We start from the raw sequence: 102758 nt of genomic DNA on the forward strand, positions 1-102758 counted from the left end.
GCAGCACACCGCGCTCGCGGAGGACCTGCTCGACGACGACTGGCCGGAGGCCGCCGAGACCTTCGCCGCCCTCGGCCACCCGGTACGGCTCCGGCTGCTCCGCGAGGTCATCGGCGGCCGGCGCACGGCCGCGGAACTGGCGGAGTCAGCGGAGATCGGCACGACCGGCCAGATCTACCACCACGTGCGCCAGCTCACGGCCGCCGGCTGGCTCCACACCACGAGCCGGGGCCGCTACGAGGTACCGCCGGCCCGGCTCGTGCCGCTGATGGTGGCGCTGTCGGTGGCCCGCCCCTGACCGACCGGAACGGGGAGAACGAAACAGGGGGAAACCATGTCCGCACGCAAACTCGCCATGACCGTCTTCCGTTGCCTGCTGGTGGCCTTCTTCGCCCTGGTGATCGCGGACGTCTGGTTCGACCTCGGCCACCCGCACTGGTGGAACTTCCTGCCGCTGGTCCTGGCCTACGTCCTGATCGCCGTGGTGAACCGGGTGGGCCGCGACGGCACCCGTAAGGCCGTCGAGGTCGATCCGCCCGTGACCGGCCGCTGGTCCGCCCTGAACAGCCCGGCCAACCACACCCCCAGCCACGGCACCCACGCCTACGGCCAGACCTACGCCATCGACATCGTCGCCGAACCCGCGCCCGGCGCCCGCCCCCGCTTCCGCGCGCTGTGGCCGCTCGCCCGGCGCAGCGCCGACTTCCCGGCCTACGGCGCCCCGCTCACGGCGGTCGCCGACGGCACCGTCGTGCGGGCCGAGGACCGGCAGCGCGACCACCTGAGCCGGAACTCCCTGCCCGCCCTGCTGTACCTGATGCTCGTCGAGGGGCCGGCGCGCGAGCTGGCCGGGGCCCGCCGGATCCTCGGCAACCACCTCGTCCTGGACCTCGGGAACGGCACCCACGCGCTCTACGCACATCTGCGCCGCGGCTCGCTCGCCGTCGCCGAGGACGACCGGGTGCGCGCCGGACAGGTCCTCGCCGAGTGCGGGAACTCCGGCAACTCCAGCGAGCCTCACGTGCACTTCCAGCTGATGGACGGCCCCGACCCGGACACCGCCCACGGCCTGCCCTTCCACTGGCGGGGCACCGGCGTCCCGCGCAACGGCGAGGTCTTCGAAGCGCCCGCGCCCGCACCCGGCCCTGCCTAGGCTTGATCGCATGCCACCGGCCAAGAAGCGCACCCGCAGCTACGACCCCGCCAGGACCCGCACGGCCGTCCTCGCCCAACTCGCCCACGTCCAGGACGCCGTGGCCGCCCTGACGCCCGAGCAGCTCGCCTCGCCCACCCGGCTCGGCACGTGGACCGTGCGGGAACTGGTCGCGCACATCGGGATGGCCGTCACCGGCATCGGACGCTCCCTCGCCCTGCCGGAGCCGCCGAAGCAGGACGCCGTACTCCTCGACTGGGTCTTCGCGACCGCCGCCTCCTCCTCGGCCATCGACGACTTCACCCGAGGGCTCGCAGCGACCCACCCCGACCTCGGCGCCTACCTCGCCGACAGCGCACGCGAACTCGCCGAGCAGCTCGACAGCCACCCCGGGACCCGGCTCCTCGACACCAACGCCGGTGCCCTGCCGCTCGCCGACTACCTCGTCACCCGCGCCGTCGAGCTGGTCGTCCACACCGACGACCTGAACGCCGCCCTGCCCGGCCTGGACATCCCCTACGACCGCCAGGCCCTGGCCGCCACCACCCGCCTCCTCGCCGACGCCCTCGCGGCGAAGGCGCCCGGCGGCTCCACGGAGGTCAGGATCCCGCCGTACGCCGTGGTGCAGTGCGTCGAGGGCCCCCGCCACACCCGGGGCACCCCGCCCAACGTCGTCGAGACCGACCCCCTCACCTGGATCCGGCTGGCGACCGGGCGCACGGAGTGGCGGGACGCCCTCGCCGGGGCGAAGGTCAGCGCGAGCGGCGAGCGCGCCGACCTCGCGGGGCTGCTGCCCTTGATGAGCTGAGGACACAACAGACCGGTACGAGCTTGAGGACACAACAGACTGGTAACGACACCGAACCCAACTGGTGTCCCGTACGTCGAAGAGACATGAAGCGGACGACACGCATGAAATATGCCGCCGTGGCCCTCGTCGGCACCGTGGTGCTGGCCGCCTGCGGCACGGAGTCCGGCGACGGCAGCGACAGCCGTTCGGCCGGGGACGGCGGGAAGACCCCCGAGACCCCTCGGACCCTCAAGGCCTCCGACATCGCGGGCGTCGAGTGGGTGCCGCTGAAGGTGACCGTGAAGGGCAAGGACCACCCCCTGCCGACCGACGAGAAGCAGTTCCCGGTCGACGAGGCGCGCATCACCTTCAAACCCGGCGCGGCCGAGCCGGACGTCTTCGGCGGCGACTCCGGCGGCACGGTCGGCTGCAACAGCTTCGGCGCGGACGCCAAGCTCGACGGCGACACCCTGAAGATCACCGACCTCGCCGCGACCCAGATGGGCTGCCTCGGGCCCGTGCAGGAGTTCGAGAATCGTTTCCTCGATGTCTTCGACGGCTCCCTCAAGGTCGCCCTCAAGGGCCGCGACGGCTCCCGCACCCTCACCCTGACCAGCACCGACGGAGACAGCATCACCTTGCGCGAGCAGAAGAAGGACAAGGCGGACGCCAAGGCCGTACCGCTGAAGGGCACCAAGTGGACCATCGACACCCTGACCTCCGGCACCGGTGACGACGGCAGCGCCCAGTCCCTGCCGGAGGGCGTCGAACCCCACCTCACCCTGGCCGAGAACGGCACGGTCAGCGGCAACTACGGCTGCAACACCTTCCGCGGCAAGGCCGACGTGAAGAGCGGCACGATCGAGTTCGGCCGGCTCTCCAGCACGAAGATGGCCTGCCAGGGCAAGGCCAGGAAGACCGAGCTCGCACTGATCGACTTCTTCTCCGGCAAGGTGTCCTACCAGCACAAAGACCGGACCCTGACCCTCACCAACGCCTCCGGCGAGGGCCTCGTGGCCCACGCGGAGCCCGAGAAGAAGTAAGAAAGCCCACTCCCAGCGAATTCGGACCAGTGGTCGATCTCGCCTACACTCGGAGCCGTGCCACGTGGTGACGGTCGACTCAATCACGATCTGCTCCCCGGCGAGAAAGGCCCCCAGGACGCGTGTGGCGTCTTCGGTGTCTGGGCTCCGGGCGAAGAGGTCGCAAAGCTCACGTACTTCGGGCTCTACGCCCTCCAGCATCGGGGCCAGGAATCCGCGGGAATCGCGGTCAGCAACGGCTCCCAGATCCTCGTCTTCAAGGACATGGGCCTCGTCTCCCAGGTCTTCGACGAGACCTCGCTCGGTTCGCTCCAGGGTCACATCGCGGTCGGACACGCCCGCTACTCGACCACCGGCGCCTCCGTGTGGGAGAACGCCCAGCCGACGTTCCGCGCCACCGCGCACGGCTCGATCGCGCTCGGCCACAACGGCAACCTGGTCAACACGGCCCAGCTCGCCGAGATGGTCGCCGACCTGCCCAAGCAGGAGGGGCGTTCCCCGCGCGTCGCGGCCACCAACGACACCGACCTGCTCACCGCGCTGCTCGCGGCCCAGGTCGACGAGGACGGCAAGCCGCTGACCATCGAGGAGGCGGCCCACGAGGTCCTTCCGCAGGTCCAGGGCGCCTTCAGCCTCGTCTTCATGGACGAGCACACCCTGTACGCCGCCCGCGACCCGCAGGGCATCCGCCCGCTGGTCCTCGGCCGCCTGGAGCGCGGCTGGGTGGTCGCCTCCGAGTCCGCCGCCCTCGACATCTGCGGCGCCAGCTTCGTCCGCGAGATCGAGCCGGGCGAGTTCGTCGCCATCGACGAGAACGGCCTGCGCACCTCCCGCTTCGCGGAAGCGAAGCCCAAGGGCTGCGTCTTCGAGTACGTCTACCTCGCCCGCCCCGACACCGACATCGCCGGCCGGAACGTGTACCTCTCCCGCGTGGAGATGGGCCGCCGCCTGGCGAAGGAGGCCCCGGTCGAGGCCGACCTGGTCATAGCGACCCCGGAATCGGGCACCCCGGCCGCCATCGGCTACGCGGAGGCCTCCGGCATCCCCTTCGGCGCGGGCCTGGTGAAGAACGCCTACGTCGGCCGTACGTTCATCCAGCCCTCGCAGACCATCCGCCAGCTCGGTATCCGGCTCAAGCTGAACCCGCTGAAGGAAGTCATCAAGGGCAAGCGCCTGGTCGTCGTCGACGACTCCATCGTGCGCGGCAACACCCAGCGCGCCCTGGTCCGCATGCTCCGCGAGGCCGGCGCCGCCGAGGTCCACATCCGGATCTCCTCCCCGCCCGTGAAGTGGCCCTGCTTCTTCGGCATCGACTTCGCCACCCGCGCGGAGCTCATCGCCAACGGCATGACCATCGACGAGATCGGCACCTCGCTGGGCGCCGACTCCCTGGCGTACATCTCCATCGACGGCATGATCGAGGCGACCACCATCGCCAAGCCGAACCTGTGCCGCGCCTGCTTCGACGGCGAGTACCCGATGGAGCTCCCGGACCCCGAGCTGCTCGGCAAGCAGCTCCTGGAGACCGAGCTGGCCGCAGGGCCCGCCGCCACGGCTGCCGCGGACGCCATCCGCCGCCCCTAAGTTCTGCCGTACGACACGAAGGTCATCACCCCATGTCTGAGACACCCAGTGCCGAGGGCGGCGCCAGCTACGCAGCCGCGGGCGTCGACATCGAAGCGGGCGACCGCGCCGTGGAGCTGATGAAGGAGTGGGTGAAGAAGACGCAGCGCCCCGAGGTCCTCGGCGGCCTCGGCGGTTTCGCCGGCCTCTTCGACGCCTCCGCCCTCAAGCGCTACGAGCGTCCCCTCCTCGCCTCCGCCACGGACGGCGTGGGCACCAAGGTCGACATCGCGCGCCAGATGGGCGTCTACGACACCATCGGCCACGACCTGGTCGCCATGGTCATGGACGACATCGTCGTGTGCGGTGCCGAGCCGCTGTTCATGACCGACTACATCTGCGTCGGCAAGGTCCACCCCGAGCGCGTCGCCGCGATCGTGAAGGGCATCGCCGAGGGCTGTGTGCTGGCCGGCTGCGCCCTGGTCGGCGGCGAGACGGCCGAGCACCCCGGTCTGCTGGGCCCGGACGACTTCGACGTCGCCGGCGCCGGTACGGGCGTGGTGGAGGCCGACCGGCTGCTGGGCCCGGATCGCATCCGCACGGGTGACGCCGTGATCGCCATGGCGGCGTCCGGACTTCACTCGAACGGGTACTCGCTCGTCCGGCACGTCCTGCTGAACCAGGCCGGACTCGCCCTCGACGCGCACATCGAGGACCTCGGCCGCACCCTCGGCGAGGAGCTGCTGGAGCCCACCAAGATCTACTCGCTGGACTGTCTGGCGCTCACCCGGACGACGGACGTCCACGCGTACAGCCATGTGACGGGCGGCGGACTGGCCGCCAACCTGGCCCGTGTGATCCCGGACACGCTGCACGCGACCGTCGACCGCTCCACCTGGACCCCGGACCCGATCTTCGACCTCGTCGGCAGGACGGGGCAGGTCGAGCGCCTGGAGCTGGAGAAGACCCTGAACATGGGCGTCGGCATGATCGCGATCGTGCCGCAGGAGTCCGTGGACGTGGCCCTGGCCACACTGGCCGACCGCGGGGTCGACTCCTGGGTCGCGGGCGAGATCACCGAACGGGGCGAGCACGAGACGGGTGCCGCCCTGGTGGGTGACTACGCGAGCTGACGTCCGCAAAAGGCAGCGCAAAACCCGGTCCGTCGGCGGGGACCGCCTCGGACCGGGTTGAACGCAGCTAGATCGTCAGGCGCCGCGGCGTTGCGACGAGGGACCGGACTGGTCGTCCTCGTCCTCATCGTCGTCGTTGTACAGATCCGCGTACTGGGCGTACGGGTCGTCTTCGTCGTCGTCCTCGAACGGCTCGCCGTTCGGCGGCTGGCTCGAAGTCGATGCGCCCAGCTCACTGGCCAGACGCGACAGGTCAGTCCCGCCGCTGTTGTACTTCAGCTGGCGGGCGACCTTCGTCTGCTTGGCCTTGGCCCGGCCGCGCCCCATGGCTCGACCCCCTCGGTGACGGGGCTCGACGGCCCCAGAGTCTTGACACGCGTTCATGGTCCGGAACGGGCTCTCCGTGGAGAGACCGGCCCGTAGGGCTTCCACGGTACCTGAGCCCACGCGCATACGGTACGTCGCCCGCAGCACGTGCCTGGACCCAGGGCCCTCGGGGCGCCCCGTCCCCGCTGGTCAACGGCGATTTTAACTACTTCTTCGCGGCCGACCCGCCGACGAACGTGAGAGTTCTCTCCACCTGCCCGTCGGCGGGTACCGGACAGCTCCGGCGGGTGCCGTCAGCGTGCCCGGCGCGCCTCGGCCGCCTCGTGCATCCGCTGCTCGGCGATCCGGTCGGCCGCCGCGGCCGGCGGAATACCGTCCGTCTTCGCACGTGCGAATATGGCCAGCGTGGTGTCGTAGATCTTCGCCGCCTTCGCCTTGCACCGCTCGAAGTCGAAGCCGTGCAGCTCGTCGGCGACCTGGATGACGCCGCCGGCGTTCACCACGTAGTCCGGCGCGTAGAGGATCCCGCGGTCGGCGAGGTCCTTCTCGACGCCCGGGTGGGCGAGCTGGTTGTTCGCGGCGCCGCAGACCACCTTGGCGGTCAGCACCGGCACGGAGTCGTCGTTCAGGGCGCCGCCGAGCGCGCAGGGGGCGTAGATGTCCAGGCCGTCCACCCGGATCAGCGCCTCGGTGTCGGCGACGGCGGTGACGCCCTCGGGGTGCCGGTCGAGGATGCGCCGTACGGCGTCGGCGCGCACGTCGGTGACGAACACCTCGGCGCCCTCCTCGCGCAGGTGCTCCACCAGGTGGTGGCCGACCTTGCCGACGCCGGCGATGCCGACCCTGCGGCCGCGCAGCGACGGGTCGCCCCACAGGTGCTGGGCGGAGGCCCGCATGCCCTGGTAGACGCCGAAGGCGGTGAGGACGGAGGAGTCACCGGCGCCGCCGTTCTCGGGGGAGCGCCCGGTCGTCCAGCGGCACTCGCGTGCCACGACGTCCATGTCGGCGACATAGGTGCCGACGTCGCAGGCGGTGACGTAGCGCCCGCCGAGCGAGGCCACGAACCGGCCGTAGGCGAGGAGCAGTTCCTCCGTCTTGATCTGCTCGGGGTCGCCGATGATCACGGCCTTGCCGCCGCCGTGGTCGAGCCCGGCCATGGCGTTCTTGTACGACATCCCGCGCGCGAGGTTCAGGGCGTCGGCGACGGCCTCCTCCTCGGTCGCGTACGGGTAGAAGCGCGTGCCGCCGAGGGCGGGGCCCAGAGCGGTGGAGTGGATGGCGATGACGGCCTTGAGGCCGCTGGCACGGTCCTGGCAGAGCACGACTTGCTCATGACCCCCCTGGTCCGAGTGGAACAGGGTGTGCAGTACATCAGCAGGTGCGCCGGTTACGTCGGTCACTGTGGTGACTCCTGGGTAAGTAGCGGCGGTTGGAGACCAGCTCCCATGGGGGTCCCCCCACGCTTTTGGCAGTGGGGGAGGGTGGCGGGCGCTGTGAGCAAGAGAGTAGAGCCTGGGGGTGCCCGCCCACCGCGCCGTGCTCAGGATCACCTACTCCCGGAGTATGCCCGTGCGACGATTTGCATAGTTTTCCCGCCGGTTTGTGAGCGGGTTTCGCAGGTTTTCCCGGCAGCGGGCGGGGGAGGGAGCAGGCGTGCCCAAGGTGTCCTCGCTGATCGTGCCGTACGCGACCTATCTGCGCGTGTACGAGCCGCTGGCCGCCTTCCCCGAGCCGGAGCGCACTCACTGGGAGCGCTACGCCCGGCGCGCCGACCGTCCCTCGTACCAGGACGAACTGCGTCGCGCCCTCGCCGACCTGCTGCCCACGCCGCCGGTGCCGGTGCCGGTGCACGAGAGCAGCGACGCCTTCGTCCTGGAGGCGGACGGGGTGGTGTGCGTGTGCCCGTGGCGCACCCGGCTGCGCGGCTGGCAGGCGCTCGGCGAGCTGGCCGAGGAACTTCCCCTCTCCGTCCTGGACGCGGTGCTGCCGCCCGTCGTCCGGCACCAGGCAGCCCAGGACTACGAGCGCTGGCTGGTGCGCAACCAGGACGCCCGCCCCTGGATCCGCACCTCGACCTGGCAGGTGCCGCTGCACTGGTTCGTGCTGGTCTCCGACGAGGAGCGGCGCTACGACAAGGGCACGGGCGAGATCCCCCCGATGCTGCGCTACCGCACGCCGATGGTGCAGGCGCGGCGCCGGGTCGCGCGGGCGCTGCGGACGCTGAAGGACACCATCGAGGAAGGGCCGCTCATCGACGGCCTGCTGGAGGTGGGGCGCTGGCTGGAGGAGTTCCATCCGCGCTCCCTGGTGGAGCTCGACTACGCGGGCCTGGTGCATGTGCTGCCGGCCGGCGAGCTGGAGGACGACCACTCGGCGGCCGACGTGGCCGAGGGCATCGAGGCGCTGCGGTCCGGGGACGGGGCGGCCGCGGGGGCGGCGTACGGGCGGCTCGTGGAGCGCTGGCGGTCGGTGCGCGACCGCCGCTCGGCGAACTGAGTGTGCCGTGTGCCATGTGCCCCACATCACGAACTGACGTTTGACCAGGCGCCCGTTTTGGGGTTTCGTCCTCCTTCTGATGCGCGGGCGGGTGCCTGAGTGTTCTGAGGTTTCGTCAACAAGGGACGTAGGTCCCGATCCGGGCGTTCGACCCAAGCCGTGTCAAGCGTGACGGACCGCACGTACACGGCCCTTGCGTCCCTTGCCCCTCCTCATGCCAAAATAGGACAAGGAGTCCGGGGAGGACTCCGCTCGCATTGCACGCTTTGGGGGGTCTGGTGACTCCTGATCGCTCTGTGACTGATCGTCACAGTGGCGTGACTGTCCGCTATGGCATGGTCCATCGGCTTCCGTCGCTGATGAACACCTGGAGGGGCAATTCCATCGGTTTGGCCGACGCGGCTGGACAGATGGTGTAGTTGTAGTGCCGAGGACAAGCCGTTCGTCCTATAACCGACTCGACTCGCGTCCGCCATTTCGGGCAACGCGGGTCAAGGTGCAGAATTTAGAGGAAAGAACCGAGAAGGTTCGGTTCTCCCGAGGAGGCCGCTCATGACCGCTCGCACCCCTGATGCCGAGCCGCTGCTGACCCCGGCTGAGGTCGCCACCATGTTCCGCGTCGACCCCAAGACGGTCACGCGGTGGGCGAAGGCCGGAAAGCTCACGTCCATCCGTACGCTCGGCGGTCACCGCCGTTACCGCGAGGCTGAGGTCCGCGCTCTGCTCGCGGGTATCCCGCAGCAGCGCAGCGAGGCCTGAACAACTCCATAACCGGGCAATTCGGCAGGTCCCCCAACGTGCCGATGCGGTCCGGAACCACAGCTCCAAGCGACGCGGGTCCTGCCCCAACAGGGCCCACGCCCAAGGCTTCAGGCAACTGACAGGGTGTGTCGTGGATCGCGCTGGACTCCGCCGGGTCCAGCGCGATCTTTTTTGTGCGCGGAACCCGGGGCGCGGGCGGGGTCTGTGTGTGGCCTTGTCGGAGCCTGGGGAGGGGTGTCGGATCTGCTGTGGACGTCCCCTCCCGGGTGGTGCAATTGCACATATTAAATTGACCAGTTGTAGGTGGGGTGTAAGTACCGCGGTTCCGAAAACTCATGCGGTGACACCCGTCACATGCCACGGAGCTTGTTGCCTCTGGCGTATGTGCGCTAGAGGAGCCGCACGTTCCAGCGTCCCACGGAGGGGCGGGTGTTGGGGCCGGAGAAGGTCACGCAGGGGAGGGACTTTCGTCCCCGACCGCCCCGACCGCCCCGACCGCCCCGACGGCTCCGACAGCCGCGGCCGCCTCCTCGGCGGCGGTCGGCGGGGAATCCAGCGCCAGTCGCAGCAGGCGATGACAGATCGGACAGTGACGCGTGAGATGCCGATAGGAAGAAGCGGCCGACAGGTGCGCACGGAGCAACGCCCGCGTCTCGTGCCTAGCCGAAGCCGCCATACGCCACCTCCAGGGGGGCCGCACGGGAACGGGCCCTGGTTTCTGGGTACCTAGCGAATGTGACGCCGTCAACCCCGCGTGGGGCTCCGCCGGGGGGCCGGGGGCTCTGTGGTCGCCGGGGTCTTCCGGCGCCCGTACCTCCGCGCACCGCCCCGGGGGCTGCCGCCCCCGGCCCCCCCGCATCGGCGCCTGAACGGCCTCGTCCTCAAACGCCGGACGGGCTGTAGTTGCCTCCTGCGCGAGGAAGTTCCCGGGCGCATGCGGAAGGCCCGCGTCCCTTGCGGGGCGGGCCCTGTTCGTTGAGTGCGGTCCTGACGGGATTTGCTGCCCCCGATTGCGGCTGCGCCGCGGGCGCGGCCTCCACCTTGACAGAGCGGCGAGGAGATGCGAGAAGACCCGCGTCCCTTGCGGGGGGCGGGCCTTCTCGGTTTGCTGCGGTCCTGACGGGATTTGAACCCGCGGCCTCCACCTTGACAGGGTGGCGAGCACTCCAAACTGCTCCACAGGACCAGGTTTTGCCGCGCTTTCCTGCGTTGCGCTGCGAGAAGGACTGTACAGGAGGGTGGGTGTCCTGGTCGAACTCACCCTCCGTACGGGATCCGTCACGGCGCCAGCGCGTCGATCGCCTTCACGATGCGCTTGTCGGAGACGGGGTACGCGGTGCCCAGCGCGTGCGCGAAATAGCTCACCCGGAGCTCCTCGATCATCCACCGGACGTCGAGAACCTGCTGCGGAACGGGACGCCCCTGCGGCATCTGCTCCAGCAGCCAGGCGTACTCGTCCTGCATCTCGTGGACCTTCTCCATCCGGGTCGTGTCCCGCTGGACGTTCGTCGGCATCTGCTGGAGCCGACGGTCCGCGGCGACCAGATAGCGCATCAGGTCCGGCAGCCGGCGCGTGCCCGTCGCCGTCACGAAGCCGGGCTTCACCAGGGCGTTCAGCTGCTTGCGCACGTCCGTCAGGTTTGCCAGCAGCACGGGGCTCTGAACGCCCTTCAGACGGCGCTCACAGGCTTGCCAGGCGGCCAGCACCTGCTGCACCTGCCCGACCGTACGCACCGTCGCGTCGACGATCTCGGCGCGCACCTTCTCGTACAGCTTCCGGTACGACTCCTCGTCCCACGCCGGCCCCCCGAAGTCGCCGATCAGCTTGTCCGCCGCCGCCATCGCGCAGTCGTCGAACAGGGCCTGGACCGAACCGTGCGGATTCGCCGACAGGGCCAGCTTCTGCGGGTTCGTCAGGCGATCGCTCGCGAACTTCGCCGGATTCACCGGGATGTTGCGCAGGATCAGCCGACGCGTGCCCCGCCACATCGCCTCCGCCTGCTCCGCCTCCGTGTCGAAGAGCCGTACGGAGACCGTGTCGCCGTCGTCCACCAGCGCCGGGAACGCCTTGACCGGCTGACCGGCGCGGCGCGTCTCGAAGACGCGGGTGAGGCTGCCGATCGTCCAGTCGGTCAGCCCCGAGCGCTCCAGGGACTCCCCGCCCTGACGCTCCGCGGTCGCCGCCGCGGCCTGCGAGAGGGCCTTGCGCGCCTTCGGCCGCAGCCGCAGCTTCAGCGCCTCCAGATCCTTGTCCTCCGCCAGCTTGCGGCGCCGCTCGTCGACGATCCGGAACGTGATGCGCAGATGGTCCGGCACCCTCGACCAGTCGAAGTCGTCCGCCTCGAACGGCACCCCGACCATCCGCTTCAGCTCACGCGCCATCGTGACCGTGAGCGGCTCCTGATGGGGGTCCCCCCGGTCGAGCGAAGCCGAGACTGGGGGAGGCACCGCCGTGTCCAGGAACCGCCGCGCGAAGTTCGGCGCCGGCACGTAATTACGGCGGATCGGCTTCGGCAGCGACCGGATCAGCTCGGTCACCAACTCCTCCCGCAGACCCGGGATCTGCCAGTCGAAGCCCTCGTCCGTGACCTGGTTCAGCACCTGCAACGGCACGTGCACCGTCACACCGTCCGCGTCCGCACCCGGCTCGAACTGGTACGTCACACGGAACTTGAGCTGCCCCTGCCGCCACGAGTCCGGATAGTCGGCCTTCGTGACCGCCTCCGCCGACTCCCGGATGAGCATCTCCCGCTCGAAGTCCAGGAAATCCGGCTGCTCCTGCCGCTTGCGCTTCCACCACGAGTCGAAGTGCGCGCCGGACACCACGTGTTCGGGCACCCGCTGCTCGTAGAAGTCGAACAGGGTCTCGTCGTCGACCACGATGTCCCGGCGCCGCGCCCGGTGCTCCAGCTCCTCGACCTCGCTGAGCAGCTTGCGGTTGTCCGCGAAGAACTTGTGGTGCGTGCGCCAGTCGCCCTCGACGAGCGCGTTGCGGATGAACAGCTCCCGGGAGACCTCCGGGTCGATCCGGCCGTAGTTCACCTTGCGCTGGGCGACGATCGGAACGCCGTACAGCGTCACCTTCTCGTACGCCATCACCGCCGCCTGGTCCTTCTCCCAGTGCGGCTCGCTGTACGTGCGCTTGAGCAGGTGCTCGGCCAGCGGCTCGACCCACTCGGGCTCGATCTTCGCGTTCACCCGCGCCCAGAGACGGGACGTCTCGACGAGCTCGGCCGACATCACGAAACGCGGCTGCTTCCGGAACAGCGCCGAGCCGGGGAAGATCGCGAACTTCGCGTTCCGCGCCCCCAGGTACTCGTTCTTGTTGCCGTCCTTCACGTCCTTCATGCCGATGTGCGAGAGCAGGCCGGCGAGGAGTGAGACGTGGATACGGTCGGTGGGGGCATCGTTCTCGTCGAGATGGATGCCCATCTGCTTGGCGACCGTGCGCAGCTGGCTGTAGATGTCCTGCCATTCGCGAATGCGAAGGAAATTCAGGTACTCCTGCTTGCACATACGCCGGAACGAACTGGACCCGCGCTCCCTCTGCTGCTCACGGACATACCGCCACAGATTCAGGTACGCGAGGAAATCACTCGTCTCGTCCTTGAAACGGGCGTGCTGCTGATCGGCCTGGGCCTGCTTGTCGGCGGGGCGCTCGCGCGGGTCCTGGATGGACAGCGCGGCGGCTATCACCATCACCTCACGCACACAGCCGTTCCGGTCGGCCTCCAGCACCATCCGCGCCAGCCGCGGGTCCACCGGAAGCTGCGCCAGCTTCCGGCCCATGTCCGTGAGCCGCTTGCGCGGATCCTTCTGCTGCGGATCCAGCGCCCCGAGCTCCTGCAGCAGCTGCACACCGTCCCGGATGTTGCGATGGTCCGGCGGATCGATGAACGGGAACTTCTCGATGTCACCGAGACCGGCCGCCGTCATCTGCAGGATCACGGACGCCAGATTCGTCCGCAGGATCTCCGCGTCCGTGAACTCCGGGCGCGCGAGAAAGTCGTCCTCGCTGTACAACCGGATACAGATACCGTCACTGGTACGCCCACAGCGACCCTTGCGCTGATTGGCGCTCGCCTGCGAGATCGGCTCGATCGGCAGCCGCTGGACCTTCGTACGGTGGCTGTAGCGGCTGATCCGCGCGAAACCGGGATCGATGACGTACTTGATCCCCGGGACGGTCAGCGAGGTCTCGGCAACATTCGTCGCGAGAACGATCCTGCGGCCGGTGTGCGGCTGGAAGACCCGGTGCTGCTCGGCGTGCGAGAGCCGCGCGTACAGGGGCAGGATCTCCGTGAACCGGTACTTCTTCTTCTCCAGCGCGTCGGCCGTGTCCCGGATCTCGCGCTCACCGGAGAGGAAGACGAGGATGTCGCCCTTCCCCTCGCCCATCAGCTCCTCGACCGCGTCCGTGATCGCGGTGATCTGATCCCGGTCGGCGTCCTCGGAGTCCTCCTCCAGCAGCGGCCGGTACCGCACCTCCACCGGATACGTACGCCCGCTGACCTCGATGATCGGCGCGTCACCGAAGTGCCGCGAGAACCGCTCGGGGTCGATGGTCGCGGAGGTGATGACGACCTTGAGATCGGGCCGCTTCGGCAGCAACTGCGCCAGGTACCCGAGCAGGAAGTCGATGTTCAGGGACCGCTCGTGCGCCTCGTCGATGATGATCGTGTCGTAGGCGCGCAGCTCACGGTCGGTCTGGATCTCGGCGAGCAGGATGCCGTCCGTCATCAGCTTGATGTACGTCTGGTCCTGGTTCACCTGGTCGGTGAACCGCACCTTCCAGCCGACGGCCTCACCGAGCGGCGTGTTCATCTCCTCGGCCACCCGCTCGGCGACCGTACGGGCGGCGATACGACGCGGCTGGGTGTGCCCGATCATGCCGCGCACCCCGCGGCCCAGCTCAAGACAGATCTTCGGGATCTGCGTCGTCTTGCCGGACCCCGTCTCACCGGCGACGATCACCACCTGATGATCACGGATGGCCTCCGCGATGGCGTCCTTCTTCTGGCTGACGGGCAGCTGCTCGGGGTACCGGACGGCCGGCACCCGGGCCCGCCGCCCCTCCATCCGTTCCTCGGCCCGCGCCACCTCGGCCTCGATCTCGGCGAGGACGGCGGCACGAGCCTCCGGCTTACGAATCTTCCGCGCACCTTCGAGCCTGCGCCCGAGCCGGTGCGCATCACGCAGGGACAGCTCGCTCAGGCGCGGGGCGAGGGAGCCGAGGGCGGGGGCAGAGTGCGTAGACATACGCGATCCAGGATCTCATCCCGGGGAAATCCGTGGCGAACGATTTGACTCCGGCGGCCTGACCAGCGCACTCCCGGCCGGGCTTCCGGCCGTCCGGGCCGAAGCCGCCCTGCCGACCCGCTTCCCCGAGAACGCCGAAGGCCCCCTCACCGAGGGGGCCTTCACGGAGTGGCTGGGGCCGGGGTCGAACCGGCGACCTTCCGCTTTTCAGGCGGACGCTCGTACCAACTGAGCTACCCAGCCACGAGATCCGCAAAGGGATCTCAGCGGTCCTGACGGGATTTGAACCCGCGGCCTCCACCTTGACAGGGTGGCGAGCACTCCAAACTGCTCCACAGGACCATGCTGTGTGGGCGACCACTAGTGTCGCACACGGTGATGCGTGCCCCCAACGCCCTCCCGGGTCCAGCTCGATCCTCCTCGAACCTGCCACCGTGCTGACATGTCAGCACAGTGGCAGGTCGTCGCGACTGCAATTTCTAGGGCTTCGAGGTTGTGTGAGGAGCCCGTGACTCCAGGGATCCGCTTCGATTTCCTGACGTTCCGCAGCGTGACGGGAGGTCACGGATTGCCACCCCATGAGCGTGTCCGTAGTGCCGCAGCTCCCGTCTCCGTGTGCATGGTCCCGCCCCGCCGCCATGGCTGGCCGCGACGACCTGCACGGCGCGAGCGCTGATACGGCTGCTGCCGATGCGGCCTCCACTCGGGCGAGGCGTGCGTGCCGCTGGTGGGGAGGGGCGAACACGCCGGTCTTCTCGTACGGGCACCTGGAACTGTGCCCCGGGCGCCAACTGTGCCCCGGGTGCCGACGGCCTTGAGCGGAGCCGGGCGAACGACTGGAACCGCTCTCGTGCGTCGCTGACGCCAGGTGAGGACGTCAGGCGGGCCGCGGCACGATGCTCACCGCGCGTCGCTCCACTCGCGGACGGTCGCAGCCCCCATGGGGCGGACTCTACGGCCGCCGGTCCGCGTGAGCACGCGCCGGGTGTGTCTGCTCGCCCATGAAGACCGTGCCCAGGCGGAGTTGGCGGCCCGCGCCCATGTCAGGAGCGGGAGTGGCTGGAGAGGAGTTCGTACGGGGACGGGTCGGCGGTGGCGATTTTGCGGAGCTCAGAGACCGGGCCCCGGAAGCCCTCGCCGGCCAGGGCTGCGCGATGGGCCTCGGGGTCGGTCCACTCGGCGATTTCCACGAAGGTCCGCTCGTCGCGGGCCGAGCGGTACAGGCGGTGCGCCGTGAATCCGGGCTGCTCCCGCATGTACGCGGACAGTTCCCCGAGCAGCCGGCGGAACTCCTCGATGTCACCGGTGACGGTGTAGCGGTTGATGAAGTGGTGCATGGGTGGGCTCCAGGGGAGAGAGTGCGGACGAGGGGAGGGGCCGGGTCAGGGACGGGCGGCGGCGGGGAGTGTCAGGAGGTGCTGTTCGCGCAGGTCGCGCCGTTGCACCTTGCCCGTCGCGGAGCGTGCGATGCCGTCGATGAAGGCGACGTGGTGCAGTTGCTCGTAGTACGGGACCTTCGCGTTGACGAAGTCGATGACGGACTGCGGCGTGCACTCGGGACCGGCTGGGACTACTAGGGCGTGGGCGACGGCGCCGCTCAGTTCGTGGGGCACGTCGACGACGACGCAGTCGCTGACGGCGGGATGGCGCAGCAGAACGCGCTCGATCTCCGTGGGCGACACCAGCCAGTTGTCGCACTTGAAGGCATCCTTGATGCGGTCGACGACGTACAGGCTGCCGTCCGTGTCCGTCCAGCCGATGTCGCCGGTGGAGAACCAGCCGTCGGCGTCGACGTCCCGGGACAGGTCGCGTCCGAGGTAGCCGAGCATGAGCTGCGGTCCGCGGACCTGGATCTCGCCCCGCTCCTTCACGGGCAGCGTTGCCCGGGTCTCGACGTCGACGACGCGGCTCTCGGCACCCGGCACGAGGACGCCCGAGGAGCCGACGCGGGGGCGGTCCAGGTCGGACAGGTGCGTCGTCGGCGAGGTCTCGGCGAGGCCGTAACCCTGCACGACCGGGATGCCGAAGTGCTGGCTCAGCACCCGTGCGGCGTCGGGTGACAGGGCGGAGCCGCCGGAGAGCACGGCGCGCAGCGCGGGCGCTTCCAGATCGTGCAGCCGGGGGTCGGCGGCCAGCTTGGCCAGCCGCATCGGGAGGCTGTAGTAGTGCGTCGCGCGGAAGGTGTCCGCCGCGGTCACGGCCTCAGCGACGTCCGCGCCGGGCCACAGGACGTGGGTGGCGGCGGCGGTGGCGGCCACGGTGACGTGCATCAGGTGCAGCGTCGGCAGGTGGTTGAAGAGGATCGAGGTGGCGTCGACCTGGTGCATGTGGGCGGTCTGGGCAGCGTTCACCGTGAGGTTGCGGTGGCTGAGCCGGACCGCCTTCGGGGCGCCGGTGGTACCGCTGGTGAACTGGAGGCACGCGATGGCTTCGGCGTCCGCCTCCGGCGGTTCCGTGAACGCGGGGGCCTTCGCGGCCAGTTCGGCGAGCGTGGGCACCTGCGCGGCCTCGGCCGGCAGGTCCGGGCCGCGGTGCGTCAGGACGACGTGCTCCAGCCCTTCGAGGCGGTCACGGACGGCGGCGAGCACGGGGTACATGCCCGGGCTGACGATCGCGATCCGCGCGCCGCAGGTGCGCAGCACGTGGGTGATGCGTTCCTCGGGGAGGAGCGGGTTTACCAGGGCGCTGGTGGCGCCCGCCCGGGAGATGCCGAAGAACGCCTGCGGGAATGCCGGATGCAGGACGGCGGCCAAGGCGATCACCGTGCCGGGGGCACCGCCGGTCAGCTCGCGCAGGGCGGCGGCCGTGGTGTCCGTCGCGCTGTCCAGTTCCGCGTAGGTGAGGTCGCCGTCGGGGGAGCGGAGGGCCGGGTGGGCGGGGCGGTGGGTCGCCGCGCGGCGCAGGATGTGGTCCACGCGGGGCCCGGCCAGGAGAGGGGCGAGCGTGTCCAGTGGAGGGCCCGCCATCTCGGAACTCGGCGCCGCGGCACCGCCGGTGTGATCTGAGGTCGCCATGGGGCGCATCGTGCGCCTGCGGATTCGAAGGCGGTTCGTGGCGAGGTCCAGTCGCCCGCCGCCGTGCCGGGGCTCTCCGGCATCACGGGCGACGGCAGCGGGGGCGAGGCTCCAACGAGGTTCCGACCAACGTCCAAGAGCGGTGGGGACAGTGCCGTGGATGTCGGCCGATAGGAGGGGTGATGAGCGCTGGTAACAGCGGTGGTGTCGAGGTGCTGGTCGCGGGGGCCGGGCCCGTGGGGCTGACCGCCGCGTACGAGCTGGTCCGCAGGGGAATCACCGTACGGATCGTGGACCGGGCCGCGGGCCCCGCGGTGACGAGCCGGGCGACGGCGACGCACGCCCGCACGCTGGAGGTCTATCACCAGATGGGCATCCTGCCCGACCTGCTCGCCCGCGGGCAGAAGTGCGACCACTTCACCATGCACCGCCGGGGCCGCCGCCTGACCAGTCTCGGCACCGATTACTCGGAGCTGCCGACCCGCTTTCCCTTCACTCTCCAGGTCGACCAGGTCATCACGGAGGAGGTGCTGCGCACCCGGCTCGGCGAGCTGGGCGTCGAGGTGGAGTGGGGCGTCGAACTGGAGAGCCTGGTCGACGACCGGAACGGCGTGACGGCACGGCTGCGGCGCGTGGACGACGGTACGACGGAGGAGTTCACCACCGGCTGGCTGGTCGGCGCCGACGGCGCGCACAGCCGGGTCCGCAAGCAGCTCGGCATCGACCTGCTCGGCGAGTCCTCGGAGAAGTGGATGGTCGCCGACGCGTACGTGGACGTCGACCTCCCCCGCGACAGCCTGCACTGGATGCACCTGTCGCACGGCACCATCCTCATGGTCCCGTTCCCCGAGGAGGGCAAGTGGCGCCTCCTCGACACTGACGACGTCACCGACGGCGACCGGCCCGAGGTGGTGCGCGCCCGCTTCGAGGCCAAGATGTCCGAGGGGCTCGGCCGTACGGTCACGGTCAAGGAGCTGACCTGGGTGTCGGTGTTCACCATCCGCCAGCGGATGGTGGAGACGATGCACTCCGGTCACTGCTTCCTCGCCGGTGACGCCGCCCACGTGCACAGCCCGGCCTCCGGCCAGGGGCTCAACACCGGTATCCAGGACGGCTACAACCTGGCGTGGAAGCTCGCTTCCGTCATCAAGGGACAGGCCGACGGCGGCCTCCTGGAGAGCTACAGCGCCGAGCGCGTGCCGATCGGCGAGATCCTCCTCGGCTCCACCAAGACCGCGACCCGGCTCATCGCGCTGCGCAATGCCGCCGCGCCGGTGCTGCTGCCGGTCGGCCTCGGCCTGCTCAACGTCCTCAAGCCGCTCAAGCACAAGGTGGAGCGCAAGATCCTGCGAGGCATGTCCGGCCTCGCCCTGCACTACCGTGCGAGCCCGCTCACCGCGGGCGCCCCCGGCTCCGGGGACGACGCTCCCGCCCTGGCGATCCGGCCCGGCGACCGGGTGTCCTGCTCGGCCGAGGAGCTGGCGGACAGCCCCGGCTGGCAGGAGGTGTGCGACGAACTGACCGATCTGCGCTGGACGTTGCTGGTGTTCGCAGGATCCGGTGACGTGCCCGCGGCCGTGGGGCGTGTGCACGAGGAGTACGGGGACGCGCTGAGCGTCCGCATCGTGCGTGAGACGCAGCCGACGGACAGCGGAGGGGCGGAGGCCGGGCCGAGGGTGTTGTGCGATCCGGGCCGCCGGGTGCGCCGCGCCTTCGCCGGCGAACCGGGCTACGCGCTCGTCCGCCCGGACGGCTACCTCGCCGCCCTCGGCCCGCTCGGCGACGGCGAGTGCCTCGACGCCCTGCTGCGCCGCGTCCACCTGCTCCCGGCCCGCCGCTTCACCGTCGCCCCGGCCGGGAGCGCTGAGTAGCGCCGAGCAGCGCCCGGCAGCGTCAAGCAGAAGAGAGAGAACGGCACTTCATGCGCATCATCGATCTGTCCACCCCCATCGACGCGACGGTGTGGGAGCCCAATCCCGTCGAGCACGATGTCATGTCGCCCGCCGAGGGCGGCCGTCACATGGCCGAGGGAATGAAGGAGCGTTACGGGCTCGGCTTCGATCCGGCCGAGTTGCCGGAGGGTGAGCTGCTCTCGCTTGACACCTTCAAGCTCACCACGCACACCGGAACCCACGTGGACGCGCCGTCCCACTACGGCACGCGCGCCACGTACGGCACTCCCCGCCACATCGACACCATGCCCCTCGACTGGTTCGTCCGGCCCGGCCTCGTGCTCGACCTCACCGACCAGCCCGTCGGCGCGGTCGGCGCGGACGTGCTGCGCCGGGAGTTCGACCGGATCGGCCGGGAGCCGGAGCCGATGGACATCGTGATGCTGAACACGGGCGCTGACCGGATCGCCGGAACGCCCAAGTACTTCACGGACTTCACCGGCCTGGACGCCTCTGCCACGCATCTGCTGCTCGACCACGGAGTGAAGGTCATCGGCACCGACGCGTTCAGCCTGGACGCGCCCTTCACGTACATGATCGAGAAGTTCCGCGAGTCCCGGGACCACGGTGTGCTGTGGCCCGCGCACTTCGTGGGCCGGGAGCGCGAGTACTGCCAGATCGAGCGGCTCGCGAACCTGGACGCGCTGCCCGGCTCCAGCGGGTTCACGGTCTCGTGCCTGCCGGTGAAGCTGGTCGGCGCGGGTGCGGGCTGGGCGCGTGCCGTCGCCTTCGTTCCCGAGGACGGCGATGGGAGCGGGGCGGAGCCGGTCGGCTGAGGCGGCCGAGGGAGCCCGTACGCACGCCGCGTACGGGCCCCGCCGGGCGCCGGGCCGTCGGGTTACGGCAGGTCGTCGCGGGTGACCTTGCGGCGGTGCACCTTGAGCCGCCCGTCCTCGCGGACCAGGACGTCCTCGCACACGCAGACCCGGTGCAGCGCCGGATCCCCACCCAGAGGCGTGGAGAACACCAGCGAGTAGCAGCGCACCCGCAGCGTGCCGTCGGCCTGCGGGAACACCGCGACCATGCCGTGCCAGTGCCTGCGCTGCACTCCATCGGCGGCCAGTTGCGCGGCGGTGCGGCGCAGCGAGCCGGCCAGGGCCTCGCGGCCGCGCAGCGGTTCCGGCAGCGTCGGCACGTCGAAGATGGCGTCGGCAGTGAATGTGTCTGCCCACGCGTCGACGGTGCCGCCGTCGAGCAGGTGCAGGTGCTCGGCGTAGAACTGCTGGACCTCCGCGTACACCTCGGCGGTCACGGCCGGGGCCGGTGTCTCCTGCTGCGCCGTCTGCGTCGTCTGTGTCATTACGTTTGTCTCCTTCTCCCCTGACGTCCGGTGGCGTCGTCGCACCCTCGCCGACCCGGTTCGAACCCTCTTGGAGGCTTCGTGGGCCCGGCGGCGCGGGTCGAAAGGACCTCGAAGAGGTCTCCAAACGCGGCGGGCAAGGTGCAGGCGCAGTGACCGACGACACCTGACCGGAGGGCCCAGCCGTGGCAGCAGTGAAGACGCATCGAGTGGAAGAGAAGGCGCTCATCGCGGCGCCCGTGGAGACCGTGCGCCGGATCGTGGTCGACGTCGAGGCGTGGCCGCAGGTGCACGCCCCCGCCGTACACGCCGAGATCCTGGAGAGCGACGACAGCGGTGAGCTGATCCAGCACTGGTCCCTGGTGGACGACCGCACGGTGCGCACCTGGGTGGCGCGGCGCAAGGTGACGGAGACCGGCGACGTCCGCTTCACCCACGAGCCCGCCACCGCGCCGTTCGCGAGCGTCATCGGCGGCTTCGAGTTCGAGGAGCAGCCGGACGGCGGCACGCTGGTGCGCTTGCACCACGAGTTCACGCTCCTCACCGAGGACGAGACCGTGGCGGCCGAGCGTGCCGAGTCGATGCGCCGGGGCAGCCAGGCGCACCTGGAGACGCTGACGTACGCGGCGGAGAATGCCGAGGACTTCGCGCTGCGGACGATCTCCTTCGACGACCCGCTGTTCGTGGCGGGCGCGGTGGAGGACGCGTACGCCTACCTCTACGAGGCCGACAAGTGGCCGGAGCGGATTCCGCACGTCGTCGCCCTCGCCATGGACGAGACCGTGCCGAACATCCAGTTCTTCGACATGGACACCAAGTCCTCGGACGGCTCGGAGCACACGACGCGGTCGGTGCGCATCTGCCTGCCGAATCACAAGATCGTCTACAAGCAGATCCAGCCGCCGAAGACGATGGACGCGCACACCGGCCACTGGTTGTTCACCGAGACACCGGAGGGGCTCGTCCTCACGTCCCGGCACACGGCCACCATCCGCCGCGACGGCCTGCACCTGTTGGGCGAGGGCATGACGGTCGAGGGCGCCCGCAAGTACCTGCGCCGCGTGCTCAGCGCCAACAGCATGGGCAACCTGCGCCTGTCGAAGGAGTACGCCGAGAAGCTCGCCGGGTTCTGAGCGCGATGACCCGGCACGCCGAGAAGGCGAACATGGCGGGGCCGCCCCCGGATGGCCCCGCGCGGGTGGCGCTGCTGCTGCCCGGCCAGGGGGCCCAGTACCCCCGGATGGCGGCGGGTCTCTACGACGTCGAGCCGGTGTTCACCGCGGCGATGGACGAGGTGTTCGACGCGCTGGGGGCGACGGGCCGCGCGCTGCGCCGCGACTGGCTGGCCGCGGACCCGCCCCGGCCACTGGACGACGCCGCGCTGGCCCAGCCGCTGTTGTTCGCGGTGGGCCACGCGCTCGGCCGTCTCGTCCTCGACCGGGGTGCCGAGCCCGTCGCGCTGCTCGGCCACAGCGTCGGCGAGATGGCGGCGGCGGCCCTCGCCGGAGTGTTCTCCGGGGCGGACGCAGCCCGCCTGGTCGTCGACCGGGTCCGGCGCGTCGCCGGTGCCCCGGCGGGCGGCATGCTGGCGGTCGCCGCGAGCGTCGCGCAGGTCGAGCCGTACCTCGGTCCCGACGTGACCGTCGGCGCGGTCAACGCGCCCCGGCACACCGTGCTCGCGGGACCCCGCGCGGCGCTCGACGCGGTGGCGGAGCAGCTGGACGCCGCGGGGCTGACGAGTCGGCCGGTCGCCTCCGGCACGGCGTTCCACAGCCCGGTGCTCGGGCCGTGTCTGGAGGGCTCGCGGGATGCGGTCGCTGCCGTGCCGCGGCGGGCCCCGCTGCGCACCGTGTACTCCGGGCGGACGGCGGCTCCGCTGCGCGCGGACGAGGCGGCGGATCCCGGTTTCTGGGCGGCGCAGCCGATGGCGCCGGTGCTGTTCTGGCCCGCGCTGGACGCGCTGCTCAACGCGCTGCTGGACGCGCCGGACGGAGCTGGGGCCGGGCCCCTGGTGCTGGTGGAGGCCGGGCCCGGGCGGACGCTCAGCAGCATCGCCCGGCGGCATCCGCTCGTGCGGCGCGGGGGCGCGGTCGTCGTGCCCCTACTGCCGGGACGGCCCGGCAGCGCCGACGCGGACCGGGAGGCGCTTGCCGAGGCGGTGGCCGCGCTGCGCGCCGCCGGGGTGGGCGAAGGGCGCACCGCGCCGGTCCTCTCCTAGTACCGGCTCGGGTCGCCCCGGGGCGCCGTGTCTCTTCGGGCCGGCGCTTCACCCGAGCCTGCTTCTTCTGTGCCCGTGCCGGTGTACGGGCCTTCACCGTTGGGAGACTTCACATGCGGATTCTGGTCACCGGGGGTGCCGGGTTCATCGGCTCCGCCTACGTTCGCGCGCTGCTGGACGGGGCCTGGCCGGGCCACGAGGACGCGCGGGTGACCGTCGTCGACAAGCTGACGTATGCCGGGAACCGGGCCAACCTGCCGGATTCGCACGAGCGGATGACGTTCGTGCGGGCCGACATCGCCGATGCGGAGCGCATCCGCGAGCTGGTCGCCGGGCACGACGAGGTCGTGCACTTCGCGGCGGAGTCGCACGTGGACCGCTCGCTGCATGCCGCGGGCGAGTTCGTGCACACCAACGTCGCGGGCACCCAGGCGCTCCTCGAGGCGTGCTTGCGGGCCGAGGTGCGCCGGGTCGTGCACGTGTCGACCGACGAGGTATACGGATCGATTGACGAGGGTGCCTGGACGGAGTCCCGGCCGCTGCTGCCCAACTCGCCCTACTCCGCCACGAAGGCGGGCGGCGAGCTGCTGGCCCGCGCGTACTGGCGCAGCTACGGCCTCGACGTCCGCATCACCCGGTGCAGCAACAACTACGGCCCCTATCAGCACGTCGAGAAGCTGATCCCGCTGTTCGTCACCAACCTTCTGGAGGGGCGCGACGTACCGCTGTACGGGGACGGCCGCAATGTGCGCGAGTGGGTGCACGTCGACGACCACTGCCGGGCCGTCCACCTCGCGCTGACCAAGGGGTCGGCGGGCGAGGTCTACAACGTCGGCGGCACCGCCCGCTCGAACCGCGAGATCACCGAGCTGTTGCTCGGCATGTGCGGAGCCGACCGGAGCCGGGTGCGGACCGTCGAGGACCGCAAGGGGCACGACTTCCGGTACGCCGTCGACGACACCAAGATCCGCACCGACCTCGGCTGGCGGCCGCAAGTGCCCTTCGCCGACGGGTTGGCGCAGGTCGTCGACTGGTACCGGAACAACCCGGGCTGGTGGCGTCCGCTGCGCGACGTGTCCCGCTGAACCCCCCACCGATAAGGAGCCATGCCATGACGGCCACCACGACCCGGTACCCGGCCGCGCAGCCCCTGCCCGCCGCGGGGACGCCCGCGGGCCCCTCGGACCTGTCCGCGCGGTTCACCGCGTCGGCGCTGGCGACCGACAGCCGCGTCACCCCCAATGCGGACTTCGACACCTGGTTCGCCGAGCACCGGCGGACCAACCGGTTCGAGGTCACGCAGATCCCGTTCGGGGAGCTGGTGGGGTGGCGCTTCCGCCCCGAGGACGGAAATCTCGTCCATGACAGCGGCGGATTCTTCTCCGTCACCGGACTTGAGGTGATGACCGACCGGCCCGGTCCCGGCGGCTGGTCGCAGCCCATTCTCGACCAGCCGGAAATCGGTGTTCTCGGCATCCTCGTCAAGGAGTTCGACGGGATCCTGCACTGTCTGATGCAGGCCAAGATGGAGCCCGGAAACCCCGATACCGTTCAGCTCTCGCCGACGGTCCAGGCGACCCGCAGCAACTACACCGGACTGCACGGCGGGCGCCGTACCGACTTTCTCGACTACTTCCTGGCGCCGGAACGACGCGTCCTCGTTGACAGCCTTCAGTCGGAACAGGGCTCGTGGTTCCTGACCAAGCGCAACCGGAACGTCTTGGTTGAAGTGACAGCGGAAGTTCCGGAGCATGCGAATTACCGTTGGCTGACTATTGGTCAAATCCATCGGCTGCTGGCACATGACAACGTCGTCAACATGGATACGCGCACTGTGCTGGCGTGTGTTCCTTTCGACGCACCCGGGGCTGACGTCCCCGCACGACGGCCCGGCACTCCCGACGCGTACCGTGCGGCGCTGCGGCACTCGCTCTCCGGGCGGGCGCCCGCCCGGCACGGCACCGGACAACTCCTCGGCTGGATCACGGAGGCCAAGGCCCGCCACACCTTCCACCGGCGCACCCTGCCGCTGGCGGCCGTGCCCGGCTGGCGCCGCACCGAGACGGAGATCGCCCACGAGGAGGGCAAGCACTTCACGGTCATCGCCGCCGACGTACGGGCCGACACCCGGGAAGTGACCCGGTGGACCCAGCCCCTGCTCGCCCCCGTCGAGCGCGGCGTGGTGGCCTTCCTCGCCCGGAACATCGATGGGGTACTGCATCTTCTGGCACACGCCAAGACGGAGGCCGGACTGCTCGACGTGTGCGAATTGGCCCCGACCGTGCAGTGCCTGCCCGTCAACTACCGCGACCGGGAACAGCCGCGCTATCTGGACGTCGTGCTCGCCGCGCCCCCCGGGGCCGTGCGCTTCGACAGCGTCCTCGCCGAGGAGGGCGGGCGCTTCCACCACGCCGACAACCGCTACCTGATCGTCGAAGTGGGCGACGAGGTCCCGCTCGCCGACGACCCCGACTACCACTGGATGACAGCCCGCCAGCTCATGGAACTGGCCCAGCACAGCCGCTACGTCAACGTGCAGGCCCGCAGCCTGCTCGCGAGCCTGCACACCACATGGTGACCAGGGAACGCGCGTCCGGGACCGTCCGCGTCGGCGTGCTCGGCTGCGCCGACATCGCGCGCCGCCGCATGCTGCCGGCGTTCGCCGCGCAGCCGCTCGTCGACCTCACCGCCGTCGCCAGCCGCGACCTCGCCAAGGCACGCTCCTTCACCGAGCCCTACGGCTGCGCGGCGGTCCAGGGGTACGAACGGCTGCTCGCCCGCCCGGACATCGATGCGGTGTACATCCCTCTGCCCACCGCGATGCACGCCGAATGGACCGTACGGGCCCTGGAGGCGGGCAAGCACGTGCTGTGCGAGAAGCCGTGCGTCACCGGCCCCGACGCCGCCGCCCGGGTGGTCGCCGCCGCCCGGCGCCGGGGATTGCTGGTGATGGAGAGCTTCATGTTCCTCCACCACGGCCAGCACGCCCGGGTACGGGAGCTGCTGCGCGACGGAGCCATCGGTGAACTCCGGGAAATCACAGCCGAGTTCGGCATTCCAGGCCCACCGCAGGCCGCCGCGGGCGCCGCTGTGAGCAGCCTCCTGGAGACCGGGGTGTACCCCCTGCGGGCAGCCCGCCTCTTCGCCGGGGGCCGTCTGGAGGTCCTCGGCGCGGCGCTGACCCCCTCCCCGGCCGCCGGGGGCGACCTCGCGGGCGGGGCTTTGCTGCGCTCCGCCGCAGGGGTCACCGCGCGGCTGAGCTTCGGCTGGGAGCGTTCCTACCGCTGTTCCTACGAGCTGTGGGGCAGCGCGGGCCGCCTCACCCTGGACCGGGCCTTCACCACACCCGACGACCATGCCCCGGTGCTCCGTCTGGAAAGCCCGGACGGTACCAGGGAACTGACGCTCAACGCGGAGGCGCAATTCGTGAACGTGGCAGGCGTGTTCGCCCGGACCGTGCTGCACGGGACGGGATTCGAGGCACACGCCGAGGACATCCTGGAGCAGGCCGAACTCGTCGACGCGGTGCGCCGCGCGGCCTTCCCGGCCTTCTCCGCAAGCGAATTGATCCGAGTGCGCGGGTAGTGATGCACCGTGAGACGTAACACTGTTGCCGGTGCGCCGGAGCCGGGGATACTTGGGTACGCCACATGGCTCGCCCTATTCGGAAAGTCGCGGCGCGGGGGAACATAAATGCCGGTGTCGGCTCCTTTCCCTGTGCCGCGGGGAAAGGAATCCGGAAAATTGAGGTTCAACACCCTTGGGCCCCTTGAAGTCCTGCACAACGGCCAGAACTTCACGCCGACCGCTCCCAAAGCGCGTAATACCCTGGCGCTTCTGCTCTCCCGGGTCAATGAAGTCGTCGAGATCCCGGCGCTCATCGATGAATTGTGGATCGACAATCCGCCGCGCAGCGCTGTCACCACCGCCCAGACCTATATCTATCAGCTGCGGAAAATGCTCGGCCGGGCCCTCGGCCCGGAGGCCGCCCGCCCGGTCCTGGTCACCCGGGCGCCCGGCTACCGGCTCCAGATCGACGAGGAACTGATCGACGCGAGAATCTTCGAGCAGCTGGCCGGTGAGGGGAAACGCCTGTTCGCGGCGGGGCGATCGGAGGAGGCGTCGGGCCGGCTCCAGCAGGCGCTCGACCTGTGGCGCGGGCCCGCCCTGTCCGACGTCACCACCGGGCAGGTCCTCGAAGCGCATGTGGTGCAGCTGGAGGAATTGCGGCTCGGTGCCTTGCAGCTGCGTATCCAGGCGGATATGCGGTTGGGCCGGCACCTGGAGCTCCTGCCCGAGCTGCGCTCATTGGTTGCCGCCCGCCCGCTCAACGAATGGCTGCACGCCCAGCTCATTACATGCCTAAAGCAATCCGGTCGCCGCGGGGAGGCGTTGCAGGCGTACCAGGCGCTGCGCCGGGTCCTCGACGAGGAGCTGGGGCTCCAGCCGTCACTGACGCTGCAACGGCTCCAGCAGTACGTGCTGAGCGAGACGGTGGATGAGGGTGCCACGCACCTCCCGATGCGCGCGACCGCCTGAAGGAACAGGGTCTTTTTGTGACGATGCCGCAATTCGTCGGCCGGTTGGCCGGATGGAGATCTTGCTGCTAGCCTCCGAGGTAACTCTCTGTGCTCACTTGGATTTCTCTGTAAGAATCTGGTGAGAACGTGAACGGGATGCTGCCAGAAATGGAAGGATAACGGGGGATGGCTCGGGGAGGGAGATCGGAGTGGGTGACCGCACGGCCGATCACTGTCTTCGTCATGGACGAGAACACCATATTCAGGGAAGGGCTGCGCACCGTCATCGCCCGGGACGACGGCCTGCGGGTGGTGGGGCACAGCGCGGGAAACGCGGTGGACCTGGTCGCTGGCGTCGCCGAGGCGCGGCCCGACATCCTGCTGTTGGGACTTGAACACGTCACGGGGCGCGTCGAGTCCATCGTGACGGAGGTGCTGCGCGCCTCGCCCGGCACCGACATCATCATCCTCAGCTGGGACGTGGCCGACGGCACGCTCCAGCGGCTGATGGAGCTGGGTATGCGGGCCTACCTGCCCAAGGACGTGCCGCACCGCTATCTGCTCTCGATGCTCTACGTGAGCAGGCTGGACGACTCCCAGGCCGCGTTCTCCTGGCCCCGGCCCGGCGGCCCGCGCCCGGCCGGCGCCGCCGGGCCGCGAGCCGCCGCGCGCAGGGTCCCCGTCGAGGCCCGCGACAGCGCCGTCCGCAAGACCGGTGACCCCGCCCCGCCATGGGGCGCCGCTCCGGAGGCGTACGCGCAGCCCTCACGTGCCCGGTCCCAGCCGCCCCGCGGCTTCGCCGCGTCGCCCTCCGTCCCGCAGGAGCACGGCTTGCTGTCCCTGCGGGAGCGTGAGGTCGTCCAACTGGTCGGCAAGGCCATGACCAATGCGCAGATCGGCCGTCAACTGGGCATATCCGAAGGGACGGTGAAGCGGCATCTGCACAGCATCTTCGTGAAGCTGCACGCCGTCTCCCGGCTCGACGCCGTCAACAAGGCCGTGTCTTTATCCTTGATCATGCTCCAGTGAGTTCGGGTACCGCCCCGGCGAGCCGGGGCGCCGCCGTGGTGGAGGGCTGCCAGGCACGGGCGACCTCCATCACGTACCGCCCGTAGTCCGACTTGCCGAGCCGTTCGCCGAGGCGGTGGCAGGCGTCGGCGTCGATATAGCCCATGCGCAGGGCGATCTCCTCCAGGCACGCGATGCGCACGCGCTGCCTGCTCTCCAGGATGCCGACGAACTGACTGGCCGTCAGCAGCGCCTGGGGCGTGCCGGTGTCGAGCCAGGTGAAGCCGCGGCGCAGCTCCACCATGCGGGCCCGGCCCTCCGCCAGATAGTGCAGGTTGACGTCGGTGATCTCCAGTTCTCCCCGGGCCGACGGCCGGATTCTCCGGGCGATGTCCACCACGTCGTTGCTGTAGAAGTACAGGCCGGTGACGGCCTGGTCGGAGCGCGGCACCACTGGTTTTTCCTCGATCGACACCAGGCCTCCCCGGTCGTCGACCTCGGCGACGCCGTAGCGCTCCGGGTCGCTGACCCGGTAGCCGAACAGGACGCAGCCGTCGACGTCCCGCGCGTTGCGCTGGAGCAGCGGGGACAGGCCGGGGCCGTGGAAGAGGTTGTCGCCGAGCACCAGCGCGACGGAGTCGTCCCCGATGTGTGGGGCGCCGATGACCAGCGACTCCGCGAGGCCGTTGGGCTGTTCCTGCACGGCGTAGCTGAAGTTCACACCGAGACCGCTGCCGTCGCCGAGCAGCCGCTGGAACTGCGGCAGGTCGTCCGGCGACGCGATGACGAGGATGTCGGTGATCCCGGAGAGCATCAGCACCGAGATCGGGTAGTAGACGGTGGGCTTGTCGTAGATCGGCATGAGCTGCTTGGACACGGCGAGCGTCGTGGGATACAGCCGAGTGCCGCTGCCTCCGGCGAGCACGATCCCTTTCATGGCTTTGCCTCCAGGCCGAGGAGTGGGCTCCTTCCGGCCGGTGGGCGACGGAAGTGAGCGGTCCGGGAAGCAGCACATCACCGCGGGTTCGCGCGGATTTGGTGGGGGCGTCGAGCTGGGGCGGTGCGCCGGGCCGAGCGGGGGCCGGGGCCCGCGACCAGGCCTTCGAGCCGTCGTCGAAAGGTGCCTGCGATGGTTCCGGCGCCCTGCACCCGACCACGGGGGAACATCGTGCGCGTCCTCGTCATGACCAGTCCAGTGCCCACCCATCTCACGCCGATGGTGCCCCTCGCCTGGGCGCTGCGCGCCGCCGGGCACGAGGTGCTCGTGCTCTGCCAGCCGGACGTGGCGGCCACGGCCCGGGGGGCGGGGCTGAACCTCACCGTGGTGGGGGACATGTACGACGACATCGGCAGGCGGCGGGCGGGCGCCGCGGAGAAGCGCCGCGCACCCCGGGCGGAGGCGGAGGAGCGGGGGAAGCCCGCGGCCGGTGGGGGCGCACCGCCCTGGCAGATGTTCGCCGCGCGGTGGCGGGAACGGATGGACCAGGTGCTCGCCCCCGCCCTGGCGGCGGCACGCGCGTGGCGGCCCGATCTGATCGTGGCGGACCCGCTGGAGTTCGCGGCGCCGCTGGTCGCCGGTGAGCTGGGGGTCCCGTTCGTGTACCACCGCTGGGGCGTGGACGCGCACGGCGACGAGCGCTGGCGGCGGGCCCGGGAGGCGCTCGCGCCGCTGACCGTGGCGGGGATGCCGGACCCCGCGCTGGTCCTGGACCCGTGCCCGCCGGGGCTTCAGGCACCCGAGGTGAGCACGGGCGCCGGGATCCGGTTCGTGCCGTACAACGGCAGCGGGAGCAGGCCGGTGCCGCGCGGGCGGTACGCGGGTGCCGTCTGCGTCTCCTTTGGCACGCGGGCGCTCGCGCTGGGCGGGGCGGAGCTGCTGCGCCGCACGCTGCGCGCTCTGACCGGGCCGGACGCGCCGGGGCTGGTGGTCGTCGCGGCGCCCGCCGGTGTCCGGGATGGGCTGGGCGGGGCGGCGGACGGTGTGGTGTTCCTTGAGGATGTGCCGCTGACGCTCTTTCTCGACCGGTGCGTGCTGGTGGTGCACCACGGCGGGGCGGGCACGGCGCTGACGTCGACGGCGTTCGGGCTGCCGCAAGTGGTGCTGCCGCAGGCGCCGTATCTCGTCGAGCACGGGGAGCGTCTGGCGGCGACCGGAGCGGGGGCCCTTCTGAGGGAGGGCGAACAGGAGGAGCACCACATCCGCACCGCCGCGACCACTCTCCTGGACACCCCCGAAGCCACCCGAGCGGCCCGCGAGTTGGCCGCGGCCTCCGCCGCCCAGCCCGCCCCCTCGGCGTGGGTGGCTCTCCTGGAGCAGATCGCAACGCGGTGAGCGCCCCGGAACAAGAGAAGCGCGGGGCGGCAGCGCTCGGGGGAAGCGCGTACCGCCCCGCGGTCAGGGGGAAGGGCGAGGTCAGCCCTTGGAAGAAGGAGCGCTCTCTTCGGCGCCCGCCTCCGTCCAGCTCTTCTTCGCGTCGTGCATCGTCTCCTTCACGAAGAGGGAGAGCACCACGGCGACGACCGACACCGCGGCGGCGGTGAGGTACATGACGTGGTTCGCCGAGACGAACGCATCGACGACGGTGTCCCGCACGGACGCCGGCAACTCCTGCACCGAGCCGAGGTTCGACACGCTCCCGCCGAGCCGGTCCGAGAACTCACCGGGCAGCTTGTCGTTGAAGGAGGCGTTGAGCAGCACACCGAGGAGGGCGGTGCCGAGTGCCTGCCCCATCCGTCCGAGGAACCGTACCGACGTCGTGGCGACGCCCAGTTCATGGGCTTCCACGGCGTTCTGCACGGCGAGGATCGACACCTGCATCAGACCGCCGAGCCCGGAGCCGAGCAGGAACAGGTCGACCGCGATGACCCACGGAGAGGTGTGCGCACCCAGCAGCCCCAGCAGCGCGAGCGCCGCGGTGCACAGGAGGTTGCCGATCACGAGGACCATGCGGTAGCGGCCGGAACGGGCGATCCACAGGCCCCCGGAGGTGGAGAAGAGCACGAGCCCGATCGCCAGCGGCACGGTGAACACCGCCGAACTGGTCGGCGTCTGCGACCGCGCGATCTGCATGTACGTCGCCAGATAGACCGGCGCGGACATCACCGCGAGACCAGTGACGATCTGCAGCGCCGTCACCGTACGGTAGACGGGGTTGCGGAACAGCGCCAGCGGCAGGATCGGCGCGGGCACCCGCCGCTCCCACAGGATGAAGGCCACGGACACCAGAACGGCTCCGACCCCCATCACGAGGATCAGCGGCGACGTCCAGGAGTACTTGGTGCCGCCCCAGTCGGCGACCAGCAGCAGTCCGCTCGCCGCGGCGGCGATCAGCACCGCGCCGACCACGTCGACGGGCTCCTTGCGCCGCGTGCCCGCGGGCAGGTGCAGCGCGTACACCATGACTGCGACGGCCGCGATGCCCAGCGGCAGGTTGATGAAGAACAGCCAGCGCCAGCCGAGGTGTTCGCTGACGACACCGCCGAGCAGCGGCCCCGCGACGCTGCCTCCGCCGATGATGGCGCCGCCGATACCCGAGCGCCGGGCTCGGTCCTTGGGGGGCGAGATCATGGCGACGATGACGAGTGTGACGCCGACGAGGCCGCCCGCGCCGAGGCCCTGGATCGCGCGGAACAGGATGAGCTGCTCCATGTCCTGGGCGGCGCCGCACAGCATCGAGCCGACCAGGAAAAGGCCGGTGGCGAAGAGGAACACCTTCTTCGGCCCGAAGACGTCGCTGAGCTTGCCGTACAGCGGCTGCGTGGCGGTGGACGCCAGCAGGTAGACGGTGAATAGCCAGGGCAGCAGGTCCAGGCCGTGCGCCGGGTCGAGGTCCCGGGCCATCGTCCACGCCGAGCTGCCGACGATGGTCTGGTCGAGGCTGGCCAGCAGCAGGACGCCGAGGGCGCCGGCCGAGATCAGCTTGATCATGGTCGGCGACATCGCCTTCGCGGCCCCGGGCGTGGGTGACGCCTTGGTGGCGGTCGGTCCTGTCATCTCCGCGTGGCTCCTTCGTCGGGTGGGCGAGGCGGCGGGGCCTCGCTGGTCCGGTTGTCACCGTGGTGGGTGGGGCTGAGCCGGACCTGTCAGGAACCTGAGCCGGGACTGAGCCGGGGCCGAGCCGTGCTGCCGGCTTCGTGCGCTCCCGGACACAGGCAGTTGTTCTATAGAAGTTCTAGAGGTACGGTTCTTTTCGTTGAGCTTCTTCTGTAGAACTTCTGTAGATGAGAGCAGGTGGTCCGTGATGAACGACACCGAGATCCCGCCGACCGTAGAGCCCGCTGATGTCCGTGCCGTGCCGCCCGTTGCCCCGCGCGCGGAGTCGGCACTGCCGCCGGAGCCTGCAGGGGCCGCCGCCTCCATGGCGCTGCGGCCCGCCGGGCCGTCCGCCGGGGTGACCGCGCTGCGCGTCCACAAGCCGGGCCGCGGTGACATCCGCACGGCCGCGCTGACGCTGCTCGCAGAGGAGGAGCAGCTCAACGGCAACCAGGTCGTCCAGCGCATCGCCGAACGCAGCCAGGGCGCCTGGCGGCCCAGCCCGGGCGCGGTCTACCCGGCCCTGGAACAGCTGGAGAAGGACGGGCTGATCGAGCCGTTGGAGGGGGGCAGGCGCCGCGGGTTCCGCCTGACCGAGGCGGGGCGCATCCATGTGGCGGAGAACCGGGTGCACGCCGAAGCGGTCTGGCGCGGCGTGGCGTTCGCCGGGGACGCGCGGATACAGGGGATCGACACCCTGTGTGAGCACGTGGTGACCGCGGTCCGGCACGCCCTGTACGAAGCCGACGACGACCGCTACGCGGAGGTCCGAGGGATTCTCGTGGACGCCCGGCGCTCCCTGTACCGCCTGCTGGCGGAGTAGCCCCGCGCGTACGGACGGAGGCGGAGCCTCCACCCAGCCCCGAACGAGGCTGGACGCGCCTGCTGACGATGGACGGCGCACGTCGTCCATCGTCAGCCGGTGAGGGAGAAACCTCCATGCGCGTCCTGCTCATGAGCACCCCCGTGTCCACACATTTCGCCCCCTCCATCCCCTTGGGGTGGGCGCTGCGCGCGGCGGGGCACGACGTGCTGGTCGCGGGGCAACCCGACATCGTGGGGACGGCGCACGGGGCGGGGCTGTGCACCGCCGTCGTAGGCGAGTGGTTCGACGCGCTCGAACCGCTCACCTCGGGGCTGCCCGAGGGCAAGCGGCCGATCGAGGTCGGGCACACCCGGGTCCGCGACGGCCACTGGGACGACGTCAACAAGATCTGGCTCATCCACTGCCGCTACATGGTTTCCCAGTACCTGGCGCTGGCCCGGGAGTGGAAGCCCGACCTGATCGTGGCCGACCCGCTGGAGTTCAGCGCGCTGCTCGTCGGCGGCGTCCTCGGCATCCCGGTCGTCAACCGGCGCTGGGGCGTGGACCCGGCGGGCTTCCCCGGTCAGGAGATGGCCGCCCGCACCATGGGCACCATGCTCGGCCGGCTCGGCCTCGACGGGCTGCCCCGGCCCGCGCTGGTCCTCGACCCCTGCCCGCCCAGCCTCCAGGTCCCCGAGGCCCCGGCCGGCCAGGGCATGCGGTACGTGCCGTTCAACGGGTCCGGCTCGCTGCCGGACTGGGCCGGGGACAAGCCCTTCGGGCGGCGCCGGGTGTGCGTGACCTTCGGACGGCTGACGGCGGCGCTGAACGGGCTGCCGCTGGTGCGAACCGTCGCGGAGGCCGGGGGTGCGCTCGACGACGTGGAGCTGGTGCTGACGCTGGAGCGCGAGTTCCAGGACGAACTGGGGCCCGTGCCCGACAACGTACGGGTCGTCGACCCGGCCCCGCTCAACCTCTTCCTTGGCACCTGCGACGCGGTCGTGCACCACGGCGGCGCCGGATCCACGCTCACCGCCTCGGCGTTCGGGCTGCCGCAGCTCGTACTCCCCGGCATCACCGACACGTTCGTCGTCGCCGACCGCGTCGTCGGCATCGGCGTGGGCCGCGCCCTCGACGAGGCCGAGACGCAGAACGACCCGGAGCAGGTACGGGCCGCGCTGCGCGCGCTGCTCGACGACCCCGGCCACGTCACCGCCGCTGCCAAGCTGCGCGACGAGATGGCCGCGATGCCGACGCCCGCGCAGTTGGTGCCGGCGCTCGAAGAGCTGGCGGGCTGAGCGCCGTGCGGGTGCTCCTCGCCTCGGTCTCCGTACCGAGCCATCTGCTGCCCATGGTGCCGCTGGCCGACGCGCTGCGCGCCGCCGGCCACGACGTCCTGCTCGCCTGCCAGCCCGACCTCGTCCCGCATGCCGAGTCCGCCGGACTGCTCACCGCCGTCGTCGGCAGCGAGCAGCTTGAGGCCGAGCGGCGCCGCAAGATGACGCAGATCGCCAAGGAGCAGGCCGCCGTGCCCGGCGGGGTCTGGCAGCCCACTTGGGAACAGCTCGCCGCGCGCTGGCGGCAGCGCGTCGACGGCGTCATCGACGACCAGGTGGCGGTGGGACGCCGGTGGCGGCCCGACCTGATCGTCGCCGACCCGCTGGAGTTCGGCGCGCGCGTCCTCGGCGGCGTGCTCGACGTGCCGGTGGTGGTGCACCGCTGGGGCCCCGAGACCATGACCACCGAGGCCGCCGGACCCGCCCGCGAAGCCCTCGCGGACCTCTGCGCCCGCCTCGGCCTGCCCGACGGGCTCCCCGACCCCGCCGCGATCGTCGACCCGTGCCCGCCCGGGCTCCAGTTCCCGGAAGCCGCACCCGCCATGACGACCCGGCACGTGCCGTTCAACGGCACCGGGTCGGTGCCGCCCTGGGCCCGGCGGACTCCCGGCGCCCCCACCCGGATCTGTGTGTCCCTCGGCAGCATGCCCGCGCACCTCGGCGGACTCACCCTCCTGAAGACGCTCGCTGCGGCGGTGGTGGACCTCGACCGGGTCGAACTGCTCGTCCCGCTCGCCCCCGACCTGCGTGCGCAGGTCGGCTCTCTGCCATCGTCCGTCCGCCTGGTCGAACCGACGCCGCTGCACCTGTTCCTGGAAGGCTGCGCGGCCGTCGTCCACCACGGTGGCTCTGGCACGGCCCTCACCGCGCTCGCGCACGGGCTGCCGCAGGTCGTGCTGCCGCAGTTCAACCCGGCCCTCGCCCAGTGCGGCCGGCGCGTCGCCGATGTCGGCGCCGGGGTCAGCCTGACCGCCGACGACCAGCTCGATGCCGCGTGCATCGCCGAGGCGCTGCGCACCGTGCTCCACGACCCCGAACCGCGCGCGGGCGCCGAGCGGGTACGCACCGCCATGACCGTCCAGCCCACCCCGGCAGCCCTCGTCCCGGCCCTGGAGGCACTGGCCTGACGACGGTCGCACCGCCCCTGGACAGGCCCTGGGTCTGTCCAGGGGCGCGGGTGTGTCAGGTACGTCCGGGGGCGCGAACGTCAGGTACGTCCGGCCGTCTCCCGCAGCAACGCGATCGCCGCGTCGCGGCGGGTGGCGGCCCCCCGTGCGTACGCGGTGGCGTACTCCGCCCCGGACAGCTGCCGGCGCACGGCCGCGGACACGCGGTCGGCGTCCGGACGGGCCAGGCCGTCGTCCGCGCCGGGCAGCGCGCCCGCCGAACCCAGCAGCGCGGCGGCCCGCTCCGGGCGGCCCGCCGCCAGCTCCGTCTCCGCGAGCAGTTCCAGCAGACAGGCGAGGACGCCGGGGTCCGGCACCGGCGGCAGCGCCGCCACCGCCTCGGCGAACCGCTCCCGGGCGGCGGTCCCGCGCTCCGCTGCGGCCTCGACGAAGCCCAGCGACGCGAGGACCAGCGCGTGCACCCGGTCCCCGAACCGGCCCGGCGCCGCGAACTCGGCCAGGGCCTGCTCCAGCCACGGCCGCGCCTCCTCGGGCACCCCGGCCCGGCGGGCGACCTCGCCCGTCGCCCACAGCGCCAGCGCCCGCTGCTCACGCGCGCCCAGCTCGTCCGCCAAGTGCAGCGCGTCGGCCAGCTCGCTCCGGGCGCGCTCCAGGTCGCCCGCGCGGGCCCGCTCGGTGGCGAGCCGCACCATCAACAGGGCCTGGTCCTCCCGGTCGCCGAGCTCCGCGACCAGGTGCAGCGCCTCCTCCAGAGCGCCGACCGCCGCGCCCCGCTCGCCGCGCATGCCCGGTGTCTCCGCTGCGGCCACCAGCGCCTGCGCCGTGCCCCAGCGTTCGCCGATGCCGCGGAACAGCCCCGCCGCGACGCGGTAGTCGGCCGCCGCCCGCTCGGGCTCGCCCAGCGTCATCGCGATCCGCCCGCGGTGCAGCCGGGCCAGGCCCCGCACCCACGGGTCGGGGTCCTCGGACCGGCGGGCCAGCGACTCCAGGAGCGAGCCGTCGCCGCTGAGCATGCTCGCGATGGGTTCGAACAGCCCGAGCGCCGGATGCGAGAACGGGTGTCCGTCCCGCTCCATCCCGTCGATGAGGACGCGCGCCTCAGCCATGCGGGAGCGGAAGTCGTCGGGCGCCGGACCCGCGCCGTCCGGCTGCGGTACGGCGGTGACCAGGGCCAGGACCCGCGCGGCGGGCGGCACTTCGGCCTGCCCGAGGGCCAGGGCGCGCCCGGCCCACTGCGCCGCCTCCTGACGGCGCCCGCGCAGGAACCAGTACCAGCCCAGGGCCGCAACCAGCCGGGTCGCCAGGCAGCTCTCGCCCCGGTCCACGGCCCAGCTGAGCGCGGCCATCAGCTCGTCGTGCTCGGCGGTGAGCGCCCGCAGCCAGTCGAGCTGGTCCCCGCGGCGCAGTTGCGGCTCGGCGCGCTCGGCGAGGTCCAGGAAGAACTCCGCGTGCCGGTGCCTGACCCGCTCGCCGCGGCCGGTGGTGTCCAGCTTGGCGAGGGCGAAGGCGCGGACGGTCTCCAGCATCCGGTAGCGGGGCTCGCCTTCGGTGTCGGTGACGGTCAGGAACGACTTGTCGACGAGCCCCGTCAGCGCGTCGACGACGTCCTGCCCGAGCACCGTCGGGCGCCGCGCGCCCGGATCGTCTGCGGTCACCCGTTCCACCGTCCGCAGCACCGCTCCGCTGCGGAACACCGCGAACGCGGCGGCCAGTTCGCGCTCGGTGGCGGTCAGCAGCTCCCAGCTCCAGTCGACCACCGCGTGCAGCGTCTGCTGCCGCGGCAGCGCCGTCCGGCTGCCCGCGGTGAGCAGGGCGAACCGGTCGTCGAGCCGGTCGCGGACCTGCCGCGGCGACATCGAGCGCAGCCGGGTCGCCGCCAGTTCGAGGGCGAGCGGCAGCCCGTCCAGGGCGCGGCAGATGTCCAGGACCACGCCCACGTTGTCCTCGGCGACCCGGAATGAGGGGCGCGCGGCGGCGGCGCGCTCCGCGAAGAGCCGTACGGCCGGACTGCGTACGGCGAGCCCAACGGGGGTGCCCGGATCCGGCACCGGCATCGGCAGCACCGGCACGAGCTGCTCGCCGGTGATGCCGAGCGGCTCCCGGCTCGTGGTGAGCACCCGCACCTGCGGGCACTGCCCGAGCAGCGCGTCGACGAGCACGGCGACGGCGTCGACGACCTGCTCGCAGTTGTCCAGGACGAGCAGGGTCCGCTTGTCCCGTAGCGCCGCCACCAGCCGGTCGCGCGGACCCTGCGGGCTGGTGACGGCCGGGGTCATCAGCCCGCCCTCGCGCAGCCCGAGCGCGGTGACGACGGCCTGCGGCACGTCGGAGGGATCGGCGACGGCGGCCAGTTCGACCAGCCAGGCTCCGTCGGGCACAGCCTCCGCGAGCCGGGCCGCACATTCGGCCGCGAGCCGGGTCTTGCCCGCGCCGCCCGGACCGACCAGCGTGAGCAGCCGCCGGGTGCGCACCAGCCGCTCGATGTCGGCGACTTCCTGTTCCCGGCCGACGAAGGGGGTGAACTGGGCGCGGAGGTTGGTACGGGGGCGGGGCGAGGGGCGCTCCGGAGGCACCCGGGTCTCCGGGCTCTCGGTGCTCTCGGTGCTCTTCGGGGTTCTCGGGCCCCGCACGGCCGGGGCGGCCTCCCCGCGCAGTACGGCCAGGTGCGCACCGGCCAGTTCGGGGCCCGGGTCGACGCCGAGTTCGTCCGCGAGCAGGCGGCGGCTCTCCTCGTACGCGGCGAGGGCGTCGGCCTGCCGTCCTGCGGCGCTCAGCGCGCGCATGAGCTGAGCGCGCGGCCGCTCCCGCAGCGGGTGCGCGGCGACCAGCGCCTCCAGGTCGGGCACGAGCCCGGCTCCGTCGCCGCCGGACAGCTCGGCCTCGAAGCGGTCCTCCGTGACGGCGAGGCGCAGTTCCGCCAGCCGGTCGCGCTGGACGCGGACGAAACCGGTGTCGTCCAGGTCGGCCAGGGCGGGGCCGCGCCACAGGGCGAGCGCCGCGCGCAGCGCCGCCGCCGCCCGGACGTCGTCCGTGCCGAGCAGGGAGCGCCCGCGCGCCGCCAGCTCCTCGAACTCCCTGACGTCCAGGGCGTCCGGCGGCACCGCGAGGCGGTAGGCGCGCGGACGGGATTCGACCAGGCCCTCCGGCAGCGTCCGGCGCAGCCGGGACACCAGGACCTGAAGGGCGTTGACGGCACCGGCCGGGCGGTCGGCGTCGCTCCACAGCTCGCCGATGAGCAGTTCGCTCGGCACCGGACGGCCGTCCGCCAGGGCAAGCCGCACCAGCAGCCCGCGCAGTCTGCTGCCCGGCACCGCCACGGCCGCGCCCTCGCACGTCCGGACGTCCAACTCGCCCAGCATGCCGATCCGCACCCCACTTGCCACCGGACCATTGTGCAGGCGGACCGGCGGGATCCGTCCGGCCGTGCCGGGGCCGGAGACCGGGGCGGTCCGGAGCCGGGCCGACGTCATCCGGACCCGCGCAGGTTCGCCTCCAGGGCGAGGCACTCCTCGTACATCGGCAGCAGCCCCGCCGCGGCGGCCTCCGCCAGGCTCATCGCGGCGGCGTCCTTGTCCGACATCAGCGGAGCCTCCGTCAGGCCCCAGCCGATGTCCAGGTCCGGGTCCAGAGCGTTGATGTCGACCTGGCTGCCTGGGACGAACTCCGAGGAGCACAGGTAGCAGACGCAGGCGTCGTCGGTCAGCGCGAGGAAGCCGTGGCCGAGCCCTTCGGACAGGTACACCGCCGCCCCGGACTCGGCGTCCAGCCGCGTCATGTCCCACTGACCGAACGTGGGCGAGCCGATGCGCGTGTCCACCACGACGTCGAGGACCGCGCCCCGCACACACGTCACCACCTTCGCCTGGCCCGGTGGCGTCACCGTGCCGTGGATACCGCGCAGCGTGCCTCGCCGGGAACTGGAGAAGTTCACCTGCGCGACCGGAAAGGGCCGCCCCGTCTCCTCGGCTGCCCGGCTGTAGCGGTGCAGTTCGAAGAACGACCCGCGGCGGTCGGAGTGCTGTTGCGGTGTGATCCGCCAGGCGCGCGGCACCGCGAGTTCCCGAATGTCCATAGTGTGCGGACGGTAGGCCGCCCCATTCGATTCTCGATTGAGGCTCCGTGGCGGAACCTGCCACCAGGCACCGTGGACACAGCCTTGAACCCCACCCCGGACCATGCCGAGGCCGTCCCGCCGGCAGCCGCCGACCCGGTGGCACGACGGGGGCGGCACAGGTACCGGGTGCGCGGAGGTCCCCATGTTCGGCAACGCCACAGACCAGCAGGACACCCCCGAGGGCGGCCACGCCCGGGTGGTCGTCCTGGGCGGAACCGGTTTCGTCGGCAGACACGTATGCGCCGCGTTCCGGAACGAGCACAACGACGTGATCGCCGTGTCCCGGCACGCGTCGCCCGTCCCCCCGGGGACGCGTGCCCTCGCCCTCGACCTGTGCGCGACCCCTCCCGAGGAGCTGGGCCGCGCCCTCACCGGCGGCCGCCCCTCGGTGGTGGTGAACGCTGCGGGCGCCGTGTGGGCGGCGTCGGAGGCGCAGATGGCCGTCGCCAACGCGGAGTTGGTGCGGTGTCTGCTCGACGGTCTGCGCACGGCCGCCGCTCCCGTACGCCTCGTCCACCTGGGCTCGGTGAACGAGTACGCCCCCGCCCACGCGGGCCGGCCCGTCCACGAGTCCACGCCGACGCACCCCACCACGGCGTACGGGCAGACCAAACTGCGCGGCACCGACCTCGTCCTCGACGCGGCCCGGCGCGGCGACGTCGACGCCCTGGTGCTGCGGATGGCGAACATCGCCGGACCGGGCTCGCCCGCCGCTAGCCTGCTCGGCCAGGTCGCGCACCAACTGCGGCTCGCCGCCCGCGAGGGCCGCGCCGCTGAGATTCGGCTCACCCCCCTGCGCGCCGCCCGCGACTTCGTCGACGCCACCGACGCGGCGGCGGCCGTGCGCGCCGCCGCTCGCTCCGCGGTCCGCGCCCGGGTCGTGAACATCGGCAGCGGCCGGGCCGTCGCCGTGCGCTCCCTGGTGGAACTGCTGATCAAGGTGAGCGGGGTCCCCGCGGAGATCATGGAACAACCGCTCCCGGAGAGCGCCGCCGCGACCCCGCCCGAGTGCCTGGAGGTCGACATCCGGCTCGCCCGCGACCTCCTCGGCTGGACGCCGCGGCGGAGCCTGGAGGACGCGGTCGCCGATCTGTGGCAGGACCTGCCGGCGCCCCCGGCATGAGGGTGCGCCCGCGCCGGGGGCCGACGGTCGTCCCCCAGGCACATGGACATGGAAGAAGGGCACATGCGCGTACTGTTCGCGACCTGGACCGGGTCGTCCCACCTGCTGCCGATGGTGCCGCTCGCGTGGGCGGCGCGGGCCGCCGGGCACGACGTCAGGGTGGCCGCGCCGCCGTCCTGCACCGACGCGGTCGTCGGCGCCGGGCTGACCGCCGTGCCGGTGGGCCGGGACGTCTCGCGCGAAGAGCTGGCCCGGCGCACCGAGGGACTCGCCGCCTGGCTGGGGGAGAAGGAGCCGTGGCCGCGGGACTGGGCGCGCTCGCCCGAGGCGGCGGGTGGCGAGGTGGCGGCCGTCTACCGCGCGCTCGCCGAGAAGCAGTTCGTGGTCGCCGACGCCATGGTCGACGACCTGCTGGCGTTCGCCCGGCACTGGCGTCCGGACGTCATCGTGCACGACACCGTCTGCTACGCCGCCACCGTCGTCGGCGCGGTCCTCGGCGTTCCCGTCTTCAGCCACATGTTCGGCTCCCCGATGATCACCCGGAACGAGCTCCAGGACATGACGGGCGACCCGCTGCCGGGCTACGCCGCGCTGTTCGAGCGGTTCGGCGCCGAGCCGCCGCGCGGCCCGGCCGGCTGGATCGACCCCTGCCCGCCCGAACTCCGCTGGCCCGCCGGCGTGGAGCGCACCGACATCCGCTTCGTCCCCTGCAACGGCCGCGGCGCCGTCGAGCCCGCGTGGCTGCGCGAGCCGAAGCGACGCCCCCGGATCTGCCTCACCTGGGGCCTGACCGCGGCCCAGGTCCGCCCCGAGCGGATGCCGGAGGCGTTCGGACAGACCCTCAAGGCGCTGACCGCGCTGGACGTAGACGTGGTCCTCGCGGTCACCGCCGCGCACCGCGGGCTGCTCGGCTCGCTGCCGCCGCGGGTACGGGTCGCCGAGGGCATCCCCTTCTCGCTGCTGCTGCCCGGCTGCGACGCGCTGATCCACCACGGCGGCACCGGTACCGGCCTGACCGCGGTGGCCGCCGGGGTGCCGCAGCTCATGTTCCCGCTCGCGCCGGTCCTCGCCGCGTTCGCCGAGCGGGTCGACGCGGCGGGCGCGGGCATCATGCTCGACCCGAACGAGGCGGGTGACGCCCCGAGCGTCGAGGCCGCCCTGCGGACGCTCCTTGCCGAGCCCGTCCGGGCCCGCACGGCGGCGGTCCGCGCGGGGATGACCGCGCTGCCTGCCCCGGCCGACGTGCTGTCGCTGCTCCGCGCGGCGGCGGACGGCATGCGCTGATCGCCGGAGCCGGTACGACGAAGGGGGCGCCCCCGGCCGGAAAGGCCGGGGGCGCCCCCTTGGCGTGATCAGTCCTCGGGGACGCACTCCAGGACGGTCCAGTCGCCGGCCTCCGGCTCGTGTGTGAGGCGGAAGCCCGCTCCGGCGAGGAGACGGCGCCATTCGGTGAGATTGCGTTCCCGGCCGCCCATCACCACCATCATGTCCAGGTCGAGGAGCTTGGCCGGGTCCCAGGCGTTCATCGGCGCCACGACCTGTTCCAGGATCAGTAGCCGCGCTCCCGTCCCGCCGATGGCCTCCCGCACCCGGCGCAGGATCCGCGCGGCCCCGTCGTCGGGCCAGTCGTGCAGCACCGTCTTCAGGACGTAGGTGTCGCAGCCGGTGGGCAGCGCGTCGGTGAAGAAGTCGCCCCCGACCACCTCCGCCCGGTCGTCGACGCCGCGTTCTTCGAGGAGCTCCCCGGCGGCGGCGACCACTTGCGGCCGGTCGAAGAGCACGCCCCGCGCGTCCGGGTACCGCTCCAGGAGCGAGGCGAGGAAGTAGCCGCGCCCGCCGCCGACGTCGGCGATCCGCCGGGGGCCCCCGAAGTCGTGACGTTCGAGGTAGACCGCGCCGAGGCGGCGGCTGATGCCGGTCATTGCCGCGTCGAAGACCCGCGCGGCCTCGTCGTCGGCCTCCAGGTCCTGCCAGAACGACCGGCCGTGCACGTGGTCGAAGCCCGGGCGTCCCGTGCGGACGCTGTGGCCGAGGCCGGTGAACGCCCGGTTGAACTTCTCCGAGCCGTCGAGCAGCACCGCGTCGCGCACGTTGTCCGGCACGTCCCCGCGCAGCCCCTCGGCCAGCTCGGTCAGCGCGAACACCTCCGGCTCCACCTCGTGGAACAGCCCGACCAGGACGGCGAACCTGAGCACCCGGTAGAGCTGCGTCGCATCGCAGCCGACCGCTTCGGCGATCTCCCGCACCGGCCTGGGCCCGGCGGCGAGCACATCGGCCACGCCGAGGTCGGCCAGGGTGTGCACGACGGCGGTGAACCGCTGCCCGTTGGCGAGCAGCATCAGCTTCAGGCGCGGCGGCACCGGGCCCTCGGGGGTGATGAGGTCCAGCGGCACCGCTGCGGTGTCCGGGGCCCCGACGGTCGGGTCAGACATCGTTCTGTTCTCCGTTCCTGGCACTCTCGGCGTCCATGAGGTGGTCGGCGTAGACCACGGCGGCGGTTCCGAACTGGAGCACCGCGTGCCCCGCCGCGCAGTTGACGTCCCGCCAGGCCCGCTGCACCGATCCGCCGGTGTGCTGGGTGCGGGCGCCGCCCGTCCGGAAGAGGCGGTCGACGGCGGAGCCGAGCAGCTCGGCCGCGTAGGCGAAGTCCCTGGGCGCGCGGGCCAGTTCGAGCGACGTGGGGGAGCCGGTGTCGGCCGCCGCCGCGGCGCGCTCCAGGAGTAGCGCGGCGGCGTCGATCTCGGCGCCGGCGCGGGCGAGCGCCGTCTGCGCGGCCGGATTGGCGCGCGCGGACTTGCCCGTGATCTCCGTCTTGCCCGCGAGCCGCGCCGCTGAGTCGCGCAGCGCCGCACGGGCCGCGCCGAGCGCCGGGGCCACGAACGTCAGGCCGTTGACGGCCTTGAACGGCACCAGCCTCCGCTCCCCGTCGACGACCCCGGCCATCAGGTCGGCCTGCGCGCACGTCAGACGGGCTGGGACGGGCACGTCGTCCAGGACGACGGCGTGGCTGCCGGTGCCCGCCAGGCCGACGTTGTCCCAGGTGTCCAGGACGCGGTAGGCGGCGCGCGGCACCATGAAGAAGCGGTACTCGCGCTCCGGTGTGAACGCGCCGAGCAGCGTCCAGGCCGCGTCGTCGACGCCGCTCGCAAACGGCCAGGTGCCGCTCAGGCGGTAGCCGTCACCGTCCCGCACCACCTGCCCGGCGGGTGCGATCGACGCAGCGAACAACGCGTCGGCGCCCGGCTCCGCACCCCAGATCTCCGCCCTCCCTGCGGGCGGCAGGTGCGCGGCCATCCGGCCGAGGACGGCGTACACGGCCGCGTTCCAGGCCGTCGCCGCGCAGTTCTCGCCGATCTCGGCGACCGCGTGCAGCAGTACGGAGTACGAGCCGTCGGCGCCGCCGTGCGCGGTGGGCGCGAGGTGCCGGGCGAACCCGGCGTCCCGCAGCGCGTCGACGACCTCGGCGGGCAGGGCGCGCAGCGCCTCGGTCCGCTCGGCGAACCGGGCTGCTACGGCGCCGAGTTCGGCGGTGCGGGGTGCGTGCGGGGGCACGGTGTGGGCGGGGGCTGCGGTGCTCAACGGATGTCCTTCCGGTGCGGCCCGGCGGCGGGCGCGCCCGCGGGTCCGGACGCGGCGAGGGATTCGAGGTGGGGCACGAGGGCCGCCGGGGTGGGCTGGGCGAGCATGTTGTGGCGCAGTTCGCGGGCGGCGCGGGCGTACGCGGCGTCGTCGAGCAGCCCCACCAGGGCGTCGTGGATCCGCCGCGTACCGGACCGCGCTGTCCCGGCGGCCAGGTCGCCGCGTACGAGGTGGCGCCCGGCGCCGAGCGTCTCCAGGCGGTCGCCGGTCATCATCTGCTCGGGGCGCGGCGAGACGATCAGCTGGGGTGTGCCGGACCAGACGGATGTCATCGTCGTGCCGCCGCCGCCCTGGTGGACGACGGCCGAGCAGGACGGAAGGAGCAGGCTCAGCGGCAGGTTCTCTACGACGCGGGTCCCTGCCGGCAGTCCCTCCGGCGGGGCCTGCCCGGTGTCGGACAGGGCCAGGACGAGTTCTGCGTCGAGGCCGTGCACGGCGGCGAGGACCTGGTCGAAGACGTCCGGGGTCCCGCCCCCGATGCGCGCGCTGGTGATGCCCCAGGTGACGCAGACGCGGGGCCGGGAGGGCGGATCGAGCAGCCAGTCCGGGCCGGTGCCGGGGCCGTTGTAGGGGACGTAGCGGCAGGGCAGGCGGGGGTCGGGCGAGGGCAGCGACATGCGGGGCGGGCAGGGATCGATCCACACGTCCGGCTCGGGCTTGGGCGCCACGCCGAACCGCTTGAACAGCGCTGCGAAGTCCGGCGCGAGGTTCCCGGTCAGCGGGTCGCGGTGGTGCCTGGGCAGCACGATGTTGCCCCACAGCGTCGCCGCGGTCGGCACGTCGAGGACCGCGCCCGCAACCAGGCCGGCGAACGTCACCGCGTCGTGCACGACCAGGTCGGGCCGCCAGGCGCGGGCGAAGCCGATCAGGCCGTCCACCATCGCCGCGGCCATCGCGGTCTGCTTGTGCCCGAGCGCGGCGTACATCTCCTGCTGCGACGGGCTGAGCAGCTCCGGCCTGCCCTGCCAGTCGTTGGTCCAACGGGCCTGCCGGTGCCAGGACTTCAGGGCCGGAGCCGTCGACATGCCGACGAGATCCGCGTCGTCCGCGACCGTCACCGGGCTCAGCCCGGCCCGGCCCACGGCGTCGGCGAGCCCCGGGCCGACGGCGACCCGGACGTCGTGTCCGGCGGCCTGCAGGGCCCAGCCGAGGGGGACCATCGGATAGAGATGGGACGGCCATGCCCACGTGGTGAGCAGTACGCGCAAGATCATCACCTCGAACGGAGTCGGGAAAGGCCGGGGCGATGGTGTCGTCGGGGCTTCGACGGCGGGCCGAGCCGCCGTCGAGGGGCCTGCCCGCCCGCCCAACCGCGACTTCGAACCAGGTTCGAAACCGGGACGCCATGCTGCCTGCGGCCAGGTCGGCCGGACAGACAGGCGGAGATCAGGAGGGGTCGGATGGACTGGGGCGTACGGGACCGGACGGTGCTGGTGACCGGAGGCAGCAAGGGCATCGGGCTGGCCGTGGCCAGGGCGTTCGCCGCCGAGGGGGCGCGGGTCGCACTGACCTGGCGGACCGACGAGGAGGCCGCCGCACGCGCCGCCGATGAGCTGGGCGCCGCGGACGGCCGCGCCTGCCACGTGCGGTACGCGCTCGACGAGCCGGACTCGCCCCGGGCCGCCGTCGAGGAGGTGACCGCCAGCTGGGGCGGCGTCGACGTGCTGGTGGCCAACGCCCTGGTCCGGCCGCGCCGCCGCACCGCCGGTGAGCGGTTCGAGGACCTGTCGCCGGACGAGTGGGCGCCGCTGCTGGAGGGCAACATCTCCGGCACCGTCCGCACGGTGCAGGCGGTGCTGCCGGGCATGCGGGAGCGGGGCTGGGGGCGGGTGGTCTTCGTGTCCTCGCACGTGGCGGTCGACGGCAAGCCCCGCCAGGAGATCTACGGCGCGGCGAAGATGGCGCTGCACGGCCTGATGCGCAGCCTCGCCTGGGACGTGGGCCGGGGCGGCGTCTTGGTCAACGTGATCAGCCCCGGCCTCACCCTCACCGAGGGCGTCCGTACCGTTCTGCCCGCGGAAGTGCGCGACGAGGAGCGGCTGCTGACCCCGACGGGCCGTCTGAGCGAGCCGGCCGAGGTCGCCGCCGCCGCGCTGTTTCTGGGCTCCGGCGCCAACGGCAACATCTCGGGCCAGGTCCTGACGGTCGCGGGCGGACGGTGAGGCGACGGCCCGGCCGGGCCACCCGTCTCACACGGTGGTGGAGCCGAGGATCTCCACGACCGCTGCCGTGCACGTGTAGCCCGCTCCGCCGCCGAACAGCAGCACACGGTCGCCGGGTCCGACGGCCCCCGTTTCCGTCAGCTCGGCGAGCCCGGCGAACTGGTCACCCGCACCGAGGTGACCTGTCGTGCGGCCGAACGACCAGGAGGTGCGCTCGTCGGGCACCCCGAGCAGGTCGTGCAACTCGTGCCCGGTGCCGCGCCGGGAGACGGGGATGACGGCCCGAGCGATGTCCTCGACGGCCGTGTCCGAGTCCTCCAGGACGCGGTTCCGCGCCGCTACCAGCAGGTCGATGTAGCGGTGGGGGAGGTCCTCGTACGCCGCGGCGCGGGCGCCGTCGACGGTGCGCTGCCCCAGGTCGACCGTGGGTACGGGAATCTGCGGGTGGCGCCGGAACGGCTCGTCGCCGCGGCCGAGTATCTCCAGCGAGTTGTCGGCGGACGTCACCGTGGCGAGCACCCGGGCGAAGCCGCCGCGCGTGGAGAGGACCAGCGCGCTCGCCCCGTCGCCGTACATCGTCACGTCGACGGTGTTCCAGCGGTCGACGCGCGGCCCGGAGAACCGGTCGGCCGTCGTGATCAGGGCGGCGTGCCCCGACGCCGGGCCGGCGCCCAGGTAGGAGGCGGCCAGTTCCAGGCCGCCCATGCCGCCGTTGCAGCGCTGCGCGATGCTGAACGCGGGCACCTGACGGCCGACAGCCTCGTGGGCGACGTAACTCGCCTCCGGCCACATGTCGATGCCCTGGTACCAGAGCGAGGCGTGCAGGACCAGGGCCACGTCCGCGGGGTCGGTGCCGCCCCGGCTCAGCGCTTCGCGGGCCGCCCGCACCGCCATCCGCGGGGGCGCGTCCCGCTCGGCGTCGGACGCCACCGCGAGCGAGTCGATCCCGCGCAGCTTGCGCCGCTCGGGCTCCAAGAGGCCCACGGTGACGGCTTCGTCGGCCGACACGAGGGGCGGCAGCCAACTGGCCACGCCGGACACGTACAGGTTCTCCCAACGCAAGGAAGCCTCCGGGTTCAGGGTCGTGCAACGAGACGTCGGCCACCCTGGCAGCCGTCCTTGGAGCACGCGTCGAGCGGCGGCCCGCGGGCCGCGCGCTCCCTCCCGGCGCCGTGAACACCGCTGTGAACACCGCCGTCACCACCGCCTTCCATCGTGACTTGAAGCGATGTCGAAGCCCGTCGATGAGGGTGGCGGCCATCCTGACCTGGAGGTGGACGATGGCCGTCGAGGCCAAGCGGCTGATTCTTGAAGCGGTGGAGAAATACCACCTGGAAGCGTCCGGCGAGACGGAGTTCGTCCCCGGCGCCACACCGATCCTGCCGTCCGGCGCGGTCCTCACCGCCGAGGACCGGGTCGCGCTGACTGAAGCGGCCCTGGACATGCGGATCGCGGCGGGCGTCAGCTCCCGTACGTTCGAGCGCCGCTTCGCCAAGACGCTCGGCCTGCGCAAGGCCCACCTGACGAACTCCGGCTCGTCGGCGAATCTGCTGGCCCTGTCGTCGCTGACGTCGCCGCAGCTCGGCGACCGGCGGCTGTGCCCCGGCGACGAGGTGATCACGGTCGCCGCGGGCTTCCCGACCACTGTGAACCCCATCTACCAGAACGGCATGACGCCGGTCTACGTGGACGTCGAGCTGGGCACCTACAACGCGTCCGCCGAGAAGATCGCGGCGGCGATCGGCCCGAAGACCAAGGCCATCATGCTGGCCCACGCCCTCGGCAACCCGTACGAGGTGGACGAGATCGCCCGGCTCGCCGACGAGCACGGGTTGTTCCTGATCGAGGACAACTGCGACGCGGTGGGCTCCCTGTACCAGGGAAAGCTGACCGGCACCTTCGGCGACCTGGCCACCACCAGCTTCTACCCCGCGCACCACATCACGATGGGTGAGGGCGGCTGCGTCCTCACCGACAACCTGATTCTCGCGCGGATCGTCGAGTCCATGCGCGACTGGGGCCGTGACTGCTGGTGCGAGCCCGGCGAGGACGACACCTGCCGCAAGCGGTTCCTCTACCGGCTCGGTGACCTGCCGGAGCGCTACGACCACAAGTACACGTTCTCGCACGTCGGTTACAACCTGAAGGCCACCGACCTCCAGGCCGCGCTCGGCCTGAGCCAGCTGTCGCGGCTCGACGACTTCGGCGCCGCGCGCCGCCGCAACTGGCAGCGGCTGCGCGACGGCCTGGAGGGCGTCGGCGCCTATCTGCTGCCGACCGCCACGCCGGGCAGCGACCCGAGCTGGTTCGGCTTCGCGATCACGCTGACCGACGAGGCCGGATTCGACCGGTACGACCTGCTGCGCTTCCTCGGCGACCGCAACATTGGCACCCGGCTGCTGTTCGCGGGCAACCTCACCCGCCACCCCGGCTACCTGGACCGCGAGTACCGGGTGGTCGGCGACCTCACCAACAGCGACGTCATCCTGGAGCGGACGTTCTGGGTGGGCGTGTACCCCGGCCTGACGACCGAGATGATCGACTACGTGGCCCAGTCGCTCAGGGAGTTCGCCGCCGGCAAGCGCTGACGCCGCGCACACCGAAAGGCCCGCCCCCGGGAAGGGGCGGGCCTTTCGCGTACCACCGCCGTCAGATTTCCAGCGACACCCCGTACCGACGCAGCCACGCGTCGAGCCACAGTGCCATCTCGACGCTCCCGCGGTCGTACGGGCGACTCACCCCGCTCGCCTCCCGGTCCGCGGCGCGACGGGCCTTGCCGAGGTCGAGGAGCGGCCGCACCGGCGCGTCCGGATCGGCCAGCACACCGGCCAACTCCGTCCGCAGGGCCTGTGCGTAGCGCGGGTCCAGCGTCGCGGGGTACGGGGTCTTGGCGCGCTGGAGCACCGAGGACGGCAGCAGGTCGGCGGTCGCGGCCCGCAGCAGGCTCTTCTCCCGTCCGTCGAACGTCTTCATCGCCCACGGCACGTTGGACACGTACTCCACGAGCCGGTGGTCGCAGAACGGCACCCGGACCTCCAGGCCCACGGCCATGCTCATGCGGTCCTTGCGGTCCAGCAGGGTCTGCACGAAGCGGGTCAGGTTGAGATACGTGATCTCGCGCATCCGCCGCTCCCGGGCCTCCTCGCCGGGCAGTACGGGCACCTCGGCGAGGGCCTCGCGGTAGCGGGCGTCGCGGTAGCCGGGGATGTCCAGCTTCTCCCGGAGGCCCTGGTCGAGCAGGCCGAGCCCGCCGAAGTAGCGGGCCGATCCAGAGGTGAGCCAGGGGAAGGTGTCGGCGGCGACCGCGTTGGGGTTGCGGAACCACAGATAGCCGCCGAACAGCTCGTCGGCGGACTCGCCGGACAGGGCGACGGTGGAGCGCTGCCGTACCGCGCGGAACAGCAGGTACAGCGACGGCCACATGTCGCCCCAGAAGGCCGGCGGCAGGTCCGTGGCGCGCAGCACCGCGGCCCGCACCGCCGGGTCGGCCAGCTCCGCGCTGTCCAGCAGCACCTCGCTGTGGTCGGCGCCGACGTGCGCCGCCAGCTCCCGGGCGAACGGCGCGTCCGGCGACGCCCGTACCGCGTCGGGGGCGAATCCTTCCCCGGCGTCGGCGAAGTCGACCGCGAACGAGCGCACCGGCCCCTCGCCCCGTTCCTTCAGCCCCCGTGCGGCGAGCGCCGTCACCGCGGACGAGTCGAGGCCGCCGGACAGCAGAGAGCACAGCGGTACGTCGGAGACGAGCTGGCGGGACACGATGTCCTCAAGGAGCCCGCGCACCGTGCTGATCGTGGCCGTCAGGCTCTCGGTGTGCTCGCGCGCCTCCAACCGCCAATACCTGCGCGCCAGTACGCCCTGGCGGCGGATGCGCAGCACCTCGCCGGGACGCACCTCGTTGATGCCGGAGAACACGGCGTGCCCCGGCGTCTTCACCATGTCCAGGGCCTCGCACAGTCCCTCGCGGTCGACGGAACGCGGCACCGACGGGTGGGTGAACAGCGCCTTCAGCTCGGAGCCGAAGACGAGGCCGTGGGGGGTCCGGTGGTAGTAGAGCGGCTTGACGCCCATGCGGTCGCGTACCAAGACCAGTTCCTCGGTGCGCGCGTCCCACACGCCGAAGGCGTACATGCCGTTGAGCCGGTCGACGAACTGCTCGCCCCACTCCAGGTAGGCGTGCAGTACGACCTCGGTATCGCTGCGGGTGCGGAACACGTGGCCCGCAGCCTCAAGTTCGGCCCGCAGTTCGGTGAAGTTGTAGACCTCGCCGCAGAAGGTGAGCGCGGCCACGGTCGTGCCGCCCGCGGCGAACGTCATGGGCTGCGCGCCGCCCGCCCGGTCGATGATGGACAGGCGCCGGTGCCCGAGGACGCAGCGGCGCGCGGTGAACACGCCCTCGTCGTCCGGGCCCCGGCAGGCCAGAGTGTCCGTCATCGACCGCGCGGTGGCGGGAAGCGAGGGATCCGAGGAAAGTTCATGCTCGTAGTCGACCCACCCGACAATGCCACACATTCGCTATGACCCTGCCTTTCCGTATCCCGGCTGTTCCGCGCGTACGGATCTCAGGCGGCCTGCGCCGTCGCGCGGTTGATCTCGTCGAGCAGGGCGCGGGGCGTGCGGGTCGCGCTGATCGCCTCGTCGGACAGGGCGATCCCGAGGTCCCGCTCGACCCAGCGGACGGTGTTGAACAGCGCGAGCGAGTCGTAGCCGAGCGACTCGAAGTCGATGTCGAGGATGTCTCCCTCCAGGTTGATGTCCTCGTCCTCACCGGCGCTCTCGCGCAGGATGTCGACGAGTTCCTTGATGCCGAAGCTGGCCATTGCTGTGTCCTCTTTCCTGTTACGGGTGTGATGGGTGCTGTTCGTGCTCAGCGGCGTACGACCATCACGGAGTTGAAGCCGCCGTAGCCGCGGGCCACGACGAGGGCGTACGTCAGGGGCCGCTCCTGCGGCTGGTCGACGACGAGGTCGATCAGGTCCGGGAACGCGGGGGCGGTGACGTTCACCGTGGGCGGCACGACCTGGTCACGCAGCGCCAGCAGCGCCGTCGCCAGGTCGAGCGAGGCGCCCCCGGCGAGGAGGCGTCCCGTCATGGACTTGGGCGCGGTGACCGGCACGCCGCGCGGCCCGAACACCGCGGAGAGCGCCTCGGCCTCCTGGCGGTCGAGCTCGGGCACCCCGGAGGCGTCGGCGAAGACCACGTCGATGTCACCGGCACCGATCCGGGCCTGGTCGAGAGCCGCCTCGACGGCCCGGCGCAGCCCCGGCTCCCGCCCAGATCCGGGACGAGGGTCGAACGTCGACGCGTACCCTACGACGGACCCGTAACGCTGATGCGCCCCGCGGTGCTCAGCCGCCTGCGGGTCCTCCAGGACGAGGAGTGCGCCGCCCTCACCGGGCACGTGACCCGATGCGTCGGCGTCGAAGGGCAGATAGGCGCGCTCCGGGTCGGCGACGGTCGACACCCGACCGGAGCGGGACATGCACAGCCAGCCCCAGGGGCACAGCGCGCTGTCCACGCCACCCGCGAGCATGTGCGGGGTGCCCTGGTCGATGTGGCGGCGCGCCTTGGCGACCGCGTCGAGGCCGCCCGCCTGCTCGGTGACGACAGCCGAGCTGGCGCCGCGCAGGCCGTGCCGGATGGAGATCTGACCGGTGTTGACCGGGTAGAACCACGCGAACGCCTGGTAGGAGCTGACGTAGGCGCCGCCCTTGCTCCACAGCGCCTCCATCTCGCGTTGTCCGAACTCCATGCCGCCCGCCGACGCCGCCGTCACCACGCCCACCGAGAAGTCCGGAAGAGCCTTCGGGTCGAGGCCCGCGTCCGCGAGGGACCGCTCGGCCGCGATCAGTGCGAGACGGGTCATGTGGTCGGTCTGTGGGATCAGTCGGCTGGGCAGGTGCTCGGCGGGCTCGAACCCCTTGATCTCGCCGCCGATGCCGGAGGCGTAACCGTCCGTCTCGAACCGTGAGATCTCCCCGATGCCGCTGCTGCCCGTGAGGACGGATTTCCAGTAGGCGTCGACGCCGATGCCGTTGGGGGAGACCACGCCGATCCCTGTGACCACGGGTGCGCTCATGCCGCCGTCCTCTCCGGCGCGGTCAGCACGATCGCGCTCTGGAAGCCGCCGAATCCGCTGGCCACGCTCAGCACCGTGTCGCAGCGCCGCTCGCGCGCCGTGACCGGTACGTAGTCCAGGTCGCAGTCCGGGTCGGGCTCGTGCAGATTGGCCGTCGGCGGAATCACCGAGTGCTCGATAGCCAGGATGGACGCGGCCACCTCCAGGGAGCAGATCGCCCCCAGGGAGTGCCCGATCATCGACTTGATGGAGCTGATCGGCGTCGCGTACGCGTGTTCGCCGAGGCTGCGCTTGTACGCCATGGTCTCGTGCAGGTCGTTCTGTTTCGTGGACGAGCCGTGGGCGTTGATGTAGTCGAGGTCGCCGGGGTTGACCCGAGCCCGGTCGAGGGCCGTGGTGATGGCCTCGGCCAGCTCGCGGCCGTCGGCGCGCAGGCCCGTCATGCTGTACGCGTTCGCCCGGGTCGCGTGCCCGGAGATCTCCGCGTAGATGTGCGCGCCCCGGCGCCGCGCGTGCCCGTACTCCTCAAGTACCAGGATCGCCGTGCCCTCACCGAGAGCGAAGCCGTTGCGGGTGCGGTCGAAGGGCCGCGACGCGGTCCCGGGGTCGTCGTTGCGGGGGGTCGTCGCCCGGATGGCGTCGAAGCAGGCCACCGTGATCGGCGAGATCGCGGCGTCGGACGCGCCGCTGATCATCACGTCGGCGGTGCCGTCGGCGACGAGGTCGGCGGCGTGGCCGAGCACGTCGATGCCCGATGTGCACCCGGTCGAGACCACGCCCACGGGGCCCTGTGCGTCCGCCATCCACGCCAGCTCGGCGGCCATCGACGACGGCGCGAAGTAGTCGTACAGGTACGGCGACCCGTGCGCTTCGTCGACGTGCCACTTCTTGCCCTCGTCGCTGACGATGGCGTACTCGTGGTCCAGGCTCTGCGTCATCCCGCAGGCCGTGCCCACCATCACCCCGGTGAGGTACGGGTCCCTCGCACCGAGCACGCCGCTGTCTGCCAGCGCTTCCCGGGCCGCCACCACCGCGAACTGCGTCGTCCGGTCCCAGGCCCGGATCTCCCGCCGGCTCAGCCCCGAGGCCACCGGGTCGAAGTCGCACTCCGCCGCGACCCTGGAGCGAAAGGCGCTTGCGTCGAACTGGGAAATCGTCCGCGTGGCCGTTCGCCCCGCGGTGAGCAGCTCCCAGTACTGCTTGGTCCCGATTCCGCCGGGCGCCACCACACCTATACCGGTCACCACGACGCGCCGCCGGTCACCGTGTCTCGTTGGCACTGTCTCTCCCACCTCCGCGCTGGCCGCCCGCACATGTGCGGGCCACCGCGGAAGTTTCGAGCGACGGGTTCGAGCCGATATGGAGGCTCGGCCGAGGACCCAGGGGCTGATGGGGGGGAACGCAAAAGAACGCCCCGGACCGTATGTCGTCCGGGACGTTCTCCCACTGGTGGCTGGGGCCGGGATCGAACCGGCGACCTATCGCTTTTCAGGCGATCGCTCGTACCAACTGAGCTACCCAGCCACGCAGCTCACCGATGTGAACTGCAAGCGGTCCTGACGGGATTTGAACCCGCGGCCTCCACCTTGACAGGGTGGCGAGCACTCCAAACTGCTCCACAGGACCCAGCTATCGCATTATTCGCTTGCGGGAATTGCAAAGTGTGCCCCCAACGGGATTCGAACCCGTGCTACCGCCTTGAAAGGGCGGCGTCCTAGGCCGCTAGACGATGAGGGCTATCGGCCCGCCTGGGCGCTTCGCAGCGCGTCGGGGACGTGAGAAGCATATGGGATGGCGGGAGGGATCGCCAAAACGGTTTACGGGGTGGGGGCGGGGGAGGGGGTGCCGCCGGGGTGGTTCTCCTCGGGGAGGTGGCGGCTGACCTCGGCCGTCGTCAGGCCCAGGCCGCCCAGTTCGATCTCGTCCCAGGCCTGGAGGCGCTTGGTGTCGCGGTCGAAGTAGAGGATCGAGGTCTCGATCGGGTCGGGGTACTTGCCCTCGATCGCGCGCAGTCCGCTGCCGCCGGTGGAGCCCTCGATGCGCAGGCGGGTGCCGCGGTCGAGGATCTCCATCTCGTCGTGGTGGAGGTGGCCGGCCAGGACGAGGGGGACCTCGCCGTCGACTTCGCGGGCGGCCGAGGGTTCGTGGGCGATGGCGATGTCGACGGGGGTGCCGGCGGCCCGCTGGTCGCGCAGGGCGGAGGCGAGGCGGGCGCCGGCCAGTTCCTGGGAGGCCTCGGCGCCGGGTTTGTTGGTGCGGTCGGGGGTGAACTGGGGGTCGCCCATGCCGGCGAAGCGGAGGCCGGCGACGGTGCGGGCCTTGCCGTTGTCCAGGACGTGGACGTTCTTCAGGCCTTCCAGGTAGCGCTGGGTGATCATCGAGTCGTGGTTGCCGCGGACCCATACGTAGGGGGCGCCGAGGTCCTCGATGGGGTCGAGGAAGCCGTTCTCGGCGGCGGTGCCGTGGTCCATGGTGTCGCCGGAGTCGACGATGACGTTGACCTGGTACTGCTCCACCAGCGAGGCGATGATCTTCCAGCTGGCGGGGTTGAGGTGGATGTCGGAGACGTGCAGGACGCGGATGCTGGTGGGGTCGGGCCGGTAGGCGGGGAGCGTGGAGGTGGCGTCGTAGAGCTTGGTCACGTTGGTGACCAGGCGGGCCAGTTCCTTCTGGTAGACGTCGAATTCGGTGACGATGCTGCGGGCGTCGCCGACGAGGGAGGGGGCGGAGGTCAGGAGCCCGGAGAACTTCGGTTCGAGGACGGAGTTGGGGTTCCAGGTGGCGGCGGCGGTTCCGCCGGAGGCGGCGAGGAGGGTGAGGGCGAGGCCGCCGGCGGCGAGGGCGCGGCGGGGGCGGCGGTAGACGGCGAGGCCGAGTGCGGTGGCGCCGGTGACGACGGCGACGCAGGAGCGCAGGGCGAGGTCGCGGGTGCCGTGGGCGATGTCGCGGGTGACTTCGTCCTGGAGGCCGGTGATGCGTTCGGGGTGGTCGATGAGGGCCTGTGAGCGGACGGGGTCGAGTTGGTCGACGTTGACGTCCAGGCGTACGGGGGCGTGGTGGCTGTCCAGGCGCAGTGCGCCGAGGGGGGAGACGTTGATCTTCGTGCCGCCGGTGGTGGAGGGGCGGAGCGTCATCGTGGTGTCCATGGGGCCGACCGGGACCCGGACGTTGCCGACGATGAGCAGGCCGAGCCAGGCGCCGAGGAGGACGACCGTGATCAGGCCGAGGGCGCGGATCCAGGGGTGTGGCTCGGGGACGAGTTCGGCCGTGGTGGGTGCCTGGCGGGAGCGGTAGTGGCGGGCGAGGGCGCGCGGGGCCCTTCGAATCCGGTGGGAGGCGGTGAGGACGGCGACGGGGACGCGAGCCATTGGTCCCGTATGCCCAAGTCCCGGGGGTGATATGCGGGGTGTCCGAGGGTCTCGTACGGAGGGGGTGTGCCGGACAATGGCTGTGTGCTGGAGATGACGCGCGAGGAGTTCGAGGAACTGGTCGCCGAGGCGCTGGACCGGATCCCGCCGGAGTTGACGCGGCTGATGGACAACGTCGCGGTGTTCGTCGAGGACGAACCGCCCGCGGACGATCCGGAGCTGCTCGGGCTCTACGAGGGGACGCCGTTGACGGATCGCGGGGAGTGGTACGCGGGTGTGCTGCCGGACCGGATCACGATCTACCGCGGGCCGACGCTGAGGATGTGTGAGTCGCGGGAGGACGTGGTCGCGGAGACCGAGGTGACGGTCGTGCATGAGATCGCGCATCACTTCGGGATCGACGATGCGCGTCTGCATGCCCTGGGGTATGGCTGAGCGGGGCGCGTGTCCTCTTGTGGGCGGCGGGAGTTGGGCAGGTCGACTCCTTCACCCGCCCCGGAGGTGGCTGCCCGTGCGCCCCTTGTACGTACCCGTCCGTCTGGCCGCCACGGTCATGGCCGTCGCCGCTGCCGCCGGCTGTATGAGCGTGGGCGAGGACGGTGGTGGTGGGAGTGCCAAGCCGTCGCACTCCAAGGGGCACCGGGGCGGGGAGGCTCCGGACTGGGGGCCGGCGGCCTCGGGGGGTGGTGTCGGGTACGGGGGTGTGGTGGCCGACGGGGAGCGTGGGGACGGCAAGGGCGAGGGCAAGGACAAGCGGAAGGGCGAGGACGAGAGCGAGGAGTCGGCCTCTCCGTCGGCGTCGGTGTCGGCGCCGGTGAGCGGGGCTCCGGCGCCGGACAAGCCGGGCAGCACCGAGAAGCCGGTGGAGTCGGAGCCGACGAAGGCGCCGCCGGTGCCGTCGCGGCCGGCGGATCCGGAGCCGACGCCCACGCCGCCGGAGCCGACGCCGACCGCGGAGCCGACGCCCGCGGAGCCGTCGTCGTCGGCGCCGGGGGACGCGGGGCCGCAGTTGGTCCAGCGGGAGCCGGCGCCGGAGGCCGGATCGCCGGTGTGACCGAGGTCTAATGGGCTCGGTTTGCCTTCGGGGGTGGTGGGTGCGTATGGTGGTAGATCGTTTGATCCCATTTGCCCGGCGCCACTGCAGAGCGCGCCGTGTGGCGCGTACTCTCCCTTGCCGTGGCTGACCGCATAGAGGCGGTCGTATTGCGAATCACGGAGTTGACGGGCGCGTGCCGACGAGACTCCGGAAGGTTTCGCATACGCATGTCCATTTCCAGTACTGATCACGTCGTCGTGCCCGAGAACGGCGAGAACGACGAGACCGGCACCCCCGAGATCACGTTCGCCGATCTCGGTCTGCCCGAGACCGTCGTGCGCAAGCTCGCGCAGAACGGCGTGACCACCCCCTTCCCGATCCAGGCCGCGACCATCCCGGACGCGCTGGCGGGCAAGGACATCCTGGGCCGTGGTCGCACCGGCTCCGGCAAGACGCTCTCCTTCGGCCTGCCGACCCTGGCCCGGCTGACGGGCGGGCGCACCGAGAAGCACAAGCCGCGCGCGGTCATCCTCACGCCGACCCGCGAGCTGGCGATGCAGGTCGCGGACGCCCTCCAGCCCTACGGCGACCAGGTCGGCCTGAAGATGAAGGTCGTCTGCGGCGGTACCTCCATGGGCAACCAGATCTACGCCCTCGAGCGCGGCGTGGACATCCTGGTCGCCACGCCGGGCCGGCTGCGCGACATCATCAACCGCGGCGCCTGTTCCCTGGAGAACGTCGAGGTCGCCGTGCTGGACGAGGCCGACCAGATGTCCGACCTGGGCTTCCTGCCCGAGGTCACCGAGCTGCTGGACCAGGTTCCGGCGGGCGGCCAGCGGATGCTGTTCTCCGCCACGATGGAGAACGAGATCAAGACGCTCGTCGACCGGTACCTGAGCGACCCGGTCCTGCACGAGGTCGACGCCGCCCAGGGCGCGGTGACGACCATGTCGCACCACATCCTCATCGTGAAGCCCAAGGACAAGGCGCCGGTCACGGCCGCGATCGCCTCCCGCAAGGGCCGCACGATCATCTTCGTCCGCACCCAGCTGGGCGCCGACCGTGTCGCGGAGCAGCTGCGTGAGTCCGGTGTGAAGGCCGACGCGCTGCACGGCGGTATGACGCAGGGTGCGCGGACGCGGACGCTGGCGGACTTCAAGGACGGCTACGTCAACGTCCTGGTCGCCACCGACGTCGCCGCCCGCGGTATCCACGTCGACGGCATCGACCTGGTGCTGAACGTGGACCCGGCCGGTGACCACAAGGACTACCTGCACCGTGCCGGCCGCACGGCCCGCGCCGGCCGCACCGGCACGGTCGTGTCGCTGTCGCTGCCGCACCAGCGCCGGCAGATCTTCCGGCTGATGGAGGACGCGGGCGTCGACGCCGGGCGTCACATCATCCAGGGGGGTGCCGCCTTCGACCCGGAGGTCGCCGAGATCACCGGCGCCCGTTCGATGACCGAGGTGCAGGCCGAGTCCGCGGGCAACGCGGCGCAGCAGGCCGAGCGCGAGGTCTCCCACCTCACCAAGCAGCTGGAGCGTGCGCAGCGGCGTGCGGCCGAGCTGCGCGAGGAGGCTGACCGTCTGGTGGCCCGGGTCGCCCGCGAGCGCGGCGAGGACCCGGAGGCCGCGGTGGCCGAGGCGCAGGCGGCTGCGGCCGCGGCCGAGGTCGCGGTGCCGGAGCAGCCGGTGGCGCAGGACGCGGACCGGGGCGAGCGTACCTTCGAGCGTCGTGATGACCGTGGCGGCCGTTCCTTCGAGCGTCGTGACAACGACCGTGGCGGCTTCCGCCGTGACGAGCGTGGCGGCTCCTTCGAGCGTCGCGACGACCGTGGCGGCCGTTCCTTCGAGCGCCGCGACAACGACCGCGGTGGCCGTTCCTTCGAGCGTCGTGATGACCGTGGTGGCCGTTCGTTCGAGCGTCGTGACAACGACCGTGGTGGCTTCCGCCGTGACGACCGTGGCGGCTCCTTCGAGCGTCGCGACGACCGTGGCGGCCGTTCCTTCGAGCGCCGCGACAACGACCGCGGTGGCCGTTCCTTCGAGCGCCGCGATGACCGTGGTGGCCGTTCCTTCGAGCGTCGCGACGACCGTGGCGGCCGTTCCTTCGAGCGCCGTGACGACCGTGGCGGCCACCGTGGCAGCGACCGTCCGTTCAACCGCGACCGCCAGGGCGACCGCCCCGGCTTCCGCTCCGGCGGCCACGAGCGCCCCTACGGCCGCCGTGACGACCACCGCGGCGGCTCCTTCGGGCGCCGCGAGGACAAGCCCCGCTGGAAGCGCAACGGCTGACGCCTGTTGACCCGGAAGGGCCCGTACGACTCCTGTCGTACGGGCCCTTCCGGCGTTCCGGGGCGGAGTGGCTGTCGGCGTAGTAACGGCTTTCTCCACGGCACCGATCCACTACCGGAAGCTATGTGACGGTTGTTAACATCCGTTGCCTTTGCTTCGCGTGGGAGAGCGTGACCGGGGGGTCTCGACACGGTCGCCACCATGCCTGCCTCACTTTTCCCTGGGGAGGGACCCTTGACCCGGCATGCCCGGATCGCACTGACTCTCGTGAGCCTGGCCGCTTTGTCCGCCGGCTCGCTGACCACCGCGGGCCCGGCGGCCGCGGAGACGACACCTACGCCCATTCAGACGGACGGCGTGTGGGGGATCGACTACGCGGGCGGCTTTCTGAGCACCGTGGAGAACACACCGAGCGGATACCAGTGGGTGGTCGGCCGTCAGATCTCACCGGACGGCTCCACGGTGCTGGAGAAGACCAGCAGAGGTTACGCCGACGAATACGCGGGGGGCAGCCATCTGCAGCGGGTGCCGTGCGAGGCCGGGGCACGGGGGTGTGTGCCCATGCGCTCCTTCGGCAACACCTGGGTCGGCTACTTCATGGAGGACGGCGCCGGCAAGCAGGTCGCTCAGATCCATCTCACCGAGAACTCGATGAGCGGGACGGACGAGCCGGTGGTGACCGGCGGCCGTTTCGTGGACGCCACCGGGCGCTACTACGTCTACAACGCCGCTTCCACCGGCAAGCAGTACGTCGACGACGTCGACCACTACCGGTGGACGGACGTGCGGCGGACCCGTTCCGTCACCGCCGCCTCCGTGTGGGGTTCGCGGCTGTGGACGCCGGGCTCGGGCAACGGGGCCGTCACCGCGTACGACCTGGAGGCGAAGAAGACGGTCCAGACCGTCGCCACGGGCGCGCCGTGCACCGTCAAGGAGCTCCAAGTCGTCGGCCGTTGGATCTACTGGAACTGCGGTCCGACGGGCGCCGCGGGCGTGTACGACCGCACGGCGAAGAAGGCCGTCAAGGTTCCGTCCGGTCCGGCGCTGGTCGGCGACGGTTACCTCGTCCGGCACGACCGCACGGCCGGAAAGCTGATGCTGACGGACTACCACACCGGGACGGCCGCGCCCGCCCGTGCCGTCGCCGACCTCCCGGCCGGAACCACCGCCGACCAGCGGCGACTGTCCTGGACCGTGGACAAGTTCGGCGGTGACATCGCGTACGTCGACCAGGACAAGGCGATCCGGATCGTGCCGAGCGGTGTGCCGTCGCAGCCGCTGGCGAAGATCGAGTCGGACGTGGCCGGCGACGCGGTGGACCCGACCGGCCGCAACGGCGTCGACTACTGGGACAGCTTCTGGCAGCTCAACAAGCCCGCGAACTGGACCTTCACCGTGAAGGACGCCCAGGGGCGCGTCGAGCGCACGATCAAGGGCAGCGGTGCGTCCATCGACCTGAGCTGGGACCTGGAGACGGGCGCGGGCACCTACCCGTACAACGGCCGCAAGACCTGGACCCTGACGGCCAACGCCGTCGAAGGAAGCGGCACGTACACCACGGGCGGGACGATCGGCTACAACGGCGGTCGGCAGGGCCACCACGACCAGGGGTACTACAGCTACGGCGAGCTGGTCACGCTCAACTCGTCGGGCACCCTGACCTTGCACTACACCGAGGGCAAAGGCGCCTTCAACTGGAAGCGGTCCGCTTCCGGCTGGCCCGCCGGGACCGTCGCCGTCCCCTTCGGGGACATGGGCAAGGACCGGTGCGCCGAGATGCTGATGCGCATGCCGAACGGCGAGCTGCGCCGGTACGCGGGCAAGTGCGGGGCGTCGTACACCCCGTCGAGCAGCCACACCTCCCTCGGCACCGGCTGGAAGGCGTACAACGTCCTCACCGCGCCCGGCGACCTGACCGGTGACGGCCGGGTCGACCTGCTGGCCCGCAAGGCGTCCACGGGTGACATTTTCCTGTTCGCCAACGACGGCGCCGGGAAACTGAAGGCAGGGGTCAAGATCCGTACGGCGTGGACCGGTTACACGAAGATCGTGGGCGCCGGGGACTTCACCGGGGACGGCATCGGCGACGTGCTCGCACGGGACAGGGCCGGGACGCTGTGGCGTTACGACGGTACGGGGACCGGGCTGCTGAAGAACCGGGTGAAGCTGGCCGCCGCCTGGGGCGGGTCGTACAACGCGATCGTCGGGGTCGGGGACATCACCGGAGACGGGAAGAACGATCTCGTCGCCCGGGACACCGCGGGCAACCTCTACCGCAACAACGGTGACGGCAAGGGGTCGTTCGGGGCGCGGGTGAAGATCGCGAGCGGTTGGCAGGGCTACAAGGGGGTCTTCTAGCCGCCGGTTTTCCGTCACGCCAGTGGCGCATCATCAGCAGGCGGACGCCGGTCGCGGCGGCATGGCTCGACATGATCACGGCCCTGTTCATGCTGCCGCAGGTGTCCCCGGTCGGCTGGGAGACGATCCGCTGTGCGCCGGTCGCCGTGCCGGCTGCCTCGGATTCGTCTCGGTTCGTCTCGGTCTCGTGGGCGCCGGGAGCACGCTGTGCGGGCTCATTCCAGCGCGCTACACCATCGCCGACGCGGCCGTGGTCCCGATACCCGATCGGAGACACGGCCGGGTCCGGCTATGCTCGGGGTGGCAACATCGCCTGGGCCCTTAGCTCAATTGGCAGAGCAGTGGACTTTTAATCCATTGGTTGTGGGTTCGAGTCCCACAGGGCCTACGGTGCGGGTGACGGGGGTGTCCCCTCGGACCTGCTGCGCAGCGCCTGATTCGGCTTCGGTCGGGTCGGGCGCTGCTTCGTTCTCGGGTGTTCTGGCCGGAAGGTGCGCGAACCGCCGGATCACTGTTCAGGAACGGCGTTCGGGCCGTGTGTTGCGCGATCGGTTGGGATGCGGCCGCTCAGGGTTGATCGGCGGCATTGATCGGCCGGTGATGCGGGCTTTCTGATCAATCCTGCGCCGCGGAGATTCGGTTGTGCCCGAATCCAACCGGACAGAAAGGAGCGGAGTCGTGTTCCGTTCGCTCCGCAAGAGACTCACCGGCGTCCTGGCCGTGGCCGCTCTCGCGGGTGGGGCGCTGACCCTGGCCGCGGGGGAGGCCAGTGCCGTGCCTGTGCCCAACCCGCCGTGCCATTCCCCCGTCTTCACCGCCTGCGTGGCGATCTCCAACCACAGCGTGGACGCGTACAGCTGGCGTATCAGTGTCACCGAGCCCAACGGCCACCGGTGGAACCGGTGCCTCCAGGGCGGCCGGCCGCACAGTACGAGCCACTGGACGAACGTGTGGTTCTCCAACAGCGACAAGGTCTCGCTGACTGCCTACCGTGGCGGGAACTGCGAGGGCTGGAGCAGGAACGACGACTGGTGGGGCGACTGGCGCTCGACCCAGGACCAGTACCACATGATCGTCGTCAACAGGCACTGATGGCCGTCGTGCGCAGCTCGCGCGACCGGACCCCTCTCTCCCCGTTTCCCCTCTCCTCGCATGGAGCCACCCAAGTGCGTCCCCACACTCCGACGACCCCCGAGACAGCAGCGGCCGTCAGCAGGACGAAGAAGAAGCGTCGCTGGCCGGTGCCCCTGTTGAGCCTGTGTCTCGCCCCGCTCGTGCTGCTGGCCTCGCCGGGCCCCGCCGCGGCGGACACCTGGTGCTGGAAGCCGAACGGCTACGACATAGCCAAGGGCGACACGACCTGGGCGAAGGCCCAGACCCAGGCACGCAACACCTGGCAGGACTGGGTGTGGCGCGGACCCACGTTCCGCTGCCCCACGAACGTTCCCGGCTGTTCCTACGCCTGGGGCGAGCAGAAGACGACCGGCTGGCAGTGGTCGGTCGGCCTCAGCGTCAGCAACCCGATCCCGTACCTCAACCAGGTGCTCGCCGGCGTCACCCCCTCCTACGGTCGCAACGGGGCCACGTCCACCACGTTCACCTTCACCACGAACCTGAGCCCGGGCCAGTACGCCCAGCCGCTCCAAGTGGTGGAGCGTCGCTGGACGCAGGGCACCTTCGTCGGCGCCTTCCGCACCGACCACTCCAGCTGCGGGCAGGGCAAGGAGCGGTACTGGTGGGACGGCAACTACCAGTGGGGTCACTGGCAGTCCAATCTCAGGGTCAACGACTACGGCACGTACCACGTCTGGCGCTGACCGCTCCAGGCCTGCCCGGCCCCGGTGTCCCCGCACCGGGGCCGGGTCCTTCCCCTCCGGCTTCCGACCTCGTGAGGAATACCAAGATGCCCCCGCGCCGTCTCCCCCGTGCCGCCCTGTCCGCGGCCGCCGCTGTCCTGTGCGGGCTGCTGGCCTCCTGCTCCACCGGCGGCGCATCGTCGGCCACGGCCGATGCTTCCCCGGCCGGTGCCGGTCGTACGGCCGTCTCGCCCGACCCCGCCGTCACTCCCTCCGGCAGCTCCTCGCCCAAGACCCTGCCGCCTTCCCCTCTGTGCACGGTCCTCGACCGGTCCGTCGCCCGGCAGGTGCTGGTCGATCCGAAGCAGGCCCCGCGCCTGGCGCCCGGCAAGGGCACGGCCCTCGACTCGTGCAGCTACACGTCCGGCGACGGAACCGCCATGCTGACCCTCAACCCCTCCGACCGCTCCTACGCCGCCGAACTCTCCGCCGCGCACAGCCTGGTCCGCGACCCCGCGTCCGCGGGCCTGCGCGACGTGAGGTTCACCGAGGTCGCGGGGCTGGGGCAGGGCGCCTTCAGAGAGCGCGCCCATGTGCTGCAGCCGAAGCAGAACGTCGCCTACGCGGTATGGCGCGCGGCTTCCAGGACCTGGGTGCTCACCCTCGCCGACACCAGCAGCAGGGCGCCGGGCGACGAGCGCCTGGTGCCCCTGGCCCGGAAGATCACCCCCCGGCTCCCCGGCTGACCCCGTCGTCGATCGCTCCGGCCCCGGCATCCGAACGGGGCCACGCCGGTCGCCACCAAACGGTCGGGACCGGTTTTCGATGTTGATGTCCGGATCAGCTGCGTCTGCTCTCGCGCACCGTGCAGGTGCCCGTGTCGGCGGGGCACCAGTGGGTGCGCCCGCCGACCAGGTGGAGTTCGAGGTCGGCGTCGCGCATGCCGTTCGCGTCCAGGGCGGCGCGCAGGGCGGTCGGTGCGGGCTGCGGGGGCAGGCCGAGGACGCCGATGACGACGATGCCGTTGCGGGCCTCGACGGAGGCGATCTGCCACTGTCGGTCGGCCGCCCAGCGCTCGGCGACCGGGCGGGCGTTCGCGGCGAGCGCGCGGTCCCGGGCCACGGAGACGGTGCCGGCGGTGAGGGGCACCGCGACGAGCACCACCACGCACGCGACGGAGGCCAGCGTCCTGCCGCGGAACTGTCCGACGCGCAGGTTCGCCCGTTCGGCGCCCGCTCTGACCCCGTAGACCAGGAACACCACGGTTCCCGTGGCCACGATGGCGGCCACGTTGGTGGCGAACAGCAGCGCCGACTGGCCGGCGTCGTGGTAGCGGCGCACGGTGATCAGCAGTCCGGTGACGGCCAGCGGGGGCACCAGGGAGATGGCGATCGCGACGCCGGGCAGGGTGTCGGAGATGTCGGCGCGTACGAGCGCGAAGGCGCCGACCGTGCCCGTGGCCAGCGCGGCAAGCAGGTCGATGAGCCGAGGGCTGATCCGTGAGGCCACCTGGCTGTTGGAGGCGAACGCGTCCGGCGGGGCGGCGATCCAGCCCAGCAGCATCCCGACCGCCACCACGGCCAGGGCGCCTCCCGTCACCAGCAGCACACAGCGGGCGACCTGGTGACGGTCGGCCAGCACCAGGGCGAGGGCGCAGCCCAGGATCGGCGTCATCAGCGGGGCGACGATCATCGCCCCGATCACGGTCGCCGTCGAGTCGCCGACCACCCCGGCGCTCGCGATGACGGCGGCGAGCACCAGCAGGCCCCAGAACCGGGTCGAGCTCGGGCTGCGCGGGTCGCGCTCGATGAACAGGGTGTCCGTCATGCGCTGGGCGGCGACCGCGTCGACCTCGGCCATGGTCAGGTGTCCTTCCGGTGGCGGGCGGGCACGGGGGCGGGCGGCCGGTGCTCCTCCGTCTCGGGCGGGCCGGGTCCGGTAGCGCCGTACGAGAGGGTCGGCCGGACAGGTCCGCCGTGCGTGCCTCCTCGGTTGCCGGGTGCTCCGTATCAGCCCAGCGCCGCGGGCGCGTGGGCGCGAGCGGGGTTACGCCGTCGGGGGAGGCGGTCGGTCACTCGGGGCTCGTCGTCGTGTCCGGGGTGCGAGGCGGCGGCGGTGGTGGTGGTGAGGGGACGGTCGCCGGTGTCCGGCGGGGAGCCGTGGGGCGGGTGGGGGCGAAGCGGGTCAGGACGGGGCCGGATACGGCGAGGAGGAGGACGTAGGTGGTGACCAGGGCTCCGAGGCGCTGGTCCGCGGTGCCGGCGAGGCCGACGATGACGACGGAGAACTCGCCGCGGGCGATCAGGGCGGTTCCGGCGCGCAGGCGGCCGTGGCGGCCCGCTCCGTCGCGGGCGGCCGCGTACCAGCCGGAGGCGAGCTTGGTCGCGGCGGTGATCACGGCCAGTGCCAGGGCCGCGGGCAGCATGGACATCAGGTCGGCCGGGTCGACGGACAGGCCGAGGGCCAGGAAGAACACGGCGGCGAACAGGTCCCGCAGGGGGCTGAGGACGGCCCGTGCCCGGTCGGCGGCGATGCCGGTGAGCGCGAGGCCGATGAGGAAGGCGCCGACGGCGGCGGACACGTGGATGGTCTCGGCGAGCGCGGCCACGACGAGGGTGATGCCGAGGACCCGCAGGAGCACCTGTTCGGGCTCGGGGTGGGTGAGGACGCGGCCGACGTGGTGGCTCCAGCGCAGGGAGGCGGCGACGGCGGCGGCCACGGCCGCGACGGCTGCCAGGACCGCGAGGAGCGCCTGCCACCAGGTGCCGCCGGAGGTGAGGACGGCGAGCAGGGGCAGGTAGGCGGCCATGGCGAAGTCCTCGAGCACCAGCACGGACAGCACCGCCGGGGTCTCCCGGTTGCCGAGGCGGCGCAGGTCGCCGAGGAGACGGGCGATGATGCCGGAGGAGGAGATGTAGGTGGCGCCGGCCAGTGCCAGGATCCCGCCCGCGTCCAGGCCGAGCAGCCAGCCGGCCACGGCGCCCGGGGTGGCGTTGAGGACGAGGTCGACGACCGCGGAGAGGCGGTGGCGGCGCAGGCTCGCGGTGAACTCGGGGACGGTGAAGTCCAGGCCGAGGGTCAGCAGGAGCAGGATCACGCCGATCGAGGCGCCGGTGTCGACGAAGTCCCGGGCGGCCGGGACCGCGGCGATGCCGCCGTCGCCCAGGGCCAGCCCGGTCAGCAGGTACAGCGGCACGGGGGAGAGGGCGTAGCGCCGGGCGAGGGCGCCGAGCAGGCTCAGCGCGGTGAGGATGGCCCCCAGTTCCAGGAGCAGGGGGATGGGGGTGTGCACCGCTCAGCCCTGAACGATGCTCTGGACGCCCGCGATGCCGTCGCGGGTGCCGATCACCACCAGCACGTCCCCCGCTTGCAGCGGCTGTCCCGGTCCGGGCGAGGCGATGACGTCCTCGCCGCGGACGACGGCCACGATCGAGGCGCCGGTGCGGGTGCGGGCCCGGGTGTCGCCCAGGACGCGGCCGGCGAACGGGCTGCCGTCGAGCACCTCGACCTGCCCGGCGCTGAGCCCGGGCACCTCGCGGGTCAGGTCGGCGAAGCGTTCCGCGATGCGCGGGGCGCCGAGGATCTCGGCGAGCGTGTCGGCCTCCTCGTTCGTGAGCCGGAAGACCGGGAGGGCCTGGTCGGGGTCGTCCACGGGGTAGACCACCACCTCGAAGTCGCCCGTGCGCTGGGCGACGACCCCGATCCGGTCACCCTCGTGGTTGACGAACTCGTACCGCAGCCCCACACCGGGCAGCAGCACCTCATTGACGTCCATGTGGGTCTCTCCGTCAGTCGTGAGCGCGGTCTCCCGGGCGGAGCCGCATGCGGCAGACGGGCGCTGGGGTGCCGTGTGCCCGGCCGGTATCGATTGATGGTCAGTGTCCCGAACGGTCGGGGGGTGTCGGCAGGGCCGATCGGTCCCTCGTGCGGCCGGACGGCACGAGACGCTCCGCTGGGAGTGCGGTGGTGTGTCGTCGTTCGGCTGCGGGTTCGCTGTGGCTGGGCGCGCCCCGCGGCCGAGCCGCTGACGGATGCAGCCCCGCGCCCCCTCGGGCGCGGGCGAACCGCGGTCGAATGCGTCGGGTCCGCTCAGGACGGGGCCGGGGAGCGTGCCGCGGCGGCCCGGTGCACGCGGCACGTGGTCGTCGACCCACTCGCGGCCACGGCCTCTCGCAAGGCCGCTCCCCTCGGCGCGGGCGCCGATCCCGCAGGGCGGGGGAACCCCGGCGGTACGTCATCGACGCCCTCGCCTGATTCCAGGATCGCTCGGGGAGGACGGGCGCAAGAGGGGCGGCGGGGCCGATGTGGAAGCCGATGGGGTACTTGCGCGGTGCCTCGCGGCGCGGTCCGGAGGCCCGGCGGGGTTCGGAGGGGTCCGGAGGCCCGGCGGGGTCCGGAGGGGGCTGGAGGCCCGGCGGGGTCCGGAGGGGTTCGGATGGGCCCGGAGGGGGGCCGGAGGCCCGGCGCGGTCAGAAGCCCTGGATCGCCTGGGTGAGCGCGGCCACCGCCGCCGCGAGCGGGGCCACCGGTTCGGCGAAGGCGGTCAGGCGGTCGAGGGCACGGCGTACGACGCCGGGTTCGGGCGTGGGCTCGTCGAGTTCCTCGCGCAGCCGACGCAGTTCCGCGCGCGGGGAGGCCTGGTCGGGGAGGCCGGCGCGGTGTTCCTCCAGGAGCTGTTCGACGAGCGCGAGCCGGTCCAGGACCTGGGTGCGCTGGTCGGCCGTGAGCGCCTGGAAGGAGACCTGGCCGGCGACCGCGCGGGCGCCGGGCCCGACGGCCTGGTTGGCGACCTGGCTCTGGCCGCCGTACTGCTGCACGCCGAAGTTCGTGGCCTGCGGTGGGGTGTTCTCGGACATCCGGTGCTCCTGCCTTTCCTGCTTCGGCCGTCTCTTGCGTTCGCCGTCCCTTACGTCTGTGTCCGCCGTCTCCTACGTCTGTGTCCGCCGTCTCCTACGTCCGTGTTCGCCGTCTCCTACGTCCGTGTTCGCCGTCTCCTACGTCTCTGTTCGCCGTCTCCTACGTCGGGGCCGTGGCGGTCGCCGTGCCGGCGGCGGCCTGTGCGCCCTGGCCGACGGCCTGGTTGCCCACGACGCTGACCCCGCCGGTCTGCAGGACGCCGTGGTTGAGGATGGTCTGGGTCTGGCTGCGGAAGTCGGCGGTGTCCACGCCGTGTTCGTCCAGGAAGTCCCGTACGGCGGCCAGGGCGTGCCGGTCGAGGGCGGCGAAGGCCCGCTGGGCGTCGACGTGCTGGAAGTGGTCGAGGTACTGGGCGCTCTGGGCGTACTCGCGGATGCTCGTGCGCGCCCCGCGGTCGAAGGCGGGGTCCGTGCCGGCCGCCGCCTGTTCCCGGCGCAGACGGCCGGGTCTGGCCCACTCGCGCCGGGCGTCGGCCAGCACGGTCCGGGGCGCGCCGAACAGGGCGTCGCCGCTGCGCCGCAGGGCGGAGAGCAGCAGGCCCGCCCGGTGCGCCGGGGTGGGCGAGGCCGGCAGCAGGTCGACGGCGGGCAGGTCGGGCCGCGGCGGGGTGAGCAGGCGGCGGTCGCAGTGCAGGTGCAGGGTCCGGCCCACGACGGCGATGTGCAGCAGCTGACTGGGCACCACCGCGCCGCCCCACAGGGGCAGATGGGCGGCCAGGCAGTGGCGGGGGGCGCCCTGCGGGTCCAGGGCGATGTCCCGTACGACCGCTTCGGACAGCCGGGCGGCCGGTGGCCGGAGCAGGCCGGGCAGCAGGCGGCGGTCGTCGCTCAGCCGGTTGCCGCGGACGAAGACGCGGTCCTCGACGAGCAGTCCGGCCAGGCTGGGGGCGCCGTCGGGCAGCTTGCCCGGCTGCCCGTTCGGGCCGCCGTCGGAGAGCGCGGTGGCGTGCCGCTCGGCGGCCTCCCGCAGCCGGGCGCGCAGCCGTTCCACCACGTCCCAGGTGTCGAAGCCGGTCAGCGGGAGGGCGGTGCCGGGCCCGGCGGGCAGCAGCGGCAGGGCCAGCGCCCACTGCGACTGCCGCAGGCCCTGTCCGACGAAGGGGGAGAACCCGCTGTAGACGGTGACGTTGCCGGCCTGCGCCTCGGCCACGGACCGCACTCCGGCGGCGGCCCACGGCTGGACGGGCTCGGGCACGGCGTCCGGGTCGAACGTGTCGTGCCGCAGGCTCTCGCGCAGCCGCGCGTCCACGGTCTGCTCCTCGCGGGCCATGGTCCAGAACGCCCACGCGCCTCCCGCCGTGACCGCCAGCAGCGGCGGAACGCCGAGCGCGTAGCCGCCGACCAGCCAGGCGAGCCACCCCGGCAGCGGCAGCGCCGACAGGCCGAGGCCCAGCAGGACGCCGGCGAGCAGCAGTCCGGCGAGCGTGGCGAGCAGCCACCGTACGGCGTCCGCCGCGGCCACCGGTTCCCGGCCGCGCACGCGCCGCTGTGGTACGCGGGACGCGGCGGCCAGCGCCTTGAAGGCGAGGCGGCCGAAGAGCAGCCACAGCGGGGCGACGGCGCCGATCACGCCGTAGACGGCGAGGAGCGTGCGGTCGCGACGCCGGTGCAGTCGGCGGGCGGCGAGGCTGTGCCGTACGACGGGCACCAGGTTCACGCCCGGCGAGGAGGCGACCGCGCCGAGCTCGTCGCGCAGGACGTCCTCGACGACGTAGCGGGTGAAGGCGGGGTCGGTGTAGGCGGCCGCGCACAGCCGGCGGGTGGTGTCGTCGGGCGCGGTGGGGCCCGCGACACGGCCGGGGGCGTCGGACGGGGAGGGGGCCATGGTGCTGCTCCGTTCACGGATACGGGACATGGCTGTGCGGGTGCCGGTCCCGCCGAACGCGAGGGCCATGGCCAGGCCCAGCAGCGTGCCGAAGACCAGGCCGTCCACGAGGAAGTTGACGATCGCCGCGTCCGGCGAGTGGCCGAACATCATCAGGGCCTCGTCGCCCTCGTTCCTGACGACGGCCCAGGCCGCCACCGCCGCGACGAGGGAGAGGAGCACGCCCGTGCCGAATCCGGCCAGCCACCGCACACCGCGGGACGCAGGGCCCCGCGTCAGCAGCCGGGGCGCCAGGACGACGCCGACGACCAGGACGACCAGGGCCGTGTTGCCGGCCAGGTAGAGCGGCTCGCCGAGCCCCTCCGAGCTCGGCGACACGTCCCAGTGCGGAACGTAGAGCGAGCGGTGGACCAGGCCCCACAGGGGGGAGTCCTCCGGGTACAGGTCCAGCAGCGGGTCGCGCGCCCAGGGGCTGCCCAGCAGGACCAGGCCCCCGCACAACAGCGCCGTTCTCCGCCCCGCCCGTACTAATCGCACCACGGCACCCCCAGTCACGACCCGGCCGCAGCACTGTACGTAGTCGAACGGCTGCGCACCAGATGTCCGTACGACTCGGGAGGGGGTCCGGGGTGGGGGGTCAGCCGGCCGTGCGCTCCGTCAACTCGGCCAGGGGGAGGGTGTGTTGGGTCTGGAGGACCTTGGCGCGCAGGTAGCGGACGTTGTGGGCGGTGGTGAAGACGCCGGTGGGGACGCGGTCGCGGACGCCGATGCCGAGGTCGCGCAACTGATCGGCCTTGTCGGGGTTGTTGGAGAGCAGGTCGAGGTCGCCGATGCCGAGCGCGGCGAGCATCTGGGCGGCGGCCGTGTAGTCGCGGGCGTCCTCGGGCAGGCCCAGGGCGGTGTTGGCGGCGTAGGTGTCGAGGCCCTGGTCCTGGAGGGCGTACGCGTCGAGCTTGTTGTAGAGACCGATGCCGCGGCCCTCCTGGCGCAGGTAGAGCAGGACGCCGCCGCGCTCGGCGATGCGCTCGACCGCCTCGCGCAACTGGGGTCCGCAGTCGCAGCGGGCCGAGCCGAAGGCGTCGCCGGTCAGGCACTCGGAGTGCAGCCGCACCAGGGGGACGGTCCCCGCGGCACCCGGGTCGCCGAGTACGACGGCCACGTGCTCCTGGCCGTCGGTCAGCCCGTGGAAGGTGACCAGCTCGGCGTCGACGCGGTAGCCGTCCCCGAAGCGCAGGGGGACGCGGACGCGGGAGCGCTGGGTGGCGGCGGGGAAGTCGGTCATGCGGGTACTCCGGTCCGTAGGCCTACCTGCTTCAGATTTGAAACAGCTCTACGGTCGACGACCCTACCCCATGCTTTAAATTTGAAGCAACTGGTTTGGCCGGGCTCATGAACAGGCGCCGGACCGCCGCCGCCAGGGCGCCGCCTCCGACTCCTCGCCCCGGAACCCCTCGGCGACCGTCGTGAAGATCTCCTCCAGCTGCCGCACCTGCTCGGGGCTGAGCCGGTCGAAGAGATGGGTGCGGACCGCCTCGCCATGCCCCGGCGCGGCCCCCTCCAGTACGGTCATCCCCTCGTCCGTCAGGGTGGCGATGGAGCCGCGCTTGTCCCACTGGCAGGCCTCGCGCCGCACCATCCCGTCCTTCTCCAGCCGCGTCACCGCGTACGTCAGCCGGCTCCGGGTGATCTTCAGCTGCTCCGCGAGATCGGTCATGCGCAGCCGCCGCTCCGGCGCCTCGGAGAGGAACGCCAGGATGGAGTAGTAGAGGTGCGGCATGCCGGCCTCCTGCTGGAGCTGCCGGTCGAGTGCGTCCTCCAGGAGATGGGCGGCGCCGATGTACGCGCGCCAGGCGCGCTGCTCGTCGGGGTTGAGCCAGCGGGTCGTCATGCCTCCAGTGTAGGTTTGTTTCAAACTTGAACCAAGCGAGTCGTCTGTCCGGGAGCGCGCCGATGTCCAAGCCGTACGTCCTGCTGTCCGCCGCCGTCTCCCTCGACGGCTACCTGGACGACACCGGCCCCGAGCGGCTGCTGCTCTCCAGCCCCGCCGACTTCGACCGGGTCGACGAGGTACGGGCGTCCGTCGACGCGATCCTGGTCGGCGCCGGGACGATCCGCGCCGACAATCCGCGGCTGCTGGTGAACTCGCCCGAGCGGCGCGCGGCGCGGGTCGCCGCCGGACTGCCGGAGTACCCGCTCAAGGTCACCGTCAGCGGCAGCGGCGAGCTGGATCCGGCGGCGCAGTTCTGGCACACGGGCGGGGACAAGGTCCTCTATACGACGGAGAAGGGCGCGGAGCGGGCACGGGCGGCGGGTCTTGCCGCGGATGTGGTTGCGCTGGGCGGGTTCGAATCGGGCGGGTTCGAGCTGGGAGGGCCCAAAGCGGGAGGCCCCGAATCGGGCGGGTCCGGCCTCGACTGGCGGGCGCTGCTGGCGGACCTGCACGCCCGGGGCGTACGGCGGCTGATGGTCGAGGGCGGCGGTCACATCCACACGCAGCTGCTCCAGCAGGAGCTGGCGGACGAACTCCAGCTGGTGCTGGCCCCCCTCTTCGTCGGCGACCCGGCCGCCCCGCGCCTCTTCGGGCCCGGCGGCTACCAGCCCGGCCGCCTCCGCCTCGTCGAGACCCGGCGGATCCAGGACGTGGTCCTCATGCGCTACGAGCCGACGGCACCCGGCGCCGGGGGGTCGGTCTCCGCCGCCGACCACCACTGGCTGCGGCTCGCCTGCGAACTCGCCGAGCGCTGCCCGCCCTCGGAGACCGCCTTCAGCGTCGGGGCGGTCGTGGTCGCGGCCGACGGGACGGAACTCGCGCGCGGGCATTCGCGGGAAGGGGGCGACCCGGTCGTCCACGCGGAGGAGGCGGCGCTGGCGAAGATCGATGCCGGGGATGCGCGGCTGGCGTCCGCGACGGTGTACAGCAGCCTGGAGCCGTGCGCCCGGCGGGCGTCCCGGCCGGCCGCCTGTGCGCGGCTCATCCTCGATGCGGGGGTGCGGCGGGTGGTGACGGGGTGGCGGGAACCGGACACGTTCGTGGCGGGGGCCGACGGGAGTGGGCTGTTGGCGGCGGGCGGGGTGGATGTGGTGGTGCTGCCGGAGTACGAGGCTTTGGCGAAGGCGCCGAACCGTCACCTGGCGGGTTGAGCCCGGGGGCGGTCGGCGTGGGCGTGGGGCGCGGGGTGCCGCCGGTTGCGCCGGCCGGGGGTGGGACGCGAGCCCAGCGCTAACGGGGTGCCGCTGCGCCCACCCGTGCCGCCCCAGCGGCACGACTGCCCGCAGCTATGCGGGCATCAACAGGGGGTGCCGCCGTGTCGGCTCAGCCTGTGGGCATGCGTGCTGCGTGGGGCGGCAGGGGTGGGCGCAGCTATGCGGGCATCAACAGGGGGTGCCGCCGTGTCGGCTCAGCCTGCGGGCATGCGTGCCGCCTGGGGCGGCACGGGTGGGCGCAGGCGGCGCCCCGATGGCGCCGGGCTGCGCGCCTGCCCCCGCGCTCACCCCCACGCCGGGTCCAATCGGACCAACCCGGACTGCGGGGCGGCCGCCGGAGGGACACGCTGCCCGTATGAGGTCTGCTCGACTTATCGCCGTACTGCTGCTTGCTTCCGTCCTGGGCACCGCCTGCGCGGCGACCGGGGCCGACGGTCGTGCCATGGCTCGCGCGCTGCCGCCCGACGCCGAGTTCACCCACCCCGGTGTGCTCGTCAACAAGGCCCAGTTGGACGCCGTACGGAAGAACACCACCGCCGGGAAGCAGCCATGGCTGAAGGCGTACCTCGCGATGCGGGACAGCAAGTACGGGGCGTACAAGTACCGTGCGGAGCCGTACGAGACCGTCTCCTGCCCCGCCGGGGACGAGCCGGGGCGCGGGTGTCTGCAGGAGCGCGACGACGCCATCGCCGCGTACACGCAGGCGCTGCTGTTCACGGTGACCGGCAAGCAGCAGCACGCCGTGAAGGCCAGGGAGATCATGGACGCCTGGTCGGCGAAGCTGAAGGGGCACACGGAGGAGAACGCGGGGCTCCAGGCGGGGTGGGCGGGCTCCACCTGGGCGCGGGCCGCCGAGATCGTCCGGCACAGCGAGGGCGCGGGCTGGCCCGCCGACCGCGTACGCCGCTTCGAGAACATGCTCCGCACCGCCTACCTCCCCGAACTGACCAAGAAGGTCCCGGACTTCAACGGCAACTGGGACCTGGTCATGACCGACGCGGCCATCGGCATCGCCGTCTTCCTCGACGACCGCGAGACCTTCGCCCACGCCCTGGAACGCTTCCGCGAGCGCGTGCCCGCGTACTTCTACCTGGAGAAGGACGGCAAACTGCCGCTCACCCCGGCCGGATCGGGTGTCGACACCCCGCAGAAGCTCGCCGCGTTCTGGTTCCGGCAGGGGACCTACAAGGACGGCGTCTCCCAGGAGACCTGCCGCAACTTCCAGCACGTCGGCTACGCCCTCGCCGCCACCGCCCACATCGCCGAGACCGCCTGGCACCAGGGCGTCGACCTCTACGGCGAGGTCGAGGACCGGCTCAAGGCCGCCCTGGAACTCCACTCCCGCCACCAGCTGGGCGAGCCCGCGCCGGCCTGGCTGTGCGGCGGGAAGATCCGGCGGACCATGGGCCCCGACCTGGAGGTCGCCCTCCACCACCTGGAGGGCCGCCGCGACGCCTCCCTGCCGGCCGCCCACAAGCTCGCCGAGACGACCCGGCCCGCCGGCACCGACGGCCTCTTCGTCTCCTGGGAGACCCTCACCCACGCGGGCGATCCGGCCGCCTGAGAAACCGATGTGCTTTGTGACCTGCGGATGGCGTACTATGGAATCACCGACGCGGGGTGGAGCAGCTCGGTAGCTCGCTGGGCTCATAACCCAGAGGTCGCAGGTTCAAATCCTGTCCCCGCTACTGAAGGCCGAGGGCCGGAATCCGAAAGGGTTCCGGCCCTCGGTGTTTTCCCGCACAGCTCTGTCCATGCCCGCCCTTGGTCATCCGGTCGGCCCTCACCGCTCGCCGCCCGCCCCCGCTCCGGGAACCCTGGACGGACGGGACGGTGACCGCCGAGGGCGGGCGTGCATGGCGGGAGACGACTGGTGCGGCCTGGGCCTGGTGGCGACGCGGACGAGCAGGAGTCCTACGTCGGCCCCCGCCCCGGCGAGCGGCGGCGCATCTCGTACGTGCGTGCCGTCGTCCGGGTGCTCCCGGCCCTGCTCATCGTCGGCGGGGGCATCTACGACTACAACACCCCGGAGACCTACTCCGCGGCCCCCTTCTTCACCGCCGCACCCCTGGTCGCCGCCCCGCTGTACTCGCGCCGCGGCACCGTCCTCACGGGCGTGCTGGCGGTCCTCGTCGTCCTCGGGGTGCACATCAGGTTCGGCATCCTCTTCGACGTGGGGGCGGTCACCGAGCTGGTCACCGTGGTGACGGTCGCCGTCCTGGCCGTCCTCATCAACCAGCTCGTGCGCCGCAGCGGCGAACGGCTCGCCTCCGCCCGCCAGATCGCCGAGGCCACCCAACGCGCCGTTCTGCCCCGGCCCGACGACCGGATCGGCGGCCTCGACATCGCGGCCTGCTACGAGGCCGCGCAGGCCGACGCGCTCATCGGCGGCGACCTGTACGCGGTGCAGGACACCCCGCACGGCGTACGGCTCATGGTCGGCGACGTACGCGGCAAGGGGATGGGCGCGGTGGCCGCCGTGGCCGTCCTCATCGGAGCCTTCAGGGAGGCCGCCGAACAGGAGGCGAGCCTGGAAGGGCTCGCGCAGCGGCTGGAGCGGGCCCTGGCGCGCGAAGGCACCCGGCGTGAAAGCGCCGACGCCCGCGACGACTTCGACGCCGTCGACGCCTTCGAGGGGTTCACCACCGCCGTCCTCGCCGAGATCCCGCACGGCGAGGGGATCGTGCGGATCGTCAACCGCGGCCATCCGCCCCCGCTGCTGCTGCACGCCGACGGCACCCTGTGCCCGCTCATCGCCCCGGACCCCGCCCTGCCGCTCGGCATGGGCGACCTCGGCAGTCGGCCCGACCGCGCGGCGGAGGCCGTCCTCCCGCCCGGCGCCACCCTGCTGCTCTACACCGACGGCCTGTCCGAGGCCCGCGACGCGCACGGCGCCTTCTACGACCCCGAGCTGCGCCTCACCGGCCGGACCTTCCCCGCGCCGCGCACACTTCTCGCCACCCTCGCCGAGGAGGTGCTCCGGCACTCCGGCGGCGGCATGGCGGACGACATGGCGCTCCTCGCCGTACGCCGCCCTTGATCGTTGTCACCAGAGGTGATCGCGCAGGAGCCCTCCGCATAACAACTGACATTCCGTCATTACCTGTGTGACTGCTGAGGCTTGGCCAACTCGCCCGATTTAGCCCCCTGGTGACCCGAAAGTCCAGGTCGAAAAGGTTAACGATCAAGCGGAACAGCTTGGAATCCGGGGCCCGCGTCTATTAACGTTCGATAACGCAGCGCGGTCGTCCCAGCCGTCACAAGAGGCGGCTCCGTGCGCACGTGCCGAATCCCGCGAGGGAACCGGGGAACCACCAACTTGGGGTGAATCGGGCGTAATCAGCCATGCGGAAGCGGCTGATATACGCGCGTAGGAGACCTTCCTGCTCCGAACCCGTCAGCTAACCCGGTAGGCGAGAAGGAAGGAAAGGAGCACGCCCACGTGGCGTCCAACCGCCCTGCCCCAGAGGCCCCGTTCGTGCCGGGCCAGCGAAGTGAAGAAACCTTCGGCTACGGCAGCTACCGAACCGACGAGGGCCCGTGGGAGGAGTGGAACCCCACCGCGGAATCCATTCGCCCGGTACGCGGCAGGCACCGCGTCGCCAAGCAGCGTGGCGGGGGACTCGCCCGCAGCTCCACCGTTCTCGGCGTCGGTGTCATCGCCGCCGTCGGCGCGGGCGGCATGGCCAGCGCGCAGTCCGGCAAGCCGCCGGTCGCGATCACCATCCCCGACCTGCCCCTGATCAACGACTCCGCGGACGAGGCCCCCGAGGCCGAGGCCACCCCGCTCAGCGGCATCGGCGTCACCACCGCCGACACCGCGCAGGGCTCCGCGGACGCCGGTGAGGTGCTGCGCGCCCGGATCATCGCCCAGGCCGAGCAGCAGCAGGAGCAGATCGAGACCAAGGCCGCCGAGGAAGCCGCCGCTGCCGCCGAGAAGGCCGCCGCCGAAGCCGTCGCGAAGGCCGAGAAGGAGGCGCAGGCCAAGGCCGCCGCCGCCAAGGCCAAGGCCGAGGAGGAGGCCCGCGCCAAGGCCGAGGCCGAGCGTCTCGCCGCGCTGGCCAAGCAGTACACGCTGCCGACCTCCTCGTACACCATCACCTCGACCTTCGGTCAGGCCGGCTCGCTGTGGTCCTCCGGGTACCACACCGGTGCCGACTTCGCGGCGCCCACGGGCACGCTCCTGAAGGCCGTGCACAGCGGCACGATCACGTACGCCGGCTACGACGGCTCCTACGGCTACAAGACGGTGCTGACCCTGGATGACGGCACCGAGGTCTGGTACGCCCACCAGTCGTCGATCAGCGTCAGCGTCGGGCAGAAGGTCGCCACGGGCGACGTCATCGGCCGCGTGGGCGCGACCGGCAACGTCACCGGGGCGCACCTGCACCTGGAGGTCTACCCCGACGGCTCCTCCTCCGGCATCGACCCGTTGGCGTGGCTGCGCAGCAAGGGCCTCACCCCCTGATCACGCGCCTCCCCTGAAGCCCCGGCGGTCCTGACGCTCACCCCCCGACGTCAGGGCTGCCGGTTTCCGTGCTGTGCCATGGAATGAGGCCCGGTGGTACGGGTGTTGAAACCGGGCATGACTTCTCTGCGCAAGCTCGGCTCCTCCGACCTCGAGGTCTTCCCGCTCGCCCTCGGTGGCAACGTCTTCGGCTGGACCGCCGACGAGGAAGCGTCCTTTGCCGTCCTCGACGCCTACACCGCGGCCGGCGGCAACTTCGTCGACACCGCCGACTCCTACTCCTCCTGGGCCCAGGGCAACTCCGGCGGCGAGTCCGAGACGATCATCGGGCGCTGGCTGAAGGCCCGCGGCAACCGGTCCGACGTGGTGATCGCGACCAAGGTCAGCCAGCACCCCGAGTTTCAGGGCCTGACGGCCGCCAACATCAAGGCCGCCGCCGACGCCTCGCTGCGCCGCCTGGGCACCGACCACATCGACCTCTACTACACCCACTTCGACAAGCCCGAAGTGCCGGTCGAGGAGATCATCGGCGCGCTCGACGAACTGGTGCGGGCGGGGAAGGTGCGGCACATCGCCGCTTCCAACATCTCCCCCGAGCGGCTGCGGGCCTCGCTGGACCTCTCCGACCGCGAGGGCCTGGCCCGGTACGTGGCGCTCCAGCCCCACTACAACCTCGTCTCGCGCGACACCTACGAGGGCGCGCTGCAGGACCTCGCCGAACGGGCCGGCCTCGCGGCCGTCCCCTACTACGCGCTCGCCTCCGGCTTCCTCACCGGCAAGTACCGCCCCGGCACGGACGTCGACAGCGCGCGGGCGGCGGGCGCGGGCAAGCACCTGGGGACCGAGCGCGGCCGCAAGGTCCTCACCGCCCTGGACGAGATCGCCGAGACCCACGGAGTGCCGGTCGCCACGGTCGCCCTGGCCTGGCTGGCGGCCCGGCCGACGGTCACGGCACCGATCGCCTCCGCCCGAACGGTCGAGCAACTGCCGGCGCTGATGGGTGTGGGAGAGCTGAGTCTGACGGAGGCGGAGGTGGAACGGCTGACGGAGGCTTCGGACTGAGCGCGGTTCGTACGGCGTTGATCTGCACGCCCTGACGAGCCGACGTCCCTACGGGCGGTACGGGTACGACCGGTACGGCTACGACCGGTACGGGTTGTACGCGGGATACGGCGCCGCGCCCGGATACGCGGGCTGCGCCGGATAGCCGTGCGTCCCGTGCGCCCCGTACGTGCCGTGCGCCCCGTACGTCCCGTGCACCCCGTGCACTCCGTACGTCCCGTGCGCCGGCCAGGGGGGCGCGGTGACGCGGGCGGCGTGGTCGAGGGCCGGGCGCGCGATCTCCCGGCGCCGCCACAGCTCCTGCAGCAACTCCCGTTCCCGTACGACGAAGTCTGCGCCCGCGCGGCCGCGGCGCCCCCGGTGCCGCAGAAACGCCAGGGAGGTCGCGTACGCCTCGTACTGCGCGACCTCCCGCGCCGCCCGCTTCCCGGCGTGGCGGCGCGCGTACTGCCGGGCCAGGCGCCGCGCCCGCATCGAGGCCAGCGCGAACGGCTCGCCCGGCGTCAGCCAGCCGGCGACGGCGTAGGCGGGCAGCTCCTCCCGCACGGTGCGCAGCTCGCGCTGGCGGGTCCAGACCACCATCCAGGTCAGCAGCCCGAAGGCCGGCACCATGATCGCCGCGTACACCGCGAAGAAGCCGTACGGTCCGAACGTGGTCGAGCCGTTCCACATCGCGTGCATGCCCATGGCGAGCAGCAGCCCGGCCAGCGGCAGCAGGACGCGCCGCCAGCGCTGCCGGTCGCCGGAGAGCGCGGCGATGCCGAAGCCGATGCCGGTGAGCACGGTGAACAGGGGGTGCGCGAAGGGCGACATGATGATGCGCACGAAGAAGGTCGCCGCGGTGACGGAGGCGATGCCGGAGCCGCCGGTGAGCTGGTCGGTGCCGAAGGCGGTGCCGAGGTAGAGGATGTTCTCGGTGAACGCGAAGCCGGTGGCGGTGACCCCGGCTATCACCACCCCGTCGACGATCCCGGTGAAGTCGCGCCGCCGGAAGAGGAAGACGAGCAGGACGGCGGCGGCTTTCGCCGACTCCTCCACGACCGGCGCTATGACGGTCGCCCCGAGCGTGTCCGCGCCGGACGGATCCGCGGTGGCCGTCGCTATCCATCTGGTCGCGAAGCTGTTGGCGACGATCGCTATCAGCGCCGCCGCGCAGGCGCCCCAGGCGAAGGAGAACAGCAGGTTCCGCCAGGGGCCCGGCTCGACCCGGTCCAGCCAGCGGAAGGCGGCTATGAGCAGCGGCACGGGCAGCACGGCGAGGCCCAGCCCCACCAGGAAGCCCTCCGTGCCGGTCTCCTCGCGCACCAGGGCCAGGATGACCAGCCCGGAGAGGGCGAGAAGGGTGATCAGTGCTCCGTAGCGCACCCACTTCCTTTGCCACCAGTGCGCATGCCGCAGTGCGCCGCCGGCGGGGCCGGTCGGGTGCGTCGGGTACGGGAGATGGGTGGCCACGGCATTGACCCTAACGAGGGAAGGGCGCAGCCCGCAGGAGGGCGAAGGGGGCTCAGGCGCCGGTGGGGGGTTCGTATGCGTGCGGTACGCGACGGAAGAGCAGGTCGTTCACCACATGACCCTTGTCCAGTCCCTGGCCCTCGAAACGGGTCAGCGGCCGGAACTCCGGACGCGGCGCAAAACCGCCGTCCGCCTGTGTGTTCTCGAAGTCCGGATGGGCGCTCAGCACGTCGAGCATCTGCTCGGCGTACGGCTCCCAGTCCGTCGCGCAGTGCACGATCGCCCCGGGCCGGAGCCGGGTCGCGGCCAGGCTCAGGAACTCGGGCTGGATCAGCCGCCGCTTGTGGTGCCGCTTCTTGGGCCAGGGGTCCGGGAAGTAGACGCGCAGGCCGTCCAGCGCGTCCGGGGCGAGCATCTCGCGGAGCAGGATGATGGCGTCGCCGTTGCCGACCCGGACGTTGGTGAGGCCGTTGTGGTCGGCGAGGTTGAGCAGGTTTCCCTGCCCGGGGGTGTGTACGTCCACGGCGAGCACGTTGGTGTCCGGGTCCGCGGCGGCCATCTGCGCGGTGGCCTCGCCCATCCCGAACCCGATCTCCAGTACGACGGGGTTGTCGTTCCCGAACAACTCGGCCAGGTCGATGACCCGCTGCCCGTCGATGTCCAGCCCCCACTTGGGCCACAGCCGCTGCAGCGCGTCCGCCTGGCCCGCGGTCACCCGGCTCCGCCGTGGCTGGAAACTGCGGATCCGCCGCTCGAAGTGCGACCCTGCCGGATCGGCCTTGGGCCCGTCGGGGAACCGCGGCTCCCCCTTGCCCCGGGTATGCCGAACGGGCACCTCGGGCCGATGGCCGGGGTCGGGCTGGTGGGCGTCGGGAGCGTTGAGCGAGTCAGACACAGTGCCCCCGATGTTACGGGACCCAGCCTCCCACCCGGCCGTGTCCCACCCTGGGGGCTCCGCCCCCAGCCCCCGACCTTTGCCCACCCACCACCCGTTTGCGGTCGGCTGAAGGGCGCACCTCTCGACCCGCCGTCCTCGCCCACCCACCACCCGTTTGCGGTCGGCTGAAGGGTGGACCTCTCAACCCGCCGTCCTCGCCCACCCACCACCCGTTTGCGGTCGGCTGAAGGGTGGACCTCTCGACCCGCCGCCCTCGCCCACCCACCACCCGTTTGCGGTCGGCTGAGAGGTGGACCTCTCGACCCACCGAGTCGGGTGGTGGGTGGGCAAAGGCCCGGGGGTCCAGGGGGCGGAGCCCCCTGGGCGGGGTCGAAGGGGCGGCAGCCCCTGGGGACGGGACGGGTAGGGGCGGCGGGGGCGAGAAAAGACGACGCCCGCCCCCGGCCAGGGACACGTCACCCCCCGCCCGACACCCCCAACACCCCCAACGCCCTCCGCGCCACCTCCCGCCCGATCGGCAACGCCGCGGTCGCCGCAGGCGAAGGCGCGTTCAGCACATGCACCGCCCCCGCCCCCTCCCGTATCAGGAAGTCGTCCACCAGCGTCCCGTCCCGCAACACCGCCTGCGCCCGCACCCCCGCCGCCGCAGGCACCAGGTCCCCCTCCTCCACGACCGGCAACAACCTCCGCACCGCCGCCGTGAACGCCCCCTTGGAGACCGACCGCCGCAGCTCTCCGGCCCCGTACCGCCAGTGCCGCCGGGCTATCCGCCAGGATCCCGGCCACCCGAGCGTCCCGGCCAGCTCATGCGGCCGTACGACCCCCCACCCGTACCCCTCCCGGGCCAGCGCCGGCACCGCGTTGGGCCCGATGTGCACACCCCCGTCGATCCCGCGCGTGAGATGCACCCCGAGAAACGGAAACGCCGGATCCGGCACCGGATACACCAGCCCCCGCACCAGCTCGGGCCGCGCCAGCGTGTAGTACTCACCCCGGAACGGCACGATCCGCATCCCGGGCTCGTCCCCGGTGAGCCGCGCGATCTCGTCGCAGTACAGCCCGGCGCAGTTCACCAGCACACGCGCCCGGACGACGTCCCCGCCCGCCGTGAGCACGGCGACCCCCAGCTCCGGCCGCCGGTCCACCCGTACCACCCGGGCGCCGTACCGGATCTCGGCCCCGGACGCCTCGGCCAGCCGCCGGGCGACCCCGACGAAGTCGCAGATGCCGGTGGTCCCCACGTGTATGGCCGCGAGCCCGCGCACCTCCGGCTCGTACTCCGCGATCTGGGCCGCGCCCAGCTCCCGCACCGGAATGCCGTTCTCCCGGCCGCGCTGCACCAGCGCGTGCAGCCGCGGCAGCTCCGCCCGTTCGGTCGCGACGATCAGCTTCCCGGTGACGGCGTGGTCGATGTCGTACTCGGCGCAGAACTTCACCATCTCGGCCGCCCCGCGCACCGCGTACCGCGCCTTGAGCGAGCCGGGCCGGTAGTAGATCCCGCTGTGGATCACCCCGCTGTTGCGCCCGGTCTGGTGCCGGGCGGGCCCGGCCTCCTTCTCCAGCACGGTGACCCGCGTCCCCGGTGCGGCGCGCGTGATCGCATACGCGGTGGACAGCCCGACGATGCCCCCGCCGACCACGAGCACGTCACAGTCGTAAGCGATCTTCCGCACGCGTTCCACCTCCGGCTTCGATAGTGCACTGCGCCACTGACAATGCCTTCAAACCCGGAGGCCCGGAGCCCGGGGGCGGCTACGCGGGAGCCACGAGCAACGGCCGGGCACGCTCCCGCAGCTCGACCACCCGCGGCTCGTCCCCGTACGGCTCCAGCCGGTGCAGGAGATCCTTCACGTACTCGGTGGTGCGCGCCGAGGAGATGCGCCCCGCGACCTCCACCGCCCGCACGCCCTGCTCGCACGCCGCATCGAGGTTGCCCGACTCCAGCTCGGCCACCGCCGACACCACCAGCCGCAGTCCGTGCGAGCGCACGAACTCCTCCGTCGGCCGCGACAGCGCCTGCTCCGTGAAGCGCCGTACCTGCCGTGGTGCCTTCAGGTCGCGGTAGCACTCCGCGGCATCCGCGCAGAAGCGGTCGTAGGAGTAGAAGCCGAGCCAGGACGGGTCGCTGTCACCGTCCCTCGACCGCTCCAGCCAGCCCTCCGCCGCCTTCAGCGCGGCTCCGGCCGCCTGCGCGTCGCCCGCACGCGCGTGTGCGCGCGCCTCGACCAGGCGGAAGAAGCTCATGGTGCGGGCGGTGGCCAGGCCGCGGTTGCGCTCCAGCGCGGCCTGGGCGAGGTCGACGCCCTCGTCGCCGAAGCCCCGGTAGGTCGCCTGCAGCGACATCGACGCCAGGACGTACCCGCCGAGGGGCACGTCGGCCGCCGCGCGCGCGAGCCGCAGCGCCTGGATGTAGTACCGCTGCGCGGCCTCCTGCTGGCCGGTGTCGAAGGCCATCCACCCGGCCAGGCGGGTCAGTTCAGCGCTCGCGCCGAACAGCGCCCGGCCCACCTCGTCGGAGTACGAGCCGAGCAGCAGCGGCGCCGCCTCCACCCGTAAGCACTCGGGCACCATCGAAGAACGCCAGTCGCCGCCTCCGTACTTGGAGTCCCAGCGCCTGGCGTCCTCGGCGGCCTCCCGCAGCTTCTGCACGTCGCTGTGGCCGACTTTGGCCGGTGCGCCGGAGCCTTCGGACGGGCTCACGTCGCGCGCGACCGAGCTGTCGGCCGGGGTTATCAGCCACCGTGAGGCGGGCGTTGCGTATGCGCTCACTGCGAAGGAGCCGGCCAGCGACTGCCAGATGCCGCCGGAGCCGGCGCGGCGGCCGGCGAGGTCGAGCCGGTACAGCTCCGTGGCCGACTTCACCGCCTGTCCGACGTCGCGGGGGAAGGCGAGGCCCACTTCCGGGGCGGGGTCCGCGTCCGCCAGGCCGATCTCGTGGAGCGGCACCGGGCGGCCGAGCTTCTGGCCGATGGCGGCGGCGATGAGGTGCGGCGCCGCACCCTGCGGCACCATGCCCTTCGACACCCAGCGCGCCACCGACGTCTTGTCGTAGCGAAGAGTCAACCCGCGTTGAGCGCCAAGATCGTTGACGCGTCGCGCGAGTCCTGCGTTGCTGATTCCCGCGAGGGCGAGAACGGCGCCGAGCTTTTCGTTCGGCCCGCGTTGCTCCCTGGACATGCGCCACCCCTCGACACAGACGGCTGCCGCGCTGGCATAACCACGCGGCATTCGTAAACCCAGCGTAGTTCGCCGCATCCCAAGCGTTAAGGGGCATTGTTCCGGATGGCGGGATTGTGGTCCGCACTGAAGTGCGGTTCAGGTACGGACGGTTGCGACGTGCTCCCGCTGTGTGGCCGTGCGCCTGTGCGTGCGCTCTTCTCCGGCCATCCGGGGAGCGCTTCGATGGGTCGTGCGTGGGTCGGCCCGCTGTACTGGATCCAGTGGGCTGGGGGACACCGCCGCCTCCATCCCCGCGGGCGGCGGAACGGTCCGGGGGGCGAGTCCCGCCCCTCGGACTGCGCACCCGCCAAGTGGTGCGCAGGGCCTGTACGGAGCGTGTCCGAAGCGGGCCTCGGTGCGCCGATTTGGCTGAAAATCGATCCTGCCTTTCCCTGCTGAATACGGCTCCCACCACGGGACTTGAGGGCGCGAAGGGTGTTCCGGGGGAGTGAATCGGGGGCGCATTCGCGTCGCAGGTGCGCGGCGACTCCCTTGCCCCGCCCGGGCGTTCGGCCTGGCAGGGGGGCGCCCTCGGGGGCGCATTCCGCGGATCTCAAGCGGCTCCGCCGCCCCTCCACAGTGCGTTCTTCATGGCAGCATGGTGAACCGGTTCGTCCGGTGCACTGGTTGTCCACAGCCTGTGGAGGCGTCGATGCGGTGGTTGGTGGGATGGAGCAGCACCGCCGCGGGAGCCGCCGAGATCGGCTCCGCGGGGGCCACCGGGCACGACGGTGAGACCGTTCACCCGGTGGGGTCCCAGCTCCTGTGGGGCGATCCGGATCCGCTCTGGGCGGTCGGCGACTGGCGGCCCGACGAGGTGCGCGTGGTGAAGGCCGACGCGCAGAACCGGATCGCCGTCCTCGGCACCTGCGGGGCGAGCGACGAGCAACTGCGGGTCGGGCTCTTCGCCGCGCGCGGAGGGGCACTTCGGCATCTGACCGCCTGGCCCGGCAGCTACACGGCCGTCGTCCAGGTCGGCCGCAGGCTCATGGTGTGCGGCGATCTGGCGGGCGCCAGGCCAGTGTTCTACACCCCCTGGGCGGGCGGCACGGCCTACTCGACGGCCGCGCTGCCGCTCGCCGACCTCATCGAGGCGAACCTCGACTTCGGGCACCTGGCGGCGCTGCTGGCCGCCCCGGACGTCCCCGCCGCCCTGCATGACTCCACCCCCTACGACGGCGTACGGCGCATTCCGCCGGGGCACGCGCTGATCCTGCGCACCGGGGCGCGGGAGATCGCCGGGTACGAGCCGGTCGCCTCCCTCGCGGTCGCGGCGCCCTCGGCCGACCCGGACAGCGCGGTGGACGGCGTGCGCGACGCGCTGGTGGAGGCGGTACGCACACGGCTGTCCGCGCCCCGGCACGTCCCCGGCGCCGACATCGACCCCGGGCCGGTCCCGGGGATGGGGCCCGCCGAACGGCGTGCCGCGCGCGGGATGCCGGTTCCGGGCATCGGCGCGGACCTGTCCGGCGGCCCGGCCTCCGGAACGCTGGCGCTGCTCGCCGCGGGCCTGCCCGGCATGCCCGGCACGGTCCTGGGGCACGGCACGGGCGCGGGGGAGCGGCTGCTGGCGGTCACCTTCAACGACCTCGCCGTGGGCGGCCGGGAGGCCGAGCTGGAGCGCGCCGGCACGCTCGCCGCCAACCCCCGGCTGCACCACGTCGTGGTGACCGGCGGCGAGGAGATGCTCCCGTACGCCGACCTCGACGGACCCCTCACGGACGAACCGGGCCCGTCCCTGGTGACGGCGGCCCGGCACCGGGCGCGGCTGGCGGCCGGCAGCGCCGACCACTTCACCGGCTACGGCGCCCGCCAGGTCCTCGACGCCCACCCCGCGCGCCTGACCGACCTGCTGATGGACCGCAAGCGCCGCCATCTGGTGCGCCCCGTCGCCGCGCTCGCCAGGGCGGACGGTTCGGTGATGGTCCCCGCGCGCGTGTACGCGGCGGCGCGCAAACTCGCCCGTACGCCCTACCGCACCGGCCTTGAGGCCCTGGCCGACCGTCTGCTGCACCGCCGCTTCGACGAGCCCGGCGGCGCCGTGGGCGCCTCGCTCGCGGCGCTCACCTGGGCCAGACCGGGGCCCGCGGCGCGCTGGCTGACGGGTGAGGCGCTCGCTGAAGTATCGGTTCGCCTCCAGGGCGGGCCGGGCCGCTCCGGGGTCGGTCCCGGCCAGCGTCCCGGCGACTACCGCGCGCGTGCCGCCCTCGCCCGCCACGCGGCCGACCTGCGCATCCTGGAGCAGGCCGCCGAGATCCGCTTCCAGCGCCTGCACGCGCCCTTCCTGGACAACCAGGTCGTACGCGCCTGCCGCGCGCTCCCCGAGGCCCTGCGCGTACAGCCCGGCGCCCGCGCCGCGATCCTGCGTACGGTCCTGGAGGGCGCCGGAGTCGCCGACCTCCCGCCCGGCTGGGGCGCCCCCTCGCACGCCCCGGCGGCGGTCGCGGCCCGCACCGGGCTGCGCGTCGCCGCCGACGACCTGATGGCCCTGTTCGGCACCCCCCTGCTCGCCGAGGCCGGCCTGGTGGAGGCCCGCGTGGTCCGCAAGGCCCTGCGCGCGGCGGCCGACGGCGAGCCCCTGCCCCTGGACGGCCTGGCCGACCTGGTCTCCCTCGAACTCTGGCTCCGCCGCCTGCTCGCCCGCCGCGGCACCTGCTGGACAGGAACCCCGGCCCGCGCCCGTGCGGTCCCCGCGGGGATCGCCCCGCAGCGGGGAGCCCTGGGGGCGGCCGCGCGGCAGGCCTGAGAGGAGACCGCGGGTCGGCGGAGTGGGCCGACGTGCGGCCGGGGCGGAGGGTGGTGGCCGGGGTCTGGTTCTGCTGTCTGCTTGTTCGTGGGGGTGTCGGTCGGCGGGCGCGCTGGCCCGGGCGTGTGCGGTGCGTGCGGGGGGGTCTCCCCGCGGTGGGGGGTGCTGGGGGCGGCCGCGCGGCAGGCCTGAGAGGAGACCGCGGGTCGGCGGAGTCGATCGTCGTGCGGCCGGGGCGGAGGGCGTTGGCCGCGTTCTGGTTCTGCCGCCTGCTCGCCCGCCGCGGCACCTGCTGGACAGGAACCCCGGCCCGCGCCCGTGCGGTCCCCCCGGGGATCGCCCCGCAGCGGGGGCCCTGGGAGCGGCCGCGCGGCAGGCCTGAGAACCCGGCCATCAGGCGGTGACGGGTTCCGTCCGTCGTCGGTGGGTCAGGCGGCGCGTAGTGCTCCCAGGAGTTGGGTCAGCGTCTCCTGGGTGCGGCCCAGGTCCGCGGGGTCGGGGGAGGTCGCCAGCCAGAGGGCGGCTTCGTTCATCGCGCCCGACAGGAGGTGGACGAGCGGGGCCAGGGGGCGGCGTGCGATGAGTCCCGCGTCCGCGAGGGAGGCCAGGGCCTCGGTGAGGTGGCGGGCCGACGTGGCCTCGTCCATCGCGCGCCATTCGCTCCACCCGAGGACGGCGGGCCCGTCGATGAGCATGATCCGCTGGATGTCCGGATCGGTGGCCGCGGTGAGGAACTCCAGGCAGCCCGCGGTGAACTGCTCCCACGGGTCGTCCCGGGCGTCCGCGGCCGCGGCGACGCGCCGGCCCACCTCCTGCTGCACCTCCTCCAGAACCGCCCGGAAGAGCTCCGGCTTACCGGTGAAGTGGTGGTACAGCGCCCCTTTGGTCACCCCGGCCGCGTGCACGATCTCCGCCAGGCTGACCGCCGCGTAGCCGTGCCCGGAGAACAGGCGCCTGCTCTCCCGCAGCAGGGTCTGCCTGGTCTGTTCCCGTTGCCGCGCCCGTACGCCCTGCTCCGGCATCGCGTTCCTCTCCCTCGCACCACCCTTTGACATACCGTTGGTATGCCAATACGTTTCTCGCATACCAACGGTATGCGAAGGGGGCTTCCGTCATGAAACTGACCGGCTTCTATCCGGTGATCGGCACGGCCAGGCTGGAGGAGTCCCGCGACTTCTACACGCGCCTGCTGGGCTTCGAGACCACGTTCGCGGCGGACTGGTACGTCAGCCTGCGCCACGCGGCGAACCCGACGTACGAACTCGCCCTCCTCGACCACACCCACCCCACCGTCCCCGAGGGCCACCGCGTCGCCGCCCAGGGGCTGCTCCTGAACTTCGAGGTGGCGGACGTGGACGCCGAGTGGGAGCGCCTCGTCGTACGGGAAGGCCTGCGCCCGCTGCTGGAACTGCGCAGCGAGGACTTCGGCCAGCGCCACTTCATCGTGGCCGATCCCAACGACGTACTGATCGACGTCATCACGCCCGTCCCGCCCGCAGCGGAGTACGCCGCCCACTACGCCGACCAGTGAGTCAGGAGCAGGCGAACTTCGACTCCGCCCAGTCCGCGAGCAGCAGCTTGTCGAGGTGGTTGTGCGGCTCGACCACCAGTCGCACGGTCTTGCGTCCGGCGATGTTCACCGAGACGGGGACCGCCGGGTCGTTGCCGTGGATCATCCCGGAGCGCCACAGCCGGACGCCGTCGGCGTAGACGGAGAAGTAGAAGCGGCCCAGCCCCCGGTTCATGTCGTCGACGCCGACCAGGGCCTGGTAGGAGTTGCACTGCCGGTTGAGGTCGATGGTGACCGAGGACTCGCCGTGCACGGTCACGCCGCGGGCGTACTGCTTGCCGTCGATCCACACGCCGTGCCGCTGCCAGACCCAACTGCTCTCGCCGATGCGCATCTCCGGCGCCGTGCCGTCGCCGTTGACGTCGTACGACAGCTCGCTCCACTGGTAGACCTCCGGCGGGGGCGGCGGAGTCGGGGTGGGCGTCGGGGTGGGCGTGGGGCTCGGTGTCGGGGTCGGGCTGGGCCTCGGCGTCGGAGTGGGGCTCGGTGTCGGGGTCGGGCTGGGCCTCGGCGTCGGGGTGGGGCTCGGGGTCGGTGTCGGGGTCGGCTCCGGGGCGAGCACCGGCGGCAGCGGCTGGGGCTGCTTCTTCGGGGGCTTCGGGGTGGGCGACTCCCGTACGACGGGAGCCGGCGGCGAGGACATGGGCGGCTTGGCGTCCGGCTCCGGCGGCTTCTCGTCGTTGCCGACCAGGGCGAGCGCCACCGCGGCCGCGGCCACCGCGACCACACCGGCGGCGATACCGGCCTTCACCGGCGCGCCGAGCCCCTCGGAGGCCGCGGCGCCGCCACCGGCACCCGCCCCGCCCGAGGAGGAGCCGCCCGCAGCGGCAGCGGCGCCCGCGGCGCCCGCCGCACCCGCTCCGGCACCGCCCGCGATGAGCCCGACCGCCTTGGCGTACCCGGCGGCACCGAACCAGCCGATGACCGCGACCGGCACGACGGCGGGGATGCCGCTGGCGACTTCCTTGATCTGGCCCGCGGCCAGCCGGCACTTGGCGCACTCCTCCAGGTGCTTGCGCAGGCCGCGCTCGGCACGCGTGCGCAGGCCGCCGCGCGCGTAGGCGCCGAGCCGGTCGGCATAGCGGGCGCACTCCTCGTCGCCGGCGAGGCTGGCGCTGACATGGGCCTGGAGGTAGGCCTGCTTGAGGCCCTCGCGGGCCCGACTGGCCAGCACCCGCGTGCCGTTGGCGTCGAGGCCGAAGAGCGTGGCCACCTCGCTCGGCGACTCGTCCTCGACCTCGGTGTGCCACAGCACGGCCTGCCAGCGCTCGGGCAGCGAGCGGAAGGCCTGCATGGCCATCGACTGCTCGGCCTCGTGCATCGCCCGCACATCCGCGCCCAGTTCCAGCGTGTCGTCGTCGGACACCTCCGACGAGCGCGCGGCCTGGGTGGCGAACACCGCGAAGTCGTCGACGAGTTGCTCCCGCTTCGCCGACTTCGTCCAGGTGGCGGCGACGCGCCGGACACTGGTGAGCAGATACGCGCGTACGGCGTGCTCGGGGCCGGATCCGCCGCGGACCGCCTGGAGCATGCGGGCGAAGACCTCGGCGGTGAGGTCGTCGGCGGTGTGGCCGTCGCGGCAGCAGGTGCGGGCGTACCGGCGGACCGCGTCAGCGTGGCGCCGGTACAGCTCCTCGTAGGCCGTGTCGTCGCCCGAGCGCATCCGCTCGATCAGGTCGGCATCGGAGGGCGGCAGATCCCTGGGCGGGGGCAGGACGCCGTCCTCGCGCCAGTCGCGCTGGGCGGGGACGCTGCCTTCCACGGGCTCGCCGCCCTGCGCCGGGATGCCGGCCGCCACCGGTCCGCCGCTCTGCGGCAGATCCGGGCGCCCGCCCTGACTCGGCACCTGCGGCGAGTCCGGGCCGCGGCCCTCCGCTTCACCGTCACCGCGTGACTCGTCCCGCCCGTCAACGCTCATCGCGGAAAGCCCCCGCCGCCAGCCCAACCAGTCCCGACCACCGGGTCAGAGTGCCATATTGGCTTTTGGTCAGGACCCGCTGGCAAGAGGCATCCACTCGTCCGTGGGGACTTGCCGCAATGCAGTACTAGCCGTCACCCGTACGGGGAAGGGTCAAATGACGCTCTCCGCAGGGCAGTTGGGTCATCGGCCCGAAATGACCGGTGTGTCCCCGGGGGTGGCCGGCGCGGGAGCCTCCCGGCGCCCGCGCCCCACCGTCACCATTTCGAGTCACACGCCGTCACGACGGCCGCGACCGCAGACCCTCCAGGAGGATGTCCAGCAGTCGCGCCGAGGCCGCCGCCTGCTGCGCCGCGTCCGGCAGCGAGGGCGCCGCCGTCGCTATCACCAGCAGAACGTCCGCCACCGACACATCGGCCCGCAACTCACCCGCCGCGCGCGCCCGCTCCACGAGCTGCCCCACGACATCCAGCAGCGCCGCCGCACCGCCATCGTCCCCGGGGACCCCGGACGCCCCGGAGACCCCCGAGCCCCCGGCCGGGCTCGCCGGCTCTCCCGGCACCAGCCGCAGCTCACCCGCGCCCGGCTGGGTCCGCTGCTGCGGCACCCGCGCCTCGTCGAACCCGGCGCCGTCGGCGCGCTCGTCCGCGACCCCGACCCGCAGCACCTGCGGCGGCAGCAGCCGCCCGGCACCCGAGGCCACCGACGTCCGCAGGAACCGCGACAGCGCCGACCACGGCTCGTCCTCCTGCCCGAGCGCGGCCCGGGCCTGCTCGGTCAGCCGGGAGGTCTCCTCCTCGGCTATCCGCCGCACCAGGACGTCCTTGCTCGGGAAGCGCCGGTACACCGTGCCGACGCCGACCCGCGCGCGCCGCGCCACGTCCTCCATCGGCGCGCCGTACCCCAGTTCACCGAAGACCTCGCGCGCCGCGCGCAGGACGTGCTCCAGATTGCGCTGTGCGTCCACGCGCAGCGGCGTCGTCCGCGGGCCGTCCCCGCGTCCGTTCCCCGTCGCGCTCATGGCGCCGCCCATCGCCCCGCCACCGGGCGCGACGGCGGACGCGGACGACCAATGAGAGTCCTGAACATGCATAAGTGATCCCCCGGTAATGACGTCTCCCCCCGGAGACTCTCCCCGCCATTCGACAGCCGGAGTGTTGTGGAACGAGCCCGGACCACGAGCCCGCCCGTCGCGAACCCGTAGAGCCCGACGAGCGCATCCCCCACACACCGTCGACACACGAACATAGTTGAGAGGGAGTCAATTCAGAAGGGGCAGGTTCCGCACGGAGCGCCCCCCGATCGGAGTACGGGCCGCATAAGTCCCGATTGCACCCCCTGGAAACCCCCGGCGCACACCCGTTGACCTGCGGTCCTTCCGCGCACTCCGGTAATTCGGCCAACCCCGGCCGCCGACGCCCGGCGGTCACACAAATTGCCGAGGCTGTGGACAAACTCAAGCGCTGGGTGCGTCATGGGGTGGTGAAGGAACGTGCGCGCATTCTCGTTGTCGGCGGCGGCTACGTCGGGATGTACACGGCACTGCGACTCCAGCGGAAGTTGAAACGGGAACTCAAACGCGGAGAAGTCGAGGTCACGGTCGTCACTCCCGACCCGTACATGACTTATCAGCCGTTCCTTCCCGAAGCCGCCGCCGGTTCCATCTCCCCCCGCCATGTCGTGGTCCCCCTGCGCCGCGTCCTCGACCGCTGCCGGCTCGTCGTCGGCGAGGTCCGCTCCATCGACCACGCGGGGCGCACCGCCACCCTCACCACCCTCGCCACCGAGGAGGAGGGCACCGGCACCGAACAGCTCTCCTACGACGAACTCGTCCTCGCCCCCGGCTCCGTGTCCCGCACGCTCCCCGTCCCCGGACTCGCCGAGCACGGCATCGGATTCAAGACCGTCGAAGAGGCCATCGGACTGCGCAACCACGTCATCGAGCAGATGGACATCGCCTCCGCCACCCGCGACCCCGCGATCCGCGACGCGGCCCTCACCTTCGTCTTCGTCGGCGGCGGCTACGCGGGCGTCGAGGCGCTCGCCGAACTGGAGGACATGGCCCGCTACACCGCGCGGTACTACCACAACGTCCGCCGCGAGGACATGAAGTGGATCCTCGTCGAGGCCTCCGACCGCATCCTGCCCGAGGTCGGCGAGGAGATGGGCCGCTACACCGTCACCGAACTGCGCCGCCGCAACATCGACGTACGCCTCGGCACCCGCCTGGAGACCTGCGCCGACCGGATCGCCGTCCTCAGCGACGGCGCCCGCTTCCCCACCCGCACCCTCGTGTGGACCGCCGGCGTCAAACCCCACCCCCTGGTCGCCGCCACCGACCTGCCGCGCACGGACCGGGGACGGCTGAAGTGCACCCCCGAGCTGACGATCGAGGGCACCACGCGCGCGTGGGCCGCGGGCGACGCCGCCGCCGTCCCCGACGTCACCGCCGCCGAACCGGGCCGCGAGACCGCCCCCAACGCCCAGCACGCCCTGCGCCAGGCCAAGCTCCTCGGCGACAACATCGCGCACGCACTGCGCGGCGAGCCCCTGGAGACGTACTCCCGCAAATACGTCGGCTCGGTGGCCTCCCTGGGCCTCCACAAAGGCGTCGCACATGTCTACGGACGCAAGCTGAAGGGCTACCCTGCCTGGTTCATGCACCGCGTCTACCACCTGAGCAGGGTGCCCACCTTCAACCGCAAGGCCCGTGTCCTGGCCGAATGGACGCTGTCGGGGCTCTTCAAACGGGAGATCGTCTCCCTCGGTTCACTCGAACATCCCCGAGCGGAGTTCGAACTCGCGGCCGGTGGAAAGCCTCCTCACGAACCGAACGACGACTCGAAGGGGTCGTCCTGACCGGACCGAGGAACTCCACCGAGCGGGCAGGCGTCTGACGGATGTCGGCCCGGTCCGCCACACTGCCAGACTGACCCCGCCCCTGGACGACCCTGGACGACCAACGGACGGGCACCACCCCGCCCCGGCCGGGTCCGGAGCTGGCCGAAGACGACGACACGAGGCAAGGATTCGTGAACTTCACGCGCTGGAGCGCCCGGCTCCCCGGAACGCAGCGCCGCGCCGCAGCGCGGACCGAACACACGGTCACCGCCGAGCGGCGGGGGGAGAGCGCGAGCTCCGTCCCCGCGGCCAGAGCCGAACAGCTCACCGACGAGACCCCGCCCGTCCCCGCCGTGGACGATCTGCCCGTACGCGAGGTCCTCGACCGCGTCCCGGCCCTCGTCGCCCTGGTCCACGGCCCCGACCACCGCCTCGGCTACGTCAACGACGCCTACGCCACGGCCTTCGGCGACCGCGCCCTCGGCGAACAGGCCCGCGTGGTCATGCCGGAACTCGACGAGCTGGGCCTCTTCCCCCTCCTCGACCAGGTCCTGCGCAGCGGCAAGCCCCGCACGGTCAAGTCCCGCAAGGCCCCCGACGGCCGCTCCTACACCTTCACGTGCAGCCCGGTGACCGAGGGGGACGGCGGCGTCCTGATCTTCGCCACCGACGTCACCGACCACGCCGAGGCCGCCGAACGCCTGCGCGCCAGCGAGCGCCGCCAGCGCGAGACCGCGGTCACCCTGCAGCGCTCCCTGCTCCCGCAGGAACTGGAGGAGCCGGACGACCTGCGCATCGCGGCCACCTACCAGCCCGGCGGCACCGAGGCCGCCGTCGGCGGCGACTGGTACGACGTGATCACCCTCGGCGGCGGCCGCACGGCCCTGGTGATCGGCGACGTCATGGGCAGGGGCGTGCGCGCGGCGGCCGTCATGGGCCAACTGCGTACGGCGGTCAGGGCCTACGCCCGCCTCGACCTCCCCCCGCACGAGGTCCTCCAGCTCCTCGACGGCCTCGCCACCGAGATCGACGCCAACCAGATCGCCACCTGCGTCTACGCCGTCCACGACCCGAACGAGGGCCGACTGGTGTACGCCTCCGCCGGCCACCTCCCGATCCTCGTCCGCGACGAGAACGGCACGGTCCTGCGCGCCGACGAGCCGACCGGCCCGCCGCTGGGCACCGGCGGCTGGATGCACGCGTCCGGCTCGATCCCGCTGAGCCCCGGCTCCACGGCCGTGCTCTACACGGACGGCCTGGTGGAGCGCCGCGACGAGGACCTGGACGAGGGCATCGCCGCCCTGGAGCGCGCCCTGGCCGGCGCCACGGGCACCCCCCAGGTGGTCTGCGACCGCCTGGTCCGCTCGGCGGGCGTCACGGCCGACCACGACGACGACGTGGCGGTCCTGGTGCTCCAGCACCCGGCCCGCAGCGGCCCGGACAGCGAACTGTTCCGCAACGCGGCACTGGAACTGCTCGGCGGCGTGGAAGCGGCCCCACGCGCGCGTGCGTTCGCCTCCGGCGTGCTGACGAGCTGGCGGTTCCCCACGGAACTCCACGACCTCGGGGTCCTCGCCGCGAGCGAGCTGGTCGCCAACAGCCTCCAGCACGGGCACCCGCCCATGCGGCTGCGCCTGCGCCGCACCGACCGCCGCCTGATCGTCGAGGTCACCGACGGCGACGACCACCTCCCCCGCCGCCGTCGCGCCGAACCCGCCGACGAGTCCGGCCGAGGCATCGCCATCGTCGCCACGATCGCCTCCGCCTGGGGCTCCAGACGCGCCCCGGGCGGCGGCAAGGCCGTGTGGTGCGAGTTCGTACTGCCGCAGGCGACGCCCTGACGGGCCGTCACACCCACTCGGCCACCTGCATCTCCGTCAGGCGGGTGGTCCCGACCCCCGCCTGCCAGGCGATGCGGGCCGCGTGCAGCCGGGTGTCGGCACCGAGCTTCGTGTAGATGCGCCGCAGATGGTCCTTGACGGTGTCGGTGCTCAGATTGAGCGCGCTCGCGATCTCCCGGTTGGGCAGGCCGTCGCCGACGAGCGCAAGGACGTCCCGTTCGCGCGGGGTGAGCGCGGACACCAGGGCCTCGGCCGGAGCACGTTCCTGGTGCGGGTGGACGGGACGGACGTACGCGTTCTTCACGGGCTCCGTCAGGCAGGGGTCCAGCGCCAGACTTCCCTGGGCCACGGCGGCCACCGCCCACGGCAGGTGCACGGCGGCGGTGGCCCGGCGGAGGATGCCCGCCGCGCCGTGCCGGAGCAGGTGACGCGTGCCGTGCCCGGTCAGCCGGTCGGCCAGTACGACGCTGGCGGGCGTCCGGCGCCGACCCGCTGGTTCCGGGCGCCGTTGCCCGCCCGCGTCCGGTCCATGGAGCCGCAGCAGCGTGTGCAGGGCCTCGCTCTCCGCCGCATGGCTGATCACCAGGACGTCGGGCCGTGACCACCGCACGATGTCCGTCACGGTGCCGGGCGCTCCCTCGGCGACGACACCGAAACGCTGCGTCTCCTCCAGCGCCGCACGGACCGCTGTCCGTACGGAGTGCATGGGCGCAACCAACGCAACACGTAGCATCCGTTCCCCCGTCAGGCCAGACCGCTCGGTCATGAGGAGCTCGCTGTGGTCCAACCGGTCCTTCAGGATTCAAGCATCGACGGTAGCTTCACGCTTGTGAACGCACAGGTCAAGCGGATCCTGCCCGTAGGGGGAACGCATCACGTCTGTCAACTCCCCTACTGGGTGGGAGAGATCAAGAGCCCCCCGGGCGGTGGGGTACGCAAGTGACGGGTGAGGCGACAGGGTTGTGAAGACCTGGAACGCCTGACGCCCAAGGGGGACCGATGAGAGTCAAGACAGCCATCGCGGCGACGATGATCGTGGGCGCGAGCCTGCTCACCACGCAGGGCGTGGCGAACGCGGCGCTGAGCGACTGCAACTCCAACAACATGTGCATGTGGGGGAACAACGACTTCCGGTGGATGATCGGCGAACGCGCCCACGGCTCCAACACGTGGGTGAACCTGACCGGCGACCGGAACGACGAGATGGACTCGTGGGCCAACCGCTCGGCCACCCACACCGGTTGCATGGCCGAGAACTCCAACGGCTCCGGCGACCGGCAGACCATGCACCGGAACGACAACGACAACAACGTCGCCCCCTGGAACAGCGACGAGATCTCGTCCTGGCGCACGACGAACGGATGCTGAGTTGACCACAGCCGCTGGTGTTCCGCTCGTCCGGACGAGCGGAGTGAGCAAGGCGTATCGCTCCGCGGTCGAAACCGTCTGGGCCGCGCGGGACGTGGACTTCACCGCCCGGGCGGGAGAGTTCGTCTGCGTCTACGGCGCCAGCGGCTCCGGCAAGTCGACACTGCTGAACCTGCTCGCCGGCCTGGATCACGCCGACTCCGGCGAGATCCGGGTCGGCGGCGTCGAGGTGAGCACGGCCGACGAGGCGCAACGCGCGGAGCTGCGGCTGCGTACCGTCGGCGTGGTGTTCCAGGAGCACAACCTGATCGAGGAGTTCACCGCCGCGGAGAACGTCGCCCTGCCCCTGGAGGCATGCGGCGTCCCGGTCGCCGAGGCCCGGGAGCAGGCGCTGGTCCAGCTGGCCCGCGTCGGTCTGGCCGGGCTGGAGGACCGACTGCCGTGGCAGCTGTCCGGCGGCCAGCGGCAGCGGGTGGGCGTCGCCCGGGCACTGACCGGACAGCGGTCGGTCCTGCTGGCGGACGAGCCGACCGGCGCGCTGGACTCGGTGGCCACCCGCGAGCTGTTCGAGCTGTTTCGGAAGCTGTGCGACGACGGCGTACTGGCCGTGATCTGCTCGCACGATCCGCGCTGCCGCGACTTCGCCGACACGGTCTACGAGGTCGTCGACGGCCGCCTGGAGCCCCGCCCGTGAACACCACGCACACGACACGGGGGCACCGGCCCGCATGACGCACAACGGCACACCACAGAACGGCCCCCACGCCGCCCCGCCGACCGACGGCGTGACACGCGCCGCCGGTACCCACGACGGCATGCCGACCGCCCGTATGACGCGCTCCGGCCAGATCCGCCTGGCCCTCCGGCTCGCCCGGCGGCTCGCCCGCTCGCGGCCGTTGGCCCGGTCGGTGTCGATCGTGTTCGTCGCCGCGCTGCTGGTGATGGCCATGTTCGTCACCCTGCGCACGCTGTCCCTGTCGGGCGAACAGGTCGCCGACAACGAACTGGGCCGCTTCGGCGCCAAGGTCGGCTACGGCAGTGGCGTGGCCCTCCTGCCGGGCGACGACACGTTCGTCACCGACCTCCGGGCCCGCCTGCGCGACGCAGGTGTCACCGGCGCGGAGGTCGTGCTCAGCGCGACCGACGTCCAGCTGAACACCACGCCGGCCCGCAACGTGACGGCACTGGAGACCGCCTGGACCACCCAGCCGTACCCCGAGCGGTACAACCTGCTGTCGGGCCGCTGGCCGAGCAGCCCCGGCGAGGTGGCCGTCACCGAACCGCGCGACGTGCGCACGCCCGTGGGCCAGACCCTTACGGTCCTGGGTGACGTACGGCTCAAGGTCGTCGGCACCGTCGACGACCGGGCCGCCGACACCACCAACCTGCTGCTCGGGCCGGGCACCTGGGCCGCACTCGACCCCGCTCTGAGCACGGGATTCCCGGTGCTGAACGCGCAGATGGACGTGATGTGGCCGGGGGAGAGGCAGTCGGCGGCCGTCGACGCGTTCACCGCCGCGGCCCGCACCTGGGCGCAGGACACGAAGGACAACGCGGACGCCGCCGCCCTCAGCCAGGACGCGCACAACGCTGTGGCCGCCACCCTGGTCACCAGGGACCAGCTGCTGGGACGCCCCCAGAAGACCTGGATCGAGAAGACCCCCGCCGGCTACACCGTCCCCTCCCTCCTGGTGCCGACGGCCGCCGTCGCCCTGGTGTTCGGCCTGAACGGCCGCCGCTTCAGGCGCACCACGGCCTCCCTGACGTCCGTAGGCATATCCCGTACGACGGCGGCGGCCGGCCCCGCCCTGGCCGCGCTGGCCTGGTCACTGGTCGCCGCGGCCTGCGGAGCGGTGGCCGGGCTCGCCGTGGGCATCGTCGCCCGGCTGATCGTCTCCCGCCTGCGCGAACGCCCCGCGGGCCCGCTCGACGACCTCGCCACGCCCGCGCTGCGTCTGCTCGCCGTCGTCCTGGTGACCGGCCTGACCGCCGCCGTGCTGCTCGCCCGCACCCGGCGCGACGGATCCCCCCGGCCGCACCGCGACCACGACAGCGCGCCCCGGCCCGGCGGCACCTTCGCCCGCCGTGCCCGCGACGCCAGACACCTGCTGGCCGTCGCCGCCTGGTGCGCCACGGCGGTGTACGCCACCCGGGTCGACTCGCCCGCCCAGGCCATGGTCCTGACCGGCATCCTCATCGCCGCCGTGCTGCTGACCGTCCCCGAAGTGTTCGCCGGAATGCTCAGGCTGCTCCCGGAGGGCGGGCCCCGCCGTCGCCTGGTGCGCCGCCAGCTCGCCGCCGACCGGGGCCGGGCCTGCGCCGCCCTGGCCGTGCTCACCGTGCTGTTCGGGGCCTCGCTGGGCTACGTCACCCTGCTGGACACCCTGATCCGCACGGTCGAGAAGCAGTCGTACCCCGCCGTCCTCCCCGGCCAGGTCCTGCTCGCCGGCCACACCAGCGACACCTACCCGCCCGGCGAGGCACTGCTGCGCACGGCCGACAGCTCCGGCGCCCTCGACGGCCTGCCCCGCACGGAGGTGCGCTACCTGATGTCCGACGACCTCGACAACCCCCGGATGGCCGTCCGGGAGGGCAACGACGGCAGCCTGCTCGCCGCGGACAGCCCCCGTGACGTCGAGCGCCTGATCGGCCGGCGCCTCGACGCCCGGCAGACCTCCGTCCTGCGCGACGGCGGTCTGCTGGTCTGGTCGCACGTCACCGACGCCCCCGCCCCCGGGAACAACGCACGCCTCCGTCTCGCCGTCCGACAGGGCGACAAGGCCCTGGGCCGCACACCCGAGCTGCCCGCGACCGCCGTGGACGTGGCCCGGGCCGAGTGGCGCACCGGCTCCGACGGCATCATGCTGCGCACCACCGCGACCGCCCTGCGCCTCCCCCTGCAGGCCGACGGCCCGGTCATGGTCACCGGCGTCCCCGACACCAAGGCCCGAGCCCTGCAGCAAGCCGTCATCACCGCCGGTATCGACGCCGGAGCCGTCCTGATCCACATGGAGCCCGACGACCCGGTACCCCCGGCGGCGCTCCTGGCCACCGCGGTCGGCCTGGTGTTCCTGGCCCTGGCCGCCGTACTGGCCGCCACCCGCAGCCAGACCCGCATCCTGCGCGGCTATCTCGCCCGCCTGATCGCCGTCGGCATCCCCCCGCGCTGGGCCCGCCAGATCCTGCTCTGCCAGCACGGCGCCCTCATCGCGGTGAGCACCCTGCTCGGCCTGATCATCGCCGTTGTCCCCAGCGCGGTCCTCGCCGCCCGGATCTCCGGGTCCGTCCTGAGCGTCCCGTGGTGGCAGCTGGCCGTACTCGCCGCGGCGATCTACTTGGCCGCCCTCCTGGCCGCCGCCCACTCCGCCCACCGGCTCCGGGCGACGGAAGCGTGGCGGGCCTGACCCCTCACGCCAGCGCCTCGCCGTACGGAGGCCTCACACCTCCGCGGACACCGGCTCCACACCACTCCGGGCCACCACTCGGCCCTTGGCCGTCCACGGCCGGTCCTGCGCGGGAGTCAGCGCACGGCCCAGACGCACCGCCAGCACGCTGATCCCCAGCGAGAACAGCAGAAACGTCACGACGTACGGCCCGTGCAGCGACGCCCCCATGGGCCCGCCCACCGCAGGCCCGACCGCCAGCGCCAACTGCTTCACCAGGGCGAAAGCCGAGTTGTACTGCCCAGCAAGCCCCGCAGGCGCCAGGTCCGCCACCAACGGCGCCACCGTCGGCGACAGCATCGCCTCACCCAGCCCGAACAGCGCGTACGTGGAGACGAAGGCAGCCGTGGCCATCTCCTGGCTCCCGTTCCCGAGCCCCGCGTACGCCGCCACCGCCCACGCCAGGGCCCAGATCAGCCCGACCGCGGCGATCACCCGCGACCGCCGCCGCCGCTCGACGAACCTCAGCACCGCGAACTGCGCCACCACGATCACCGCCGTGTTGGCGGCCAGCGCCGTCCCGAGCGCCGACGTCGAGATCCCGGCGGCCTCCACCCCGTACGCGGCGAGCCCCGACTCGAACTGGCCGTAGCAGGCGAAGAACAGCACGAAGCCCAGCACGCACAGCTGCACCATCGCCCGGTTCCCCAGCAACTGCTTCCAGCTGCCCCGCGCAGACGCGGGCGCACCCTCGATCCGCGGTGCACGCGGCATCCGCACCGTCGCCATCACCACGACCAGCAGCAGGAACATCGCCGCCTCGATCGCGAACAGCAGCGTGAACGACGACACCCGCGTCGTGTCGACGAGGTGACCGCCGATGAGCCCGCCGACACCCAGCCCCAGGTTCTGCAGGAAGAACTGCATCGCGAAGGCGCGCGAGCGGGTCTCCGCGGTGGAGCAGTCCACGATCATCGTCGCGAGCGCGGGCTGCATGACGGCCTGCCCGGCCCCCAGCGCCGCCGCCGACAACAGCACGGCCGCCGCACTGCTCGCCAGCCCCAGGCTCAGCGCCCCCAGCGCGGCCGTGACCAGAGCGACGAGCAGCACCGGCAGCGGGCCCCGCCGGACGATGGCCCGCCCGGCGAACGGCAGCACGACCAGCGCGGCCACGGCGAACACGGCGAGTACAAGACCCGCCGTCACGGCCCCCAGCCCTCGCACCTGCGCCACATAGACGTACAGGTACGGGACGGTGAAGCCGAGCCCGAACGCGCTGAGTGCGTTGCCCACGTGAATCCGGCGCATCGCTGCGCCCATCGCCCTGGTCACGTTCACCTCTCTCAAGTAGTTAGTCCTGAAGTGGTTAGGACTGAAGACTTCAAAGCTAAAGTTCGAAGCTAAACACTACACAGAGAAGGACTTCGACGCCAATCGCTGCCGTGCCATACTGCGAGGCATGGGCGACACCTCCGGCAACATCAGCAGTGAGCCGACCCTCGAAGAGCAGATCGCCGCCTACCAGCGCGAGTTCCAGGACCTCGACCCCCAGGTCGAGAAGATCGTCTCGGCCCTGTCCCGCCTGAACCGCCGCATGAACGTCGCCTACGGCCGCCAGACCGCCGCCCTCGGCATCAGCAACGCCGAGTGGGAGGTCCTCAAGGCCCTCGTCCTCTCCGGCGCCCCGTACCGCCTGGGACCCAGCGACCTCGCCAAGCGCCTCGGCCTGACGCCGGCCGCGATGACCCACCGCATCGACCGCATGGTCACCGAGGGCCTGGTCACCAGGGAGCGCGACGAGTCCAACCGCGTCCGCGTGATCGTGGAGCTCACGACCGAGGGCCGCGCGAAGTGGCTGGAGGCCATGCGCCTCGCCTCGGTCTTCGAGGAGGACCTGCTCCAGGACCTCTCCCCGGACGAGCGCACGGCCCTCGGCGAGGTCCTCACCCGCCTGCTGCGCAGGGTGGAGCACGCCCAGCCGGACGCCGGCGGCCGTCTCAGCGACCTCGATTAAAGATCTTGACAGGGGGTGCTTGACACCCCCCTCCCCGTTCCGTAGAGTTCTTCGGGTTGCCGCCGAGCCGTAACGGTTCAGCGACAGCACCTCCGCCGCTCTGAGCGGCACCACAAACCACCAGCACGATCTCCCACTCGGGATGAATTCGGCGTGCCCGAATTCAATTCGATTCGGGTATGGCAGCCCGATTAGGAACTGCCGGAAGGATCCGCTAAGGTTTGAGG

Annotated in this window: 81 protein-coding genes, 8 tRNA genes and 1 riboswitch (1 of these 90 running past the window's edge); of the genes, 47 read left to right on the top strand and 42 right to left on the bottom strand. The window is 72.1% G+C overall.

The window, feature by feature from the left end:
* The 6 genes from ICC28_RS26915 to purM all read left to right on the top strand — a co-directional run.
* A protein-coding gene (locus tag ICC28_RS26915) for an ArsR/SmtB family transcription factor (protein WP_188291297.1) crosses the window boundary here: on the top strand, positions 1-298 show its 3' portion. It extends 203 nt beyond the left edge of the window; 298 of the gene's 501 nt are visible here — the last part of the coding sequence; its start codon lies beyond the left edge, outside the window; its stop codon occupies positions 296-298.
* A 36-nt stretch (positions 299-334) separates the two neighbouring features.
* Positions 335-1153: a M23 family metallopeptidase gene (locus ICC28_RS26920; RefSeq protein ID WP_188291298.1), complete on the top strand. Its 819-nt coding sequence runs from the start codon at positions 335-337 to the stop codon at positions 1151-1153.
* A 10-nt stretch (positions 1154-1163) separates the two neighbouring features.
* Positions 1164-1961, top strand: coding sequence for a maleylpyruvate isomerase family mycothiol-dependent enzyme (locus tag ICC28_RS26925; protein ID WP_188291299.1), 798 nt, complete (start codon positions 1164-1166; stop codon positions 1959-1961).
* 86 nt (positions 1962-2047) lie between these two features.
* The gene (locus tag ICC28_RS26930) at positions 2048-2986 is read left to right on the top strand and encodes an META domain-containing protein (RefSeq protein ID WP_188291300.1); all 939 of its coding nucleotides are present in this window, start codon (positions 2048-2050) and stop codon (positions 2984-2986) included.
* 57 nt (positions 2987-3043) lie between these two features.
* Positions 3044-4570 (top strand): amidophosphoribosyltransferase, encoded by a 1527-nt coding sequence (gene purF, locus ICC28_RS26935; RefSeq protein ID WP_188291301.1) that lies wholly within the window; start codon positions 3044-3046, stop codon positions 4568-4570.
* 32 nt (positions 4571-4602) lie between these two features.
* Positions 4603-5682 carry a phosphoribosylformylglycinamidine cyclo-ligase gene (gene purM, locus ICC28_RS26940; RefSeq protein WP_188291302.1) on the top strand — a complete coding sequence of 360 codons (1080 nt, stop codon included), beginning with the start codon at positions 4603-4605 and terminating at the stop codon, positions 5680-5682.
* Positions 5683-5757: 75 nt separating this feature from the next.
* On the opposite strand, the gene ICC28_RS26945 is transcribed toward purM, so the two are convergent.
* Positions 5758-6009 carry a DUF3073 domain-containing protein gene (locus ICC28_RS26945; RefSeq protein WP_188291303.1) on the bottom strand — a complete coding sequence of 84 codons (252 nt, stop codon included), beginning with the start codon at positions 6007-6009 and terminating at the stop codon, positions 5758-5760.
* Between the two features lie 293 nt (positions 6010-6302).
* Entirely contained in the window at positions 6303-7409 is a 1107-nt protein-coding gene (locus ICC28_RS26950) for a Leu/Phe/Val dehydrogenase (RefSeq protein ID WP_188291304.1), read from the bottom strand.
* A gap of 253 nt (positions 7410-7662) precedes the next feature.
* Between ICC28_RS26950 and ICC28_RS26955 the strand changes: the two genes are divergently transcribed.
* Positions 7663-8505 carry a hypothetical protein gene (locus tag ICC28_RS26955; protein ID WP_188291305.1) on the top strand — a complete coding sequence of 281 codons (843 nt, stop codon included), beginning with the start codon at positions 7663-7665 and terminating at the stop codon, positions 8503-8505.
* A 552-nt stretch (positions 8506-9057) separates the two neighbouring features.
* The gene (gene bldC, locus ICC28_RS26960) at positions 9058-9264 is read left to right on the top strand and encodes a developmental transcriptional regulator BldC (protein WP_003949541.1); all 207 of its coding nucleotides are present in this window, start codon (positions 9058-9060) and stop codon (positions 9262-9264) included.
* Positions 9265-9715: 451 nt separating this feature from the next.
* Here bldC and ICC28_RS40780 read toward each other — a convergent pair whose 3' ends face one another.
* From ICC28_RS40780 to ICC28_RS26990, 7 genes are all read right to left on the bottom strand, one after another.
* A complete protein-coding gene (locus ICC28_RS40780) occupies positions 9716-9943 on the bottom strand; it encodes a DUF6274 family protein (RefSeq protein ID WP_223189551.1) in 228 nt (75 codons plus the stop codon).
* A 435-nt stretch (positions 9944-10378) separates the two neighbouring features.
* Positions 10379-10453: transfer RNA gene (locus ICC28_RS26965), tRNA-Asp, on the bottom strand.
* Positions 10454-10545: 92 nt separating this feature from the next.
* Positions 10546-14526 carry an ATP-dependent RNA helicase HrpA gene (gene hrpA / locus ICC28_RS26970; RefSeq protein WP_188291306.1) on the bottom strand — a complete coding sequence of 1327 codons (3981 nt, stop codon included), beginning with the start codon at positions 14524-14526 and terminating at the stop codon, positions 10546-10548.
* 169 nt (positions 14527-14695) lie between these two features.
* Positions 14696-14769: transfer RNA gene (locus ICC28_RS26975), tRNA-Phe, on the bottom strand.
* A gap of 24 nt (positions 14770-14793) precedes the next feature.
* A tRNA-Asp gene (locus ICC28_RS26980) sits at positions 14794-14868 on the bottom strand.
* A 701-nt stretch (positions 14869-15569) separates the two neighbouring features.
* Positions 15570-15863, bottom strand: a complete 294-nt coding sequence (locus ICC28_RS26985) for an antibiotic biosynthesis monooxygenase family protein (RefSeq protein WP_188291307.1) — start codon at positions 15861-15863, stop codon at positions 15570-15572.
* 45 nt (positions 15864-15908) lie between these two features.
* A complete protein-coding gene (locus tag ICC28_RS26990) occupies positions 15909-17540 on the bottom strand; it encodes a class I adenylate-forming enzyme family protein (RefSeq protein ID WP_223189553.1) in 1632 nt (543 codons plus the stop codon).
* A gap of 182 nt (positions 17541-17722) precedes the next feature.
* On the opposite strand from ICC28_RS26990, the gene ICC28_RS26995 reads away from it, so the two are divergent.
* Together ICC28_RS26995 and ICC28_RS27000 are read left to right on the top strand one after the other, a co-directional pair.
* On the top strand, positions 17723-19411 hold the full coding sequence (locus ICC28_RS26995; protein WP_188291308.1) for an FAD-dependent oxidoreductase: 1689 nt from the start codon (positions 17723-17725) through the stop codon (positions 19409-19411).
* A 50-nt stretch (positions 19412-19461) separates the two neighbouring features.
* Positions 19462-20268 carry a cyclase family protein gene (locus ICC28_RS27000; RefSeq protein ID WP_188291309.1) on the top strand — a complete coding sequence of 269 codons (807 nt, stop codon included), beginning with the start codon at positions 19462-19464 and terminating at the stop codon, positions 20266-20268.
* Between the two features lie 62 nt (positions 20269-20330).
* On the opposite strand, the gene ICC28_RS27005 is transcribed toward ICC28_RS27000, so the two are convergent.
* Entirely contained in the window at positions 20331-20792 is a 462-nt protein-coding gene (locus ICC28_RS27005) for a nuclear transport factor 2 family protein (protein WP_188291310.1), read from the bottom strand.
* 185 nt (positions 20793-20977) lie between these two features.
* Between ICC28_RS27005 and ICC28_RS27010 the strand changes: the two genes are divergently transcribed.
* The 7 genes from ICC28_RS27010 (at position 20978) to ICC28_RS27040 (ending at position 28559) form a co-directional block, all read left to right on the top strand.
* Positions 20978-21925, top strand: a complete 948-nt coding sequence (locus ICC28_RS27010) for an SRPBCC family protein (protein ID WP_317454109.1) — start codon at positions 20978-20980, stop codon at positions 21923-21925.
* Between the two features lie 5 nt (positions 21926-21930).
* Positions 21931-23010, top strand: coding sequence for an acyltransferase domain-containing protein (locus ICC28_RS27015; protein ID WP_223189555.1), 1080 nt, complete (start codon positions 21931-21933; stop codon positions 23008-23010).
* A gap of 113 nt (positions 23011-23123) precedes the next feature.
* Positions 23124-24095, top strand: a complete 972-nt coding sequence (gene rfbB / locus ICC28_RS27020; protein WP_188291311.1) for a dTDP-glucose 4,6-dehydratase — start codon at positions 23124-23126, stop codon at positions 24093-24095.
* Positions 24096-24121: 26 nt separating this feature from the next.
* Positions 24122-25588 carry an NDP-hexose 2,3-dehydratase family protein gene (locus ICC28_RS27025; RefSeq protein ID WP_188291312.1) on the top strand — a complete coding sequence of 489 codons (1467 nt, stop codon included), beginning with the start codon at positions 24122-24124 and terminating at the stop codon, positions 25586-25588.
* A complete protein-coding gene (locus ICC28_RS27030) occupies positions 25582-26595 on the top strand; it encodes a Gfo/Idh/MocA family protein (protein WP_188291313.1) in 1014 nt (337 codons plus the stop codon). Before ICC28_RS27025 ends, ICC28_RS27030 begins: the two co-directional genes overlap by 7 nt.
* Positions 26596-26754: 159 nt before the next feature.
* Positions 26755-27549 carry an AfsR/SARP family transcriptional regulator gene (locus ICC28_RS27035; protein WP_223189556.1) on the top strand — a complete coding sequence of 265 codons (795 nt, stop codon included), beginning with the start codon at positions 26755-26757 and terminating at the stop codon, positions 27547-27549.
* Between the two features lie 194 nt (positions 27550-27743).
* Entirely contained in the window at positions 27744-28559 is an 816-nt protein-coding gene (locus ICC28_RS27040) for a response regulator transcription factor (RefSeq protein ID WP_317454110.1), read from the top strand.
* On the opposite strand, the gene rfbA is transcribed toward ICC28_RS27040, so the two are convergent.
* Positions 28546-29475, bottom strand: a complete 930-nt coding sequence (rfbA, locus tag ICC28_RS27045; RefSeq protein WP_188291315.1) for a glucose-1-phosphate thymidylyltransferase RfbA — start codon at positions 29473-29475, stop codon at positions 28546-28548. The genes ICC28_RS27040 and rfbA overlap by 14 nt on opposite strands.
* Positions 29476-29721: 246 nt before the next feature.
* Here rfbA and ICC28_RS27050 point away from each other — a divergent pair, with 246 nt between their 5' ends.
* Complete coding sequence (locus ICC28_RS27050) at positions 29722-30870, top strand: glycosyltransferase (RefSeq protein WP_188291316.1); 1149 nt, start codon at positions 29722-29724, stop codon at positions 30868-30870.
* Between the two features lie 81 nt (positions 30871-30951).
* On the opposite strand, the gene ICC28_RS27055 is transcribed toward ICC28_RS27050, so the two are convergent.
* Entirely contained in the window at positions 30952-32532 is a 1581-nt protein-coding gene (locus ICC28_RS27055) for an MFS transporter (protein WP_188291317.1), read from the bottom strand.
* A gap of 247 nt (positions 32533-32779) precedes the next feature.
* On the opposite strand from ICC28_RS27055, the gene ICC28_RS27060 reads away from it, so the two are divergent.
* The 3 genes from ICC28_RS27060 (at position 32780) to ICC28_RS41330 (ending at position 35840) form a co-directional block, all read left to right on the top strand.
* On the top strand, positions 32780-33394 hold the full coding sequence (locus ICC28_RS27060) for a PadR family transcriptional regulator (protein WP_188291318.1): 615 nt from the start codon (positions 32780-32782) through the stop codon (positions 33392-33394).
* 116 nt (positions 33395-33510) lie between these two features.
* Positions 33511-34674, top strand: coding sequence for a nucleotide disphospho-sugar-binding domain-containing protein (locus ICC28_RS27065; protein WP_188291319.1), 1164 nt, complete (start codon positions 33511-33513; stop codon positions 34672-34674).
* Positions 34675-34679: 5 nt separating this feature from the next.
* Entirely contained in the window at positions 34680-35840 is a 1161-nt protein-coding gene (locus tag ICC28_RS41330) for a nucleotide disphospho-sugar-binding domain-containing protein (protein WP_188291320.1), read from the top strand.
* 80 nt (positions 35841-35920) lie between these two features.
* Here ICC28_RS41330 and ICC28_RS27075 read toward each other — a convergent pair whose 3' ends face one another.
* Positions 35921-39223, bottom strand: a complete 3303-nt coding sequence (locus ICC28_RS27075) for a BTAD domain-containing putative transcriptional regulator (protein WP_188291321.1) — start codon at positions 39221-39223, stop codon at positions 35921-35923.
* 83 nt (positions 39224-39306) lie between these two features.
* A complete protein-coding gene (locus ICC28_RS27080) occupies positions 39307-39912 on the bottom strand; it encodes a dTDP-4-dehydrorhamnose 3,5-epimerase family protein (protein ID WP_188291322.1) in 606 nt (201 codons plus the stop codon).
* A gap of 184 nt (positions 39913-40096) precedes the next feature.
* Between ICC28_RS27080 and ICC28_RS27085 the strand changes: the two genes are divergently transcribed.
* Both ICC28_RS27085 and ICC28_RS27090 read left to right on the top strand, forming a co-directional pair.
* Entirely contained in the window at positions 40097-41077 is a 981-nt protein-coding gene (locus ICC28_RS27085; protein ID WP_188291323.1) for an NAD-dependent epimerase/dehydratase family protein, read from the top strand.
* 63 nt (positions 41078-41140) lie between these two features.
* Entirely contained in the window at positions 41141-42361 is a 1221-nt protein-coding gene (locus ICC28_RS27090; protein WP_188291324.1) for a nucleotide disphospho-sugar-binding domain-containing protein, read from the top strand.
* A gap of 68 nt (positions 42362-42429) precedes the next feature.
* On the opposite strand, the gene ICC28_RS27095 is transcribed toward ICC28_RS27090, so the two are convergent.
* The 3 genes from ICC28_RS27095 to ICC28_RS27105 are packed head-to-tail and all read right to left on the bottom strand — an operon-like array spanning position 42430 to position 45930.
* Complete coding sequence (locus tag ICC28_RS27095) at positions 42430-43509, bottom strand: methyltransferase (RefSeq protein ID WP_188291325.1); 1080 nt, start codon at positions 43507-43509, stop codon at positions 42430-42432.
* Complete coding sequence (locus ICC28_RS27100) at positions 43502-44656, bottom strand: acyl-CoA dehydrogenase family protein (RefSeq protein WP_188291326.1); 1155 nt, start codon at positions 44654-44656, stop codon at positions 43502-43504. The genes ICC28_RS27095 and ICC28_RS27100 overlap by 8 nt, the downstream gene beginning before the upstream one ends.
* Complete coding sequence (locus ICC28_RS27105) at positions 44653-45930, bottom strand: nucleotide disphospho-sugar-binding domain-containing protein (protein WP_188291327.1); 1278 nt, start codon at positions 45928-45930, stop codon at positions 44653-44655. Before ICC28_RS27105 ends, ICC28_RS27100 begins: the two co-directional genes overlap by 4 nt.
* Positions 45931-46116: 186 nt before the next feature.
* Between ICC28_RS27105 and ICC28_RS27110 the strand changes: the two genes are divergently transcribed.
* Positions 46117-46878 (top strand): SDR family NAD(P)-dependent oxidoreductase, encoded by a 762-nt coding sequence (locus ICC28_RS27110; protein ID WP_188291328.1) that lies wholly within the window; start codon positions 46117-46119, stop codon positions 46876-46878.
* A 27-nt stretch (positions 46879-46905) separates the two neighbouring features.
* On the opposite strand, the gene ICC28_RS27115 is transcribed toward ICC28_RS27110, so the two are convergent.
* Positions 46906-47940, bottom strand: a complete 1035-nt coding sequence (locus tag ICC28_RS27115; protein ID WP_188291329.1) for a ketoacyl-ACP synthase III family protein — start codon at positions 47938-47940, stop codon at positions 46906-46908.
* A gap of 218 nt (positions 47941-48158) precedes the next feature.
* Between ICC28_RS27115 and rfbH the strand changes: the two genes are divergently transcribed.
* Positions 48159-49466 carry a lipopolysaccharide biosynthesis protein RfbH gene (rfbH, locus tag ICC28_RS27120; protein ID WP_188291330.1) on the top strand — a complete coding sequence of 436 codons (1308 nt, stop codon included), beginning with the start codon at positions 48159-48161 and terminating at the stop codon, positions 49464-49466.
* Between the two features lie 61 nt (positions 49467-49527).
* On the opposite strand, the gene asnB is transcribed toward rfbH, so the two are convergent.
* The 8 genes from asnB to ICC28_RS27160 form a co-directional block, all read right to left on the bottom strand.
* The gene (gene asnB / locus ICC28_RS27125; protein ID WP_188291331.1) at positions 49528-51387 is read right to left on the bottom strand and encodes an asparagine synthase (glutamine-hydrolyzing); all 1860 of its coding nucleotides are present in this window, start codon (positions 51385-51387) and stop codon (positions 49528-49530) included.
* Between the two features lie 50 nt (positions 51388-51437).
* A complete protein-coding gene (locus ICC28_RS27130; RefSeq protein WP_188291332.1) occupies positions 51438-51695 on the bottom strand; it encodes an acyl carrier protein in 258 nt (85 codons plus the stop codon).
* Between the two features lie 47 nt (positions 51696-51742).
* On the bottom strand, positions 51743-52954 hold the full coding sequence (locus ICC28_RS27135; protein ID WP_188291333.1) for a ketosynthase chain-length factor: 1212 nt from the start codon (positions 52952-52954) through the stop codon (positions 51743-51745).
* The gene (locus ICC28_RS27140; protein WP_188291334.1) at positions 52951-54234 is read right to left on the bottom strand and encodes a beta-ketoacyl-[acyl-carrier-protein] synthase family protein; all 1284 of its coding nucleotides are present in this window, start codon (positions 54232-54234) and stop codon (positions 52951-52953) included. Before ICC28_RS27140 ends, ICC28_RS27135 begins: the two co-directional genes overlap by 4 nt.
* Positions 54235-54401: 167 nt before the next feature.
* Positions 54402-54478 (bottom strand) — tRNA-Phe (locus tag ICC28_RS27145).
* A gap of 27 nt (positions 54479-54505) precedes the next feature.
* Positions 54506-54580, bottom strand: a tRNA-Asp gene (locus ICC28_RS27150).
* Positions 54581-54618: 38 nt separating this feature from the next.
* A tRNA-Glu gene (locus ICC28_RS27155) sits at positions 54619-54691 on the bottom strand.
* 80 nt (positions 54692-54771) lie between these two features.
* Positions 54772-56322 (bottom strand): metallophosphoesterase, encoded by a 1551-nt coding sequence (locus ICC28_RS27160; RefSeq protein WP_188291335.1) that lies wholly within the window; start codon positions 56320-56322, stop codon positions 54772-54774.
* Positions 56323-56406: 84 nt separating this feature from the next.
* Between ICC28_RS27160 and ICC28_RS27165 the strand changes: the two genes are divergently transcribed.
* The 8 genes from ICC28_RS27165 to ICC28_RS27200 all read left to right on the top strand — a co-directional run bounded on the left by ICC28_RS27165 (position 56407) and on the right by ICC28_RS27200 (position 64552).
* Positions 56407-56757, top strand: coding sequence for a metallopeptidase family protein (locus tag ICC28_RS27165; RefSeq protein WP_009327618.1), 351 nt, complete (start codon positions 56407-56409; stop codon positions 56755-56757).
* Positions 56758-56833: 76 nt separating this feature from the next.
* Positions 56834-57376, top strand: coding sequence for a hypothetical protein (locus ICC28_RS27170; protein WP_188291336.1), 543 nt, complete (start codon positions 56834-56836; stop codon positions 57374-57376).
* A gap of 209 nt (positions 57377-57585) precedes the next feature.
* Positions 57586-59652, top strand: coding sequence for a DEAD/DEAH box helicase (locus ICC28_RS27175; protein ID WP_188291337.1), 2067 nt, complete (start codon positions 57586-57588; stop codon positions 59650-59652).
* Between the two features lie 234 nt (positions 59653-59886).
* Positions 59887-62010, top strand: coding sequence for an FG-GAP repeat domain-containing protein (locus ICC28_RS27180; RefSeq protein WP_188291338.1), 2124 nt, complete (start codon positions 59887-59889; stop codon positions 62008-62010).
* 315 nt (positions 62011-62325) lie between these two features.
* A tRNA-Lys gene (locus tag ICC28_RS27185) sits at positions 62326-62398 on the top strand.
* A 290-nt stretch (positions 62399-62688) separates the two neighbouring features.
* Positions 62689-63102, top strand: coding sequence for a hypothetical protein (locus ICC28_RS27190; RefSeq protein WP_188291339.1), 414 nt, complete (start codon positions 62689-62691; stop codon positions 63100-63102).
* Between the two features lie 74 nt (positions 63103-63176).
* The gene (locus ICC28_RS27195) at positions 63177-63827 is read left to right on the top strand and encodes a hypothetical protein (RefSeq protein ID WP_188291340.1); all 651 of its coding nucleotides are present in this window, start codon (positions 63177-63179) and stop codon (positions 63825-63827) included.
* Positions 63828-63913: 86 nt separating this feature from the next.
* Positions 63914-64552, top strand: coding sequence for a hypothetical protein (locus ICC28_RS27200; RefSeq protein ID WP_188291341.1), 639 nt, complete (start codon positions 63914-63916; stop codon positions 64550-64552).
* Positions 64553-64646: 94 nt separating this feature from the next.
* Here ICC28_RS27200 and ICC28_RS27205 read toward each other — a convergent pair whose 3' ends face one another.
* From ICC28_RS27205 to ICC28_RS27235, 7 genes are all read right to left on the bottom strand, one after another.
* Positions 64647-65666, bottom strand: coding sequence for a DUF389 domain-containing protein (locus ICC28_RS27205; RefSeq protein ID WP_188291342.1), 1020 nt, complete (start codon positions 65664-65666; stop codon positions 64647-64649).
* Positions 65667-65877: 211 nt separating this feature from the next.
* Positions 65878-67098, bottom strand: coding sequence for a cation:proton antiporter (locus ICC28_RS27210; RefSeq protein ID WP_188291343.1), 1221 nt, complete (start codon positions 67096-67098; stop codon positions 65878-65880).
* Positions 67099-67101: 3 nt separating this feature from the next.
* A complete protein-coding gene (locus ICC28_RS27215) occupies positions 67102-67581 on the bottom strand; it encodes a cation:proton antiporter regulatory subunit (protein WP_188291344.1) in 480 nt (159 codons plus the stop codon).
* Between the two features lie 694 nt (positions 67582-68275).
* A complete protein-coding gene (locus tag ICC28_RS27220) occupies positions 68276-68662 on the bottom strand; it encodes a DUF5955 family protein (RefSeq protein WP_188291345.1) in 387 nt (128 codons plus the stop codon).
* Between the two features lie 160 nt (positions 68663-68822).
* Complete coding sequence (locus tag ICC28_RS27225) at positions 68823-71084, bottom strand: hypothetical protein (protein ID WP_223189558.1); 2262 nt, start codon at positions 71082-71084, stop codon at positions 68823-68825.
* 100 nt (positions 71085-71184) lie between these two features.
* Complete coding sequence (locus tag ICC28_RS27230) at positions 71185-71829, bottom strand: GTP cyclohydrolase II (RefSeq protein ID WP_188291346.1); 645 nt, start codon at positions 71827-71829, stop codon at positions 71185-71187.
* 105 nt (positions 71830-71934) lie between these two features.
* A complete protein-coding gene (locus tag ICC28_RS27235) occupies positions 71935-72435 on the bottom strand; it encodes a MarR family winged helix-turn-helix transcriptional regulator (RefSeq protein WP_188291347.1) in 501 nt (166 codons plus the stop codon).
* Between the two features lie 62 nt (positions 72436-72497).
* On the opposite strand from ICC28_RS27235, the gene ICC28_RS27240 reads away from it, so the two are divergent.
* The 6 genes from ICC28_RS27240 (at position 72498) to ICC28_RS27265 (ending at position 79281) form a co-directional block, all read left to right on the top strand.
* On the top strand, positions 72498-73688 hold the full coding sequence (locus ICC28_RS27240) for a dihydrofolate reductase family protein (RefSeq protein WP_188291348.1): 1191 nt from the start codon (positions 72498-72500) through the stop codon (positions 73686-73688).
* 418 nt (positions 73689-74106) lie between these two features.
* The gene (locus tag ICC28_RS27245; RefSeq protein ID WP_188291349.1) at positions 74107-75315 is read left to right on the top strand and encodes an alginate lyase family protein; all 1209 of its coding nucleotides are present in this window, start codon (positions 74107-74109) and stop codon (positions 75313-75315) included.
* A 50-nt stretch (positions 75316-75365) separates the two neighbouring features.
* Positions 75366-75439, top strand: a tRNA-Met gene (locus ICC28_RS27250).
* Between the two features lie 185 nt (positions 75440-75624).
* Entirely contained in the window at positions 75625-76791 is a 1167-nt protein-coding gene (locus ICC28_RS27255) for a PP2C family protein-serine/threonine phosphatase (protein ID WP_411158630.1), read from the top strand.
* Between the two features lie 233 nt (positions 76792-77024).
* Positions 77025-77182: riboswitch (cyclic di-AMP (ydaO/yuaA leader) on the top strand.
* An 11-nt stretch (positions 77183-77193) separates the two neighbouring features.
* On the top strand, positions 77194-78219 hold the full coding sequence (locus ICC28_RS27260) for a M23 family metallopeptidase (protein WP_188291351.1): 1026 nt from the start codon (positions 77194-77196) through the stop codon (positions 78217-78219).
* Positions 78220-78336: 117 nt separating this feature from the next.
* Entirely contained in the window at positions 78337-79281 is a 945-nt protein-coding gene (locus ICC28_RS27265) for an aldo/keto reductase (protein ID WP_188291352.1), read from the top strand.
* Between the two features lie 78 nt (positions 79282-79359).
* Here the strand turns inward: ICC28_RS27265 and ICC28_RS27270 are convergent, their stop codons facing one another.
* The 4 genes from ICC28_RS27270 to ICC28_RS27285 all read right to left on the bottom strand — a co-directional run bounded on the left by ICC28_RS27270 (position 79360) and on the right by ICC28_RS27285 (position 84808).
* Positions 79360-80733, bottom strand: a complete 1374-nt coding sequence (locus ICC28_RS27270; RefSeq protein WP_188291353.1) for a PrsW family intramembrane metalloprotease — start codon at positions 80731-80733, stop codon at positions 79360-79362.
* Positions 80734-80785: 52 nt separating this feature from the next.
* The gene (gene trmB / locus ICC28_RS27275; protein ID WP_188291354.1) at positions 80786-81628 is read right to left on the bottom strand and encodes a tRNA (guanosine(46)-N7)-methyltransferase TrmB; all 843 of its coding nucleotides are present in this window, start codon (positions 81626-81628) and stop codon (positions 80786-80788) included.
* A gap of 458 nt (positions 81629-82086) precedes the next feature.
* Complete coding sequence (gene lhgO, locus ICC28_RS27280; protein WP_188291355.1) at positions 82087-83313, bottom strand: L-2-hydroxyglutarate oxidase; 1227 nt, start codon at positions 83311-83313, stop codon at positions 82087-82089.
* A gap of 70 nt (positions 83314-83383) precedes the next feature.
* Positions 83384-84808, bottom strand: a complete 1425-nt coding sequence (locus ICC28_RS27285) for an MFS transporter (protein WP_188291356.1) — start codon at positions 84806-84808, stop codon at positions 83384-83386.
* Between the two features lie 694 nt (positions 84809-85502).
* On the opposite strand from ICC28_RS27285, the gene ICC28_RS27290 reads away from it, so the two are divergent.
* The gene (locus ICC28_RS27290) at positions 85503-87596 is read left to right on the top strand and encodes an asparagine synthase-related protein (protein ID WP_188291357.1); all 2094 of its coding nucleotides are present in this window, start codon (positions 85503-85505) and stop codon (positions 87594-87596) included.
* Between the two features lie 428 nt (positions 87597-88024).
* Here ICC28_RS27290 and ICC28_RS27295 read toward each other — a convergent pair whose 3' ends face one another.
* Positions 88025-88618 (bottom strand): TetR/AcrR family transcriptional regulator, encoded by a 594-nt coding sequence (locus ICC28_RS27295; protein ID WP_188291358.1) that lies wholly within the window; start codon positions 88616-88618, stop codon positions 88025-88027.
* A gap of 92 nt (positions 88619-88710) precedes the next feature.
* On the opposite strand from ICC28_RS27295, the gene ICC28_RS27300 reads away from it, so the two are divergent.
* The gene (locus ICC28_RS27300; RefSeq protein ID WP_188291359.1) at positions 88711-89127 is read left to right on the top strand and encodes a VOC family protein; all 417 of its coding nucleotides are present in this window, start codon (positions 88711-88713) and stop codon (positions 89125-89127) included.
* Between the two features lies 1 nt (position 89128).
* On the opposite strand, the gene ICC28_RS27305 is transcribed toward ICC28_RS27300, so the two are convergent.
* Together ICC28_RS27305 and ICC28_RS27310 are read right to left on the bottom strand one after the other, a co-directional pair.
* Positions 89129-91084, bottom strand: coding sequence for a sigma-70 family RNA polymerase sigma factor (locus ICC28_RS27305; protein ID WP_188291360.1), 1956 nt, complete (start codon positions 91082-91084; stop codon positions 89129-89131).
* A gap of 280 nt (positions 91085-91364) precedes the next feature.
* Positions 91365-92177, bottom strand: a complete 813-nt coding sequence (locus ICC28_RS27310) for a TetR/AcrR family transcriptional regulator (protein WP_188291361.1) — start codon at positions 92175-92177, stop codon at positions 91365-91367.
* A gap of 386 nt (positions 92178-92563) precedes the next feature.
* Between ICC28_RS27310 and ICC28_RS27315 the strand changes: the two genes are divergently transcribed.
* Both ICC28_RS27315 and ICC28_RS27320 read left to right on the top strand, forming a co-directional pair.
* Positions 92564-93943: an NAD(P)/FAD-dependent oxidoreductase gene (locus ICC28_RS27315; protein WP_188291387.1), complete on the top strand. Its 1380-nt coding sequence runs from the start codon at positions 92564-92566 to the stop codon at positions 93941-93943.
* Between the two features lie 173 nt (positions 93944-94116).
* Positions 94117-95766, top strand: coding sequence for a SpoIIE family protein phosphatase (locus tag ICC28_RS27320; RefSeq protein WP_188291362.1), 1650 nt, complete (start codon positions 94117-94119; stop codon positions 95764-95766).
* A gap of 7 nt (positions 95767-95773) precedes the next feature.
* On the opposite strand, the gene ICC28_RS27325 is transcribed toward ICC28_RS27320, so the two are convergent.
* Positions 95774-96472 (bottom strand): helix-turn-helix transcriptional regulator, encoded by a 699-nt coding sequence (locus ICC28_RS27325; protein ID WP_188291363.1) that lies wholly within the window; start codon positions 96470-96472, stop codon positions 95774-95776.
* Between the two features lie 293 nt (positions 96473-96765).
* Between ICC28_RS27325 and ICC28_RS27330 the strand changes: the two genes are divergently transcribed.
* Genes ICC28_RS27330 through ICC28_RS27340 form a run of 3 tightly spaced genes read left to right on the top strand, consistent with a single transcriptional unit; the run spans position 96766 to position 100538 of the window.
* Positions 96766-97134 carry a peptidase inhibitor family I36 protein gene (locus tag ICC28_RS27330; protein ID WP_188291364.1) on the top strand — a complete coding sequence of 123 codons (369 nt, stop codon included), beginning with the start codon at positions 96766-96768 and terminating at the stop codon, positions 97132-97134.
* 43 nt (positions 97135-97177) lie between these two features.
* Positions 97178-97828: an ABC transporter ATP-binding protein gene (locus tag ICC28_RS27335; RefSeq protein ID WP_317454111.1), complete on the top strand. Its 651-nt coding sequence runs from the start codon at positions 97178-97180 to the stop codon at positions 97826-97828.
* Positions 97829-97862: 34 nt separating this feature from the next.
* Entirely contained in the window at positions 97863-100538 is a 2676-nt protein-coding gene (locus ICC28_RS27340) for a hypothetical protein (protein WP_188291366.1), read from the top strand.
* Between the two features lie 33 nt (positions 100539-100571).
* On the opposite strand, the gene ICC28_RS27345 is transcribed toward ICC28_RS27340, so the two are convergent.
* A complete protein-coding gene (locus ICC28_RS27345) occupies positions 100572-101837 on the bottom strand; it encodes an MFS transporter (protein WP_188291388.1) in 1266 nt (421 codons plus the stop codon).
* 139 nt (positions 101838-101976) lie between these two features.
* On the opposite strand from ICC28_RS27345, the gene ICC28_RS27350 reads away from it, so the two are divergent.
* Positions 101977-102531, top strand: a complete 555-nt coding sequence (locus ICC28_RS27350; RefSeq protein WP_188291367.1) for a MarR family winged helix-turn-helix transcriptional regulator — start codon at positions 101977-101979, stop codon at positions 102529-102531.
* The last annotated feature ends 227 nt before the right edge of the window (positions 102532-102758 follow it).

Source organism: Streptomyces sp. TRM68416, from assembly GCF_014596915.1.
In the GTDB taxonomy this organism is placed as follows: domain Bacteria; phylum Actinomycetota; class Actinomycetes; order Streptomycetales; family Streptomycetaceae; genus Streptomyces.

What these genes read in the sequence shown, in the direction of transcription:
- ICC28_RS27240 (WP_188291348.1), top strand. Translation starts at nt 72,498, where the DNA reads ATGTCCAAGCCGTACGTCCTGCTGTCCGCCGCCGTCTCCCTCGACGGC.
- rfbA (WP_188291315.1), bottom strand. Translation starts at nt 29,475, where the DNA reads ATGAAAGGGATCGTGCTCGCCGGAGGCAGCGGCACTCGGCTGTATCCC.
- ICC28_RS26925 (WP_188291299.1), top strand. Translation starts at nt 1,164, where the DNA reads ATGCCACCGGCCAAGAAGCGCACCCGCAGCTACGACCCCGCCAGGACC.
- ICC28_RS27230 (WP_188291346.1), bottom strand. Translation starts at nt 71,829, where the DNA reads ATGACCGACTTCCCCGCCGCCACCCAGCGCTCCCGCGTCCGCGTCCCC.
- rfbH (WP_188291330.1), top strand. Translation starts at nt 48,159, where the DNA reads ATGGCCGTCGAGGCCAAGCGGCTGATTCTTGAAGCGGTGGAGAAATAC.
- ICC28_RS27110 (WP_188291328.1), top strand. Translation starts at nt 46,117, where the DNA reads ATGGACTGGGGCGTACGGGACCGGACGGTGCTGGTGACCGGAGGCAGC.
- ICC28_RS27325 (WP_188291363.1), bottom strand. Translation starts at nt 96,472, where the DNA reads ATGCACTCCGTACGGACAGCGGTCCGTGCGGCGCTGGAGGAGACGCAG.
- ICC28_RS26920 (WP_188291298.1), top strand. Translation starts at nt 335, where the DNA reads ATGTCCGCACGCAAACTCGCCATGACCGTCTTCCGTTGCCTGCTGGTG.
- ICC28_RS26985 (WP_188291307.1), bottom strand. Translation starts at nt 15,863, where the DNA reads ATGCACCACTTCATCAACCGCTACACCGTCACCGGTGACATCGAGGAG.
- ICC28_RS27285 (WP_188291356.1), bottom strand. Translation starts at nt 84,808, where the DNA reads ATGTCCAGGGAGCAACGCGGGCCGAACGAAAAGCTCGGCGCCGTTCTC.
- ICC28_RS27350 (WP_188291367.1), top strand. Translation starts at nt 101,977, where the DNA reads ATGGGCGACACCTCCGGCAACATCAGCAGTGAGCCGACCCTCGAAGAG.
- ICC28_RS27345 (WP_188291388.1), bottom strand. Translation starts at nt 101,837, where the DNA reads ATGGGCGCAGCGATGCGCCGGATTCACGTGGGCAACGCACTCAGCGCG.
- ICC28_RS40780 (WP_223189551.1), bottom strand. Translation starts at nt 9,943, where the DNA reads ATGGCGGCTTCGGCTAGGCACGAGACGCGGGCGTTGCTCCGTGCGCAC.
- ICC28_RS27205 (WP_188291342.1), bottom strand. Translation starts at nt 65,666, where the DNA reads ATGGCCGAGGTCGACGCGGTCGCCGCCCAGCGCATGACGGACACCCTG.
- ICC28_RS27135 (WP_188291333.1), bottom strand. Translation starts at nt 52,954, where the DNA reads ATGAGCGCACCCGTGGTCACAGGGATCGGCGTGGTCTCCCCCAACGGC.
- ICC28_RS27305 (WP_188291360.1), bottom strand. Translation starts at nt 91,084, where the DNA reads ATGAGCGTTGACGGGCGGGACGAGTCACGCGGTGACGGTGAAGCGGAG.
- ICC28_RS27065 (WP_188291319.1), top strand. Translation starts at nt 33,511, where the DNA reads ATGCGCGTCCTGCTCATGAGCACCCCCGTGTCCACACATTTCGCCCCC.
- ICC28_RS27025 (WP_188291312.1), top strand. Translation starts at nt 24,122, where the DNA reads ATGACGGCCACCACGACCCGGTACCCGGCCGCGCAGCCCCTGCCCGCC.
- ICC28_RS27130 (WP_188291332.1), bottom strand. Translation starts at nt 51,695, where the DNA reads ATGGCCAGCTTCGGCATCAAGGAACTCGTCGACATCCTGCGCGAGAGC.
- ICC28_RS27295 (WP_188291358.1), bottom strand. Translation starts at nt 88,618, where the DNA reads ATGCCGGAGCAGGGCGTACGGGCGCGGCAACGGGAACAGACCAGGCAG.
- ICC28_RS27200 (WP_188291341.1), top strand. Translation starts at nt 63,914, where the DNA reads ATGCCCCCGCGCCGTCTCCCCCGTGCCGCCCTGTCCGCGGCCGCCGCT.
- ICC28_RS27050 (WP_188291316.1), top strand. Translation starts at nt 29,722, where the DNA reads ATGACCAGTCCAGTGCCCACCCATCTCACGCCGATGGTGCCCCTCGCC.
- ICC28_RS26945 (WP_188291303.1), bottom strand. Translation starts at nt 6,009, where the DNA reads ATGGGGCGCGGCCGGGCCAAGGCCAAGCAGACGAAGGTCGCCCGCCAG.
- ICC28_RS27015 (WP_223189555.1), top strand. Translation starts at nt 21,931, where the DNA reads ATGACCCGGCACGCCGAGAAGGCGAACATGGCGGGGCCGCCCCCGGAT.
- ICC28_RS27060 (WP_188291318.1), top strand. Translation starts at nt 32,780, where the DNA reads ATGAACGACACCGAGATCCCGCCGACCGTAGAGCCCGCTGATGTCCGT.
- ICC28_RS27220 (WP_188291345.1), bottom strand. Translation starts at nt 68,662, where the DNA reads ATGTCCGAGAACACCCCACCGCAGGCCACGAACTTCGGCGTGCAGCAG.
- bldC (WP_003949541.1), top strand. Translation starts at nt 9,058, where the DNA reads ATGACCGCTCGCACCCCTGATGCCGAGCCGCTGCTGACCCCGGCTGAG.
- ICC28_RS27000 (WP_188291309.1), top strand. Translation starts at nt 19,462, where the DNA reads ATGCGCATCATCGATCTGTCCACCCCCATCGACGCGACGGTGTGGGAG.
- ICC28_RS27160 (WP_188291335.1), bottom strand. Translation starts at nt 56,322, where the DNA reads ATGGCTCGCGTCCCCGTCGCCGTCCTCACCGCCTCCCACCGGATTCGA.
- ICC28_RS27055 (WP_188291317.1), bottom strand. Translation starts at nt 32,532, where the DNA reads ATGACAGGACCGACCGCCACCAAGGCGTCACCCACGCCCGGGGCCGCG.
- ICC28_RS27175 (WP_188291337.1), top strand. Translation starts at nt 57,586, where the DNA reads ATGTCCATTTCCAGTACTGATCACGTCGTCGTGCCCGAGAACGGCGAG.
- ICC28_RS27265 (WP_188291352.1), top strand. Translation starts at nt 78,337, where the DNA reads ATGACTTCTCTGCGCAAGCTCGGCTCCTCCGACCTCGAGGTCTTCCCG.
- ICC28_RS26990 (WP_223189553.1), bottom strand. Translation starts at nt 17,540, where the DNA reads ATGGCGACCTCAGATCACACCGGCGGTGCCGCGGCGCCGAGTTCCGAG.
- ICC28_RS26930 (WP_188291300.1), top strand. Translation starts at nt 2,048, where the DNA reads ATGAAGCGGACGACACGCATGAAATATGCCGCCGTGGCCCTCGTCGGC.
- ICC28_RS27310 (WP_188291361.1), bottom strand. Translation starts at nt 92,177, where the DNA reads ATGCATGTTCAGGACTCTCATTGGTCGTCCGCGTCCGCCGTCGCGCCC.
- ICC28_RS27095 (WP_188291325.1), bottom strand. Translation starts at nt 43,509, where the DNA reads ATGTCTGACCCGACCGTCGGGGCCCCGGACACCGCAGCGGTGCCGCTG.
- ICC28_RS27090 (WP_188291324.1), top strand. Translation starts at nt 41,141, where the DNA reads ATGCGCGTACTGTTCGCGACCTGGACCGGGTCGTCCCACCTGCTGCCG.
- ICC28_RS26995 (WP_188291308.1), top strand. Translation starts at nt 17,723, where the DNA reads ATGAGCGCTGGTAACAGCGGTGGTGTCGAGGTGCTGGTCGCGGGGGCC.
- ICC28_RS27245 (WP_188291349.1), top strand. Translation starts at nt 74,107, where the DNA reads ATGAGGTCTGCTCGACTTATCGCCGTACTGCTGCTTGCTTCCGTCCTG.
- purM (WP_188291302.1), top strand. Translation starts at nt 4,603, where the DNA reads ATGTCTGAGACACCCAGTGCCGAGGGCGGCGCCAGCTACGCAGCCGCG.
- rfbB (WP_188291311.1), top strand. Translation starts at nt 23,124, where the DNA reads ATGCGGATTCTGGTCACCGGGGGTGCCGGGTTCATCGGCTCCGCCTAC.
- ICC28_RS27030 (WP_188291313.1), top strand. Translation starts at nt 25,582, where the DNA reads ATGGTGACCAGGGAACGCGCGTCCGGGACCGTCCGCGTCGGCGTGCTC.
- ICC28_RS27290 (WP_188291357.1), top strand. Translation starts at nt 85,503, where the DNA reads ATGCGGTGGTTGGTGGGATGGAGCAGCACCGCCGCGGGAGCCGCCGAG.
- ICC28_RS27330 (WP_188291364.1), top strand. Translation starts at nt 96,766, where the DNA reads ATGAGAGTCAAGACAGCCATCGCGGCGACGATGATCGTGGGCGCGAGC.
- ICC28_RS27080 (WP_188291322.1), bottom strand. Translation starts at nt 39,912, where the DNA reads ATGGACATTCGGGAACTCGCGGTGCCGCGCGCCTGGCGGATCACACCG.
- ICC28_RS27085 (WP_188291323.1), top strand. Translation starts at nt 40,097, where the DNA reads ATGTTCGGCAACGCCACAGACCAGCAGGACACCCCCGAGGGCGGCCAC.
- asnB (WP_188291331.1), bottom strand. Translation starts at nt 51,387, where the DNA reads ATGTGTGGCATTGTCGGGTGGGTCGACTACGAGCATGAACTTTCCTCG.
- ICC28_RS27235 (WP_188291347.1), bottom strand. Translation starts at nt 72,435, where the DNA reads ATGACGACCCGCTGGCTCAACCCCGACGAGCAGCGCGCCTGGCGCGCG.
- hrpA (WP_188291306.1), bottom strand. Translation starts at nt 14,526, where the DNA reads ATGTCTACGCACTCTGCCCCCGCCCTCGGCTCCCTCGCCCCGCGCCTG.
- ICC28_RS27215 (WP_188291344.1), bottom strand. Translation starts at nt 67,581, where the DNA reads ATGGACGTCAATGAGGTGCTGCTGCCCGGTGTGGGGCTGCGGTACGAG.
- ICC28_RS27005 (WP_188291310.1), bottom strand. Translation starts at nt 20,792, where the DNA reads ATGACACAGACGACGCAGACGGCGCAGCAGGAGACACCGGCCCCGGCC.
- ICC28_RS27340 (WP_188291366.1), top strand. Translation starts at nt 97,863, where the DNA reads ATGACGCACAACGGCACACCACAGAACGGCCCCCACGCCGCCCCGCCG.
- ICC28_RS27300 (WP_188291359.1), top strand. Translation starts at nt 88,711, where the DNA reads ATGAAACTGACCGGCTTCTATCCGGTGATCGGCACGGCCAGGCTGGAG.
- ICC28_RS27105 (WP_188291327.1), bottom strand. Translation starts at nt 45,930, where the DNA reads ATGATCTTGCGCGTACTGCTCACCACGTGGGCATGGCCGTCCCATCTC.